Genomic DNA, 115,343 nt, shown 5'->3' on the forward strand with positions numbered 1-115,343 from the left:
CCTTAAGAGGCTGTTGGTTTAAACGGTCTAAATAAGCCTGAAAACATGTAAATGTCTACTCTTCCCAGAAATCAACATTCAGCATTGTGTCAATATCGCGGTTAAACTGCCATATATCAGGAAACTGATAAGCCCTGTAATTTTTGCGAACCGATCGCAGGGCAAGCTTAAAAGCAATATCAAAAGACTCATCCCACATAGCTTTTAGGCTAGGTGAGTCCATTAGCGTTAGTTCAATATCATTGCGCTGCGTGCTGATTGTATTTTCCCAACCGCTAAAGCAGTCAGGCATGTCAACATACATCCGTTTGAGTAAATGCTCTAACAGAACTGTCAGTCTACTTTTTATCTCCTTTCTCTCAGATTTACCCAAACTCTCAATCTCCTCGATCAAATTATCCAAATCCACATTCGCAAAGTCTCTAGCCTTTAACTTTGCTATAGTCTCTTGAGTCCAAAGCAAATAATCAGACTCATATAAGGATTTTCTGGTAACTAGCTGAGTCATGAGATTTGTAACTCCTGAAGATTTACTAGTAAATATTTTAGCCGTAACTTGATTGAGTTAAACTACGTTACTATTTTGATGTGAAATATCAGAGAGTCCGAGTATGCAGTTAAAAAGTGTCGTTCAACCCTTTGGTGAAGTCAATGTTTATCCCCAAAACAACGGAGATATTGACATCGTTGCAACTATTCTGATGGTTCCAGACATTGAAGGCGCAAGAGTTGGCTTAGCCTTAGATGGTTCAGCCTCGATGAAAAAAATGTATGGTATCAGTGGCGTTGTCAGTAGCTTTTTTGCCAGTGCCGCCGTTACGCACAACGTCGTTGAGCCAGTAGCAAGGGTGATGGTCAAGTATCTTGCCAATTTTGCGGCGACGGGTAAAGTTGACTTGATCAACTGGGCTTGTGGTGCAGCAGGTGAACTGATTGAAGATCTGGGTAGCTTTAGTGGTGAAGAGATCGAACAAATTGCGATCAAAGGTCCAAAAATCCCTTGGGGAACAGGAACGAAACTATTACCACCTTTACGATATTTCATTAACAAATATAAAGATGCACCAGCGATCGGGGTAAAGCAACCTGCGGCGATCTGTCTAATTATCACCGATGGCATTATCGAAGATCTTGAAGATGTAAAAGAATATTGCTTTAAATACGCTTTAGAGATTGCTGATCAAACTAAACCATTTATCAAACTTTTGTTGATTGGTGTTGGCAAAGAGATTGATGAAAAGCAACTAGAAGAACTAGATAATATGTTTGAAGGTAGCTTTGTCAAAGATGCCGCAGGTCGGGAAATTGACCTATGGGACTATCAAGTTGCAGACGACATTCAGATTTTGGAACAGATTTTTAAAGAATTTGTATCTGCGGAAACGATAGTCACGCATTATGGCAGAATTCTGAATCAGGCAGGAGTAGTTTGCGAAGAATATAACTTTGGTGTACCTGCATTGATGCGTTTCAAGTTACCTGCGGGTTCTACGGCTTTTACCCTAGAGTTTTCGGGTGGAAATGTGACGCAAGACATTACAGAAGCTCTGCCTCTGGAGCTAGAGGCTCCTCTGATTACAGAATCTGAACAATGGAAAGATGTTGTCGATTTTGTATGAATTACCCCCTTTAATTCCCCCTTGCAAAGGGGGAAGACTAGAAAACTTGTACACACAAATTATCCACGATATCGTGAGCTACCAAAGATCCCCCCAGCCCCCCTTAAAAAGGGGGGAGAATTTTCTTCTTCCCCCTTTTTAAGGGGGATTGAGGGGGATCTAAACCTTAAAATGTAGATAGCAAGCCTTGTGTGTACATGGTAACCCCTTTGTAAGAGAAGGCTAGGGTTTATCTAAACAATTAAAAATAAAAGCAAGAGAAATAGAATGCCATGCTACATGAAAATAATTCCGAGCCTATTGAATTAGAACGTGCAGACAATGGTGAAATAAAAAGTAAAATCGACAATAAAGACAAGAACGAATTAAGGTATGAATCAAAAAACTGGCAAATGCCAGCTAATTTGGTAGCTGCCGAGTTTGGTGAAGTGAATGTTTGGCAGCATATCCCAGAGACGACTTCTGGATCTGCCGAATGTCGAGTGGAATTCTCGATCGCCATGGAGCCACAGGGGAAATTTGCTGAAGGTTGGCGAACTGGGCTAGCTCTAGATGCTAGCGCCTCAATGAAACGTGCTTATGGGCGTAAGGTGGAAGCACGTGTCGATCCTGAATTATTAACTGACTATATTAAGCAGGGGCGATTGCGAGCTTATTTAGAGGATGGAGAACCAATTCGCAAGATTAAGCGGGAAGCGTTTGCGGAGATTCAAGAACGTGGTTATGAGATTAACTATACGGAAAATATCTTGCAACCATTGGTTCAAGATTTTACAGCTTATTTGGCTGGTAGTTTGGATGGAACTGGAAAGACTTCACTCATCTATTGGGGTTGTGGTGAAGGTGATGAAATTCAGGTGTTAGGCGAGTTTGATCATGCGAGTTGTCAGCAATTAGCGATCGCGGGACCTGCAACTTTTAAGCTGGGTAAGACCACAAAGCTATTACCTGCGATCGCCTATTTCGTCAATCAATATAGGCAAGCTCAGCAGGGGCTGTATGTATTCTTGACTGATGGCAGGATTGATGATTTAGAACAGGTCAAGAACTATACCAAGGAACTAGCGTTAGAAATTGCAGTTGGCAAAAGAAACTATTTAAAGTTGATCTTGATTGGGATTGGGAAAGATATTGATCGCTATCAGTTGCAAGAGTTAGATGACTTTGATACTGGCATAGATATTGATATTTGGGATTATAAAATTGCTAGCGAAATGACTAGTCTCTCGCAAATTTTTGCGGAAGTGGTCAACGAAAACCAAATTATTGCTGATAGTGGCTCAATTTACGACGATCAAGGAAATTGCGTCAAATCCTATCCTAAAGGTTTACCTGCCAAAGTTGATTTTGTCATGCGCGAGGATTCGCAATGGTTTGAGCTAGAGGTGGGCAATCAACGCATTCGCCAAGCGGTAGTTGTCGGCACTGCCATGGCGATCGCCCCTTTTGTGAAGAAACAGCTTTTCGATTTTGAGATTAAAGCTCAGGAAAGTAATCAATCGGCTGTGCTAGAGCAACAAAAGCAGGAAATTGTAAATAATCAGATCTCTGCACCAAATAGCCTATGGAAAATATTGGCGGCTTTGTTGATTGGAGCAGCCTTTATCGGGACAGCGATCGCTTTCGGCATTTTGATTAAGCGATCGGATGATAGTAAATTGCAAAATCAAGCAGTGCCAACGGTGATTAAAGAAGCAGTACTTGAGCCAAAGCCAGATTTCGCAAATAAGCCTAACAATATGCTATCTAGCGCTGCCAAATCTGGCACTCAGAACTCGAATAAAGCAACCAATCCAACAACAGCGACTAATCCAGCAACAGCAACTAATCCAGCAACTAGTAAAGAACGTAATAAGCTGAATGGCAAGCCTGAAAGTCTATCTAGTAATAATTCCGACAAACCACTAGACAAATCATCTAACTCACCTGGTAATAATATTGGCAATATTGGCAATAACGAGAATAGCTCTCTCAATAATTCTGGCAAAGTAGTTGGGAATAACCCTAAGACACCAACTGGAGATAGTTCTAACAATAATTCTGAGAAACCCACTATAGATAATTCTCTTAAAAATGCTAGTTCTAGTGATTTAAATAATGCCAAAAATATCCCCAAAAATGGGCTTAAAAATTACCCAAATTCCATATCTCAGAATAGAAATGGCGATCGCAGTATTAGTAGCTCAATTTTGCCCATTACGAATCCAGATGTAGAAGTAGTAGTTTTCTTCGCCTCTGATGAGTCGCAACTCATATCTAGTGAAGAAGCTAAAATTGATAATTTCTGGACAAAAATTCAAGGAAAGCGCGGAATCATCCAAGTTAGTGGTCATGCCGACAAAATGGGTGACTACGACTATAATCTTGACCTCTCACAAGCAAGAGCCAATGAAGTCGTGAACTTACTGCGCGATCGCGGCTTAGATGGTAACTACAAAGTTACTTTTGAGGCGTTATCTTGGTTGCAACCCTTGCGTAAAGATATTACGGCAACCGATCAAGCTTTTAATCGTCGTGTGGTTATTCAGTTCAAAGAGCAGCGCTAAGATCAGCCCATTGAATAATTAGTGGTACGCCACTAATTATTCAATGGGAAATTCCAGATATTGTGGCAGAACAAACTCTGTTAACCATACTGAATTTTCTGAGCAAAAAAATACAAATCCATCTTGATACATTGCCAAGGCATTAATTTTTAAAACCACTGGCTTGCCATGTCTCTGTCCAACAGCGATCGCAGTAGTTTCATCGCTTGACATATGTACATGTTGTCGGCTGCCTGAGATTAATCCTTGTTGACGAATGGACTCAATAAATTTCGTTGCTGTCCCGTGAAATAGCTGAACAGGAGGTTGTTGGGGTGGTAAATCTAAATTCACTTCAATGGAATGTCCTTGATTAGCCCGAATTTTAGACTTGTCATCATTAAACGCAAATCGCTTTTTATTATTTGTCTCAACTATTTCCTCAAGAACACTTATTGAGATATTTTTGCCATTCTGTTTTGCTAGCTCAATGAAGCGATCGACCTCCGCCCAGCCATTTTCGTCTAACTTTAAACCTATTACCTCTGGTTGATGTCGCAAGACAAGGCTCACAAATTTGCTGAGCTTAACTAAATTTTTATTCATAACTAAAGTTTAAAAAATTTCAAATGCTTGTGTAGTCGTTTACAATGATAATGGTTAGTTTTTTTACCTTATTGAGGTATGCTCTAACCTTAAAAATTATGTAACCCTGAGGACATAAGCGAATGCTACATCGCAAAATATATCAACTTTGTGAAGCCAAGAGCGATGTTTGGATTTACCTGAGGGATCAGGGACGTTGGCTAGAAAGAGCCAAGATATTGGATATTGAAGGTGACGTGGTAACGATTCGTTACGAGACTGAGGATGAAGACGAGGTTTGCTCTTGGGAAGAAATGGTCAGGTTAGAGAGTATTGGCGCTGTGACACAAAGATTATCTTCGTTTACCAAAGCAGGAATGTCATCAAACGATATTCCCGTTTCTGATGATTGTCCTGAAGCTGAACAAATCCGCCCCCGCACCGATCCTGACAAATAATTAATCAACAAAGGTGCTTGAAGCGCCCTTTTGTTTAACCATAGAGTGGGCGCTTTGCGTCCACTCTAATTTTATGCAAGGGCTTCGCCGTAAAATAAAGAACCGATTTTTGATGGCGTGGCTGCGCCACGCCATCAAAAATCGGTTCTTTATGAAATTGCAAAACCCATAATATGAGATGAAAACAATGCAACCTGCTGACCTAACCACCCTTGTAGCTTTGACCCATGAGCTAAATATAGCTTGTGTGCCTGCAAGACTAGAGCAGGTGCATCAAAGCGATCGCCACACGATTCATTTACAGTTACGAACTTTAGAAAAGAAACAGTGGCTATTACTATCTTGGCATCCGCAAGCAGCAAGACTACATCTCAGTGCGCCACCACCAAAGCAGCCTGATACTTTCACCTTTAGTCAACAAATTTTGCATCAAGTCGCAGGATTTGCTCTTGTCTCAGTGCAATTAACTAGTCCTTGGGAGCGCGTTGTCGATCTGCAATTTGCTAAACGACCCGATGACGAGGTGCAATGGCATCTGTATCTAGAAGTGATGGGCAAATATAGCAATGCGATTCTCGTCAACGCCAATGGCGAAATCGTCACTGCCGCCCACCAAGTCAGCAGCAAGCAGTCGCGAGTGCGTCCTATCCAAACAGGCGGTCGCTACGAATTACCACCAGCATTACTAGAAGCAATTCCCAGTTTGAGTGAATCCTTTGACGCATGGCGCGATCGCTTGATTTTGATTCCTAAGGAGATTAAACGCAATTTACTCAGTAATTATCGTGGTGTCAGTTCGTCGCTAGTGCGATCGCTATTGGCAATATCTAATATCAATGGCGATCAAAATGTTGCTGATTTAAAGCTTTCTGAATGGGAAGCACTATATCAAGCTTGGCGAATGTGGCTAACCTGTATTGATCAAAAGCAGTTCTATCCACATTTAGAAGGAAAAGGATATGCCCTCACCCCTAGCCCCTCTCCCGCAGGAGAGGGGAACCAGATTCTTACTCCCCTTCTCCTGCGGGAGAAGGGGCTGGGGGATGAGGGCAAACCCTCGCCATCAGTTAATGACTTCTGCGATCGCTACTATTCTCAACAAACGGGACAAGTCGCCTTTCAGCAATTGCATCAACAAATTAGCCAAGCAATTCAAAATCAGTTAGCGAAGTTATCGATTAAAGAGAATGAATTTCTAGAACGGCTGCAACTCTCAACTCAAGCTGATGATTTCAAAGATAAGGCTGATTTGCTGATGGCGCATTTGCATCTTTGGGAAATAGGCATGAAAGAGATAAAACTTACAGATTTTCATACAGAAAAATCTGTAGTGATTCCCCTCGATCCCACGCTGAATGCTCAACAGAATGCTCAATCTTTTTATAAAAAACATCAAAAGCAAAAGCGGGCTGCCCTTGCGATCGCCCCTTTACTAGAAGCAGTTCAACAGGAAATCGCTTACCTCGAACAGGTTGCTACTGCTGTGAGCTTATTAGAACAGAGTGAACTCTCGGCATTACAGGAAATTCGTGCGGAACTAGCTCAGCAAGGCTATCTCAAAGTCACCGCCGAGTATGCTCCACGCACGAAAAGTAATAGTAAAGGTGGCAAAAATAAAAGCAATCGCACCAAGCAAGAAGAAATTCCCGATTGTCATCGCTTTACCACTCCCAATGGATTTGAAGTGTGGGTAGGCAGAAACAACTATCAAAATGATTTGATTTCTTTCCGTATTGCAGGGGAATACGATCTTTGGCTCCATGCTCAAGAAATTTCTGGCAGTCATGTGTTGCTGCGCCTACCTGCGGGAGCGATCGCTGATGATCAAGATCTACAAACTGCCGCTAATTATGCCGCCTATTACAGTCGCGCTCGACAAAGCGATCAAGTTCCCGTAGTCTGCACGATTCCCAAATATGTGTTTAAGCCCAAAGGTGCAAAACCAGGGATGGTCGTTTATACTCACGAAAAGATTATTTGGGGACAGCCAACGGACTTGCGAGTCGAACAAACCTAACTCTGCTTAACAATGGCAAAAAAAGAGCTAGCTAGTACAAATCAAACCCCAAGAATGGGCGGCGCTTCGCGCCGCCCATTCTTGGGGTTTATATTTTGATCAAAACTTGCTTTTCTGTAACAATTTACGAATTAAAAACCAAACCCAGTAAGAGCTTTAAAAGCACAAAATGGCGTAGCCATTTTGTGCTTTGGTATAAGATATTGGCAATCACTAAATATTACTCCTTGACCTGTATTATACCAATTCACGAAAGTGTAGCAACACTTTCGTGAATTAAAAACCAAACCCAGTAAGGGTTTTAAAAACACAAAATGGCTACGCCATTTTGTGTTTTGGTATTAGCCCATAAATTATGCAAAGATGATGATCTTGCATTTATTTATCATTAGAAATCATGTTGAGTTCGACTAGGGAACTTCTAGAAACCGCCCGCCGCAACTCCTATGCGATCGGAGCTTTTAACATTTACAACTTAGAAGGCGTAAAAGCTGTAGTCAACGCCGCCGAAATCAGCCGTAGTCCAGCCATGTTGCAACTACACCCTAGCGCCCTCATCTATGGCAAACTTCCCCTAGTAAAGATGTGTATCGAAGCCGCCAAATCAGCAAAAGTACCTATATCCATTCACCTCGATCATAGTACTTCCGCTAGCGATATCCGCTTAGCCCTAGATGCAGGCGTACGATCGATCATGGCAGATGGCTCACCCATGTCTTACCAAGAGAATTTAAAATTTACTAGAGACATGACCGCCCTATCCCACAAATTCCAAGCAGTCGTCGAAGCAGAAATTGGCAGAATTAGCGGAACTGAAGACGGACTGACGATCGCCGAAAAAGAAGCCAAAATGACCGACCCCATCCAAGCATTTGAATTTGTGCAGCAAACCAAAGTCGATGCGATCGCCGTTACCATCGGTAACGTACATGGCGAATACAAAAGCCCACCCCGTCTTGATTTTGACCGTCTCGAAAAAATCCGAAACCTCGTTGACATTCCCCTAGTTTTGCATGGTGCATCGGGCTTACCTGCGGAAATGATCCAGCGATCAATTCAATTGGGAGTTTGCAAATTTAATGTAAATACTGAAGTCCGCCAAGCCTACATGCAAGCCCTGAAATTAGAGATTTGTGGAGACAGTCCCAAAGACTTGTTAGAGATCGCAGGTGAAGCGATCGCCGCCATGCAAGAAGTGATCATCGAAAAACTCAATCTCTTTGGCTCCATCGGCAAAGCCCATTTACATGACAATCCCTACGCCGCAATGTTATCTAGTCAAGCCTATCAATAAAAAAGTCATGAACAGTCAGCCAGACAAGAAAATACAATTAGAAAAATTTAAAAATATCTTGCTCGAATCTCTTCAGATTCCAGTCAAAATTGCTTCTCAATCTATCAATAGTATTATCGTTCTCCTAGTTATCAATATTATTTCTGCGGCTTGGTTAGCTTTCTTTGTTTGGCATAAATTGAATGCAGGTATTGTTTGGACTCTAATCCTTACTCTGATTATTTGTTTCCCTTCTTATACCCTCAAGAATCTATATGTAACCTTGAAAGAAGTGATCGGATTACCTGAAAAGATCGTCACTATCTTTCAAACAGGTAAAGTTAGAGTCACAGAATTATCTCAAGCTCATGAAAAGGTATTAGCGAATTCGCAGGAAAAGTTAGGACAAGCTGCTAGCAAATATTCCTTTGGTAAAAGTATCGGCTTCATATTTGCGATCGGTAAAAGATTGCGAGATTGGTTTCTGTTAGCCAATCAATTAAGAGAGTTCAAGTCTCTGATGAATGAATCTCAAGAACTTTTAGCTTTGACAGCCCAAGCGATGCTTTTAACCAATCCACTATTCCTAATTGGGGTGACCATCGCGACAGTACTAACTTTTGTATGGGCTTTTGCGGCTTTCGTGACTCTTATTATTTATAGTTTTGCAAGGTGATGTCGCCCAAGGCGTTCATCCCATGGTGCTAGGATTTATACTAGATTTGCTACCTACAGCAATTGCCCTACAAACGAACCACAAGGAAATTTTTGAAAGCGTTGCTTCGCAACGCTTTCAAAAATTTCCTTGGTTTGGGTTTAAGCACAAAGCCCTGTAATATCTTCTCCAATACTTCGCCTAAACGCATACGTTATGACTGCAACCGCCCCGACTAAAACCAAGACACAATACGAAGCCGTCATTGGTTTAGAAACCCACTGTCAGTTGACCACAAACTCCAAAATCTTTTGTAACTGCTCAACCCAGTTTGGCTCCACCCCCAATACCAATGTTTGTCCTGTCTGTCTGGGAATGCCGGGGGTACTGCCCGTTCTTAACGAAAAAGTTTTGGAATATGCCGTCAAAGCTGGGCTAGCTTTAAATTGTCAAATTGCGCCGCACAGTAAATTCGATCGCAAACAATATTTTTATCCCGACCTTCCCAAGAACTACCAAGTTTCACAATACGATCTACCGATCGCTGAGCATGGCTGGCTCGAAATTCAATTAGAAGATGGCAGTACTAAGCGCATCGGTATTACTCGTCTGCATATGGAAGAGGATGCAGGTAAATTGGTGCATGGTGGTAGCGATCGCCTCTCAGGTTCTAGCCACTCCTTAGTGGACTATAACCGTACAGGTGTCCCTTTGTGCGAAATTGTATCCGAACCAGATATGCGATCGGGTGCAGAAGCCGCCGCCTATGCCCAAGAACTACGGCGGATTATGCGCTATCTCGGTGTTTGTGATGGCAACATGCAAGAAGGCTCCCTCCGTTGTGACGTGAATATCTCCGTGCGCCCAGTCGGACAAGAGAAATTTGGCACAAAGGTAGAAATCAAAAACATGAACTCCTTTAACGCCATTCAAAGAGCGATCGATTTTGAAATTAATCGTCAAATAGAAGCTCTTGAGTCTGGTAGCGACACGATCAAACAAGAAACTCGCCTTTGGGAAGAAAACACTCAACGCACAATCAGTATGCGTTCTAAGGAAGGAGCCAGTGATTATCGCTATTTCCCTGAGCCAGATCTCATGGCGATCGAGGTTCCCCTAACGACATTAGCTCGATATCGTTCTGAGCTTCCCACCCTACCAGCATCTCATCGTCAACGCTATCGAGAAGAATTTGGTCTAACTCCCTACGATGCGGCTCTGATTGCCGACGATCGCAGTATTGCCGAGTTCTTTGATGCGACGATCCTCACAGGTGCAGAACCCAAGCAAGTATTTAACTGGGTGATGGGCGACATTACCGCCTATCTCAATGAGAACAAGCTCAAGATCGCTGATATTGCCCTTACGCCCGCGATTTTAGGTGAAATGATCGGTCTAATAGCTGACGGTACAATCAGCAGCAAAATTGCAAAGGATATCTTGCCTGAACTGATTGTCAAAGGTGGCTCAGTCAAAGATTTAGTGGCAGCTAAGGGGCTAACTGTCCTCGCTGGTACAGAACTAGAGAAAATCATCGATGAGATCATTGCTGCTAATCCCAAGGAAGTAGAACAATACAAAGCTGGTAAAACTAAGCTACTAGGTTTCTTTGTCGGGCAAACCATGAAAAAAACCCAAGGACGTGCCGAACCTCAATCAACCAATAAATTGATTGCTGATAAGTTGAGTACCTCGGCGTAATTACAACGCTTTGTAATGTAATCCAGACCAAGAGTTTTATTAAAATTGTTGCTTCGCAACAATTTTAATAAAACGTCAGTTCGACGAAAGCGAAAAATTGTAAGAATCGCTAAGCGATTCTTACAATTTTTCGCCATTTGCGGCGTGCGAAGCACGCCGCAAATGGTTGGTATCGAAACTCACGTTAATAAAGCTCTTATGGACACAGTTATACCAAAACACAAAATGGCTATGCCATTTTGTGTTTTGAAAATCCTTACTGGGTTTGATTTTTAAATCCCAAAAGTGTTGGTACACTTTCATGAATTGGTATAAGGTACTGTATTCTGGTATTGGTAAGTCTTGCAAAGTAGCTGTGATTAGGCGGCTCTGAATGTTCTTGATAAGATAATCCAATATTATTTACTGAAATTTTCGCTATTTATTTTATTTAATCTCTTTAATCATGCTTAAACGCGCTGTTTCCATCTTACTTGTGGTCTTTTCTCTGCTTCTTACCAGTTGTGCTAGTACACCCACCAGTGGGCTTGTCCCATTTGCAGATAGTAAAGATGGCTATAGATTTTTATATCCGAATGGCTGGACAGAAACTAAAGGTAATTCGGCGATCGATATTTTGTTTCACGACATTATTGAGCCTTCAGAAAATGTATCGGTTGCGATTAGTAAGCTCGAAACAGTGAAAACCCTTGAAGAAATCGGTGAACCTGAAGCGATCGGTTTGCGGGTACAGCAGCGTGTCGTTGCTCCAGAAGGCTCTGGTCGTCAAGCAAAGTTGCTTAGTGCAACGCAGAAAGAATCGGGCGATCGCAACTACTACATTTTTGAATATGCAGTTCAGCGCTCACAAGGCGAACCCCGCCATGACCTTGTAACTGTATCTACAAATCGTGGCAATCTTTATACCCTTAGTATTTCTAGCTCCGAAAGACGTTGGGAAAAAGTCAAAGATTTGTTTGCTAGAGTTGCCAAATCTTTCACCATCAACGAATAGCAACAAACATCTCTGTAAGCTTGGACAATATGCTTCAAATTCTCGTCATTGATGATGATCCTACGATCAGAATGACTCTTCAGAGGTTTCTCAAGAGTCAAGGCTATGATGTGATTGTTGCTAAGGATGGGCAAGAGGGTTTAGCTAAGGCGAGAGAACTGCATCCGTCTTTAATCATTTGTGATTGGATGATGCCAATCATCGATGGTCTAGAGGTATGTCGTCAGGTAAAGAGCAACCCTGACTTAGCTAATATCTATCTAATTTTGCTAACAGCCCGTGACCAAGAAGGTGACTTGGTGCGTGGTTTAGACATGGGGGCAGATGACTTTTTAGGCAAGCCGCCACGCATTAATGAGTTACGGGCTAGGGTAAGAGCAGGGCTAAGACTGTATCAAGCCACTGAAGAAATTCAAAGGCAAAAACAATTAATCGAACAAGAGTTAGCTCAAGCTTCGCAATATGTGCGATCGCTTTTGCCTGCACCACTCGAAGGTGATGTGTCGATTCAGTCTAGTTTTTTGCCATCGACACAGCTTGGCGGTGATAGCTTTGACTATTTTTGGCTAGATAGTGACCATCTAGCGCTCTATTTGCTCGATGTATCTGGGCATGGGGTCGGCTCCGCCCTTTTATCAGTGTCAGTTTTAAATCTGATGCGTACTCGTAGCTTAAGACGCAGTAGAACATCACAAGACACAACTAATTTTTATAATCCTAGTGAAGTATTAAGTGATCTAAATAATACTTTTCAGATGGCAGTACATAATGAAATGTACTTTACGATCTGGTATGGCGTATATGATAAACGCAACCATACACTCGTTTATGCCAGTGGCGGACATCCTCCTGCTGTACTAATTTCTAATGAAGAAATCCCTAAAATCAAGTTACTAAAAACTGCTGGTTTACCAATTGGCATGATGCCTGACATTGATTATCAAGAGCAGTTTTGTGAGATTGATACTAGTAGCAGGTTATATCTATTTAGTGATGGAGTTTATGAGATTCCTCAAGAGAATGACAGTATTTGGGGATTTAATGCTTTGATTGATACATTTATCAGAATTCCCAACGATCGCCATTCGCGCATTGAGCATATATTAACTTGTGTTAAAGCCGCAGCTAATAATCGTCCTTTTGAAGATGACTTATCGCTATTAGAAGTCGAGTTTCACATATAAGAAAGTAGGTGGGTGCTATGCGCTCACCTACTTTCTTATATTGAAAAGCAAGGCGGCGCTTTGCGCCGCCTTGCTTCTTTGCGTCTTATACCAATTCACGAAAGTGTGACAACACTTTTGTGAATTAAAAACCAAACCCAGTAAGGGTTTTAAAAACACAAAATGGCGTAGCCATTTTGTGTTTTGGTATTAAAACAAGTTTCGGCTAATATATAGCAACGCAAGAGATATATAGGACAGTTCAAGACCCAAAATATGAGTGGCGGCGCTTCGCGCCGCCACTCATATTTTGGGTTTTATGTCCTAAGCAAAACTTACATTGCTATAAATATATTTAATTTAAGGTTGCATTAAATTCGTCAACGGTTGGATAGATTTTAAAAATCTTGGTCATGCTAGTAAGTTCAAATAGCATTTGAACTTGATCGTTAGCACCACAAATCACCATATCCCCATCACTGTTACGGATTGCCTTGAGGGCTGAGACTAATGCACCTAATCCAGAACTATCCATAAAAGTAATCTCTTGCAGATCAACTAATAAATATTTGGGAGGAGTTGGGACTGAGGCAATATCATTAACTTGGCGACGAAAATCAGCCGCAGTTGTGACATCTAACCGTCCTGAAGGCTGTATAACTTTTACTTGATTACTCATGGATTTTTTCTTGGCTTTAAAGATCTAGTTTGAGAATTGCAGAAATAATGATTGGCTATCAAGTCTTATACCAAAACACAGAATGCTACGCCGTTTTGTGTTTTTAAAACCCTTACTAGATTTGGTTTTTAATTCACAAAATCGTTGTCAGGGTTCTGCAATTTAATAAACAAGCCGATTTGTGATGGCGCAGTTTTGCTGCGCCATCACAAATCGGTTCCTTATTTTACGGCGAAGCCCTTACACTTTTGTGAATTGGTATTAAAGGGAAGTTTCTTCATAAGCATAAGTCTTTATCGATTATTTTTGCTCTTATTTGGGCTTTAATGAAATCTTGGCACTATTAAGCAATTTTTTAATTTTGAACTCTATAAATCTATGGCTGATTTACCCGATTTGCAAGCGATCCAAAACGTATTAAATCCTATTGTCGATCCCGATCGCCAAAAAAGCATTATCGAACTAAATATGGTGCGCGATATCGCCGTTAAGTCCAATGGGGTGGTCAGTTTCACTTTGTTGCTGAACGATCCCAATAGTCCCAAGCGCGATCCTTTAATCCAAGAATGTAAAGACGCAATTAAGGCGATCGCCTCTGTCACCGATGTTTGGGTTAAGGTAATTGCCGATAGTCCCGTTGTAGCAACACCTGCCCCACCAACAAATGCTTTGCAAGGTATTGAGGGCGTAAAGTATGTCCTTGCGATTTCCAGTGGCAAAGGTGGCGTGGGTAAAACCTCAGTAGCAGTAAATGTTGCTGTGGCTCTGGCAGACATGGGCGCAAAGGTCGGCATTCTCGACGCAGATATTTACGGACCGAATGTACCTGTAATGCTGGGCATGGAGGCGGCTCAAGTCAAAGTAGTAAAGGCGGAAAATGGCGCAGATGTGGTGGAGCCAGCCTTTAACTATGGCGTGAAAATGATCTCAATGGCATTTTTGATTGCCAAGGATCAGCCTGTGGTTTGGCGTGGACCCATGCTCAATGGTGTGATTCGTCAGTTTTTATATCAAGCAAACTGGGGCGAACTTGATTATTTAATTGTGGATATGCCCCCTGGGACTGGAGACGCGCAGTTGACACTCACGCAGTCAGTACCTCTCGCGGGAGCCGTGATCGTAACGACCCCACAAACTGTTTCCCTCTTAGACTCGCGCAAGGGTTTAAAAATGTTTCAAAACATGGGCATTCCTGTCTTGGGCATTGTCGAGAATATGAGCTATTTCATTCCGCCCGATCTGCCCGATCGCCAATACGACATTTTTGGATCTGGTGGCGGCAAAAAAACCTCCGATGAGCTAGGCGTAGATTTACTCGGTTGTGTACCACTAGAAATTGGTCTACGCGAAGGTGGCGATCGCGGTGTACCAATTGTGTTAGGTCATCCTGAGTCTGCGTCGGCTAAGGCTTTAAGGGAGATTGCAAAGGCGATCGCCACTAAAGTTCAAGCTAATTAAAACAAGTGGCGGCGCGAAGCGCCGCCACTTGTCTTTATTAAAATTTGAGACCCCGTGGGGCGCAAGTTTTAATGTAAGAAATGGCGAAGCCCTGTAAACACCATCACTAAGCCAAGCTCATCAGCCGCCTTGATCGAATCAGCATCGCGCATACTTCCTCCTGGTTGGACGATCGCTACAATTCCTGCGGCAGCAGCAGTACGTACAGAGTCATCAAAGGGGAAGAAGCCGTCACTTGCAAGGAATGCGCCCTGCGCTTTGTCTCCTGCTTGCTCTAAGGCAATTTTGGCAGAGCCGATGCGGTTGGTTTGACCAGCACCAATGCCGATGGTAGTAAAGTCTTTGGTAATGGCGATCGCATTGGATTTGACATGACGACTAACTTTCCAAGCAAAAATTAGTTCTTGCAACTGCTCAGGAGTTGGCTGCTTTTGGGTAACCACTTTCCATGAATCAGGATTGACCGCTTCATCATCGGATCGTTGGACTAGCATTCCCCCAGCGATCGTCTTCACGGTTTCAGGGGAACCATGCTTCAGATCAGATAGAACTAAAACCCGCAAATTTTGTTTTTTGCCCAGAATCGTGGCAACACTGGGAACACAGGCAGGAGCAACCACACATTCTAAAAATGTCTTGTTCAAAAGGTTAGCAGTTTCTTCATCAATTGGACGATTGAGGGCGACGATACCACCAAATGCAGAAGTAGCATCCGCTTCAAAGGCTTTTTGATAAGCTTCCGCAATGGTGGATGCGATCGCTACCCCACAGGGGTTGTTATGCTTAATGATCACCGCACAGGGCAAATCGTCGCTAAATTCAGCGATGATACTGCGGGCTGCTTCAAGATCGAGTAAGTTATTGAAACTGAGTTCTTTGCCTTGCAGTTGTTGGGCGGCTGACCAGCCTTTGGGTGTTGCACCTACTTGATACCATGTCGCAGGTTGATGGGGATTTTCCCCATAACGTAGAGGCTTAGGATTGTTGCATAGCAAAGTATAGGAAGAAGCGAGCTTATTGATTGGTTCCTGTTCTGCTTTCTGCCCATTTTCTAAATACTCAGCGATCGCTTTGTCGTAGGACTGTGTATGTTGAAAAGCAGCGATCGCCAGTTTCTTACGAAACTCTAGGGTAGTTTCGCCATTGTTGGCTTTTAGCTCAGCTAGAAACTCTGCATATTGGCTAGGGCTAGACAATACAGCAACGTGATTATAATTCTTTGCCGAGGCACGAATCAGTGTGGGACCCCCAATATCAATATTCTCGATCGCATCTTCAAGGGTGACATTAGGCTTAGCGATCGTTTCGGTAAATGGATAGAGGTTAACTACCACAATCCGAATTGGTTGAATCTCGTTATCAGCTAGGTCTTGCTGATGTTCTGGTAGATCGAGTCTGGCTAGAATGCCCCCATGAATCCGTGGATGCAAGGTTTTCACTCGTCCACCTAAAATCTCAGGTGCGCCTGTATAGTCAGAAACCTTAGTAACTTCAAGCTCAGCCGCCTTGAGTGCCTTGGCAGTTCCACCACTACTAATCAGTTGAAAATTGTAGGTGGTCGATAGTTCGCGGGCAAGGTCGAGTAGTCCTGTTTTGTCAGAAACACTCAAAAGGGCAAGGGGTTTCATACTATTTAGCTCCATATTCATGATGGGAGTTTGGCAAAGCTTTGCCTTGTAAACTTCCTACGACATTTTATCGCATGTTACAGCGCTTTGCGCTCAAGCCCAAGCCCAGAAAAATTTTGAAAGCGTTGCAAAGCAACGCTTTCAAAATTTTTCTGGGCTTGTTTAATCAATTAAAACTCAGAAGCTAAAAGAGGTGCTTCGCACCTCTTTTAGGAGGTAATCACGATCGCTGATTGTTCTGGTGTCCATACTGGAAACTTCTGCATCACTAACTCAAATAACTCACTAGCTTCATGCCATTTTAGCCATTGCTGCAAATGCAGATAAGAGCTTGAGAGAAACCAATCTATATCTACATAGGCAAGCTGCCTCACGAACGGAAAAATCGCAATATCCGCGAGAGTTTGCCGATCGCTAATCAAAAAACTATGATTAGCATCAGATGGCGATCGCTTTTGCAGTTGAAGTTCTAAAACTTTGAGAAACTCTTCCGCTTGTTGTCGATAATCTTCCTGCGATCGTTCAGGGAATCGGTTGGGGTACTTATAGCGATCAAGGGCGCGTTTAAATTCATGATCGTTGGTATGGATAAGCTGTTGCGCGATCGCTAGAGAATGTTCAGGTAAATCTTGCCAATTGAGAGGATCATGCTGTTGAATTGCCCAATTCATAATATCGAGACTCTCTTCCAAAACCATCAAATCTTGACCAGTAAATATTTGCATTACAGGTGTTGTTCCCTTTGGCGAAACATCAAGCATTTCTCTAGGTTTATTCTTTAAGGAGACTTCTCTCAGTTCATAGCTGATACCTGCATAGGCAAGAGCCATTCTTGCACGAATTGCATAGGGACAACGTCTGAAAGAATAAAGAATTGGAAGATGCATAACCGAACTAAGAAAGACAATTAGCCTATTTTATAGCAATGGAAGAGATCGCTAGGAAATCAAAATCCAAATAAATAGAGGCAGCGCAAAGCGCCGCCTCTATATTATTTGGATTGCAAAACTTTCATGACTTTATTACTGTTCGATTTTTGTTAGCGCGACGAAGCCGCACTAACAAAAATCGGTTTCTGTTAAATTGCATAACCCTTCCCTAACAAAAATAGTTGCAATGCCATCTTGAAAGAAGATTTGGAGACCAAATCCCTACATTTTTTACAAGTAGGGGCTTGGTCTCCAAGCCCCATCTCCGCTTCTAAATAATTCATTGCGATACTTGTGTGTTTATCTTGCTAGAAACTGTAATCTGTAATACCTTTGTCTGATAGGCGATCGCCTTAAATACAGTAGTAAAAAGCCATAAAATATCCAAATATAACTGCATTAATTCATGGGAATAATCACTAATAGAGTTTCTTCTATAGTCTCTGGCAAGCATCTATGGGTCGCAGCATTGGGAGCAATACTTACTGGAGCCTGTAATAGTACTCCCACACCTCCGGTCTCAACCACTCCAGCATCAACCACATCTGCAACCACAGCTTCTCCAGATGCAAAAGAATTTAAAGCAGCAATGATTTTAGTTGGACCGAAGAATGATTCTGGTTGGAACCAAGGTCATTACGAAGCCTCAAAATATGTAATGGAGAAGCAGTCAGGTATTCAATTTGACTATGTAGATAAAGTTAACCCAGGCGATCGCCCTAATGTCAAAGCTTCACAAGTAGCTGACGATCTAATTGCTAAAGGCGCTAAATTGGTCATTTTTAATTCCGATGATTTTAAGGATGATGCCCTAGAAACAGCGAAGAAGCATCCTACTGTGTCCGTAATTCATGCTAGTGGCGATTACGCATGGAAAGAAGGAAAGAATTTCAAAAATCAGCCAAACATTAGTAATGTCATGCCTCAAATCGAGTATGGGCGCATGATTTCGGGATGTGCCGCTGCACTCAATTCAGAGACTGGCAAAATCGGTTTTGTAGGACCACTAATCAATGATGAAACCCGCAGACTTGTTTCAGCAAGTTATTTGGGAGCTAAGTATTGCTGGCAAAACTATCGCAAAAAGAATCCTGAAGATTTGAAGTTTAAGGTGGTATGGATTGGATTCTGGTTTAATATTCCTGGACAGACTCTCGATCCCACTAAAGTTTCTGATGACTTTTATAACAGTGGTTTTGATGTGGTAATGAGTGGCATCGATACACCTGAAGTCGCAGTCCAAGGCAAGAAAGCTGCCGAAGCTGGCAAGAAAGTCAAATATCTGCACTATGGACTCAAAACTGGTTGCAATGTTGCTCCCGACATTTGTATTGGCGTTCCCTATTACAATTGGGGGCCTGCATATCTTGATCAAACCAAAAAAGCTAAGGAAGGTAAATTTACAGGAGAGTTTATCGCCGCCGCACCTAATTGGAAGGATTTAAATAATCCTGATACTTCCGCAGTGGGATTTGAGAAAGGCAAAGCTTTGACTCCAGAAAGCGATAAGTTCTTGACAGAATTTATTAATGGTTTAGGCGATGGCAAGATCAATCTTTTCAAAGGACCTTTGAACTATCAAGATGGCACTCCTTTCCTTAAGGAAGGCGAAACGGCAACTCCACAACAGATTTGGTACTTTACCAGCTTGTTGCAAGGTATTGAAGGCGCAAGTAAATAAATAAATGATCCCCCTCAATCCCCCTTGTAAAGGGGGAAGAACATCTTCTCCCCCCTCTTTACAAGGGGGGGCTGGGGGGGATCTAAACTCTAAAACGCAGATAGAAAGGGGGGTATTGGCAAAACCTAGATACCATGAGACAAAAATGAAAGTTGAACTCAGCCATATTTATAAATCCTTTGGCAATGTCAAGGCAAATCAAGATATCTCAATGACAGTTGAGGCGGGAAGCGTCTATGGTATCTTGGGCGAAAATGGAGCAGGGAAAAGTACTTTATCTAAAGTTCTCAGTGGCTTTATCACTAAAGATGCTGGCAAGATTTTATTAGATGGAATTGAAGTTGATATTAAAACTCCTGCTGATGCCATCTGTGCAGGGATTGGCATGTTACATCAAGATCCCCTAGATTTTCCTTCTCTATCCGTTTTAGATAATTTCATGGCAGGGAGAAGTACTTTAGGCAAAAAGATCGGTAGAAAGAGGGTTAATACTAATAATCGTCATGATCTGATTAAAGAACTGCGACAGCTATGCGCCGCTTTTGGTTTTGATTTACATCCTAGCGATCGCCTATCAAATCTCACCGTAGGAGAGCGTCAACAGCTAGAGATATTGCGGCTTTTGTCCCTTGGGGTCAAAACGTTAATTTTAGATGAGCCAACCACGGGCATTTCTGCTTCCCAAAAAAAGGCTCTATTTACAGCCGTCAAACAATTAGCTGCCGATGGTAAATCGATTATTTTTGTGTCACACAAACTGGAAGATGTAGAAGAACTGTGCGATCGCCTGATGGTAATGCGTCAAGGTCAGGTAATTGGGGAAGCGGAAGTTAAGGGACGTGATTCTGCCGAGTTAGCATCTTCTCTAGTGGAAATGATGTTTGGGCATGATCTGGCTATACCTGCCAAACATACAACGAGCATAGAGCAAACAGACCCTGCTTTAGTGATTCAGGATTTACAAATTGATGGCGATCGCTTGAGTTTGCAGATTGATAAATTAACTGTGCAGTCTAGAGAGATTATTGGATTAGCAGGCTTAGAAGGCAATGGACAACAGTTGTTACTGCTTGCCTGTGCGGGCTTACTAAAGCCGAAATCTGGCACGATTCGCATCAATGATCTGGATATGACCAATCGAGCCTATCGTAATTTCTTGAAGGCAGGAATTGGCTATTTGCCAGCCGATCGCTTGCAAGATGGTCTAATTCGGGGACTATCGATCCATGAGCATTTTATGTTGCGCCAATCTAATACAAAATCTAATGCAAAATCTAATGCTGGTTTTTTGATTAATTGGAGTGATACCCGCCAATTTACACATCAGGCGATTGAGACTTTCAATATTCGCGGTAAACCATCGACTCGGGTGGAGAAATTATCAGGAGGTAATCAACAACGCACCCAAATCTCACTCTTGCCAGATCACTTGAGTTTACTATTAATGGAACAGCCAACTAGAGGACTGGATATTGAATCGACTCTCTGGATTTGGAAACAGATGATGGAGCGTTGTGAAAAAGGAATGATGATTTTGTTTATCTCTTCTGATCTTGATGAGATTTTGCAATATAGCGATCGCATTCTCGTATTTTGCGGCGGCAAAGTTTCTCAACCAATCGATGCTAAAACTTTAACAGTTGACAAGCTCGGTCAAGCGATCGGAGGGAAGTTTGATTAGTATTGTGAATAATTTGCAGATTCTCCAAAAATTACCAAAGGTCGTTTATTTTCGGATTGGGGCTTTTGTGGTTGCGCTTTTATTTATCGCTGGGGTGATTTTGCTATCTAGTGGCTCACCTTTGCAAGTCGCAGTAGGAATGTGGAATGGAGCTTTTGGTAGCAGCGATCGCTTTGCCAGAGTTATTTCCACCCTTTGCCCCCTCTTACTTGCCGCCTGTGGATTGATTTTTACCTTCACCGCAGGTTTGTATAACTTAGGGATCGAAGGTCAAATTACGGCGGGGGCGATCGCCTCTACATTCTTATTAAGGCTAGTTCCTGAAGGGTTTTCGCCTGCGATCGCCATTACCTTAGCAATATTATCTGGGATTATCGGTGGCGGTATATGGGGCTTACTAACGGGAATGTTGAATATCTATGGCAAGGTCAGCGAGATTTTTGCAGGTTTAGGTATGAACTTCACGGCTCAAGGATTAGCTCTATATCTAGTTTTTGGTCCTTGGAAGCGATCGGGAGTTGCCTCAATGAGTGGCACAGAGCCATTTAGTGATGCTTTCTCTCTGCCAACTGTTGGCAATACTGACTTTAGCCCGATCGCCTTAGCGATCGCCATAATCGCTCTGATCGTGACCGCAGTGATGATTAAAGCGACTTACTTTGGTTTGAAGCTCAAGGCTGTGGGCAATAATCTACGAGCCGCCTATGTGTTGGGAATTCCTGCGATCGCCCAAATGATGAGCAGTTTTGTAATCTGTGGCGCTTTAGCAGGTATCGCGGGATCTTTGCAAGTGGTAGCCGTGTTTCACCGACTCATCCCCAATATTTCCAGTAATTTAGGATTTTTAGCACTGCTAGTAGTCATGCTAATTAATTACAATCCCTTCTTGATTTTGCCGATCGCTTTTCTATTTAGTTCTCTCAATGTTGGCAGTTTAGAATTACCGCTATCCCTCAGTTTAGATTCTTCTCTCTCTGGGATTATTCAGGGCGCATTGCTTTTGTTTGCCATTCTTGGCGAAGGTTTAGCTAAGTTATCTAAAGACTAAGAAAGAGATCCCCCTCAATCCCCCTTGTAAAGGGGGAAGAAGATAATTAAATTCTCCCCCCTTTACAAGGGGGGCTGGGGGGGATCTACACCATCAAACGCAGACAAAGACATATAAAAACTATGGACATCATCACAATTCTTGCCACAGCGATCGCCACTTCTACACCTCTGATTTTTGCCAGTATTGGTGAAACAATTACGGAACGCGCAGGTGTCATCAATCTATCCGCCGAAGGCACGATCTTGATGTCAGCGATGACTGGGTTTGCAGTTGCCAAATTTTCTAATAGCTTGCTTTTAGGATTTGCGGCGGCGGCTCTGGTGGGAGCAGCGATCGCCTTAGTCGTGGCAGTTGGAGCAATTACCCTCAAGCAGTCGCAAGTATCAATCGGGTTTGTATTGGCGTTGATGTGTAGTGATTTATCTTCTTTTTTAGGCAATCCTGTTGTGAGAGTTGAGGGAATTACGGTTCCCAGTTTCAGAATTCCTATTTTAGAGAATATTCCCATTTTAGGGAAATTGCTATTTCAGAGTGATTTGTTAGTTTATAGCAGCTATGTTTTAATTCTCGGCTCATGGTTCTATTTTTATCGGACTCAAGGTGGTTTAATCTTGCGAACTGTGGGCGAACAACCTGCGGCGGCTTTTGCAAGAGGCACTAATGTAATCAAAATGCGTTACATCTATACCCTCCTTGGGGGTGCATTAATGGGGATCGCAGGAGCCGCTTTTTCGTTGGATTTTAAAGCAGGATGGAGTCATCGCCATACGGCTGGTTATGGTTGGATTGCTCTAGCGATCGTCATTTTTGGTGGCTGGAATCCTCTGCGGGTTGCTTTAGGAGCCTATTTATTCGGAATTTTACAATCTCTAGCTAGCGTTGCTCAAAGCGCCATTCCTGAAATACCAACACAGGTATTTAACACGGCTCCCTTTGTACTGATGATCTTAATGTTGGCGCTGACTTCAGGCAAATGGCTCGATCTTTTAATATCAGCCTTGCCGCGATCGCTTAAACAGGGCATATTGAATACGGTCAGAACCACGCCACCTGCATCATTGGGGAAGGTATTTGATCAAGACTAGAGTTTTTAGCGCCTTTGGCGCTAAAAACAGCATACGACTCTTTTTTACTCAACGATACTCTCTGCTCTGTATCCTTTCTACCTACTTTTTTCAGTCAATCAGCTATCGTACTCCATATGAAGTACTTTTTGCTTCATCAGAAACCGTTGCATTTCATTCTTTAATTAGTACTAAACTCTGCAACAAGTTATTAGAATAAATTTGAGTGATTCGCTCCTGTTCTAAGCGTTTATGATTTATTACAAGATAGTTATGTAAAGCTCTTTCCTCAGAGGTTAGGTGAGACAAATTATCAAGACTATTAGACGGTACACAAACAGCAAACTCTTGGAAAGTTTCAAATGTTTTAGTATCCATCATCAAGGAAATTGTCTGAGGAAAATAAGAACGCAGTTGTGAAAGTATTCTAAAGCCATGATCATCTAAATCACCCCAATAAAATATAGGACAGTTTTGTAACCAGAAAACAGATTTTAGATTTTGAACTGCATATCCACCGCCAAAAATTGCAAAGCTATCTGGTAAATAGGGTAGAGTCAAAAAATTCATTAAGTTTTCGGTAATAAAACAGGGATGATTTTCTAAATTAAGATGCCTAAATTCAGAAAGTGGGATACTAATATCTGAAGACGGAAATTTATACCTTTCTTTTAAGATTGGATCGAGTAGTCTAATTCTAATTTGATGTTCTTTATACTTTAGAGAAAATCTCTTTTCAAATTTATGCTCATTTTCATTTTCTACTGATACAAGCTGATCAATAGATAGAATTGCTTCTAAAAGACTACAAATTATTCCTTTATTTTGTTCAATAAATTTTGTGTGAATTTGAATAGGAAGTTCTCGTATGTAGAGATGGGGCTTTGGGTTATTTTGAAAGTATTCACAAACTTTGAGCAATTCGTTCCAGCGATCGCTATACTCGACTATTTTTAGAGGATTACGACACAGCCATTGCTCTAATTCAGGGACTTTTGCTCGAATTAGTTCTAAGTCTTGTTTAAATTTTGTCACTTCTTTTTGCTTGTTGATAAGCTTTAAGTAGTCTTGCTCTGTTTCAATAAAAATTCGTTTAGGTAATGATTGATCCCCATATTGCTGAGTTCTTGTAGTTTCTAGTTCAAGGATGTAGCCATATCCCAAGGATTGTTTTGATTTATCTATTAATTCATTAACTGATTTTCGTAATTCCAGAAAATCCTTTGGTCGCCTACCTACAGCAAAATCAATAGAAAAAAAACTTTCTCCTGTAATTAGAGAAGTTAAAAAAGATGAATAGCATTTATTGGCTTTATCTTTAATGTCAGTGGGATTAATCATGTTAAGAATTCAGTGCGAGTTGGCGTTTTTCTTGGTATTCTTCGATGGTGATGGGTAATATACGCGAATAATTTCCTTCGGATTTATTATCTACAAAATGAATTGTGGAAATATAAGACTCAATCACATTTATTTTATCTTTTGGTGTAACTACTAAAAGCTGAAGATCTAAATTTTTAAAGAGTTGCATTGCATAGCGGGCGTTACTATCGTCTGATTTACTAAATGCTTCATCAATAACCACAAATCTGAAAGATCTTGACTTTCCTGTACTTTGGTTAAGTCCAAATTGATAGGCGATCGCTGATGCCAAAATAGTATAAGCCAGCTTGACTTTCTGCCCACCAGATTTGCCTGAAGAGTCGGTATGATGCTCTTTTTCTGCGTTGTCTGAGACGTAACGTTCACTTACCGAAAATTCTAGCCAATTACGAACGTCGGTAACTAAACTTGTCCATCGCTCTTCAGCTTTGAAACGTTCGATTAAGCGAGTTTGAATATTCTGAAAACGATCTTCATTATCTTCGGCAGTTTGACGGGCAACATTGCCTAAACAAATTTTTAAGTCTTCCTTAAAGTCTCGAATCTCACGGCTACGACTTGTATCACAGCACAGCTTAATATAGGTAGAACCTGTGTAATTAATTGTTTGTAGGGATTTATTGAGTTCAGCGATCGCCTGTTCAATTTCTTCTTCCTGTTTTTCTAGAGCGCTTTTAAACATTGAAATAGAAATAATTACTTTTTCATTCATTAATTGCTTAAAGCGTTGTTCATGTTGTGGCAAGTCATCTTGTTCAATTTGAGCTTTAAGCTTCTGATATTCGATTAAAGAATCGAGGGTTGCACCCATTTGTGAAGTTATTTCAGGAAAATCCCTACCAAAATTAGCCATCGATTTTTCAATTCTATTGGTAGATTCACTTACTCTTTGTTCCTGCTGACGCAGTTTTTGCTGAAACTCATTTTTTAAATCGTTTTCATCTTGAGTAACTGTTTCAAGAGTCATTGAGTATTGCTTGAGATGTCTTGCCATGCTCTTTTCAAATATCTCAATCTCTAAAATTGAAATTAATTTTGATCTTGCTTCACAATTTCGCTGATCTCTTTCGTGGGCATCTTGTTGAGTTTCTAATATCTGAATTTCTCGAATTAATTGATCTCTTTGATGCTGTTCTTGGATAATTTCTTTTTGAGTAGCTTGAAGTTGTGCTTCTAGCTGTTTAAGTTGATTAGAGCTTGCCTCTAACTCCTGTTTTTGTTGCTGGAGTTTGAGTTTTTCAATCTCAACCGATCTCCAATCGACTTCAACGAAATCAATAAACCTCATAAAATCTTGCAATCGAGATACTTGCTCTTGCTTTTGCTTGCGCTGAGTCTCTAATGTCTGAACTTGTTTATTGATTTGAGCAATTTTTTTGTTATTTTGCTGCAATTCAACTTCTAGAGCATTAATTTTGCTGATATTACTCCAACCTAAAATGTATTGACCGCGATCGCCTATAGCAAAACGATCATTTTTCTCATGTTTTTCTCCACCATGTTTAATTAACCCATTCTGAGTAATCGCACGGCTTTCATGCTGAAACTGTTCTTCTGTATCACAACAAACATAGTTAAACTGCTTGCCTAGCTGATCTCGCAACCATTGAGCAAATATCTTATTCTCCTGCTTAATTTCTAATTTATGGGGAATCTGCTGTGGATCGAAAGCTCTTTGCATAGGATTAGCAGCAATGGAAGTAACGCGGTAATAAATGAGCCGTCCTCGCAAATTAGTGCGATTAACGTAGGTATTAACTTTTTGGTAATCGGCATCATCCACCAACACACATAAACCAAAGTTGCGGAGTAGCCTCTCGATCGCACCTTCCCATTCTTGCGCTTCTGGTCTAACTTGTAGTAATTCACCAATAAAGGGAAGATTATCACTGTCTAGGTTTAAGGCATGGGCAAGGCGATCGCGGATATCCAGACTATTAGTAGGAATTTGGCTCTTGCGACTGCGTAAAGATTGTAGCTCTTTCTCTAGTTCATTTTTCTGCTTTTGCAGATCAGCCTGTAACAGCTTTTGTTCATCTCGTTGTGCTTCTAAGGTTTGTAAAACTGCATCAATTTCTTGTTTAAGAGCATCTCCTTGAGTTCTAGAAGAATGGAAAGTATCAAAATCGCTGTACTCAGGGAAGTTTAACTTTTGAGTAAGTCGATTGTATTCTTCAGATTTTTTCTTTCTTCTATTTACCTCTTGCTGACTTAGCTCAATTTCTCTCGTCAATTCTTGCAAACGCTGCCCCACCGTATCTTGTTTGATCGTAAAATCTAGGGTTTTCTCGTCTTGACGTAAATTTGCTAAACGAAGGTCGCTTTGATTGCGTTGGGCTTGTAATTGCGTCAATTTTTGGGCGATCGCCTGTAGCTCTTGTGTTAATAGATTAAATTTCTTGGCAGCAAAAAATGCTGGTGCAACAGATAGGAGTTTCTGTAAGTTGGCTACCTCATTTTTAAATTTTGTATATTTTTCTGCTTCGTCTGTGATGGGTTGTAGAGCATCCAGTTGTTTTCGAGCTTTTTGAATTGCAGTATGAGAAACTGTCAGATTTTCATAGCTTTCTTGCAACTCACGGATTTTAGTTTGCACATCGGTCTTTTCGAGCATATGATTACGCACAAAATCATTTAAGCCACCAATCTCCTTGATACTGACAGTTTGATTAAATAAATCTAAGGCTTTTTCAGATTGAAACCCAAAGCGCTTGCGAAATTGTTGACTGTATTTACTAAATTCATCAAATATCTCAATATTGTTTGCCTTTAAATATTTCTTTAGGTCAGCAATATTTTTAGATTGCGAGAAATGCGTGGCGATCGCTAATTCTGCATCGGCAATCACAAAAAATTTGCGTACTGAAGTATTTTCCATCCATAGAACTTCTGCCAAAGTTACATCTTGTTCACTAGAGCGATCACTAAAATATGCTAACAAAACCGAGATTGTACCTTTATCGCGCAATATTTTAGGCTTTGATCCATAAGAATCTTCTGAACGAGTACGACCATAGGCTCCTTGCACATAGCTTTTTTCTTCCCGTTCTTTCTTACCCGTTGAGCTAGAAGCTTGATTATAGTTGCGCTTTCGATTAGGAACTAGCAACGTTAACAACCCATCGACTAGAGTCGATTTTCCTGAGCCATTAGCACCAGTCAATAATCCTATTTCCCCTTTCAAATCGATTACCCAAGGGCGTTGGTCAAATGTTCCCCAATTTAAAACTTCAAATCTTTGCAAGCGAAATCCTGCTGTCGGAATGGAAGTATTGTCAAATTGTTCAAGCAAGCTAATTTGCATAGTTTTCTAATTTTTTCTTTAAGATTTCAAGCATTTCTGCATCAATTTTGGCTTTAATGATAGGACGGACTTCATAGTTTTCATCCTGACTAGATAGGCGCTTCAGAAATCCTAGTTCTAGCATCTGGTTGGTGATTCCCTTCACTTCCTGTCGAAATTTCTCTTCATTATTTCTTTCTGGTAGAAATGGCTGTAACAGATCTCGCAATTCTTCAATACTCACTATAAGTCGCCCAGTTGCGTCACTTGCATCAAATAGTCGTAATTTATCTCGCAATAACACGCAGAAAACCGTAACTTTAAAGCTCAATGGACGACGAACTGTGAGTCGAGGCAAAGGTTCCGTCCGTTCTTCGGGATCAGGATCTGGCTGCTCTAAATACGCAAATCCTTCCGTGTCATAGTTTTGGACTTGCAAGCCAATCTTACTAAAATATTCCTTAATGGGAGTCAGATAACTTTGTAAACGCTCCCAATGTGGGTCATCACTGTAGATCACCCCTTGAAGGAGTTTGATCACAACAGGCGCATAGTCTAAAGGTGCTGTAGGTTGCATAGGTATAAAGCATGATCAAGAATTATCGGCGAAAAATAATCTGTGGCACAGTCAGAGAGATTGGCTTTTCATTTTCTAGACTATCAATTGTAAGTGATTCAGTAGTACTCAGGTTTATAGAGTGCTGCTCAGATTGCGCGGCGATCGCCACATAAGCCACAATCTCAGGCAATCCTTGCGTAACTGGATAGAGTTGAATCAAGTCAGTTAGGGAAATAGCTGATGAATGTTCTAGGGTTTGGGCAATACGTTGAGTCAATAAATCTTCATCTAAATAAAACTGTTGACAAAGTTCGGTAATTTCTTTATCTAGGGCAATATCTTCTAAGTTGGTGAAATCCAGTGAAAACGTTGGTGTTTCTGATTCTTCCAGTGAATGTAAAGGACGAGTCATTATTAAATGCGTCATCGGTTCGCCTTCTAGAACCCAAAAATCTATCTGTCTTGGTTCATGCTTAATCACCTGTAAAGCAAGACGTTGAACATCATTGATCAATTCCGCAACTCGCCGATTTTCTCTCATGTTGCGCTCATCCAGCATTTGACGCAATTTTTCGGTCAATCGGTGATTAGATTGCACAACATATTCACCCGCATCTAGTAAGCTTCTTTCAATGCGAAAAAGTAGCAGATTCTCTTGGGTCAATGGTTTTAATTCATCTAGTTGATAAACATTTTGAATCATAGATTTTAGTTCCTGACGCTTATCTGTTGACATCAGGAAGTTCCAAAAAGCATAAAAACTACGCCCTTGCGGTGAGTCTTTTAACTCTTGATCGGCATCTAAAACTCGACTGATCACCGCCCCTTTGCGAGTATCTTGCTGAAGTTGCGCCTCTTGAACCGTTCGTGCCAGCTTCCGAAAATTTTGCTCAACATCTTTAAAATCAGCAATTAATTGTCGCGCAACTTGGTTGGCAAACAGAAATCTTTCTTGCAATTGTGTCTGGGTATAGCGCTCAACCGTACCAGTTTCACGAATTTGATCAATCTCTTGCTGAAGGCGATCACGTTCATTCTCTAACTGAGAAATTCTCACTTCTATATCTGTTGTACTGCGTTCTTGAGTCTCTTTTAGTAATGCAAAAATTTGCAAAAAGCGAGATTCAGTCCCCACAAACTCATCTTTTTGCTGCAAATCCTCTAACCAAGCGATCGCTTTTTCAGTTTCAGGGGTTAGCGTAAATACTGGCTCATCACCACTATCAAAGGTTTTTCGTAAAAGTCGATCATCACACCATTCATTGAGATAATCCTTTGGCTTTTGAGGATAGGCATTTGGCTCTATATCTTGCAGATATTCTAGATAGTCACCTAGCCTTGACTCTAAGTCTATTTGCGAGAGCGAAACTCGTTGATTTTTTTTAAATTGATCATACAGAAAACTTAAAATTAAGGCAGCATTACCTTTTCTAAATAGTTTTAGTGTTGGAGAGGCATCTAACTCATACTTAATTCTTTCATAGTCCATAAGCTTTTTGATTCAAGTTATTTTGAATTTATGCAATTTTTCATCCCCTAATCAGCCATATTATAGCAAAGCAAGTTTTGCTATAGGTGTTGTGTTTGCGTCGAAAATTTGCCGCGATCGCTTAAACAGGGCATATTAAATACGGTCAGGACCACACCACCTGCATCATTGGGCAAGGTATTTGATCAAGACTAAATGACTGGTTGCACGTTATTCTCTTTAATGTATCTTAATAGCGATCGCTCGATCTGTTTGATATTGATAGGCTTACTGATGTAGTCATTCATTCCTGCGTTGATACAAGTATTATAGTCTTCTGGTAGAGCGTCGGCTGTCAGCGCCACAATCCAAGGTCGAGTTTCAGAAGATGAGGATTGACGAATTATTTTAGTTGCAGCTAGTCCGTCCATGACAGGCATCTGCACATCCATAAATATGAAGTCAAAAGTTAATTTCGATTCTTGATTGTAGAGCATCTCCACGCATTCACTACCATTACTTACAACCTCAGCTTTTAACCCCATTTTTTGGAGCAACAGGAGAACTATTTTTTGATTGAGAATATTATCTTCAACTATCAAAATATTAATAGGGAAATACTTAAAATTAGGTTTCTTATGATTGGTTAGCAAAGAGCCAAGCTGATTAACTGGGGGCTTAGTCTGACTTGCCTCAACTATTGGCAAGGTGATGGTAAAGTGAAAAATTGAACCTTGGGTATTGTGGTTAGAATATTCAACCTCCCAATCGGATGGAGGATTTCCACCAACTTCACCTCGGCTTTCTACCCAAATTGTGCCATCCATTAACTCTACAAGTCGCTTACAGATGGCTAAACCCAAGCCAGTCCCCCCAAACTGACGATTGATCGAGGCATCGGCTTGAGTAAAGGGTCGAAATAGCTTGTCAATGTGATCGCTATCAATACCGATACCTGTATCAGATATCGAGAACAAAAATTCGTAGGTATGCGCTGTAATCAGTTTACCGCTATAGCCGATGGCAATATAGCCCTGTTCCGTAAACTTAATCGCATTACCAACGAGGTTAATCAATATCTGTCTTAGTCTTGAACTATCACCTAAGACTGTGTTAGGGGCATTACTATCAATATGACATTGCAGATTAATATTTTTGTCAAAAGCCTGTTTGCTTAAGAGGTTACAAACAGAATTCATCGTATCTTTAATGTTAAATTCTTTCTGTTCTAGCTGGAGATTGCCAGATTCAATTTTTGAGAAGTCTAGAATGTCATTAATTACAGTTAGCAGCGCATCCCCACTATCCAAAATAATCTGGACAAAATTCCTTTGTTCTTCTCTTAACGGTGTAACAGAAAGTAGTTGAGCCATACCAAGAACCCCATTCATGGGAGTGCGGATTTCATGGCTCATATTGGCAAGGAATTCACTCTTAGCTTTGCTGGCGGCTTCTGCTAGTTCCTTGGCATGGGCTAAGGCAAGTTCCGTTTGTTGATGTTCAGCTAGTTCTAGTTGCAGTTGTTGATAGAGGCTTACTTGCTGGATCGCGATCGCGAGCTGATTGGAGATCGTCTGTGCTAGAACAATTTCATCATCCTGCCAAAGATATCCTTTCTGATATTTGCATAAGCTAAAACTACCCCATATTTTTTCATTGACAATGATCGGAACTAGTAACCAAGCCCCAGACTTTCTCTGAGCTAATTCACGATTAATTTCATCTTTGAGCGTATCGGTATCATTAATCTGGACAATCTCTTTTAGTTTGAGCCTTTTAGCAATCGGGTTATCTTGATCGGCAATTTCTAAGCCAAGGCTATCGAAAACTTCTGATTTATCTCGGAAGCTAGCAATATATTTCCAAAACCCTTGTTCAGCAACATATTGGACTATTCCCACTTGTTCTAAATTTAATAAATTAGCGATCGCCTTGATTGCCGAATTAAATACAATGCTTAAATCAAGAGAACTACGAATTGTTTGAATAAATTGATTGAGCATTTGCTCTCGCTTAATGCTCTCCTGCAATGATTGTTCAGCGAGTTTGCGTTGAGTAATATCTCGACAAATACAGAATTGGATCACATTATCATCATATTTAACTGAGTTAGCACTAACTTCTACATTACAAAACGAGCCATCCTTTTTACGATAGCGGGTTTCAAACATGGCTCTTTTTCCAGTCTTAAATTCTTGAATGCCCCGCATTAATTCTTCTCTTGACCATCTCACATCAATATCATAAATAGTGAGATTGGCTATCTCTTCTAATGTACAACCGATCATCTTCGCGAAGCTTGAGTTGCATTCAATAATATTACCAGCATCATCTAGGATTAAAATTCCATCAAAAGAGTCATCTAAAAGCATTTTGTTGCGAATCAGCTCTTTTGCTAGAGCAATTTCTATTTGTTTGCGATCGCTGATATCCAACATCACTCCAACCATGCGTAACACTTTACCAGAGCTATCATAAATTCCTTTTCCTTTAGTCAAAACCCAATTGATTTTTCCTGATAGATGCACAACACGATATTCTATTTCTAATTTTGTTTGACTTTCTAAGGCTGTAGCAAAAGCATTTTCCACCCAATCTATATCATCTGGATGAACGCGATCGCGCCATATTAAATAATTACTTTGAGATTCATCTGGCTCTAAACCCATTAACTTAAAGTGATTTTCATTCCATATGGCTTTGCCCGTTGCTATATCCAAATCCCAACAGCCAATATGATTGAGATCAATCGCTAACCTTCGCTGTTCTTCACTTTTTTGTAAGGCTTCGACAAGTAAGCTTTGAGTAATAGCGATCGCTAGTTGAATGGATAATTGTTGCAGTAGCTCTGTCTCAAAATCAGTCCATTGTCGTGAGTGATCGCATTGATTAACGATTAGCAATCCCCATAGCTGATCAGACTCAATGATGGGCATGATTATGGTTGCTTTTATATCGAACTGACGAAAGAAGTCAGCATGATCAGCAGGGATATTCTCTATATTATCGATTTTAACGAAACTATTTCTATAATATTTCTCAAAATACTCATCATGAAAACAAGGTGTATTGATATGCTTCCCAACTGACTGAAACGGCTCAGTTAAGGACTCCTGTAACACATTTCCAGACCCATCAGTTTCAAGCTGAATGATCAATACGCGACTTACTTGGAGAATTCTTTGGACTTCGGTGACGGTAGTTTGGAGGATTTCTTCTATTTGCAATGACTGACGAATTTTGAGTGTAACTTCTGTAAGTATCTCTGTGCGCTGATACTGAAGTTTTAAGTTCTCTTCAGTTTGTTTGCGATCGCTAATATCGGAGACAATACCATACCAAGCCGCATCTCCATTTTCACGTCTTTCTGGTTGCAAATTAGATTGTAACCATTTAGTTTTGCCTGACGGGGTAATGATTCGCCATTCATGCTTTAAGGTTGATAGTGTTTCCAGACTATAGCCAATCGCTTCCCATAAATTTGCAATATCATCAGGATGAATCTGCTCAAAAAAGAGATGGGGATTTTGCAAAACTTGTTCAACTTTTAATTCATTGATATCCTCAAAAGCCGAGCTTAGATATTCAAAATGTGCAAAGCCATTTGCACTTTGCACAAAAATTTGGATGATCCCAGGGGATGACAATGCTATTTTTTGCAGTTTCTCCTCACTTGATCGGAGAGCTTCTTCAGCACGGCGGCGATCGCTAATATCACGGATAACGACAACGGCTGTATCTTCGTGTAGTGGAACTATACGCACTTCTTCATAGTGAATCTCATCATTAACCTCATAAACTTGTTCAATAGTCTGCAATTCTCTAGTGGCAATGGCTTGTCGAATAGCTTGAAGTTTATTTGTGGCTAGTTCTGACGATACGAGTTCGCTAACGTTCTTACCCACAGGATTAATATCCTCAGGGATAAGATCGGAAAAACTTTTCTTTCGCTTTGCTTCGAGATAGATGCCATCCACATTGATTAAACTGATCATGTCTGGAATCGCATCTAAAATTGAACTTAACTTATGCTTGCTAGCTTGAAGCTCAGAAGTTCGTTCTTGAACTTGCTGCTCTAGAGAATCATTCAGTTTTTTGAGATTTTGATGGATTTCAGCCTGTTGAATCGCGATCGCTAGTTGGATAGATACTTGTTGAAGTAATTGGATTTCGGCTTCTTGCCAATCACGATTTGCAGAACATTGATGTACAATTAGCAATCCCCAGAGAATTTGATTATTGGCTTGATTGTTAGGAGTTGGGTTATTACCCATATTACTCAGAGGCGGAGTTAATATGATTGGCACAACCACATTGGCACGAACTTGAAACCCCGCCAACATTTGCAAATGGCATTCTGCAAAATTAGCACTGTAGATATCAGAATTAGCAGAAACCTTACCCTGTAAATAAGCATCTATCTGTTCTTCAGAAGGATGTAAGCAATGAGTTTCAGAAACAAAGTTTAAACAAGACAGCCAAGGTGAAACTACGGACTCAGCAATAATCCGCCGCTCCATATTTTCATAAAACTTGTAAATAACCGTGCGATCAACCTTGAGAAACTTGCCAATTTCCTGCACTACCGTCTGACAAATCTCTTCTAAATTGAGAAATTGCCGAATATTTAAGGCGATTTGAGAGACTAGGGTTTCTCGTCTATGAGATTGCTCGAGTTGATAAATTAATGCAAAATGCTCTAGTAAACTACGAATACTCTGTTGCAAAGAAAATTCGGTAATATCATTTTTCACCAAATAGTCATAGGCTCCTAACCGCATTGCACTTACGGCATTCCTTGCATCCTCATTCCCCGTCAAAATAATTACTGGTAGTTGGGGATCTAACACCCGCTCATTAGTACTCCCACGAATATTCTCTCGAATAGTCTCTAGGAAGACTAGTCCATTGCCATCAGTCAAATTTAAATCGACCAATGTAATATCAGGATTTTGCGATCGCCATAGCTCTAATCCCTGATTAATGTTTTCGGCTTCTAAAATACGATAGTTATTGCTAGGATCACATTCAATATAGTGACGAAACAGTAATCGATCGCTTTCAGAATCATCCACAATCAGAATAGTTTTAGCATTAGGCATGGCTTGATTAAAACTGACTTTTATAGAATTTTGGTACTGAGGTTTTAACGCAAAACTTTTAATCCAGAATTTTTAATCCAGAATTAGCGCGGCTTCACAGTATAGTCGTCAAGAATTTCTCTCCCCCGCCGAGTGAGCGTCTCGGAGCCTTCTAGCATAAGTAGATATTGTCCTCGCTCCAGACAACTACGACAGGAAATCGACAGACTACTTTTAAAAAACCAGCCATATAAAGTACCTATTACCCCTCCAATGACAATACCAATTAGCCCAGACGTTGAAGCAATTGTTAACAAAGCTTGATACCAGTCAAGATTAGGTAACCTAATACTGAAGATCAGATACAAGATGATACCCATTACAGTACTAATTACGCCTAACCAAAACATTCCCCGTTTGGCATAGCGCCATGTCGTGTGAGTAGGATTAAATAAACCCACACTATCGGGACTGCTATAACCTTTGCCAACTAGGGCGAGATGCTCTGGCGAGATGCCATGACATTGAAGTAAACGATATGCTTCAAAAGCTGAAGATTCGTCAGGTAAGACTGCAATCATCAGTCGAGAATGTTTTGAACGTGTGTGAGTCACAACTGATACCTGCTATCAACTGAATGTTTGAGTCAGGATATAGAAATATATCTCTCTAGATTCTACAAAATTTCAGACGATTAAACTTATTTCTTAAAGTTAAATCAGTAATTCCCATATAGCAGTCCTATATCATTTGTGGATTTTTTTGGTTTGTGGAAGGACACCCCTTCGGGGTGTCCTTCCACAAACCATTTAGGATTGCTATATATAGCACTGTAAGTTTAGTTAAAGACATAAAACCAAAACAAATGAAGGCAGCGCGATGTGCCGCCTTCATTTGTTTTGGTTTTGAAAGGAAACAAGATTTTGTACTTTTAAAACCCTTGCTGAGTTAGTTTTTAACTAATCAAAGTGTCGTCACACTGTTGTAAATTTGTATTTCTAATCTTCTGCTAGAGAAGTTAAGCAGGAGAGAGCAATTTGCATTCCGCGTAACGTCAGTCATACAGCAAAGTAAGTAGCTAGACATAAGTAAACTAAAAACCGAGAAGTTTGTTCCGCCCGCGTAGCGGGCGGAACAAACTCTGGTATTGGGTTTTAATTATGTTGAGCTACTTAATATGTTTAATTTGGAGAATTCATTCTAATTTGGCGATCGCTTGGCGATTGATCAGCACTTTATCTGTGAGCAGATCACTAACCGAAGCAATTAAAACGCGACGATCATCAATTTCAAAATTAACGGTAATGCGATCGCTTCCTAACTGTCCTGAAGGCTCAAGTCTCGCTATGCACACTTGATCGACGTCTGATTTTTTAGTATTTGCAGCTAAAGATCGAAAATCCGATTGTTTTAGCAATTGACTGCTAGTCATGCGTCCAGAATTGTCATAGGTAACTTCAGCCTGTGAAATATCCGCAACCTCACCAATATCCAACCAAATTTCAGTTTGTCCTGCGATCGCCGCTTGCAAAATTAATGGCTCAGAGCGTTGGCAAGGATATTTTGTCCCTTTCTCAAATAATGTATAGAAAGAGTATTGATGCAGATAAGGTTCCCAAAGTCGAATCGCATAGCTGTGACGTAGATGATCTTCAATCTTGAGTGATTGTCCTAGGGCTAAAGCCCCATGAGCAACCGCTTCAAAGGGTTTGCCCAACTTGACTTTGGATTTGCCGAAATAGGAAATAATCAATTGCTGCACAGCAACAATCTGACAACTACCTCCCACTAACAGAATTTGTTCAATCGCCGCTTTACTAATTCCCCGATTTAGTCCAATAGTAAGCACTTCATCAATAGCTTCGCGTAACTGCTCGAGCATCTGGTTCTGTTCTAAGATTTCCATTAGTTCATCCTGACTCAGCCTGAGTTCGTGAGCTACCTTGTTCTGATCAACCCAAACTTCTCTCACTTCCTGAACAAGTGACAATTTGATTTTGATTTGTTCCGCTATTTCTAGAATCTTTTGCCAGTAGGGTTCACCAATGAGCGATCGCGTTGTTCCTAATTGGCGTAAAAAATGCTCAGCAATCCATCGATCAATGTCAATACCACCAATATATGCATCAGATTTGGCGATCGCTTCAGCTTTGATAACTTGGTTTTGAACTGCCATATTATTGGCGATCGGTGCAGTCCTAACTAAGCTCAAATCCAATGTCCCACCACCAAAATCAATTACTAGTACCAGCGCATTTGGTCGAGTAATTGCATAGCCCAAAGCCGCCGCAGTAGATTCATCGATAATTTGGAAGTTAGAAACTTGTAGTTTTTCAGCAAGGTTACTAAACCAATTGAGATAACCCTCAAAGGCTCCAACGGGAACTGTAAAAATAACTTGCGTAGGTTGAATACCTTGCAATGCAAGACGTTGCCAGATTTCTGTTAAGAAAACCTCGGCGATCGCTTCGGCATCATAAAGCTTGCCATCAATCTCACGGGCTGGCGAGCGAAAACTAGCAACAATATCGCGCTTAAACCCTTGAAATAGTCGCTTTAGATAATTTGAATGTTTATTTGACTGATTTTCTAATTGATATTGTGATCGCGCCTGTTCTCCGAATAGAAATTGAGGATGGTCTGGAGCAGAATCAAGTACATAAACTAAACTTGGCACTAGCCAAGCCTGACCTTCAGCAGTTGCAAATCCATGCGAGATATCCTCCAAGCGCCAAGTTTCAGGTAATCCAAAATCGCGATTTTCTTCTGTTCTCAGAATTGCGATCGCGGTATTACTAGTTCCAAAATCAATGGCAATAACAGTCATGTTTTGCTTGAGCTAAAGTAGAGATGGACGGCTCTATGTTGTGTTCTACCGTGTTCTAAAATTTCAAGGAGTATAAACCGATGAAAGTAATCATGACAGCGATCGCCACACTTGGAGCAATGACTACATGTGTGGGATCGGCATTTGCTGATGTCTCTATTAGCATTAGATTTGGATCGAGTCCATCAGTCAATACCTATCGAACTTACGATTCTTATCGTTCTAATATCCGTCAGCCCATTTATCACAATCCTTACAATCAAAATTATTACAATCGCGACTACTACAGACACAATACTAATTCTAGAGTGATTGTCCGTGAGGTAGTCCCCAACTATGGCAGTGCTTGGAACAACTACCAGACTGTGCCTAGAAACTATCCTACTAGTACTCAATCAGTCTACAACCCATATAACGTTGACCTTGACGGCAGTCGCTACATCATCGAAAAACGCTATATTCGTGTTCGCTAAAAGTTTTGCTTCCCAACAAAAAGGCGGCGCTTCGCGCCGCCTTTTTGTTGGGGTTTTAAACAGGTTGTTTGAGATTTTCTTCGCCTTGGGTAATCGTGATCGATTCAATGCGATCGCCCATTTGAATTTTTTCGACTAGATCCATTCCTTCGGTGACATAGCCAAATACAGCATAGGAACCGTCAAGAAAGTAGATATCATCAAGGGCAAGATAAAACTGACAGGATGCAGAGTTAGGAAACTGCGATCGAGCCATAGCGATCGCCCCTTTGTTATGACGTAACTTAGGCTTTTGAGTTGGTGGTAAGATTTCGCCATAAACAGGCTGCTTTGCCCCATCAGGCAAAATTTCCAGAGGGATATAACGGGGCTGTGATGTCATGGGATCGGTAAAATTACCAGTCCCATTACCAAGAGGATCACCACCTTGGGCAACAAAGGGAGTTGGCTCCTTAACCACACGATGAAAAGTTAAACCGTTATACAACCCACGTTTTACCAAGTCAGCAAAATTTCCTGCGGTAACAGGGGCATTTTCACCATCAAGCTCAATCTTCACTGTGCCAGATTTTAGTTTTAATTCCACCGTAGCCTTACCTTTAAGCTGCACAAACTTAGCAAGGGCAGCATCTAGAGCGCTCTCAGGACTAGCACTCGGTTGAGGCTTAGGCGATGCTGGTGGAGTAGAAGCCATCGCTGTAGGTTTGCTGCTAGCAGTAGCCGATGCTGTGGGTGAAGCACTTGCAGAAACACTACCACCATTACTGCAACTAGTGAGTAAAACACTCACTGCTAAAAAACAACTAAGAATCCAACGCAACATGTTTAACTCTTGATAACTTTTTACAAATCGTATACAACGCCGCTCAAATCCAAACCCATAAATTTTTTGAAAGTGTTTATTCGCAACACTTTCAAAAAATTTATTGCGGCTCGTGTGAAGCACTGTATTTCTAGTTATAGCCCTTCCAGTGGCACTGCCAAAAATTTGGCAATTTCGGCAGCCCGATCTTCAAGTTCAGTTAAACCAATTGGTTGACCCACCTCCGATAGGGGTAAATCACCTTTGCCCTTTACTCGCAAATATAAGGCTCTCTTAGGATTTAGACCATTGCGAATTTCAACGCGCACAGCTTGAACATCAGCGACATTATAAGTTAACTCAATATTTTTGCTCTTGTTGCGACCACGACGAAAGAGCTTCACCTTGCCAATATTGCGATCGAACTCGTTGAAGCCGCTACCATAATCGATCGCCATCACATATAGCAGGTATAGCTCTAGCAAAGTTCCAGCTACTCCATAAAAGGAAAGCGCCAAACCTTGAGGCACAAATTCTAGTTGTAGGGGATCAGCAAATGGTAGCAAGTTAATTTTTAAGAAGCTGGATATTCCTGCTAGCAAAAAGCCCGACGCACCTATGGCAACAATAACCGCAAAGCAATAGTTACTAAAGCGCCGTGACCCGACAATGTCATATCGCAGAACATTGGATTGAGATTTTGTAGTGACCATCGGTTGAAATAAGATTGAAAAATTACTGTGTAAAGGAACAGTATATAGCGGCTTGCAGTCTCATAGTATGTGTAAACTACAAGGCTAAGCAATTCTCATTACGAAACTGATATTGGTATTTTTCGCATCAAAGGTGCTAGAAACACCAATATCAGTTTTTTGAAAGCCTGCCAATGGTCGAATTTCAAAAAATTGATTTTTACAATGAGAATTACTGGATTCAAAAGATTTGCTAAGAAATGATGCGTAGCGTATCTTAATTAGACAAGTGACTCAAGACTAATTTTCATCCGTTACTTACCATCAACTACCTCTCAAAATTAATCGTGAAAAAATCACTCAACCATTCCCTAAAGCAAAGTATCCTTGGCGCGATCACTGTTAGTTGTGTTGTGGTTATGTCAGCTTGCCAGCAACCAACAGCACCTCCTACATCCTCAGTCTCACCAGCTCCTACAGCCTCACCATCTGCTCCCACAGCCTCACCATCTCCCACAGCATCTCCCACTACAAAACCTACCGAAACCACTCCAGATAAAAGCACTACTGGCGCAGCTAGTCTTGAAAAAGTTGCAGGTGAATATACAGTTGTTTTAGATCCGAAAGTTTTAGCTGATGCAGAAAAAGAAGGGGTTAAGTCAGTTACAGGTAAATGGACAATTAAACCTGAAGGTACTTTTGAAGCTACCCTAAAAGCGGTATCTACTAAGGATGAGGTGCAAGAAATCAAGACTGCTGGCAAAATTACCATCGAAGATGGGAAGGTTGTCTCTCAAGTCGAATCAGTTAATGGAGAAAAACCACCTCAAGCTCCTCCTAAGCAGCCATATACTCTGTCCGCAGATGGCAAGGAATTGCAAGCTGACGGTCAGCCTGTAAAATTGGTCAAACAATAAAATCTCACAATCTGTGATGCACCGCAGCTTGCATCACAGCGAAATTGCATAGCGATTTTGCTTAAGCTTTACTGACAGCCTGTTAAGGTTATGTGTATTCCAAGAAAATGTTTAAGATGCTTGCTGTGCAAGCATCTTAAACATTTTCTTGTTTTTTAAGAAGCGCAAAGCGCTATACGGTGTATGTATAAAAGTCTGTATTCATCTCACGATCGCATTTACAACTTTGAAGAGTTAAGTTTTCCCGTTGAAGGCGTAGAGTTTGAGCTAGATGACTTAGGTGATAACCTAGGCGATCGCCATAATAGACGACCATATATAGCTTTCAATATGGTGTCTAGTGTTGATGGCAAAGCAACAACCTATGAGGGAAAACTGACAGGATTGGGATCACGTCCCGATCGCTTGCTAATGAAACGTTTGCGATCGCAATTTGATGCTGTACTCGCTGGAGGTACAACGCTGCGCCAAGATGCCTTTATCCCCACCGTACCTCCCGAATTGTCAGCAGAACGCCAAAAAAACTTTGCACAGCCTCAGCCCTTCGGTATTGTAATTAGTAACTCAGGAAACCTACCAAGTGAACATCGGTTTTGGGATGCTGGCAAAGATTTGCGCGTCGTCTTAGTTGGAGAAGAAACGACAGTGGAGTCATGGTTAGAGGAGAAAGCCCAAATCTTTCGATTCCCGACCAAGGATCACCAAATTGATTTAAAACAAGTATTAGCAGTGCTATTTGAGAAGCTGGGGATCAAACGTCTCTTAGTCGAAGGGGGGCCAGCATTAAATTATTCACTCATCTCTCAAGGCTTAGCTGATGAGTTATTTTTGACTATATCTCCTCATATCGTCGGCGGTGTCGATAATATGACCGTTATTGGTGGCTCTGGCTATGGCTTGGGGGGCAATGATTTGCCTAGTCTTCAATTGCGATCGCTATACCATCATGAATCGGAGTTATTTTTACGCTATCAATTTCAAAGATAGCCGTACCACCATTAGATCAAAAGTCAGCCTTTGGCTGACTTTTGATCTAATGCAGTCCCTTTAACTGGCGTACAAGATGAATTATTTCTGGCAAGATTAGCTGCTCGATCGCTAATTTCACGGCGTTACTCGATCCTGGAAGCGAAAAAACCAACTTACCTTGATAAATGCCTGCCTCAGATCTTGAAGCGATCGCCCTTGAGCCAACCTCTTGCCAACTCAAATAACGAAACATCTCTCCAAACCCAGGCAGTGTTTTTTCGAGTAACGCGGCGATCGCATCGTAAGTAGTATCCCGTGGCGCAATCCCAGTTCCACCATTGAGGATAATTGCGTCAAGATCAGTGATCGCCGCTAACTTATACATTTGTGCGCGGATCTCGTCAGGCTCATCCTTGACTAGGGTGTAGTAATCCAGCAAATGCCCTGCATTAGTCATCGACTGCTTGATAAAGTGACCACTTTTATCGGTTTCTGGTGTACGGGTATCGCTGACAGTAATCACCGCAAAATGTACTTGGTAAGACGGTGGATCGGGACAAGGATTTTGAGATTTAGTCATAGTTTTTGTTTGAGGATCGCAAATTAAATATATAGATCAGGATCTGCTTTAGTCGATAATTTAACCACTTCATAAAGAACCAATTTTTGATGGCGCGGCGAAGCTGCGCCATCAAAAATTGGTTCTTTATCTTACGGCGAAGCCCTAAATATTTTTAGATTTGGGTTTTTCTTGTTGACTACAACGAAATCTTTGAGCCTCAGAGGTAATTGCATGTTTAGTTTTGCGACCACTTACCCGTTCTCGCCACATCAGGAACGATGAACGTTTCATGAATTTACGCATGATTTTAATTACTTCTGCCTCGGAAATGCCAAATTGCCCGTGAATTGTATCAAAGGTGGTGCGATCCTCCCACGCCATCTCCACAATGCGATCTATATCCGCAGCCGTAAGCAATTTTAGAAGTGACTTTGATGAATTATGAGATGGTTGGAGCATAAATAGTTGCTTGATTGTTAGTTAAATGATTACCGCGCAAAGCGCGGTAATCATTTTAATTTTGTTTCCAATGACGTGCTAATTGTTTTGCTTTCAGTCCTGATTCGATTACTTCGAGTAGTCTGGTCATACCTGTAGTATTCACAATTTCATAGGTTTTATTAGCTCGACGACAAGCTTCAATCGCTCTTTCAGTGAGTGAGTGGCTCGCATAACCTGTCACGATAATAATTAAGTCACCACCAGAGATTTGACTCTCTCCTTGTGCAGCAAGTTGTAAGCCATCCTGCTCGGTGTACCACATTAAATTAATAGCCGAATCACGCAACCGATTTTTTACAGCGTTTTGCAAGCGATCGTGTCCACCAAATACTAATACTTTGCCGCTAAGGTCAGTGTACAAAGCAGGTCTTTTTTCTGACTTACGATGTCTTGTCGTAGGCTGAACATCAGGGGCGCGATCAACACGGGAACGATTTTCAAGAGCTTTGTTGTAAATAAAGGTGAGCGTTTGTTCATGGCTACCACGCAAACGAGCCACGGGTCCCTCTTCACTGTGGGAATTTATTTGGTTGATCAGAGCCTCGACAACTTCTTCGAGTGCACCGATTGCTTTTAAGTCGTTAGCATATCCTCGAACAGCGATCGAAGCGTCAGTGGCGCTAAAGAAATCGCGTTGTTCTTCGATCATCTCTAATAAATCAGCCTTTAATTCCTGTCGCCATTGAGCCGTTTGTTCGGTTATTCGTTCGTCTAGTAGTCTTTCTTCGCTCAAAATCAACTGGCGATCAGCAAGCTGAGCAGCAAGGTTAGGAGCCTCAGCTATTTCCTGTCGAATATCAGCCGCTTTCTTTTCTAGCCTTTGCCTAGTCTCGCTGTTGGGGCTTCCACCTTCACGATCATATTCTTGTAGCATCTGCTCAACCTTGGCAAGTAATGGTTTTAATCTTGCTTCAATTTGGGCTACTGCTTCTTGAATTTGGCGCTCACGCTGTTGTTGCAGCCGATTTTGTTCTAACTCTACCTTTGCCATGGTCAGCAAATCGCTAACCGAGGCTTCCAGTTCATCTAATTCAGAAATATGCATATTTACTTAATATCTGCCTATAGTTGCTTAATTTTAATAAGTCGAGAATAAGTCGTGAGAAATGACGTGAATAAGTAATTATAAGAAGTTATCGTCACTAATCTCCAATGTAACCTCTTGCTTGCCTAAGTGTGTATAGTTTTATGCTTCAAACTGATATCAATCCTGCTACCTATATTGATTACGCCATCTTAGATCCCGCCGCTAGCGATGAACAGGTAGATCGTGCTTGTGAAGAAGCCGATCGCTTTGGTTTTGCTAGCGTCTGTGTTTATCCTTGCAACGTCAAGCGCGTGACAGAAAGACTACTCAAAACCAAGGTAGAAATTTGCACGGTGATTGGATTTCCCAGTGGAGCAACCACTTCAAACGTTAAGCTTTATGAAGCAATGGAAGCTGTAGAAAACGGCGCAACGGAATTAGATGTAGTCATTAATTTTGGTTGGCTCAAAACAGGACAGACTAATTTATTACATCAAGATATTGCTCAAATCTGTGAAGAGTCGGGCAAACCTGTAAAAGCAATTTTAGAACTTAGCTTACTCACCCCCGATGAGCAGGAACTCGCTGCTGAGGTATGTATGGATGCAGGAGTTGCTTTCCTGAAAACAGGGACGGGCTGGGCTGGAGGCGCAACCGTGGATATGGTGAAATTTCTCAAAGAAATTTCACGGGGAAAGGTAGGCGTTAAAGCTTCAGGTGGGATTCGCACCAGAGAGCAGGCGATCGCCTTAATCAATGCAGGCGCAACTCGGATCGGTACGTCTCATGGTGTAGTGATCGCTCGCGAAAAAAATTAATTAATAAAAAGCCAAGCTCGTCTCATCTTTTTATTCTAAGCAGTTATGTCAATCCGAAAAAATTTAGGCGTAAATTTTATCTTGTTAATATGGGAGGCATAAAATAAAAAATATAAACATCAAAATCTAAGCTGTGATACCAACTCTTGATGTCAAATATGCTTATTCGATGTGTCTGGGAATAATAATTGCCCTGACAGGTGTTTCCCTATGGCAACGTTTTACGACACATCCACCCCGTGATATTCCCGAAAATACTGAAGCAGCCAAGGTGATTGTCCCTCCTCTACCTGCCACTTTTACGCGCCCCAGTCTCAATGATGGCGAGAATATTGGCAGCCTGCGCGTCGGCAATCGCACCGATCGCTCCGTGCGAATTGTCCTATTTTCGCGAGTTACCTCCCAAAATGTGTGGCAAGCGATCGAGCCTCTGAATTGGGACTTCGCCCCCAACGAAGGTGGTAAAGAGGGCTTATTGCTATCTTTGCCAAATTATAAAATTGCGATCGGTAAAGGCGATGTGATTTTTGCCTTTGCCACCGATGGCTCCCGTACTTACTGGGGACCCAATATTGTTGGTGAAACCGATGCCCCATTTTGGGATAGCCAAAACAAAGAATGGAGCATGGTATTGCAACCTTAATGTCAAGCAGTAGTGGCAATTCAGGAATTGCCACTACTGCTTGATAGCTAAAAAAGAACCTCTCGCAATGCGAGAGGTTCTTTTTTAGCTATCAGTAGGCTCTTTGCGCTTAATTAATGGCTTTGGCACGGGTGGGCGATCTTCTGAAGAAAATCTAGGACGTGGTGGATAAAAAGAACCATCACCGCCATCACCTGCATAGGACGGCTTAAATGGGCGATCGCTATAGGGGCGATCGTTATATTTTCTTGGGGCAAACTTACCACCACCACTAGGACGACCCTTAAATTGAGATCCACGCTTACCCTTGTAAGGAATAATCCCAATAAACTCACCGTCAATAATTGTTAAAACATCGCCTTGACGCTGCACATTCACACTCCAGAATTGTCCAACGGCATCAGTTGGCAATAACCCTGTAAGACGGACTTTGAACTTACTATATTCCTTGGTAACTTTATCTTTTTGCTTATCAAACTTTTGCTCGGTACGGCGCACCTTAACAATTACTGAATTATCTTCGGTAGACTGACTAGAGATCTCGCCCCGTATTGAGAAATAACCATCTTCAACGTTAGGCTCGATGGGTATATCAGTTTTGCCAAGCTCAACAGGAGCCCACACGCCAGATATCTGCACATGTAATTTGCCTGCTTTATCATTGGTGCGTGGATATACTACCCACAAATATTCGCGATCGCTTTCTAAACGCTTTTTAACAATCGAAATAATCTTGCCAAGTAGTACAGCATCAACTTGAGAACCATCCGTTGTTAGGATATGCCCTTTAGCAAAGTTATCTTCATTAGCAACATATTTCCCATAGATTACGCCGATCGCTCTGTACTGAAATGGCTCTGTTGCAGGTGGAATTGGCTGTAAACAGACTTTATTTTCCTTAGAATCTTCAGATTTATCTATAGCTTGACTGTCACCAGTACGAATTAAGTTAGGGTTCTTAACTTTTAAAGCAGCAGGAATAATCTTAGGGACAGGTTTAACTGCATCCTCATTCGGCTGCGATGACTTTTGCTCTTCAGCCTGAGTAGAATCTGGAGGCTTGGGGGCGATAACTTTGACAACTTCTAATTTAGGCAAGTCTTTAATCGGAGGTTTAGGTGTAACAGATCTTGGTAGTTTACTATTTGAGTCATCGGATTGGCTGGACTTATTGATTTTACTCATCTGAACCTCCAGAAAATAAGTTGTCTAATGCGGACTAGACCTTACTAAGCAATTGCTAGAAAAATATGTCAATCAATATCGAACCTACTTTTAAATACAGTCTGTATAAAAAGGAATTCTAGTTGAAATATATCTCAGTTAAAACTGAAATAAGCCCATATTTAAAACCTACCTAAACTAAGTTCCGCAAAAAAATTAAATATTTAGGTAGTCTAACTTATCCCCTTGCTAATTGGCTTTGTGGCTTTAGTTTAGTTAGCAACATTGCTGAACTTAGCTTTGATTTTTAAGATGTATATTTAGACATCTTAACTAAACCAAGCATACACCGTTATAAGTCAGACCTGCGAATAGTTCCCTGAATGCTTCACAGAATTTCATGGTGGTAGCGATTAAATAATGGTAATTAGATTAAATAATGGTAATTAAATGAAGCAACTTGACTTGCCTTGATTATACCAATCCTATATTCATTTGAGAGACTAAATAGCACTTTTGATGCTGATGGTATTAAGGATTTACAAAGGATTTGCGATCCCCGCTAAATCAGCGCTTACGATACCTTTGTCCTTAAGTTAAGTAAAAACTGTCTTAACTTTGGGAATGCATCATATTGTTCATGGACGTTCATGAATAGAGAGGATTTTATGGCATCTGACAAGCAAAATTTTGGATTGATTGGTTTGGCTGTGATGGGTGAAAACCTTGCTCTAAACATTGAGCGCAATGGGTTTTCAATGAGTGTTTATAACCGTAGCCGTGACAAAACCGATAAGTTTTTAGCAACCCGCGCTGCTGGTAAAAATTTCAAAGGCACATTTACGATCGCTGATTTTGTTGCATCCCTAGAGCGTCCCCGCAAAATGTTAATCATGGTTAAGGCTGGAGCGCCAGTTGATGCAGTTATCAAAGAGCTAATTCCCTTTTTGGATGAAGGTGACATTATCATTGATGGCGGTAACTCGCTTTATGACGACACCGATCGCCGCACTGTGGAGCTAGAGAAAATTAATCTCAAATTCATCGGTATGGGCGTAAGTGGTGGTGAAGAAGGTGCACTTAATGGTCCAAGCATGATGCCCGGCGGTCAAAAGTCAGCCTATGCAGAAATTGAGCCAATCGTGACCAAGATTGCGGCTCAAGTTGATGATGGCGCTTGTGTGACCTACATTGGCAAGGGCAGTGCGGGGCATTATGTGAAAATGGTGCATAACGGCATTGAGTACGGCGATATGCAATTGATTGCTGAGGCTTACGATTTGCTTAGCACTGGTTTAGGCTTGACAGCAAGTGAACTGCATGAAACTTTCACGGCATGGCGGACATCTGAGCTTGATTCTTATCTAATCGATATCACGGCAGATATTTTTACGAAGATTGACGATCTCACAGGAGATGCGTTGGTCAATAAAATTCTTGATGCGGCTGGGCAAAAGGGGACAGGTAAATGGACGGTACAGAGTGCCTTTGATTTGGGTGTTCCGATCCCCACGATGATCGCGGCAGTAACTGCACGGGTAATGTCTTCCTATAAAGAAGAGCGGGTTGCAGCTTCTAAGGTGCTCAAAAGTTCGACTTCTGGTAAGTATGAAGGCGATCGCCAAGAATTTATTGATGCGGTACGTGACGCGCTCTACTGTTCTAAGATTTGTTCCTATGCTCAGGGCATGGCGCTACTTGGTGCGGCTTCCCGTGACTTTGGTTATGACTTAAATCTGGGTGAAATCGCCCGTATTTGGAAAGGTGGTTGCATTATCCGTGCGGCTTTCCTTGACAAGATCAAATTGGCTTTTCAGCGTAACCCTCAACTGCCTAACCTGTTGGTTGATCCCGATTTCAAAGAAACAATTCTTACCAAAGAATTGGCATGGCGCAAGGTAGTTGTAGCGGCGGCACAGTTGGGTATTCCAATCCCCGCGTTTAGTGCATCTCTTGATTATTTCGATAGTTATAGACGCGATCGCCTACCTCAAAACTTGACACAGGCTCAGCGTGATTACTTCGGTGCACATACCTACGAGCGTACCGACAAACCCAGAGGCGAATTTTTCCACACCGAGTGGATGAAGTAAAATTTACCAGAGCATAAAAAAGGGCGCTTTGCGCTCTTTTTTATGTTCTCAATGTGCTTAAGTACTGGATAAGTTTTGTAGCTGAATTATTGTCAAACCCAATATAAGGATCAGTTGCAACAACTGGGGCATTTGGTGCGTAATGTTCAGGAATATCATCAACTGCTACCCAACAGGAGCCTTCTGCTTGATTTTGTCTGAGATATTCAAGAACCTCCTGATGACGGAGAAACTGAAAATTGTGGATAATAGTGGTTTCTAAGAGAGGAGTTGCACCAACTATCCGCGCGGTAATATCTGACGAAAAAAGTGGGGGGATTACTTCAAAGGGAAAAATCTCTCGCCACGAAGAGCTTATGACCACTTTTGCCTCAGTGAATCTCCGCAGAACATTTTCAAATTTTTCAAGACATTCGGGATCAAATTTCATGTAATCATCTTGTGGAATTGGCTTGTCAAACTTTTTCTCAGGGACAAGCACTCCATCAATATCTAAGAAAATCCACATTGATATTTAATAATAGTTGTATCAACATTCATCATATTTGTATTAGCAGAATTGACACACCTAACAACGGACAAAATATTAGCGATCGGCTTAATCAGTGGCACATCGGTAGATGGCATTGATGCGGCTCTGGTGGAAATTATCGATCGCCATGAGAAACTTGAAACTAACTTAATCGCAGGACATACCTATCCCTATGCTGCTGATCTGCGTACCGAGATATTAGCTGTCTGTGCAGGTGCGCCGCGATCGCTACAACAAATATGTGAACTTGACGATCGCATAGCTGAGAGCTTTGCCCAAGCCGCGATCGCGATTATGGCAAAAGGCGATCGCTTACCAGATTTGATTGCTTCCCACGGTCAAACAGTATTTCATCGCCCACCAGTCACTCCACAAGATGGTAAAACTGGACTCGGCTATTCGGTGCAATTGGGGCGAGGTGCAGTAATTGCCGAATTAACAGGAATTAAAACCATCAGTGATTTCCGAGTTGCCGATATTGAAGCAGGTGGACATGCGGCTCCCCTAGTACCAATGCTAGATATTTTAATGCTATCTGATCCTACAAAATATCGCGTTTGCCAGAATATTGGTGGTATTAGTAATTTGACCTACTTGCCTCCCAAAGCTCTAGAACATCCAGAACAAGTTTTTGGGTTTGATAATGGTGCTGGTAATGTCCTGCTCGATATGGCATCACAAAAATTATTCGGTGTTTCGTTTGATGCAGATGGTGCGATCGCTCGACAAGGTAAACCAAATTTAGTTTTAATCAATCAATGGTTAGAGCAAGAATTTTTTCTCACTCCTCCCCCAAAATCTACAGGACGCGAATTATTTAGTCCTGAATATTTAGAACAATGCTTGAGTGAATGCCAAGGTTTAAGCAATGGTTTAAGTAATTACGATATTCTCGCCACACTGACGGAATTTACAGCTAGAGCGATCGCCAAAAGTTATCGTGACTTTCTGCCCGTATTTCCCGATGAAGTTTTAATCGGTGGTGGTGGTGGTCATAATAGCTATTTGATGGAGCGCTTACAGGATTTAGTTAAACCTGCGATCGTAATGCGTACCAATGACTGTGGCATTGATAGCGATAGTAAAGAAGCGATCGCTTTTGCAGTGTTGGGATATTTACGCTTAAAAGAACGTTATGGCAATTTGCCTAGTGTCACTGGAGCCAAGAGATCGGTTTTATTAGGTAAAATTTTTCCATAAAAAAGGGAGCGCTAAGCGCTCCCTTTTTTGTAATTGAGTAGCTTTATGCTACTTCTTCTTCCTCATCACCAGTGATGATAGATTCATCTTCAATATAAGCTTCAGCGTCTTCAGCAGAAACTTCATACTCGATGTCTTCGATGTCGCCGTGACGACCTTCGTAGATCGCATCTGCAAGTTTGCCAACAATCAACTTGATTGAGCGAATTGCATCATCGTTTGCAGGAATTCCGATATCAACGCTATCGGGATCACAATTGGTATCAAGCAAAGAGACAATGGGAATCTTCAACTTTTGGCATTCTTGAACGGCATTGTACTCACGCTTGTGGTCAACCACGATCACGATGTCGGGTGGCTTACGCATAAGCTTGATCCCACCAAGGTACTTACGGAGCTTTTCCATTTCGCGGCGAAGGGTGGATGCTTCCTTCTTAGGAAGGCGATCTAATGCACCGCTTTCGTCGCGACGTTCGAGATCCTTGAGACGATCAACACGGGTTTTGATCGTTGTCCAGTTGGTGAGCATTCCACCTAACCAGCGTTGGTTGATGTAGTAGCTACCGCAACGGGCTGCTTCTTGAGCAATCAGACCAGCAGCTTGACGCTTGGTGCCAACAAACAATACTTTCTTGCCTTGCTCGGAAGCCTGACGCAAATAAGCATAAGCTTCTTCGAGGTACTGTGCGGTTTGCACAAGGTCAATAATATGAACGCCATTACGCTCGGTGAAGATGTAAGGCTCCATCTTGGGGTTCCAGCGACGGGTTTGATGCCCGAAGTGAACACCCGACTCTAGCAATTGGGCTAGGGTTACGACTCCCATTTAAGTTTTCTCCTGTGTTCGGGTTTATCCTTGCGCCTGAGATGGAATCTAGTAGTTACAAGTAACTCTAAACACCCGAAACCTCAAGCGTGTGTTTTTTAACAGCTTGTCTAGGATAGCGCATATGTGGCTCAATAGCAAAAGGCGATCTCCTAATTCTCTGCCCAAAATTAAAACAGGCGATCGCTTTGTTGTTTTTGCGGAGGAGGTAGCCTCATTATTTTGCTTTTAGGTTTCCATATATTTGTAGGTTTTATATAGCCCCAATAACCTGTACCATCTTCGATTCCAATAATATTGTTTCCCATACTTTCAAGTAAAGCAACCATGCACCCCGTGCCACCATATGGATAAGAATATGGACTGAATTGGAGTTGATAGACTTTACCAACTTTAACAATTGCAATTAGTTGATATTCACCGCTCCAGAATGCATCATACATGGACTCCAAATCCCAGCCTGGAGTTGGCATATTTGCAGAGTGACGAATTTCTATTGGTGTAGAAAACCAAAATTGATTCCATTCTTTGAACTCTTCTTCTGTAAAGTTTGTAAAGTAACTTTTCTCAGATTCGTTTAGTGAATTGGTAATATATTCTTCATTTGGATTTCTACCAGATTCTTTTTCCACCTTGATGATTTCAAAAATCTGATTTGTTCTATTCAAACTATGAGCACTGATAGGTTCAAATTCAATGTAACAATTTTCCATATGTGTGAGTTTAACTATGTATAGCTGCCGCCATTCTTGTTAGTATATAAAACCCAAATATTGTGAGTCGGCGCAAAGCGCCGACTCACAATATTTGGGTTTTGATTTGTCCTGATAATTGCAGACCCCTAATGTCCTTGCTATTGGTCAGCAATTAATAAAAAACGAATGTGTTCCATATTTTGCTCAGCACGCAGAGATTGTACTTGCTCGGCTAACTTGGTACTAGCAATAATTACATCAGGTTGAGATGCGATCGCACTAGCTCTCAAATCATCTTGAGGAGAGATTTTAGACGGCAAGAAACCTTGATTTTGCAGCATTTCCATCAATAGATCGATTGAACCAAAGTTATCTTCAACTACGAGAATCTTTTTGCCTGTAGAAGCTTTACTAGATAAAAGAATATCTACCTCACGCAGCAATATCGCCATATCTAGGGGTTTCGTCACATAACTATCGATACCTAAATGGCGACCCTTGTTTTTGTCATCTAATACAGAAACAATGATAATCGGGATATCTAATGTTGCAGGATCAGATTTGAGTATCGCCGCTACATCGTAGCCACTAATACCTTCCATCACAATATCAAGGGTAATCAGATCAGGGCGACTTTCTCGCACCTTGGCGATCGCTTCTTGCCCACTTCCTGCTTCGCGCACAACATATCCTTTAGCTTCTAGTTCCTGCCTGAGTAGGTTACGAATGCTTGGATCATCATCAATGACGAGAATATTTTTGGGATGATCAATCGCACTTGGACTATCAGTTGGAGCTTGACCATCAGAAACAACTCTTTTCTTAAGCTGCTCGATGAGAATATCAAAATTAATGGAAGGAAGTTGTTCATCTCCTGTACTAATCGGCAAAGTGAAAGAGAATGTACTACCTTTGCCAACTTCACTTTCTACCCAGATTTTGCCACCATGATGAGCAACGATTTCCTTGGAAATTGGTAGTCCAAGCCCAGTTCCTTGAGGCTTATCAGTGAGAGTGTCACCAACTTGCTTAAACTTTTCAAATACTTTCGGCTGATCGGATTCAGAAATGCCTACGCCTTGATCGACAACACTGACCACAATAAATTGATTGTCTTGTCTAACTCGGCAAGTGATACAGCCTTTCTCAGTAAACTTCACAGCATTAGAGATGAGATTAATTACAACTTGGATCAGACGATCCTTATCTCCATAGACATCTGGCAAATCTGCTTCAATTTCTCGTACTGGGGCTAATCCCTTTTGTTCAAAGAGAGCTGAAGTTGCTGAAAAAGCCCGATCAATTACTTCCGTAATTGCCATTGGTTGCATATTCCATTGCATTTTACCAGCTTCGATTTTGGCAACATCTAGAACTTCATTAATTAGCTTGGTGAGACGTGTTCCCTCAGACACAATAATCTCAATGTTTTCACTGACTTGACGCACGCTTCGATTCACTTTCTTGTCATCGGTCTGGATTAGAGGAAATATTGACTCTTCTAACTTTTTCTGAATCAACTTAGCAAAGCCAAGTACAGAAGTAAGTGGTGTTCGTAGTTCATGAGATACCGTAGAGATGAAGTCTGTTTTCATTCGGTCTACTTCTTTTTCAGCAGTAATGTCACGAATTAGAATTACTGTACCTAAATAGTTTGTTCCCAATGAGTTGTCTTCTGAGATATTGTCTTCGCCAAAAATTGAAGTAGCAACTGCTTTCCCAATACGACGATCAGGCAAAGAGAACTCCTCGCTAAAGACTTGTTTAGGATTTTCTCTAGTATTTATCACTAGATTAGTGATTTCTTCAGCTTTAAATATTTCTTTATAGCTTGTAGCTTTAGAGATAGCTTTACTGCTGATCCCGATCATACCTGCAAGGGCTGGATTAAATTGAGTAACTTGATCTTCGCTGTTAACTACCACCAATCCATCGACCATGTTATCGATAATTGCTTTGATCTCACTGGTACGCTGCTCGACTTTCTGCTCCAATGTACGACTGTAATCAGCTAATTGTTCACCAGATGCTTTAAGTTGAGATGTCATTTGATTAAACGCGATCGCCAAAATCCCAATTTCATCTTCAGTTAATACAGGTGCTTGTGAGTTAAGATTACCGCCAGAAACTTGGTTAGCTGCATCCGCGATCGCCAAAATTGGCTGAGAAATTCTGCGGGCAATCAAGTACACAGCAGTCAATAAGATACCAGCGGAGCTTAATCCAATCAGCAAAATATCACGAGCTAGGCGATCGGCTGGCTCAAAAGCTTCTGATTGTGAGATTTCGGCAAGCAAAGCCAGATTGAGGTTGTCAATCCAAATATAACTGCCTAGTACAGGGATAGTTTTATAGTTCTTATATAAACCTTCCCCATCTTTTCCTAAAGCTGCCGCTGAAATGCCTTCACTTTTAATATCTTTGGCAAGTTGCTGATTATCTGCTCCTGCTCCCGAAATCAGAACATTTTTAGCAGCCAGTCTACCGACCAAGTAGGTTTCACCACTAGTCCCCAGTCCAGTACGTTCGCGAATGATATCATCAACCCCTTGCAGATCTAGATCAACGGCAACGACACCAATGCGCTCGCCTAATTTATTGATTAAAGGAGCGGCAAAGGTCATCGCCGCCTTACCTGAGATTGGCGATATATAGAAATTAGGAACAATAACGCGGGACTGGTCGCGAGTAAAGTAAGTAGTAGTATTGCCGAGTGGCTGGTATTTGCCTTCTTTTTGTTTGTCAGTAGAAACAATTGTAATTCCATTATTTGTCAGGATCGAAATCTGACGAATGTTTGGTTTTACAGCAGATACATCCGCCATAAACTTTTGGAGAGCATCAACAGCAGCTTTAAATTCTGGAGATTCGCGATCCTTCGTAAAAGTAATTTCAGAATTAACGATCAGATCTGGTAACTGCGTCATCAAAATTACATCACGTCGTTGATTATCAACCCATTGATTTACTTGAGCTTCCTTTAGCGACGTGGCAACTGCCAGTCGGTCAATTACTGATTTTCTAAGAGCATCACGACTGCGCGTATTCGCACTTACAGCAACGACTAAAACTGTGACAATCGACAGAACCGAAAAATATGCCACAAGTTGCAGCAGCAAGCGTTTCTTAAATAGGTTGATCATCTTCTATACTCACTTTACTAACGATTCTGAAGGCTATGAAAGGCAGCGCTTCGCACCGCCCCATCCAGATTATTTCCACTGGGTGAAAATAGTCTTAATTTGGGCGATCGCTTCATCGGCGGCTTGTTCAGGTGTACTCTTACCCGTAGCCACTGATTTGATGGTTTTCCCCCATATTTGCTTTGCACCAACTTCTGAATAAGCAGGGTTCTGAGATGTATAAAAAGATTTTGTATTCTGAAATTGCTTGGTTGCCGCCAAAATATGTGGATCTTTAGAATCTTTATAATAGGGATCTTCCAATAATTTGGGCATAGTCGGGAAATATCTTCCTCCTGCACCCTTCAAATAGGTAAGCAAATTATCAGGTTGGATAATGTGGGATAACAAATTTTTAGCAAGCTCTTGCCTTGCTTTTTCTTTAGCAAGCTCATCCTTGTCTTCTTTAACGTTAGCAGCAGCAAAGATAACCGCCTGTTTCACCGCAACTAAATAGTTAAGAGGCTTTCCATCGGGAGCAAGTGGCCATTCTGTGGTTACCAATTTTTTATTGTAAACCTCCTGATCAAATTGCTGAGATGCAGGGATAGACAAGCCTGGGTTGGTGGTCATGAATGAATTGCGACTCAGAAATACTTGGTTATTGTCAGCATCTGTCCATTGCACAGCCGTGGGCGGCACATGTTTACTCTTGTAAAATCCTGCATACTTTGTCAATGCAGCAATAATACCTTGACGATTTTTGGAACTATCAATTTGCAACTGTCCATTGTCATCAAGTAACTCTACCCCATAAGCAGTGAGGAACTGCTCAAACATGAAGATCACATCCGTACCTTCGGCAGACATTGGCAGTCCGATGCCATAGAGATCTTTTTTGCCTTTGTTATTAGCACGGTCTTGTGCTGTTTGCCAGAACGTCCAAAAACCATCCCAATCTTTGGGGATACTAGTGTCAGTCATTCCGACATCAGTAAGGAGGTCGCGCCAATAATGCAAACCAGCCGATAATTGGGCGATCGGTACAGCATAGTAAGCAGGCTTAGGATTGGCACTATTTTTATAGGCGACAGCCTTAAGAGCGATCGGGCTAAATAAACCTTTAACAGGTTCTACAACATCAGAAACATCTACTAATTTATTTTGCCATGCTAACTTTGGATAGAGGGCAAATTCAGCCGTGTTACTAAATAAAATATCAGGGGGATTGCCGTTTGCAAGGGCATTTTCAGCATCACGGTTGATCGAGCCATCATTATAAAAAGTGATCTCCACCTTTGTATTATTCTGTTTTTCCCACTCCGCCACAATTTGGGAAAGAGCCTCGGTCTCAGCAGGATAGAAGCTTTGAATCCACCAAACACGAAACTTAGATGTTTTTTCGGGGATTCGATAATTTAAGACTGTGGAATCGCTACAGGCTGCCAAACCCAAACCTGCTAAAGACAGAGACAACCGATTAAACTGACGACGAAGCATAGGTTTTTAAGATAAGAAGAAAGCAAAACTGGAAATCTCAGAATTCAATATAAACATTGCAATGCAATGTTTATATTGAATTTTATATGAATAGTTCAACAAGGTCTGGGAGAACTATTGTCCCTTCAGGAAAGGGATCAGTTTTAGGATATTTCATCACCCTGCCTATAAATTTTACACCCGCAGCGATCGCCCCTTCATGATCAGCGATCGCATCGCCAACCATCAATACGCGATCAGGCGCAAAATCATATTGCGACAAAATACTTTGAATAATATCTCCTTTTTGGGCTGGAGAACCATGTACAGATACAAAATAATGACTCATCTTCCGACGTGACACAATCCTTTTTAACTCTTGATCGGGAGTTCCTGAAGCTACAAATAGTGGGATGGATTGATAAGTATTTTCTAAAAAATCATAGGCTCCTGACACATAAACTGCATCTACTACTGCATCTTCGACATATTGCGAAAATAGATTTCCCAGTCTCAGTTCCTCTTCTTGGGTTAAAGTTTTACCCAGCAAAACTTCGTGATAATACCGAAACTTGTCAAACCTTGACACGCCTCCATGCAGTAGATGATAGGCTTTCACCTGCTCAACAATGAGATCGCCATATTCTGCGTATAAAGCACCAAATGCTTGAGTTTTGACATCCACTGACTCAACAAGGACTCCATCAAAATCAAATACGATCGCATCATATTTTTTAGTCATGATTGGGTTGGTGGTATTTGTATTCACTTGGCTAAACCCAGAGCTAAAAGACTATCAAATAGGTTTTGAGAAGCTTCCTGTTCCATTTGGGTTCTGGCTTCTTTAGCATAGGAACCCATATGGGGAGTCAAAATAACTTGAGGCAATGAACAGAGTTGCCCAAAATATGGCTCTTCTTCAAATACATCAAGGGCTGCACCCGCCAAATGCCCTGAAACTAGAGCCTCATAGAGAGCTTGTTCATCAACTAGCCCACCTCTAGAAGTATTGATTAAAATACTACCTGCTTGCATCTTATTGATAAAATCGCGATCAACTAAATGATGATTGTCTTGGTTATAGGGAACATGGATCGTAATTACAGTTGAGCGGGCGATAAATTCATCTAAAGATGTGACGCAAACAGTATCAGCAAATAGAGAATCATCACGGAAAATGTCATAGGCAATTCTCTTGGTTCCAAACGATTTTAAAAGTTGTCCTACTCGATTGCCAACCCTCCCATAGCCCAACAGCCCTACTACTTGCGAGGCAAGTAATCTGCCCATCAAAGGTTTCCATGTACCTTCACGCAAGATGCGATCGGCTTCTGAGGTTCGCCTCAAAATGGAAAGGATTAAACTCACGGTTAATTCAGCCACAGCAATTACAGGAGCTGTAGGGGTAATATGCACTGGAATTTCCAATTCCTCAGCCGCCACCAGATCGACACTATCAGTTCCAATTCCACACCGTGAAATTACCTTTAGAGATTTCGCTGATTTTAAAACATTGCGAGTCAGAGGCTCAACACCTGCGATCATACCAACAATATCATCATCACTGAGTAGCTCTAAGACCTCTGTTTCTTTGAGCTTTCTACCATAAGGATTTAAAACAATTTCAAAGCCTTGAGCTTGGAGACCCTGCAATACTTGATTGCTTTTCACATCAAAAGACGAAGTACTGATCAGTAGTTTGGGCATGTTTTTATTGCTTCTTAGATTGACTTTATTAATTCTGTCAAGAATTTCTCAGTAAGTCTACATAACTATGGCTGATATGTTCAACATTTTTTCGCACAAAGATTAGATTAAACTAATGTTTTTTATTTATGGATTACCATGAAAATATACTTAAAAATGAAATCATATATAGCTAAAACCCAATATAGACTCTATGAAAATAGCCATAACCAAATAGGTATGGTGAACAGTAAAAGAACTACGCCAAAAGCTAAGGTGGTAACGGTTAAATCACGATCCAAATTATAGGCTTGAGCAATTACCAAGGTCGAGAAAGCTGGTGGCATGGCCATTTGTAAAACCATCGCCATCCGAGGTTCTCCCGTCACACCAAAAAACATTAGCCCTGTACCAACCACTAGTGGGGTAAGGAGCATTTTAATCGATAGGCAAGTTAAGGCTCTCTTGACGTTGCGTAATGTCTTTAATTGACTTAACTGCATCCCAATCATCACAAGAGACAAAGTTACCGTAGTCCAAGCAATCATACTCATCCCAGATGTAACTACCGTAGGCAAAGGTATAAACCTCATGCCGACTCCAATTGGTAAGCTCCATAAAGCAGGTGTCTTTGCCATTGACACAAATGGGTTTGGCTTCTTTTGGTTGCTAGACATGCTGCCATAACGACTAGCCAAAGCAATGCCAACAGAATAGGCTGCGATCGTTGAGCCAATCAGATCATAAAACAGAGACCAAGCAAAATATTGGGGCCCCACCAGAGCCAAACTAACGGGATATCCCATAAAAGCAGTATTCCCCAAAGTCATGGCAAGCAAGAAACTCCCCTGAGTTGCCCCTGACCAAGAAGTTTCATGCTCTAAGGTTGTATCCATGCTGGGGTTGGTTTCCAGATTCTTTTCTCTAGAAGTAATCCCCCTTGATAACTTACTAAATCTTTCATCACTTACACCAAGATCGATCCAAATCCAAGCTAGTCCTGCACCAACTAAAATTGCAACCCAAGCAGTAGTTGGTGCAATCACAATCCATCCCGATAGATCCGCTTGACGCAGAAAAGAAATAATACTGATCGGAACACCTACAAATAGTAAAGCTTTACCAAGATAAGTAGTAAAGATTTTGGGAAGGAGCTTTCCTAGGACATAGCCCAAGAGAGTCCATCCAATTAACCTCACGTAAAGCATGACGAGAGGGTTTTCTAACGTGAACATAAAATTTCAACCATAGGAACTAAGTGTGAAAGTTGAGAAAGAAGTCTTAGTATCTGTTATACCAAAACACAAAATGGCTACTCCATTTTGTGTTTTTAAAACCTTTACGGAATTCGGGTTTCAATTCATCCATGTGTCATCACACTTTTGTGAATTAGTAAGCAATACAGATTACGTGTTGCTATAATTGTCCTCCATTTACATCAACGATCGCACCTGTCATATAGCTAGATAGTTGCGAAGCTAGAAATAGAATTACATTGACCTGTTCTTCCATTGAGGCAATTCTACCTAGGGGAATGGAGTCGATCAGTTTTTGTTCTGCTTCAGGTGGCAAAGTCGCTGCTAGCATCGGGGTGTAGGTTTGACTAGGACAAACCACATTGACATTAATTTGAAAAGGCGCTAGCTCGTAAGCAAGCTGTCTCGTAAAGCCAATCACTCCTGCTTTTGAAGCAACATAATGAATACCTGACAATTTACTGCGAAAATGTCCTGCGATTGAGGAAACATTGATAATTTTGCCACTTTGCTGACGCTTCATGATTGGTACTACATGTTTGCAACAGAGAAACTGGCTAGTGAGATTTGTTGCCATAACTTTGTTCCAATCCTCAAGGGAAATATCCTCAATTTTGGCAACTTGGTTAATTGCAGCATTATTAATTAAGATATCAATCTTTCCATAGGTCTGAAAGACTGTGGCGATCGCCTGTTTCACTTGCTCCTCATCGGAAACATCACAGGGGATTGACAATGCTGATTTACCCGATTCAGTCAATGCAGAGGCGATCGCTTCTGCGCCACTACGCGAGATAAACACCGTATGCGATCCGTAGGCAGCGATCGCTTCAGCAACCGCCAGACCGATGCCACTACTTGCCCCAGTAATAATTGCAACTTTCCCCTTGAAGTCATGGGGAAATTCATGGGGTTTAGTCATAAGCTGAATCAACTAATTTATATGTTTCTTGAGCAATGAAGTGCATCGCTATGCGCGGTACTTCATTGCCTATTTAGTTTTTAACAAAAACATGATCTTCCACAAAAATATGATTTACATCAGGTTTACCAATCGCTAAACGGATCGAAGGTTTATCACCAACAACACGAATATTATGGATTACCTTGCGTGGTACAAAAATGATGTCATCCTTAGTGGCACGGTAAGATCCCTTTCCATCCACATCCCACTCTAATTCGCCTTCCATTACTACCCACCACTCATCTTCGTTAGCATGATAGTGAGTGCGATTGCTTTCGCCAGGTTTCTGACAAATCATGACAGCGCTCATCATGTCAGTATAAATGAGGCGCACTGACCAAGATGGTTCGCCCATCTCTTTTTTGATGTCTTCTAAACGATTAAAAATGCGGTTGATGCTGTCATGGGTATTCGCTTTGGCAACACCATCATCTTTCATCACCGTAGCAAGGTCTCGGTCTTGTTTTGCGATCGTGGTCATAGCTGAATTACTCCATTGAAGTTTTGATTAAGTTAGGGTATTAATCATGAAACATACAAAGTCTATCTCCCATAATTAATAATAATAAATACTAAAGGCACGCTAAGCGTGCCTTTAGTATTTATTAAAACGTGAATGTTGTGCGAATTACACCAACTGTTGCGGTTGGATTACCACTAGCACCTTCAGGATTAAACACCCAGAAAATACCGGGAGTAATACTGATATTCTTGCTGACTCGATAGCGGTAGAAAAGCTCTAAATGGTAAGGAGTCGAATCAATGGCTCTACCATTAGATGTGCCAAGAGAAGCAAGTCCACCTACGGAGCTACGTTTAATTGGCTGACCAAATAAAATACTTGCAGCACTTCCTTCACTAAATAAATCATTGAAGGTCAAACCTGCAATCCAACTTGTAAAGGTTGTAGAAGCTGTATTGTTGACTGAATCCGCAAATATCCATGTACCCCAAGTATGGAAAGAGATTTTCGGCGTGATTTTCCAAGCCAAGTTTCCACCAATTGAATTAGCTCTCAAAGAGGTGACTCCAGCAGCACTAATGGACTCAGTGCTCACTAAACCTGTACTTAAAGAGTTACCCTGATGGTAAGTATTCGCATAGGTAATAGAAGCATCCAGATTTTCAGTAGGCTTGAATAAAAGCTGAACTAGAGCAATGGTTGATCCACCAAACAAACCACCCTGTCCACCAGGTGAAGGCGCAGCAGTATTGGACGCACCGTAACCTGCTTGAATCTTAAATTGATCGGTAACCTTCCAATCAAAGGCAAATAGAGAAGATGTACCAGCAATCCGCATTAGGGGATCAAAGCGACCGAACCGAGAAATTGAACCTTGACCATTGCTAGCTACAGGTGAAAGTACGGTGAAGAACTCATCAGGGAAGCTGATTGGGGCAACATAGAGAGTTACTTTATTGTCAAAGACAGGGAATTTATAATCAAGAAGGCTTAGCGCAAAAGAGTTGTCCGTTACAGCTGCACCAGGACCAATTCTGACCGAGTTTGTTCCTAACAGACCAGCAAGACTGGTTGAGCCACTAGCCGCAGCGAGGTTGTTACCAGTTTCCAAGCGGGTTCTGAGCGCATCTTTACCAGTAAAGCTGGTATTGAGGACAAGGCGAGTGCGATTGCCTAATGTGATGTTAGATCTAGCATCGTTTGGACCGCCACTACCTGCGGTTGCCGAGAAGATGACTTCACCAGTGAGTTTTGTAGTGGTGGAAAATTGCTGCGCTTCTAGCTTGGCAGTTTTGGCATCAAGGGCATCAACACGACCACGTAAAGTAGCAAGTTCTGCCGCAAATTCTTCCTGTAGCTTTTGTAGGGTAGCTAAGTCTTCTTTGCTAACTTTGTCAGCTAAGCCAGCCGAGATGATTTCATTAATTTTGTCGAGACAAGCATTCAACCCTGCGGCAAATTCATAGCGGCTAGTAGCTTGTTTGCCACGATAGGTACTGTCTGGGTAGCCTGCAATACATCCATATCGCTCAACTAGAGACTGCAAAGCTGTAAAAGCCCAATCAGTTGGTCTCACATCACTGAGTTGAGATACTGATGTGACATTTTGTGCTTGAGTGGTTAAAGGATCTAGTTGTATAGCCTTATAAGTGTCAGAATTGTTAAGCGTTGTCGGTGTTTCTGCGTGAGCCAGATTCGACGACATAGACAAAGCTGTTACAAAAGACAAACAAGCTACAGTACGAACAGAAGAACTTTTTACCTTAAACATCCTAAAGATTATCCTCTTGATACACCTAGTAATAAGGTTAAACTTCTTAGCCTTGGATGTCAAAGGCATATTTGGCTGATATTTTAAAGCAAATAGATTGATGTGGACAAATCGCTTTGTTTAATTTATTTGCTTAAGCTGGCTAATGTAGTTTTGAGAGTCAATTGATTGAGAGTATTTAGCTCTTGTTGAGGGTGACTAAGCAGACGCGATCGCATTTCATCACACAAACCCTGAACATTAGTAAAATCAGCACCTGCGATACTTTCAAATTTCTCAAAATCAGCATCAGTGAGATCGGCGGCACGCAGATCTACTCCTGCCAAATTTGCCCCATTTAATCGAGCTTTGCGTAAATAAGCACCTGTCAAAACCGCTTTGCGTAAATCCGCTTGAACTAATCGCGCCCCAGCCAAATTTGCCCCCGTCAAATTAGCACCTCCAAGATAAGCACCGATCAAATTGGCATTTTGTAAATCTGCGTCTTTGAGATTAGCCGTATTTAGTGGCGCACCATTCAGACTTGCATTTGGTCCGATCGCCCCTGAAGTTTTATAGGCAAAATTTTCAGGAAAAATAGTTTGACTGTCATACCTTGCCCCTTGCAATTTAGCATCGGTCAAATTTGCCCCACTTAAATCTGCACCACTGAAATCAACTCGATACAGATAAGCGCCTTGGAGATTAGCTCTTTTTAGTATGGCTTTACGAAGATTGGAACTGCGGAGATCAGCTTTATAGAGATTAGCTTCGCTTAAATTTGCCAAACTTAAATTTGCCCTAATTAGGATTGCTTCTTGGAGGTCGGCTTTTTGTAAGTCACATTCACTTAAGTTAATCTGATATAAATCTTCTCTGGTTAGTGCAATCCCAGCTTTGATCGCAGCTACAACTTGTTGGGCGCTTTTGGACATAACTATTAATTTGATTGAAATTATTGCGATGTAATTGCGTTGCAGGCGCTTTTCACCCACAAAAAAAATTACAAAAAGTTACTTTGCAACACTACCAAATTTTGGGTATCGCTTTGTTAGGCTAGGCAACGCGAAGTACTCGCGAAGTAGTATAGTTGTCGCCATTTGTACTAGGACACAAACCCAGAAGACGAGTTGCGGAACGAAGCTCCGCAACTCGTCTTCTGGGTTTTGATTTGTCCTAGTACAAATGGCGAAAGCTATACTACCAATTCACGAAAGTGTGACAACACTTTTGCGAATTAAAAACCAAACCCAGTAAGGGTTTTCAAAACTCAAAATGGCATAGCCATTTTGAGTTTTGGTATAACTACCCTAGAAGGCGATCATAAGATTCTTTATAGTTTTAAGCAAAAATCTGGGTTTGGAGATCGCACTTTACGGTAACTTTCCTTAAGTAAGCAATAACAAATGATTTTCACAAAGCGTTACTTAGCAAGGTTTTGTAAAAATTATTTGGTTTTAGATAAGGAGTTTTCACAGTGCTTGTTCCGCCGATGACAATGATGGACTTTTTCAAAAAAAGTGAAGGAGTTTGGTTTATTCATCGCACCGTACATCATTTCGATAGTGTCGCTGATGAATCTGGAGAGTCGAAAATCCACGTCAATGTAATCACCAAAGATGATTCCAGAGTCCAGACAATCTGTGCATCGCAGGGAGTCGATTTGGAGATCGCCTCCTGTGGTGCAAGTTTTATGTGGCAACCCCATGAAGAGGGAGGAGCAGAGCCAAATCCTGACCATGCCGCAGTTTTAGTGGATGTACCAGATGATCAAACAGGGAGATCGGGCAAATTATTACGAAATCAAGGCTATGTCGAAAAAATACCTGTAGTTAGCCGCTATTGGTTCGGTAACGATGGCATTTTGACTATTGACACAGAATACGATAACAGTCAGGGACAAGAACGCTGCTGGTTTATCACTGATGATTTTCGGGTGCGGGCGAGCACAATACTCATGAATAATGGTGTTTATTTGATGACCTACTGCTCTGAACAGCGCTGCGTGAGTACTACAGATTTAGAAACTATGGTGCAACGTAATAAACTGTTGTAAAGATAGAGTAAAGCGCTATCTTTACAACAGTAATGAGATTTTATGCTCGAGAATAATCTTCAACAATGGCTGGAATTAGCGCGACAAGAAGTCACTAAGGGTAAGCTACCAAGCTATATTCCTTTGTTGGCGAAGGCTGATCCAGAGATGATCGCGATCGCGATTCAACAGGTAAAGGGTGATCGCATCATGGCTGGTGACAGCACCGCAACGTTCCCATTAATGAGCGTGATCAAACCATTTTTGTTACTGTATTTGCTAGAAAACCTCGGTAGAGATGCAGTTTTTCAGATGGTTGACTATCAACCAAGTAACGATCCATTTAATGCAATCCCTGAAGGCAAACCCAAGAATCCAATGATTAATAGTGGTGCGATCGCACTTTCCTCACTATTAAGATCCTGCGATACTTTACAAAACTGGCTCAATCAGCGCTCTGGAGCAAATCTGACCCTCGATTTAGCCATGTTAGATTCTGTGCGATCAGTGGCTCATCGACGGAACTTAGCGATCACCGATCAACTGCAATATTTGGGAATAATTGCTAATCCTAGTCAAGCCCTTGCAGTTTATGAAGAAATTTGTTGTTTGCGCGGCAATGTGCAAGATCTAGCACAAATTGGCACTTTATTAGTTGGTATTGAGCGATCGCCACATATCCCCATAGTTTTAGAAATCATGGCTCAGTGTGGCATGTATGAATCGTCATCAGAGTTTGCCAAAGATATTGGCTTGCCTTCAAAGTCCAGTATCAGCGGTGCATTACTGGCGATCATTACCAATAAAGCGGCGATCGCTTGCTATAGTCCTGCTCTTGACGACTTTGGAAATTCGGTTGCGGGGTTATTTCTAATCCGACAGGTTAAAAATTATATTCAGCCCTAAATTCTGGGGGTGCGTGGACTCGTCGCACAATACCGAAATTATAAATAGCCCTAAATATTCGCTAAAAAATTGAATTTTTCGATAGTTATTTGCGATCATGTATATACAGCTACCTTTATCCGATAAAATTAAAAACGCTAAAAAGTTTTTGGTAGTAAGCAGAGAATAAGTAAATGAGTACCTTTGAGCAAGTTCAAGAAATCGTTGCATCCCAATTAGGCGTTGATAAAGCCGAAGTTAAGCCTGAAGCTAGCTTTGCGAACGACCTTGGCGCTGACTCTCTTGATACCGTCGAACTAGTTATGGCCTTGGAAGAAAAATTCGGCGTTGAAATCCCCGACGAAGACGCGGAAAAAATTGCCACCGTGCAGAACGCCGTTGATTACATTGACAGTAAGCAAGCTGCTTAAGCAATTGTTTTAGATAAAAGCTTTGTTGCTCAGCGACAAAGCTTTTATGTTCTTAAAATTTTTGACATACTGATTCCAAACGAAATGCAAAACCCTCAGCCCCTCTCTCGCGTCGTTGTCACTGGACTAGGTGCAATCACACCGATCGGTAACACGGTCGAAGAATACTGGCAAGGTCTAGTTGATGGCAAAAACGGGATTACCGAAATTACGCGCTTCGATACCACCGATCATGAATGTCGAGTTGGTGGCGAAGTGAAAGATTTTGATCCTCTTGCATATGTCCCAGCCAAAGAAGCGCGACGTATGGATCGCTTTGCTCAATTTGGTGTGAGTGCCAGTATCCAAGCTTTACGCGATGCTAATCTAGAAATAACACCTCTTAATGCTCCCCAAATTGGTGTTTTGTTAGGTACTGGCATTGGTGGCTTGCAAGTACTTGAAGATCAGCATGAAATTATCCGTACCAAGGGACCTAGCCGTTGCAGTCCATTTATGATTCCGATGATGATCGGTAATATGGCAGCAGGTTTGACGGCAATTCATACGGGCGCACAGGGACCGAATTCCTGCACAGTGACTGCTTGTGCGGCAGGTTCTAATGCGATCGGCGATGCATTTCGTTTAGTCCAAAGTGGATTTGCCCAAGCGATGATCTGTGGTGGCACTGAGGCGGCGATTACACCACTCGGCTTTGCAGGTTTTGCCTCAGCAAGAGCTATGTCTCGCCGCAATGATGATCCTGCCCATGCTTCCCGTCCCTTTGATAAAGATCGTGATGGCTTTGTGATGGGTGAAGGTGCAGGAATTTTGATTATCGAAAATCTCGAGCATGCTCTAGCACGTGGAGCCAAAATTTATGCCGAAATCGTGGGCTATGGTTGTACCTGCGATGCCTACCATATGACATCGCCTTCACCCAATGGCGAAGGTGCAGTAAGAGCTATGTCCCTAGCTCTTAAGGATGGTGATATTGAGCCTGAGATGGTGGACTATATCAATGCTCACGGTACAAGTACCTCAGCGAATGATAGTACTGAAACGAAGGCTATCAAGAAAGTTTTGGGCGATCATGCCTATAAGGTTGCCGTTAGTTCCACTAAGTCGATGACGGGTCATTTGCTGGGTGGCTCTGGTGGCATTGAGGCTGTAGCAACAGTTTTGGCAGTGAAAAATGATATTGCACCGCCAACGATGAACCTAGAAAATCCTGATCCAGAATGCGATCTAGATTATGTACCTAACAAGTCTCGTCCGATGACGATCAATGTGGCAACTTCTAATTCCTTTGGATTTGGCGGTCATAACGTTACTTTAGTCTTCAAAAAATATCAAGCTTAATTAGCGAGCGTCAGTCTTGTTAACCCAAAAAGCGAGTGGCGGTGCGAAGCACCGCCACTCGCTTTTTGGGTTTTGATTTGTCTTAGTGCATTGGACTAAAACTACACTAAAAAATCGTCAGTTCTACAAACGCAAAAAACGGTAAGAATCGCTAATCGACTCTTACCGTTTTTCCCCATTTGCGGCGTGCTTCGCACGCTGCAAATGGCTATAGCTATATTTTAAAAAAATCTACCGTGCTTTGCACGGCAGATTTTTTGTTATGCGTCAATAAATAGATCGGAGCCTTCTTGAGTGACGGTAAAACTTTGCACATCAGTAGAAGTTTTGCCCATCGCGATCATTTTCTTGGCAACATTAGGCAAGGGAATCCCGACAAAAGATTCTACCCATTCAGTATTCTTGCCAGTACAAACTTCAAACTTAGAACCGTGGAAAGGGCAAGTAATTACACCATTTTCAAATTTGCCTTTGGCTAGAGGTAGTCCAAAGTGAGGGCATTTATTCGCGATCGCGCAATATTTATCACCAACTTTTGCAACGATGACAGATTGTCCATTGGCGCTAGTTTTCAGAACTTTATCAGAACTGACATCAGTAGCGGAGGCAATTTTGACTTTAGCCATTTGTTTTATTAAGTAATGAATTGAGTAATGTAAGACACAAAAACTATATCACAAGCCTTATTTACCCTTGCATCCAAACCCTCAAGAGAATGGCGGCGCTTTGCGCCACCATTCTCTTGAGGTGTTTTTTAACGCAGTGGTACAAAGTCATAGCCAACACCTGAGCGATCGCCTTTACTCACTTTGACCAAAATCGAGGGATTAGCCCGATCACCTGATGGTTGAAAAGTAATTTTGCCTGCTGCACCTTCAATCTCAAAGGTATTACTAGACAGAGCCTGTTGTAGTCCTTCACGAGTAGCATTTTTGCGAAGTCCGCCAGCGATCGCCAAAGTCGCATCATAGCTAGTGGCACTGCGCCAATTCACATCGCCGCCCCATAGCTTCACTGCCTTACCCGCAAAAGGATTGTTGGCTAAAAATTCAGGATGCCAAGGCACGGTTAGCACCATATCGGCGATCGCTCCTTGTCCTAGCTGCAAGGTTTTGAAAGTATACAAAGTTCCATCACCTAGCAATAACAGACGATTTCTGGCAATAACAGCAATCTCCATCCCCTTCTCAATTTTTTCTACCCCTGGAGATAACAACAGCGTATCGACGCGATCGTTGAGCAGCTCCTCAATGACCTTATCGGCATTAAAGTTAGGATTCGATAAATCACAATTTACACGACTGATTTTTGCGCCATCAGAGAATACTGCGGCGGTAAATTCTTCTTGAAGGGACTGACTAGCCTTAGCGGCGGCATTAAAGCAAATACCAATATTTTTCTTGTTTTGCTGTTTAACGACATATTGAGATAGCGCATTGGCTTGAAACCTCACACTTGGCACTGTCCGAAAAATGTAGCTACCTGCACCTGAAAGCTCTTTAGCCGTGCTAGTCGATGACATCATCACTAGTCCCCCAGCTTGATATGTTGGGACAGTAGCAATCGAGACTTCGCTGGAGTTATGTCCAATCACAGCAAGAATATTTTGATCTTGGACTAATGCTTGGGCAACTTTTGTACCGATGTCGATTTTGTTGTCGTCATTAACGATCGCAATTTTTAAGGGTATGCCATTAATTCCACCCTGACTATTTACGTCAATTTGTGCTTGGGCAACACCACGCAAAATCTCTTTAGCCACATTGAGATTGCCACCAATCGGCACACTCACTGCGATTGACAGAGATTTTTGATCGCCAATTTTGGCATTATTTAGATATATAACTGCTTCAGGATCACTACGCTGTTTACTGAGCGAGGCTTCCCATTTAGAAATTGCGGTGGCGTAATCTTTTTTGGCGATCGCGGTGATCGCTTGCTCCTTGTCAGGATTAATTTCGGAAGTGATCAGTATTTTTTCGCCTTCGCTTTTGCGTGATGCTAAGTCGAAGTTAGCGTTGCTAGCTATGGGATTACTGCTATCAATCGCGATCGGTGTTTTGTTTTTTGCAAAGAATAAAACACCAGCACCTGCTAAACCTCCAAAAATGACTAAAGTCAGCCCTAAAACAAATACTTCTTTCTTGTTGTTTGCCATATTGCTCACAGGACATTAAAAAAGATATTTTCCCTGATTTCTGTACAAATATGTAAGCTCAAAAATGGGGGAGGTGCTAAGCGCCTCTCCCATTTTTGGCTTACAGCAAGGCAAAAGACAACTAGAACAAATCAAACCCCAAACAAATGAAGACGGCGCTTTGCGCTGTCTTCATTTGTTTGAGGTTTGTCAGAAAATGCTAGAAAAAAAGACCAGACTTTTTCTGTTCCAAGATCTTGTTTGTTAATGCCTTGATTGATGTCATCAAATATCAGCATTTTTATCGTTAAAAACAAGTTTGAACTACTTATAAAAAATATGACAATCCTTGAGAACCTTGCTATTAAATGTTTTTGAGGTTTACATCTATACAATTACCTTACATAACGACTTTAAATAAACTGTGCTAACTTAGCTGTGTCAATCCGATCAACATACAAAACATTTTGTTTTCTACGTTGTTATCTGTATTGATTTTTGGATTAATCTCTAAATTTTTTTTTAGCGAGTCTAACGGATGGGTGTTGAGCAATTGTAAATTGATTAAGAAATTCTAATCATTGAATAATCATTGAATTGGGAAAAGAGTTGGTAAAGGTATTTGTGAATGTGTTGAGTACAAACTATGTGTTTGTTTACCTAATCAAACTTATTTATGTCTAGTTAGATGGAGATTTAATTAGAAAGTTCCTAATTTAATATCAAAATTTAGAATCAGAATATTATGAAAAACATTTTGACTCGCTAATTTTTGCAGAGATTATCTAAATACAAATAATTAGTGAAATGTGAGGAAAACGATGACTATTGAAGACGCACTCAATATCGTAGATTCTGTTTTGGGAAATAAGAGCCTTAGCACAATTCAAGAGGCAATTTTTCGTCAAACTTGGGATGGTAAGACCTATTCAGAAATTGCCGAAAAAGCTGGGTATGATGCAGCTTATATTCGCGATGTTGGTTATAAACTATGGCAATTACTATCAGAAGCTTTTGGCGATCGCGTCACTAAAAATAATTTACAAGTGGTTTTGCGCCGTTACAGCAATCGAGCATTAAATACTAATCCTAATATTAGTAACACTTACCAATCTGCAATTAATTCGCAAATGGTTAGCGCAACTACATCACCTGTGAATTTACCGACAGCTACAGAGTCTTTTAGTCAAGAGATTAGTAATGGTGCTTCTAAGCTTTTACAACTTCTAGCAAGGGTTTTGACCGAGCCGATTGGCGATCGCCCGATTAATCACCATTGGCAGCAAATCCATGACTCAAATACCGATTCTTCTTTAAAATTAACGATTACCGTAAATCTCAGCATGGCAGATTAAATCAAAAGCCCGCGCTATGCGCGGGCTTTTGATTTAATCGATAGCTTTACTGGCAATATCCTTGCGGTAATACATCCCGTCGTAAGCGACAAACTCAACGGCGCTATAAACATTTGTGATGGCATTACGAATGTCATCGCCTAAAGCCGTTACTCCAAGCACTCGACCACCATTGGTTACTAGGGCATTGTTCTTGAGCTTTGTTCCTGACTGAAATACAAATGCACCTAAATCTTCAGCTTTACCGATACCCGTAATAAACTGCCCTGTCTCTACTTTATCTGGATAGCCACCTGCTGCCATCACCACACATACAGATGATTGCTTTTTCCATTTGATAGGTGGAAAGTTAGCGAGGTTACCTTCGATACAAGCCATCAACAAATCATCCAGATTTGTATCCAGTAATGGCAAGACGGCTTGGGTCTCAGGATCACCCAACCGACAGTTAAACTCCACAACTTTTGGTTCGCCTTCAGGGGTAATCATTAACCCCGCATAGAGGCAACCACGATAATCAATGCCTCTAGCATTTAAAGCAGCGATCGCAGGTTCTAAAACTTGAGTCTGCACTTTTGCCATCAACTCAGGTGTAGCGATCGGTGCTGGTGCATAGGCTCCCATCCCGCCTGTATTTGGCCCCGTATCACCGTCACCGAGACGTTTGTGATCTTGAGCAGGACTTAGGGGACGAATGGTTTTACCGTCAGTAACCGCAAGGACAGATACTTCCTGCCCTGTCATAAATTCTTCGATGACGACGGTTTCGCCTGCGGAGCCGAACTGTCCTGCAAAAATGCGATCAATCGCTTCAGTGGCTTCTTCGATAGTCATCGCCACGGTAACACCCTTACCGCTAGCTAGACCATCCGCCTTGATCACAATTGGTGCGCCTTGCTGTTGTATGTATGCTTGAGCAGCTTCGAGACTCTGGAAAGTAGCACTGGCAGCAGTAGGAATATTCGCTTCTTGCATGAGCGTCTTTGCCCAAGACTTGCTGGATTCAATCTTTGCCCCCTCTTGAGTTGGACCAAAAATCAATGCTTCGGCTGCTTGAAAATAATCAACAATGCCAAGTGCTAGTGGCAGTTCGGGACCAACTATTGTAAAACCAACACCTTGCACTTGGGCAAACCGTAAAATTCCCTCAAAATCATCAATGCTAAGGGAAACGTTCTGGCAATTGGGCATGGTTGCCGTACCGCCATTTCCGGGGATGCAAAAGACGCGATCAATATTGGGAGATTGCAGAAGTTTCCAAGCTAAGGCGTGTTCTCTACCGCCACTGCCAACTACGAGGACTTTCAAATTACACCTTTAATACTCACACTAGTTTTGCTTTCTGATTTACAGCACCTTACGATTTGATTAAATTCCAATAAAAGTTTTAGCAGCTTTACTAAGGGTTCTGCGATTTAATCAAGAACCCAATTTTTTTGTGGCGCGGCTTCGCCGCACCACAAAAAAATCGGTTCTTGATTTTACTAGATGTTCTTAAGCAAGGCTTTTAAAACATTATTTAGCATTTAGTCAATGGCAAATTGCGATGCAGAAAGCTCTAATTGATCAGATTGTGGGAAATTATGTACTGATTGACCAGTATTTATATGTCCCAAAACTCTAATTTATCAGGAAGCTATTATACCTTGAGGAGTAGAACCTAGGGAAATTTCGTCACCAAAGCTGACTTTTTTGGTAAATTGAAAGGCTCCTGCGATCGAACCCCACACCCGCTCATCGGTGACTATGTCATATCCACGATCAAGGCTGCTATAGGTATTTTCAGTCACTTCAAACTCAATCGAGAGGTAAGTATCAACACCCTTGCGATTAATACAGCACTTTTTCCCAGGTTCAACAGCGCCTTTAAAAGTATGCTGATCGGCGCGATACACCCATTGTGTACAGCCTTCTAATCGGGCGATCGCATTAACATCCAGCACCTTTAGTCGATCGCGATCGCGACTAGCACCAAAGAATTTTTCGGCTTCTGTGAGGCGATAGTTGATCATTTCAATGCGATCGTTTTGAAAGATCAGGTGTAATACGGCTGTGCGATAGGGGTGATGTAGCTCATAGTCGTAAGCCTGTTCGAGAAATAGCCATACGCCATCCTCAGTAATCGGATTGGGCAAGGGACGGATACCAACGCGGATATGGGCAAAAAATGGGGGGTTATCGATCGCCTGTTCCCAATTACTATGATCGCCTGCTAGCCATTGAGCAAGGATATAGACATCGTTGGGATGGGTAAGTACTGTCATAGATTAATAAATAAAGATAATTAAGTGAATTAAATATTAAGCAAAATAGATATGAATAGAGCTTGGTGTTTTGCAATCTAAATAAGGAACCAAATTTTTGATGGCGCGGTGAAGCCGCACCATCAAAAATCGGTTCCTTATTTTACGGCGAAGCCTTTAGTGCTTACATAAAATCCCAATTTTTTGTTAGGTTGCAAAACCTGATATCAGCGATCGCCTGTGATAAGAGTCACTACAGTTAAAGCTTAGAGCCAGCACAATCACAATAACTGATCCTGCTAATGATCCTAAAAGTGAGCCTTTAACACAAGTTAACTCTGGCATCTTAATGTTGAGAGCGGCGAAGCCGCTCTCAACAAATGGGTCTTAACTCTGGCATCTTTTTTAAATGTTGTGAGACGGCTTCGCCGCCTCACAACATTATTGATTGGCTCTTTATAGCGATCGCAATTATATATGACCTACTCTGTGGGAATCCCTAAGTCTATGAAAACACAACAATTCTCAGACAAGGATAATTTAAGACTTGAGCAATCCGCTCCCTCTGGCGAGACAGCAAAGCCCAAACTCACGCCCGAATTGCTTAAACAATTACATAGCCTCGATCAACATCCGCACCGTTTGCCGATTTTCATTACGTTGTACATCGTGTCAGCATTGGCAGCTTATGAGTTAGTACAAGCGATCGCGACACCTTGGGCATATCTGATCTGTTTGCCCTTGTATCTCTTGGCAGCAGCTTCTTTGCATGGCATTAGCCTGTTTACCCATGAGGGAGTGCATGGCGTGCTCAGCCGCAATTTGCAATGGAATCGATGGCTGAGTATTCTTTGTGCTTTACCCGTTGGGCAAAATTTCTCCGCTTATAAGGTCTTACATCTCAAGCATCATCAACATTTAGGTGTAGAAGGAGATCCCGATCATTACAAAAACTATACAAAATGGAACTGGTTAACCTTTTTGATGCATTGGGGAAGATTGATCATTGGTTATCCTGTCTACATTATCGCGATTCCGATTCTCGGATTTTGGCAGGGAAATAAGTCCGATCGCCTATGGATTGCGATCGAAGTGGGCTTATTGGGATTACTAGTTACAGCAGTCATACTGTCACCTCTACCACCAGCATTGCTAATACATGGTTGGCTAATTCCGATGCTGTGGATTAACACGATGGTGAATATTCGCGGGATGAGTCAGCACACCCTGCTCGAGCATGAAGCTGATTTAGTTCGCGGAACCCGCACAATTTTGACAGTTCCCTTAGTGCGATTCTTTATGTGTAATGAGAACTATCATCTAGAACATCATCTCTATCCAGCCGTACCTTGGTATCACTTGCCACGCCTGCATCAAGAATTGAAGTCAGATCTGATCCAACAGGGTGCACCTTATATCCCTTCTTATTTTTCTTTTGTCCAAGACTTCATCGTGGCAAGCTTACAGCGTCGGCAGGTTGGCTCCGTTGTGATTAATTGATGTTACGTAGAACGCAGATGGTGAATCTCTTGTTAGTAGAGAAGCAGGGCAACCACGGGGGGATTGCCCCTACCCCAAAATTCAAAGATTTCCGTAGGGGCTGTGCCCCCGTGCCAGCCCCCAACCTATGCTATTGCAGGAATTCCTTCCATGTAACGTCAGTGATTAATTAAGTAGAGAGAGAAAAAGATGCAAACTTTAATCAGAAAACCGATCGCCAATCCTAGAATTCGGCAATATCCTAAATTAGCTATATCAGAGTTGAGCAAATTACCATCTTTGCAGTTAGCAGTTTCACATGTAGCGGAAGTCTATGACTTTAATTACCATCCCTATATCCTTTGGATGGAAGATCCTCTGACCGATCGCGAGGCTTTTCGGCAAAGTCAAGTTCCTTTTCGATTTGCGGTAGAGTCATTCTCTCAGCCATTAGCAGCAGTATTAGCCAGAACCGCAACCCTAGAATCTCGATTGCCTCTGCTTGCAAATATCACTGAAGAACATGGACATGGCGATCGCTGGCGATCGCATAAATATACATTTCAGCAATACCTTCACGCCTTGGGCGCAACCGAGCGCGAACTAGATGCTACCTGCACCATGCCAGTATTAGCCTTTAATCAATCGATTTTGACCTATTGCTTAATGCATTCGGGTGAATCAGGCGCGGCAATGCTCGGCATGATCGAGTATCTCTATGTCGGGATTAGTGCGGCGATCGCTAGGACTTTACACCAACGTGGTTGGACGGCTGTTGGCAGTCAGTCTCACTATGCAGTACATGAGAAGCTAGATACCGAACATGCCAGAGACTTATTGCACTTAGCAGAAATGGGTTGGATTAATCCCTGTTCTCGTGAGCAAGTTGTCCAAGGATTAGCGCTGGGCGCTCACTATTTTTGGAGTTTGTATCGTGATTTGTGACTTTAATTCTAGCCCCGTCTCAGAAATTGCGTTCTCTCAAGTGCGCGAAGATCCTCGCATTGAGTTAAGAGTCATCCAAGAACTAGCCAAGCATCAGCGACCGCTGAGAATCCTTTTGGTGGCTTCAGGTGGTTGTACTGCCCTCAGTTTACTGACTAGCCCTGCGATCGCCAAAATCGAAGCCATAGATCTCAATCCCGCGCAACTCCAACTTGTGGAATTGCGACGACAAGCCCTATTGCATTTGTCTCTAGCTGAACAATTACGATTGATTGGTGTCGATCAAGCTGCCAGCGATCGCGATCGCCTTAGCATCTATGCCAACTTACGCGCCTATTTACCGCAACGCACCCAAGCATTTTGGGATGCCAGACAGGAGCAAATCGCCTTTGGAGTCAATCGAGTCGGACGATTTGAGCAGCTATTTCGCGAACTTGCTGCAAAATTTGCTCAGATTGGGATTGCTCCTTTAAAAGAACCTTTAACTGCGATTCAGCATCCGCAATGGCGCAATCTATTTGAGCAGGTATTTGAACGGGAGAGACTTGTCCAAACTTTTGGTGAAACAGCGGTTAACTATTCGATGGATCGCAGTTTTGGTGAACATTTTGCCGAGGTATTTGCCCAAGCCTTACAGCGTTTCAATCCCAATGAGAATTATTTTTTAACTCAAGTCTGGGGCGATCGCTACACCGATGATCTTGCAGGCGAAGGATTGCCTCTGTATCTCCAAGACGCTGCTCAGAAAGATATTCGGGAACTAGGAACAGAAAGATTGCAACTGCATCAGGGGGCATTTGTTGATCGCCTTCAGCAGCTTGCCGAAGTAGAAAGATTCGATTTGATTCAGTTTTCTAATATCTCCGACTGGATGCCTTTGAGCGATCTCCATCAAATGCTAACGGATGCGATCGCTTGCTTGAAATCAGGAGGAGCAATTATCGGGAGGCGACTCAATGGCGATCATCATTTAGCTGCAATTATAGCGGAGCATATAGCTGTTGATCACAATCTTAGTCAGGAATTATTGGCAAGCGATCGCTCATTTTTCTATCGTGAAGTCGTAGTAGGTTTTCGGTCATGAAGTTTCATCGGATTGAATTTGCCGAGCGTTCTATATTCCAAGGCGGCATTGAGGCGATCGAGCAGACTGCCTTCTATCCCTTGGGCAATGACTCATTCCAAATCGATCATGGCAATAACTACTTTGCCTTTTTTGATCGCCTTGGCGATGTCAATTACTTTGTGGCTCTAGATGGTGAAAGAGTTACCGCAGTTGGCGCAGGTATCCTTCGGCAAGTTCCCGATCGCCAAGGAGAATCGTCGCGTTTAGCTTGGTATTTATGCGATTTAAAAGTACATCCAGACTATCAAAGACAACATCTTTCGATTAGGCTTTTGCATTATGCTTTACAGTCCTGTATGAGTAAATGTGATCGCGGCTATACGGTTTCAATGAACACCAGCGATGGCAAGCCCAATCGGTTGGTGCGTATTTATGAGAAGTTTAACTTTTTGCGATTCCGATGCTCATCGATATTAGGCATCTACAGCGTAGATGCAGAAGTAATGCGATCGCTTGCACCCATACTTATGCAATATCGCGGCAAGATTTCCTATCTATCGCTACAAGGAATTAAGGATTTAAAGCTCCAAAGTAATGGAAAAATGCTGCCCTTGCTGCATGTACAGTGGGGCGCAAACCTGCAAGCAGAGATTGAGACTCCGCTAGCTGGATATAGTCATATGTTTTGTGTACCTAGTGGTGATGAATTAGCGATCGCGCTTCAGTCAAAAGGCATTTTCCCCAATGCGACGGCTAGTTTGGTCAGTCACGGTATGGATCAAAGTGATTGGCGCTTTATCTTAACTAGCGATATTTGAACCAAAAAGATGTAATGCACGCGCAGCGTACATTACATCTTTTTAGGGTTACAAAAACAGGCGATCGCCTATTTTTGTCTATAGATTTTGTACAGACGAAACTACACGTATAATTTCTTGGATATTAATCGGTTTACTAACATAATCATTCATACCTGCATCAAAACAAGCTTGGCGATCTTCAGGCATTACATTGGCGGTCATGGCGACAATCCATACCTGACTCCTCAACTCTGTGCGAATGATCCTTGTGGCAGTCAATCCATCCATTTCTGGCATTTGCATATCCATGAAGATCAAATCATAAGTTTGATCTTGAATGGTTTGGATCGCTTCTAAACCATTGTTAACTTTATGCACCTGATATCCAAGGCGTTCGAGTAGCAAGCAAGACACCATTTGATTAACTTGATTATCTTCAACTAGCAGAATCCGTAAAGGGATTTTTTCTGCCATTTTGTTGTAGATCGCAGGTTTATTGATTGTAGATATTTGATTTGGCTTGATCTCAATAGTAGTGGCGACAACGATCGCAAAGTGAAATGTTGAACCTTGAGTATTTAGCAACGGTTGCCAATCTAAGGGTGGCTTACCACCAACTTGACCAAAACTCTCCACCCAGATTGTGCCATTCATTAATTCGACTAGACATTTGCAGATCGCTAGTCCTAATCCAGTGCCGCCATACTTTCGACTAGTGGAAGCATCAGCTTGGGTAAAGGGTTGAAATAATCGGTCTAGGTGATTGCCTTTAATACCAATACCAGTATCAGCGATCGCAAATTGTAATTGATATTTTCCTATTGCTTCCGAGTTGTGTTTGCTAGAGTCTGGAGGGTTTATGGTTGGCATCCCTGTAACGGTAATGGAAACTTGTCCCTGTTGCGTAAATTTCACGGCATTACCCACAAGGTTTAACAAAATTTGGCGCAGACGGGTGCGATCACTAATTATAATTTTCGGTACATCTGGGGCGATCGCATATTGAAACTGAATTTGCTTGGCGATCGCTTGTTTTTCTAGTAAATTACAAACTCCACTCACAATCTCTTCCAAAACAAAAGATTTTGCTTCTATTTCTAACATTCCTGCTTCGATTTTCGAGAAGTCCAAAATGTCATTAATGATGACCAAAAGCGCGTCACCACTTTCTTTAATCGTTTTGACAAAATCTACTTGTTCTTCATCAAGAGGCGTAGTTTCTAGAAGTTGTGCCATTCCTAACACCCCATTCATAGGAGTACGAATTTCATGACTCATATTAGCAAGAAATTCACTTTTAGCTTTTGTGGCGGCTTCGGCAGCTTCCTTTGCCTCAACTAAAGCTATTTCAGCTTGTTTGCGATCGCTAATATCGCTGAGTACTCCAATCACACAGTCCTGACCATCTAAATGAACGACTCTTGCAGACAGCAAAACAATCTTGGCTTCACGCGATCTCGTGCGAAAGATTACTTCAAAATCATGAATACTTCCTGATTGAGATAGAGTTTGTCTGAATTGGTGTAAATTTGCCAAGTCATCCCAAAATTGTGCCTCAACACAGGTTTTTCCAATCACTTCAGAGCGGGAATATCCTAAAAAACTACAAAAACTGTCGTTGGCATCTAGGCAACGTCCTTCTGCTAAGGTTGCGATCCAAGCCGATTGAGGACTATCTCTAAATATTGTTAAGAACTTTATTTCTGACTGACGCAGGGCAATTTCGGCTTGTTTGCGATCGCTGATATCACGAGCAACCCACAAGACAGATTCCTGATCTAGCGGTGATACGATTGTGGAAAACCATAGGTTTTTATTTTGTAATTCCAAACAGTACTCTAGTTCGATGCTTTTTTGACTATTGAGGACATTTTGAATAATTTCTAAAAAACGATCGGCTATAGCTTTTGGGAAATGCTCGTGGATAGTCCGATGAAGCTTAGTGATGTGATTGTTTTCAATATTGACTTGGGTTGGAGCAACCTTGAGGTATCTACCTTCACGACTTAGGACAAATATATAGTCCTTCATACCAGCAAATAGATGACGAAGTTGGGTTTCGCTTTCTTGTAGAGCAATTTCGGCTTGTTTGCGATCGCTAATATCCGTAACCGTACCAATCAGTTTAATCACCTGTCCCTGTTCATTGTAAACAGCCTCACCTCGGCTAACGACATAACAAATCGAGTGATCGGGACGAAAATTACCGTATTCCACAGTATAGGGTGTGCCATGTGCGATCGCCTCATCTACTGCTATCCGAAGTTTGGATTGGTCTTCTGGAAGAATGCGATCAAAAATATTGGGATATTTGGGTAATTTCTGCATGGGGTCAACTCCCATAATCCGAAACAGTTCGACCGACCAAGTGCTCGTTCCAGTTACCACATCAAGTTCCCAACTACCCATCCGCGCAATACGCTGGGCTTCTGTCAGTGCAGCCGTTTTTTCAGTAACTTGTCGTTCTAAGTCATATGCATAATTTAATCGCATTTGATCGGCATCACGAAGAGCGAGCAGCATCTGGTGCAAAGCTTCTTTCAATATCTGCACTTCAGAAATGCGTGTATCTGGGAGCGATTGATCAAGATGGTTATCAGCGAAAGATTTGGTGGCTTGAGTGAGGTAAGACAGCGATCTCGTAATCCATCGAGATGTCCAAATCCCAATTCCAATCGAACTTACTAGAGCAAATCCACATAACAGCAATGTGTGATAAATGCTTTCTTGCATTGCAGCAGTAAAGTCCGATTGGGGAATTACTACCACAGTTAGCCAATCCAGCCCAGAATCATCACGAATAGTAGAAATATTGACTGTTTGTCGCTCACCTTTGATATCAAAGTCTAGATAGGTATCCTTAATTTGGGCAATATTGCCAAAGTTGGCGATGAGATACTGCATTGTCATTCTGATCAAAGGATTTTTGCTGTTGATAGCTAAAACTCTCTGACTCAGTTTGTCACTAGGATAATCATACAAAAGTGGTTCGCCTTTTGAAGAAGCAACAAGCAATCCTGAGCGCTCAATGATAAATACTTCTCCGTTCTTGCTAATTTTCATCGTCTTCAGAAAATCATTAATCGCATTCAGTGTCAGATCGCTCGATAGCACACCCTGAAGTTGATTTGCATCATTATAAATAGGATGACTAGCAGAAATCCCCAATCCTTGAGAAGATGGCACATAAATAAAAGTAGAAGTCCATATTGGTTTACCAGCCTGGATTGCTTCTTGATAGAAAGAACGTTGACGAGCGTCATAATTTTGCTTTGCGACCAATAATTTTGTGTGATTACCTAGCGGAGCAATTCCATAAACCAACAGCGTACCAATATTAAAGTTCTCAGTAAATGCAACAGTATGACCGCGATCATCTTTACCTATAGATACTAACCCTCCTTGTGGATTGCTAAAATATATTCGGTTTACGTTAAATTCTTTGATTTGCGCTAAAAAATGACGCTCTAATGTTTTAGGATTGGTGATATCTAATTTACCCAAACGAAAATCATTGGCATTCAGTCGATTAATTAGCTGAGGCGTTTTTAGATAATTATTGAGATAAATTACAACGTGCTCCCCAACTTCTTGGGTTAACTGATTGTTCGATTTTTGGATTGAAGCCTCGCCACTACGATATGATAAATAGCCCACTGCACCAGCCACACTTACAGTTTGCACCACAAACGGTAAGACTATCATCCATTGCAGAGAGATATTAAAGAAAGGCGATCGCTTACGAGAACTATCCATTAGGAGCATTTTTTAGAATTATAGCCTGAGTTCGTGACAAGGAAAACGCTATAAAACTTGACTTGCAGAATCAGGATTTAGCCAATTTGCTAAGCATCTTTATTATTTGCAATAAGGCTGATTACTACAAATCTTCGCAATTATAGAGACTTATTTTCCACTAGGGACTTGACGAGACTAGCTGAATAATTTGTTGGAGGTTAATTGGCTTGCTAATGTGATCATCCATACCTACGTCTAGACATTCTTGGCGATCTTTGGGACTAGCATCTGCGGTCATCGCCACAATCCGAGCTTGAAAGTTTAACTCTTCACGAATAATTTTTGTAGCAGTTAACCCATCCATCTCAGGCATTTGTAAATCCATCAGGATCAGATCGTAAGTTTGATCTTGCACAGCTTGTACAGCTTCTAAACCATTGTTCACGGCGGTTACTTGATATCCAATCTGATCACCATATAGCCCTATAACTGTATCAGACACCTCAAACTTTAGTTCATAATTAGGGCTTACTGAAAAAGCAAGAAAAGCATACAAGCAAAGGTTTCTAAGGAGAACGAAAACAGATAAAATGCAAGAAAAAGCAAGAAAAGCTAGAAAAACCCTTGCACCAATAAAATTGCATGTACCGACAATCCCCCACAGGACAGCTATCATTCGAGAACTTCTACTTACCATTTGGCGGCAAACTATCAGGAGAAAATCGATGGGTAAGATTAGCAGAACTAGTGCCGTGGGAAGAATTTGAGAATGAATATGCAGAACAATTTAGCGAAGGACAAGGAGCACCAGCAAAACCATTTCGGATAGCACTTGGGGCGCTGATCATCAAAGAGAAGCTAGGAACAAGTGACGAAGAGACAGTAGAACAAATTCGTGAGAATCCATATTTACAATACTTCCTAGGCTTATCAGAGTACAGCGACAACGCCCCATTTGAAGCAAGCATGATGGTACATTTCCGCAAGCGATTGAATCTAGAGATCGTGGGCAGAATCAACGAACGGATTGTGAAGCCTCCTAAAGAGTCGGGACAAAAAGAGAAGGAAGCAAAGCAGTACAAGAAAGAAGAAAGAGAAGAGATAGAAGAGAAGTTAGAAGAGCAGAATATAGAAAAGGAACAGAAAGAACCAGAACCAGCAAACCAAGGAAAATTGCTGCTAGATGCAACAGTCGCGCCATCCGACATCCGTTATCCCACTGACATCAAACTGTTGAACGAAGCAAGAGAACAAACGGAAATAGTGATTGATGCTCTTTACCAACAAGTGAAAGAACAATTAGCGAAGAAACCACGCACCTATCGCCGTGAAGCAAGGACAGCGTATCTCCAAATTGCCAAACAACGCCAACCCAATCGTAAAAGGATTCGCAAAGCATTGCGCCAACAGTTGGGATATGTGCGTCGCAATCTTGCCCATATTGACACTCTAATTGCCGCAGGGGCAAAGCTATCGGAATTGAAGAGGAGTCTCTATCGGAACTTGCTAGTCGTCAGTGAAGTATATCGGCAACAACAATGGATGTACGAGCAAGGTGGTCATCGCATAGATGACCGCATCGTCAGTATTACGCAACCTCATGTACGTCCGATTGTCAGAGGTAAGGCAGGAACACCTGTGGAGTTTGGCGCTAAACTCTCAGTTAGTTGTGTCGATGGTCATGCCTTTCTCGACCATCTCAGTTGGGATAACTTCAATGAATCGGGGGATTTGCAGCAACAAGTAGCATTGTTTAAATCTCGCTTTGGACATTATCCTGAAGCGGTTTACGTTGACCAGATTTACCGCACTCGCAGCAATCGCGCCTATTGTCGAAATCTCGGTATTCGGATTACGGCTCCGCCTTTGGGCAGACCTGTACCCGATGAGTTGGCGGCTATTCGCAAGCAGACTCTCGAAGATGCTAAGGTTCGCAATCAAATTGAAGGTAAGTTTGGACTGGCTAAACGACGGTTCAGTCTAAATCGCGTCATGTCCAAGTTGGCAAATACATCGGAAACGGCGATCGCTATCACTTTCTTGGTGATGAATTTGGAAGCGCTGCTCAAGCAGCTTGCTTTTTTCGGTTTGTCTTGGTTTATCTTTTGCTGGCAACTCTTTGTTCTTCCTTCTTGGAAACCCCTTTTTAACTTTAATTCTTTTTCTTGGCAATTTCCTTGTAGACACTCAAAGTATTATCCCCTTCCTCTTTGCCCACTACTTTTCCCTTAGTCTCTTTTTCAGCAAGCCCTAATTAAGTGATTCAGACTTGCCAAACTCATAGTTGTTAAGCGGAGATAGATAGCGCCCCTTGCCTAAGACAGAAACCTGTCCATATTGTGTAAATTGAAACTTGCCATCAGCATCTTTGATCGGAGCGACTGTGTTGACACCTAAAGTTGTAAAATCGTTATTATACAGAAATCATTACTGGCGTTACTAAAGAACAAAAAGAAGTGACTAGGAAACCTACATATCACTTAATTTTTGGCTGGAAACTACGCGCATAATTTCTTGAATATTAATCGGTTTACTGACGTAATCATTCATCCCTACATCTATGCAAGCTTGGCGGTCTGCGGGCATCACATCAGCAGTCATAGCAACAATCCTTACTTGGCTCATTAACTCAGTACGAATAATTTTTGTAGCTGTTAAGCCATCCATTTCTGGCATCTGTAAGTCCATTAATATCAAATCATAAGTATTATTTTTTACAGCTTGCACTGCTTCTAATCCATTGTTAACAATATCAGCTACTTCATAACCAAGTTTTTTGAGTAATGCGCAAGTAACGATTTGATTAACATGATTATCTTCTACTAAGAGAATTCTCAAGGGTAATTTTTTAGCAAATTGTTTATCGATCGCTATTTTATTAATCGAAGCATCTAGAGGCAGCTTAGTTTTTTCACTAGTTGCAACTATAAGCGTAAAGTGAAATATGGAACCTTGGACATTTAGCAAGGGTTGCCAGTCTACTGGAGGATTACCAGCAAATTGACCAAAGCTCTCTACCCAAATTGTGCCATGCATTAATTCGACTAGACGTTTGCTAATCGCTAGCCCCAGTCCAGTGCCACCATATTTCCGACTAACGGAAGCATCAGCTTGAGTAAAGGGTTGAAATAATTGATTAATGAGATCGCCTTTGATACCAATACCTGTATCCGCAATCATAAACTTTAGCTGATACTTTTCCTTTACTCCTAAATCCTCTCCCTCAGAGAAATCATCTCTTGATTTCTCTTTCCCAGAAGGGAAAGAGGACTGGAGCCCGAGGGGCTTGCCACTGACAGAAATCGACACCTGCCCCTGTTGGGTAAATTTCACCGCATTGCCGACAAGATTTAGCAAGATTTGGCGCAACCTTGCGTAGTCACTGATGACAGTGGTGGGGATCTCAGGGGCGATCGCATATTGGAGCGTAATATGTTTATCATTTGCTTGGGTTTCTAGTAACTTACAAACTCCAATTACCACATCTTCTAATGTAAACTCCCATTCTTCGATTTCTAACCTTCCTGATTCAATTTTAGAGAAGTCTAGAATATCGTTGATCACGGTTAACAGAGCTTCACCACTATCCTTAATCGTTTTGACAAAATCTGCTTGTTCTTCTGTAAGTTCAGTAGTCTCCAGAAGCTGTGTCATTCCGATCACACCATTCATCGGCGTACGAATTTCATGGCTCATGTTAGCTAAGAATTCGCTCTTGGCTTTGGTGTCAGCTTCAGCCTTTTCCTTAGCATTGGCTAGTTCTATTTCAGATTGTTTACGATCAGTAATATCCAAGTTTGTCCCAAACAGCCGCACAACTTGTCCTTGGTCGTTAATTTCTACTTCAGCACGTCCCTCATGGTAATGAATAGAGCCATCGGGTCTGATGATCCGATAGTCGATGACGTAGGGAGTCCCATCGGCGATCGCTCGTTCTACATATTGCTGTAAGACCAAACGATCATCAGCATAAATTAGCTGGAGGTAATCTGCATAGGTTGGCGCTGGTTGAGATGGGTCAAGCCCAAACATATGGAAAAGTTCCTTTGACCATGTAATTTTCTGACTTTGAATATCAAATTCCCAATTGCCAATATGAGCGATCCGTTGAGCCTCAATCAGAGCCGCTTCACTTTTTTGCAATAGTTCTTCAGCTTGTTTACGTGCAGTAACATCTAAGATCACTCCATGCCAAGCAATATTTCCATGCTCTTGTACGGTTGGGCGCGAAGTTGCCTGCAACCATTTCAGTTTGCCTGATGGTGTAATAATGCGCCATTCATGGTGAAACGGCTGCAAGGTAGCCTTACTATGGGCTGTAGCCTTGTAATATCCATCCCGATCTTGGGGATGGATCTGATCGAGATACAGAGATGCATCGTTAAGTATTCGCTCAATTTTGATTTCGTGGATTTCCTCAAATATCGCGCTCATATATTCAAATTTAATTGAACCATCAGCACAGGTAATCAGGATATAAATGGCTCCTGCGGAAGATGCAGCAATTTCTCTAAATCTAGCTTCACTGGCTTGGAGAGCAATTTCTGCTTGTTTGCGATCGCTAATATCAGTAATCGTGCCAACTAGCTTAATCACATGTCCCTGTTCATCACAGATTGCCTCACCTCGGCTGATAATGTAACAAATAGAACCATCAGGTCGAATAATCCCATGCTCAACAGTGTAGGGTGTGCCATGTGCGATCGCCTCTTCAACGGCTGCGCGCATTTGAGGCTGGTCATCTTTGGGAACAATATCAAAAAAGTTTACATAGTTGGGTAATGGCACATTTGGATCAAATCCCAAAATACGAAACTGCTCGGCTGACCAAGTACTCGTCCCTGTTGCCACATCAAAAGCCCAACTCCCCACACGAGCAATGCGTTGGGCTTCAATCAGAGCATCTGTTTTTTCCGCAACCTGTCGCTCCAAATCTTGCTCATAATTCAATCTCATTTGATCAGCATCTCGGAGATCGACCATCATTTGATGCAAAGCTTCTTTTAAAGCTTGCACTTCAGTAATACTTGTATTGGGGATTGGTTGCTCAAGACGTTGTTCAGAGAAAGATTGGGTGGCTTTAGTCAGATGAGACAGCGATCGCCCGATTCGCCGAGATGTCCAAATGCCAATTCCCACAGAAACTATCAAAGCCAAAACACATAAAAGTCCTATACGGTAAACATTTGACTGAATTTCGGTGATGAAGTCAGATTCAGGGATCACAGTCACTAACTGCCAGTTCAATCCATATTTGTCTTGATAAGGCGTAATCTGTACAAATTGACGGTATCCATCAATAGTCAAACTAAACTGACTGGATTCCTTGAGATGATCAAAACTACCAAACTGCTGAAGTAATTGTTTAGAGACTTCCCTTGTCAAGTTATCTTGACTGTCGGTAACGGTAAGACGAGTCAATTGTCCATTCACCTGTTTCAATCCTGAGGCTTCCGCAGTCACAGATGTCGCTACCAGATCGCCCGATGGCTCAATAATAAATATTTGTCCAGTGGGCGTAAATTTTAACTGAGAGAGAAACAGACTGATATCTGACAACAGAAAGTTAGAAGTAAAAAAACCATAAAATTTGTCATTGGCATTATAGACTGGAGCAACCGCAACTATTTGCAGTATTGGGATAACTCTTGCTAAAGATATTGGTGTCCATGATTGTTTTCCAATAGCTCTTGCTTGCTTGTACCAAGTAACATTACGAAAGTCATCATTAAATTGTAAAAACAGTTGAGAGGGCTTGCCTTGAGGATCAACTGCATAATATCGACGCTGATTGGGAATGGTTTCATTAAAGAAAATAGAACCACGAGGAATGGGTTTACCTGTGGCTTTTTCGGCAAGTTGCTGTGCTTCTTGGGAGTCAATTCGCAAGTAGCCAACCACTGTACCCTCATCATTCCAAAAACTACTTGCTGGCAGTGATGGGTCTAAAAGGACTTGTTGCCACAGTTGTTGTCGCAGTTGTTCTTGGTCATCAAGCTTCAGGGTTCCTTGTTTCGCTGCTAACTGATTAGCCGCCACAATCTGCTGCGATCGCTGCAAATAGGTATCGAGGCGATCGCTTACCCGTTCTGAGGTTTGACGCAATAGCTGCTTAGCTAGATTCTCAGTCGCCTGCCGCCCACTCTGATATGATAAATAGCTAACTAATGTAACAGTCCCCACAACTAACGTCACAAATGGAATAACTAGCACCAAGTTAAGTGGAACTTTTAAGAATTGCGAACGCTTGTGGGAGATGCTCATCAAGAATATTTTAAGATTAATATCTATTATATCGAATATATCGAAAAATAGCTTTGTATGCAGTTGTTAGCGTAGAGAGAAAACTAGATTCATAATTGTTTGGATATTAACGGGTTTACTGATGTAGTCATCCATACCAGCTTCAAAACAAGCTTGGCGATCTTCAGGCATGGCATCGGCAGTCATGGCAATAATCCGCACATTACTTCTTAACTCTGTGCGAATTATCTTTGTCGCAGTTAAACCATCCATGATCGGCATTTGAACATCCATTAAGACTAGGTCATAATCATGAGTTTTCACTGCTTGCACTGCTTCTAATCCATTGTTAGCGATCGCATCAAGATGATAACCAAGTCTTGCAAACATCAACTTAGCAATCCTTTGATTAACTTGATTGTCTTCTACTAACAGAATTCGTAAGGGATATTTTTCTGCCATTTTGTCGTCAATCTCAAACACTTTTGATAAGACATCTTGAGGTTGTGTACTTGTCTTGTGAATTGATAGAATGACAGTAAAGTAGAAAGTTGATCCTTGATGTGAATTCAGAGGTTGTGACTTCCAAACTAGGGGTGGGCTACCACCAACTTGACCGCGACTCTCAACCCAAATTGTACCGCCCATCAGTTCTGTTAGGCGTTTGCTGATTGCTAAGCCCAATCCAGTACCACCATAGTTCCGACTAATCGAAGCATCGGCTTGGGTGAAGGCTTGAAATAGTCTGTCAAGGCGATCGCTCTGAATACCAATACCTGTATCTGCGATCGCAAAACTTAGCTCATAGTCTTCCCTATCTCTTGCCATCTCTTGCCATCTCTCAGAGGAAGTAGGAGTTAAGGATTTTCCTCTAACTGAGATCACAACCTGACCATTTTGAGTAAATTTAACAGCATTTCCAACTAAATTGAGAAGAATTTGACGTAGACGAGCGCGATCGCCGATTACATATTGGGGGATATCAGAGGCGATCGCATATTGGAGATCGACTTTTCTGGTGATCGCTTGATTTTCTAATAACTTGCAAACTCCTCTGATCACTTCTTCTAGAACAAAATCTTTAGATTCTATTTCTAACATTCCTGATTCAATCTTTGAGAAGTCTAGAATGTCATTGATAATTGTCAAGAGAGCTTCACCACTATCTTTGATTATTTTGACAAATTCCTGTTGATCGGTTGTCAGATCAGTCATTTCCAAAATCTGAGTCATACCAATCACTCCATTCATAGGTGTACGAATTTCATGACTCATACTTGCCAAAAATGCACTCTTCGCTCTCGTAGCTTCTTCTGCGGCTACCTTTGCCTCGGCTAAAGCGATTTGGGTTTGTTTGCGAGTGGTAATGTCTACTACACGCACTAAGTTAAAACGTTGGCTTCCAAAAGTGATTTGCTTAGCAGAAAGATCTCCCCAAAATTCGCGTCCTTTGCGCGTGATATATTCAACTTCTAAGCTCCAGAATCCTTTTTGATTTACTTCTTGGGCAATTTGGGAGAGTTCCTGTGAAGTAAATTGCCGCTTTTGGAGAATATGACCTTCAATATTAATCAGATCATTTTTGCTATCTACTTCAAATAGTTTCATAGCTTGCTGATTGCAATCAATGGTAAGCAGAGTCTCACTATCAACTAAGAACAGTGCATCACTAGATTCATCAAAAATTAATTCTCGTAAATCTCGGCTTTGGATTAGTTCTTGTTCTAGGCGCTTGCGATCGCTAACATTATGAGCAAGGGACAGAATCGAAATCAAATTCCCAGACTCATCAACTAGTGCGGAGTTATACCATTCACAGTAGATGACAGAGCCATCTTTATGATAGTTGCGGTTCTGGCAAGTTACACTAACCCCATCCATTAATTGCATCGCAGCCTGATTTACTTGTTCACGGTCATCTTCAAAAACAAACTGCCACTCATGGAGGGTTTTACCCAAGACTGCTGCCGCACTCCAGCCAAATATTTCCTCAGCTTGTTTTGACCAATAGGCAACCCGAAATTCTTGATCCCATCGGATAGTTGCTAGAGGTGAATTTTCAATGTGATATTTTAATTCTTTGAACGTTCTCTTCAAAGCAAATTCGGCTTGTTTGCGATCGCTGACATCTAGAAGTAACCCATCCCAGACCAAGCCATTAGGTGTATGTTGGGGACGAGATTTACCTTGAATCCATTTCAGTTTTCCTGATGGGGTAGTTAGCATCCATTCATGCTGCCAATTAGAAACCGTTTGCACAGCAACAGCAACAGATTCCCGAAATACTCGTAAATCATCAGGATGAATCAAGCTCCATAATGAATTTGCATCTTCAAGAATTTGTTCAGGTTCTAGCTCTAACAATTCTACTGATCCAGAACTAACATAGGTAAAGGTTCCCATCTCTTTCTCAAAAGGCGAGTATCGATAAACCATGCCTGGCATATTTTTTACCAGAGTCTGAAATCGATTCTCACTATCTTGGAGTGTTTTTTTTGCTTGTTTGCGATCGCTAATGTCAGTATGAATCAGAATCACCCCATGATGCTCTGAAGCGATCGGTACAGCACTAACACTAAACCAACGTAAAACACTATCAGCACATACAATTCCTGTTTCTGTATCGTAAACAGGAACTTGATTTTTTAAAGCTTTAATACAGGCATATTCTTCGACAGGCATAACTGAGCCATCAGGACGGATCACATTAGGATTTAGTTCACGCTTTTCAAACTCTTTTTGCAGCAATGGCTGAGGTGTCCCAAACCAAGTTTCAGCAACATTATTACTCTCAAGGATGTAACCATTTTTATCAGTAATGGAAATGCCGATTGGGGCTGTTTGGAAGAGAACCTTGTACTTTTCCTCTGATTCTTTAAGGGCAATTCCCACGCGATCAAAGGATTGTTGCACCTGTTTTGTCGTTTGGTTAAAGGACTTAGCCAATGTACGAATCTCAGCGATCGCATGATTTTCTGGCAAAGGATCTTGCAACTCTCCATTGGAGATCGCCTTGGTAGCCTGCGCCAATCGCAAAATCGGCTTAGTAATCCAACGGGTTGTGATGACGCTCAGCCCTGTAGCGATGATTAACGTTACTGCACATAACAGGACTACCCAAACTCTATTGGCATGGATCTCTGTCATTAAGTCCGACTCAGGTATAACCACCACAATTAACCAATCCAGACCATTGCGATCGCGGATGGGTACTGCTTGGGCAAGTTGACGATTACCATTGATCTGAAATTCAAATTGCTCTAATTGATGAATATTCGCTAAACTACCAAAGCGATCATTTAAATATGTCACCGAACTATGAATCTGAGAATTTTCGCTATTACTGGCTTTCAGTAATTTCTGTTCGGTTCCATTTGGCAAAATCTGATATGGTTTATGAGACATAGATGAGGTAGCCACCAATATTCCATCACGCTCCATAATAAAAACCGATCCAGACTTGATATCAATGCTTCGCAGAAAACGACTTATTTCTTCAAGGGTACGAATTCCATAGGTGACACCTAAGAACTTGCCATTATTGAGATCATAGATTGGCTCCGCAAGGGCAACTAATAGTTCTCCTGTGTAAATATGTGGATATACAGGAGTCCAAGCTGCTTTTTTGGACTGCACAGCCACTTGAAACCAAGGACGCTGACGCGCATCAAAGTTAATAGATGTTTCAATCTCTTGATCTGGTGATCCATCAGGATTTGTCGTAAAAGTTCTGTATTTGCCACCACCATTGGGAGCCGCCCGAATGCTAAATGTGCCATCCTTGAGTAGTTCTACCGCTCGATGACCTCCTGAGGGAGTTCCAAATCCAACTATTGTAATTGGAGACAAAGAGTTAAGCTGTACCTGTTCCCAAGCTTGGCGTTCTTGGCTAGAGAAATCATCAAAACTCCATACTTTTCGACGCAGTGCGCTAATATTGTTCTTGTTAACTTGGTCAATGGTTTTCAGATAAGTTGTTGTCTGCTCTATAGCACGGGTACTGATTTCTGTTTTGAGCCTATTTGCTAGTTTATGAATAGACTCTTGCCCGCTCCGATAAGATAGATAGGCAACTATTCCAACCGCACCAAAAATTTGCACTGCAAACGCCAGTATCATTAGACGTTGGAGAGGGATGCTACGCAATTTTTGAGGAGAAGTGGAAATAATCATTGTCACTAGTGGTAAGTGGTTAATATATTGGCACTATTTTGAAGATATTACTACTGCTATAGCAACGCAAGAGATAAAGAAAACCAAAAAGATGAGTGGCGGCGCGAAGCGCCGCCACTCATCTTTACACAATCGATTATGGCAAATCGCTTAACTACTTAATCGGTGAATATCACTGACTGATTGCGTCCTTGCTGTTTTGCGTAATAGAGCGCTTGATCGGCTTGATTAATCAGGACATAAGGCGATCGCTCTAGATTGGGAATGTCAGAAGCTATGCCCATACTGATCGTAACCACATCACTAACATCTGAAGCTTGATGGGGAATTTGTAAATCTGCGATCGCTTCATGCACAATCTTCGCTACAGCGATCGCCCCATCTAAATTGGTATTTGGCAAAATCACAATAAACTCTTCTCCGCCATACCGCGCAACCAAATCAGCAGGTCGGCAGACCAACTGATCCACAGCTTGCGAGATTCTTAGCAAACATTCATCTCCCAATTGATGCCCATAATGATCATTATATCGTTTGAAATAATCAACATCAAACATGAGCAGAGATAAAGGCTGCTTCTCGCGATGGAGTCTTTGCCATTCATAGAGAACCCGCTCATCAAAACAACGGCGATTAGCAATTTGTGTCAATCCATCAAGATTCACTAGCCTTTGGAGTTCCTGATTAGCTTTTTTGAGGTCTGCTTCTACATAGGCAAGAGCAATTTCTGATTGTTTGCGATCGCTAATGTCAATAGCAAAGCCATACCAAGCTATATCACCATTTGCTCGACGCTCAGGCATAGCTTGAGATTTAATCCATTTTATTTGTCCTTGAGGTGTGATAATCCGCCACTCATGCTGGAACATCAGCATCGTTTTGAGACTTTCTCCCATTGCTTGTTCATAGCCAGCCAAATCATCAGGATGGAATAGCTCATGGCGAAGATCTGGATTCTGACTTAAATACTCAATACTTACACCTAGCAGTTCTTCACTAGCAGGACTAGCATATTCAAAAAGCATACTACCATCAAGATGACGCACCAAAATGTAGATAGCTTCAGGAGAAATAGTCGCAATTTTTTGAAATCTAGCTTCGCTCTTTTGGAGTGCTAGTTCGGCATATTTGCGATCGCTAATATCTGTAACCCTCACTAGATTCATCTCCTTACCAGCAACAGTGATTGGTTTAGCGGCAAGATTTCCCCAGATATGGTGTCCCTTTTTGGTAATGTATTCTGTCTCTTGAATCCAATATCCAAACTTCTCAATATCATTGTCAATCGATTTTATTTCAGCTTCTGTAAATTTGTTTTTTTGTAAGGTTTGTCCTTCAATCCCGATCAGTTCCTGCTTACTATCTGCTTCAAACATATCTACAGCGCGTCGATTGCAATCAAAAATCAACATACTAAAGGGATCAACCAAAAAGATGGCATCAGTTGATTCGTTATAAATAGCTTCTCGTAAATCATAGTTATAGGCTAAATCTAGTTCGGCACGTTTGCGATCGCTAATATCTATTGAAATTGAGGCGATCGCACAGGGTTTATCATGGTTATCCATAATTGGGAACTGCGTAACCCAAAAAGTCCGCATTCCATCGGGAAGTTGTAAGCTTTGTTCAAAATCAATTGCAAGCCCTTCAAAGATCGCTTGTAGTTCATATCGACGGATATTTTTAACAGTTTCAGCAGAAAAAAAGTTGTAGTCATATTTGCCTAAAATTTCTGCTTCAGAAACTTGCATAAAATACACAAATTCCTGATTAACCGAGAGATATTTGCCTTCTAAATCCTTAATAGCAATTAATGTCGGAGCGTTATCTAAAAAAGCTTGTAATTTCAATTCACTACGGCGCATCGCTTGTTCAGCAAATTTGCGATCGCTAATATTGACATGAACTAACACCACACCATATTGCTCTAACGGGATCGGACTGGCACTCACACTAAACCAACGCAGAGTTTCATCTTCACAGACAATACCTATTTCCACATCATCAACAGATTGACTGCTTTTCAAAGCCCTAACACATGGATATTCCTCGACAGGCATGGGTGAGCCATCAGGACGAAGCACATTAGGATTAATTTTACGTTGCTGAAGACATCCAATTTCTGAGGGATTTGGAATTCCTAACCACTTTTCAGAGATAGCATTGCTTTCGAGAATACGAGCTTCCTTATCGGTTATCGAAACTCCTATTGGTAAAGTTTGAAAAAGAACTTTATATTTTTCTTGTGATTCTTTAAGAGCGATTTCGACGGACTCATATGTTCGACTGATCCAATATGACACTATCAAACCAAACCCAATGGATAACATCAAAATCAATCCATAAATCCAGATCTCCCAGTAACCATCAGATAGATAATTAACCAGCCCCACAATAGCCACAGCTTGCAACACAAATGTCAATACCATCACCAATGTCAAAGGGATGCTACGAAAATGATCATAGATTAGAGAAGATCTGGCAGGCATTAATTAAGGACTAGCAAATGCTAGCTTAGGGTTCTGAGATTTAATAAGAACTTAAGGTTCTGAGATTTAATAAAGAACTCAATCCTAAGCTGTGCGGCAAAGCTGCCCTACTCAAGATCGGTTATTTATTTTACTGCGCGTCCCTTGCGCAAATAACTCAAGAACTCAATTTGTTAGCTAAAAGCTCAAATCCACTAAATTGGACTAAAGAATAATTTCAAGTAATACCAAAACACAAAATAGCTACGCCATTTTATATTTTTAAAACCCTTACTGGATTTATTTTTTAATCCACAAAATTGTTGCCACGCTTTCGTGAATTGGGATAACCCATAGCAATAGTTTTGAGCTTTTAGATTGCACTTGAGTATAGAGCTAATTTAAGGTTACCCATAATCACTTTAGAATTAAGGAAAGTTCAACATTCTGCATTAATGCATCACTATTGCTACTAGCAAATCCACTTACTTTCACATGCTTAAGAGTTTGTCCAAGGAGAGAATTACTCATATTTTCAGAAATTTCGCTTATAAATTTTAACTTTAAGGTACTTTTCTGAAACCAAGACAAGTCACGCCCCTTGTCAAGATATCCATAGGTAAAGCGATCGCTAGGTAACTTCGTCAAAATAGTTTTAAAGTTCTTGGAAGCAGCGATCGAGTCATTATTTTTGAGAGTTAGCGCTGATTCTAAAGTTGGCAGGGAATTTGATAAATACACATAATCTTTGGTTTGAGCATGTGCTGCGGCAACGTTGCCTGACACTGCAAAGTTATCACTAGCAGAGAGCTTTGTCCAAATAGTTACAGGTTGTGACTTCAGAGAGATTTCACCAACAGTCAGCTTGTTTCTGGCTATATCATCAAGAGAACTGAGCGCTTCCTTTGCCCCATTCGCATCTTCCACTTTCGCAACTACTAACCAATCAGGAGCGCTGCTTGATTTGGGAAATAAGGCGATCGCATAGTCCTGTTGTGCCCATGCAAAAGCATTGCCATCCAGAGGAATTGGAGCGATAGATTTGATCAATGCTTGTTTCCATTCGGAGATCAGTGTATCTTGCAGCCATTGTAAAGTTTGACTGAGATTATTCCCAATAATCACTGAACTTCCTGAAGGAATTGCATTGGCAATATTTTTAGAGGATTTTTTGGCAGTTTTGAGCTTCGTAGCAGGGAGATCAGCCGCAGTTTCCCTCTTGTCGCTGGCAGTTGCTAAGGTCAAGGCTGTTTTTACTTTAATTCCAGACTTATCGAAACTTAAACCCATTAACAAGCTTTCTTTGGGTAACTCTTCGCCGAACTCGGCAAGGTTGGCATAAGCAACGCTAACCTTACCTGTATTTTTACCTGTACTCAACTGCGCGAGGCGATCGCGATAGTTAGGTAAACTTGCTAGAGACAATTCAGGCTTTTGGATTGCATCAATAGCTTTGTGTAATACCCGCGTATCATTGGCAAACAACACAAACTGATCCAACGTTGTCCCCGCGATCGCAGGTTTGTCCTCCACAAAGCTCGTACTTAAAATCGATATACCCTGATACTGCTCAAAGCCCAAATCGGAGCCATTCACTGCCAATCTTTGCCAGAAAGCATCCATACTTGTTTTCGCAAGGTCAGCATCTTTCACCGCAAACGCTAATAAATAGCCTGTTTGCAAACCATTAGCAGGCTGAGCATCGAGATCAACATCGGTTACAGCTAAGGTAATTTCTTGATCGAGCCAAGGCTGAATATCGCGATCGTAATCTAATAACCAGTTTTGTCGTAATTGCTGTTTGAGGTTAGCCAATTCATGACGCACATCACCGCGATCGCTTGGTTGGGCAGCTAACTGGGTGAATAATCCCAATTTTTCTGGATTCACCAAAAACGATAAAAATAAAGGCGATCGTTGCGGCAAAAACTTCACAGCTAGTGGCTGAGTTTTGACTCCCGCCAAAACCTCACGAGGATTTGCACCTAAAACTTTGCTCACTGCACTCAAGCTCAGCACCAACAGCAAAATTCCAACTACCGCAATCCCAACAAAAACAGGTTTTATTTTCATACCAATAGCACCAAAAAATAAGATTTTGGAAGCATCATAAACCGCACTTTGCAGCATTTATGATGCTTTTTAATAACGAATCCTTGGATCAATCCAAGCATTGATAATGTCTACGAGAATACTTGCAATCGTGACGATGATTGCAAAAAATACGACAATTCCCTGCACCACTGGATAATCCCGTCCAGAGATTGCCTCAAATAAGCGATTGGCAAGCCCCGGCCAAGAGAAAGTAACTTCAGTCAACACCGCACCACCCAACATCGAAGCTAGGGTCAAACCTAAAATCGTAATTACGGGGATCATCGCGTTTTTGAGTGCATGGTTAAACAAAATTGCTCTGGGATTAAGTCCTCTCGCCTTAGCTGCTTCCACATAGTCCGACTGCAAAGTTTGCCGCAAATTTACCCGCACAATCCGCTCAAAAATGCCGCTAATCACGATTCCTAAACTCGTTGCGGGCAAAATCAAATATTGAATACTTGTCCAAAAATTTTGCCAATCACCCTTAATCAAGGCATCAATCGTATATAGTCCGAACACTTGTACAGGCGGCTCCGCACCAGCAGGAAAGCGCGTCCCAATCGGCAACCATCCCAACTGTACCGAGAACACTAACTGTAAGATCATGCCCACCCAAAAAAGTGGCAATGAGTAGGTAATAATCCCAAATAATCGACTACCCACATCCCATTTCGTATTTGGTCGCAAAGCAGCGATAATGCCCACAGTTAACCCAACTACTAAGGCAACAATCAGCGCATACAGAGCTAGTTCGGCAGTAGCTGGGAAAAAGTTTTTAATAATTTGCCCAACGGTTTGTTCACGGGTGCTAATCGATTTACCCAGATTAAAACGGGACAGATCTTGCATATATTCCCAATATTGTGAAAATAGGGAACCCGTCAGTCCCACCTGTTCGCGCAGAGCCACCTTTACTTCTTCAGGAGCACGGGGACCTAAAATCGCATCAATGGGATCTCCTGGGGTAGCTCTCATCAATAGAAATACAACTGTGGCGATCGCCCACAACATGATCGGGGCAAGTAGCAACCGCGCCATAATGTAATAAAACAGGGCTTTGAGGCGACTAGACATAGGCTGAAGCTTTACTGGACAAGTTTTTTAACTATAGCGCTTTGAGTTGTAAGCTTCAAAGAAATAAAAGCATTGCTTGGCAATGCTTTTATTTCTCTAAGGTAATTGCTCAATTTCTCCCACGTAAGTCCCTAAACCGATCGCCGTGCGAATTAATGTCCCATGAATATCAACCGCACTATATTGGGCGATCGCGTCGGCAATTGGCACATCGATTACTTCGCGATTTACCCAAGCCACCATGCGATCGTATTTGTCCTGCGCGACTAAATCTACGGCTGCAACACCAAACGCTGCGCCGAGGATGCGATCAAGCGGTGATGGCGTACTACCTCGCTGCACATGCCCCAAGACACTGACGCGGCTCTCCATGCCTGTGCGTGTACTGATCTGATCGCCAAGATATTGACCGATGCCGCCATAGAGGGTCTGACCAAGGCTATTCGTATATTTTACAGGCTCACCTGTGGGAGTTTTTACCGCTTCAGCAACGACCATCGTACTGAAATGAAAGCCACGTAGGGCGCGATTCATCAGGCGATCGCATACTTCATCAAGGTTATAGGGAATCTCGGGGATCAAGACAATATGCGCCCCACCTGCAATCCCCGCACTGACAGCGATATGTCCCGCATCCCGTCCCATGACCTCTAAGATCATCACGCGGCTGTGACTGATGGCGGTATAGGTCAAGCGATCGAGCGCCTCTACAGCAACACTCACCGCTGTATTAAATCCAATTGAGTTTTCGGTTGCGCCCAAGTCGTTATCAATGGTTTTCGGTACGGCTACGAGATTCATCTGCCCCTGTTGAGCAAGACGGCGCAGGATTGCCAAGCTCCCATCCCCACCAATACCAATTAGTCCATCTAAACCAAGTTTGTGATAACCCTCAATCACTTCTTCGGAGCGATCAATAATCGAGCCATCGGGCATCGGATAGGCAAAGGGATTACCCTTATTGACAGTTCCTAAAATCGTGCCGCCATAGCGAAGAATACCTGAAACTTTTTTCATATCCAGTAGCTCTGCTTCCACTGGACGATTCATCAATCCTTGAGTTGCACCTTTAATACCATAAATCTCAATGTCATAATCACGGGCGCGGCGCACGACAGCCCGAATTACTGCATTCAGTCCGCCACAGTCACCACCACTTGTCAAAATACCAATACGCTTAGGCTTTGTCATAAATCTTGTAATAGTTTCTCAATATTGATCGGATCTTGAGGAGTAGCGACACTTTGAATCAACTAGCCTCAACCTCCAATCCTGCATTCTGCTTTGAACTATTATCACGACAAGATCTGTGTCGAGATTTTAAATATTTGTGAACTTTAGCTGTCACCATTCTTGTCCCAAATAGTGTGAACACTATTTGGGTTTTGATTTGTCCTGATACAGGTGACTAACCCCAAAAAGAATAGCGGCGCTTCACGCCGCTATTCTTTTTGGGTTTGAGTTTGACGGTAAGGAACGCTACAACTAGTATTGAATTTAATAAGTACTGATAGGCTCAATAATATCGATGGGAACTAGAGAAATATCAAGAGCATTGCGAAAAGCCTTACTGAAAAATGAACCCATGTCTCTAGCACTTTATCAAGACAAGCTAGTAGAGCATATTGATGAGTGGTATGAAGAACTAAATACTGATCAGGAAAACCTCGCTATTGTACTCACCGTAAGGGAAGAAGAGGTGGCTATGGTAATGATTGATCAAGATAAAAATATCCATGTGAATGAAGAGGCTAAAGATAAACTGCTGAAAATGTGGACTAAAAACTTCACTAAGAATATGCAGTTTCTTATTCCTGGCATGGCTGATCACATCAATGAGGCTGTTTTTTCTATAACTGGAATCACAGTTGTGAAAACGCCTAAGCGTTCAAAGGCGATCGGCATGGGTAAAAAGTTTAGTACTTAAGTATTGATATTTGTTGTGTTTTCGGTAGTAAACTTACGCATAGAAAGCATATAGCCAAGCATACAAACAACTCATATGTATCCTACAGATCCTGATTCTAATTCTGAATCTAACAATCAGCGTCCTTCTCTTTTAGTAGAGATTGGTCGTGGTTGGGAATGGGTAGTTTTCTCGGTTAAAGTTTTGAGCCGTGTGGGTGGCCCAGTCGAGATCGCTAAAACTATTTTAAATTCTCTTAAAATCCTCGCCTCTCGTACACTCAAGCAATGGGGATTTGGAGGTAAGTAAATCCATGTTTAAAAATCCTATAGATTATGAATTTACGCAAACCTTAGAGACAAATTGGCAAGTCATCAGGCAAGAACTAGAGCAAATTAGCCGTACAGACTTTCTTGATTGGCCAGAAAAGCATCTCTATGGAAAAGGATGGCAAACTTTTGGCTTATATGCCTTTGGGATGAAACTCAACAAAAATTGCCAAATTTGTCCAGAAACAACTAAGCTGGTTGAGAAAATCCCGAATATGGTCACTGCTGGGTTTTCCTCGCTTCTCCCAGGTACACATATTGCTGCTCATACTGGCTATCCTGATGGAGTTTTACGCTGTCATTTGGGTTTAGTAGGCTGTGATGGATGTAGCTTGAGAGTTGGAGATCAAGTGCAAGATTGGCAAGAGGGAAAGTGTCTAGTGTTCGATGATACAACTGAGCATGAAGCTTGGAATCGAGGCGATCGCACTAGAGTTGTTTTGCTAATTGACTTTAAAAGCCCTGATTTGGCAACTGACACACCCAAAATAGAAGATGCAGCAACAGCTTCTAAAAAGGGCTTTTGGCAAAACCTCAAAGGCTTACTGTCTAGTTCTAAGGCTGAATAACCAGATACTCAGTTCCTATATTAAATTTCTCAATTTGTTCTCAATTCGATTTTAAAAATTTTTTATCAATATCATCTTAATCATCTTAATTAATTATGAATGCTTTAGAGTTCTTCCAAAAAAGTGCAGGCAAATGGAAATCACAACGCACCACACATCATCTCGCCTTTCGTCGTGCTGAAAAAGGTGGCTCAGAAATTTATGTTAATCCCCTTAATGCTGACGATCCGAAGGTAATTGAAATCTGCCAAATGCATGAATTTGATCCAGCCACAGCGATCGGTGGAGCCTATGTGAAATGGGATGGAACTATGGCATGGGATAAGGAAGATGATGAAAACCACTCAGGCGAAACTGTATTTGCACTTGTTCCAGATGATGAGACAGGTCGCAAAGGTAAGCTTTTAAGAGAACGTGGCTATGCGGAAGTTATGCCTGTAATCGGCTGTTACGAAATCGATGACGAAGATGCACTTGTTTTGATTACTGAATATCCTTCCATGAGTTCCTATGAGCGATTTTGGTTTCCTGCTCCGAATGTACGGATGCGAGCAAGTACTGTCCAGAGATTTGGGGGCTTTAGTACCGCGACTTTCTGCACTGAGGAATTGATTGAAGAAGCTAGTAATGCTGAGACTGTAGAAGAGAATAGTCCTGTTACTCAACCCGCGATCGCTTCAGTTTTTGGCTGGTAAAAACAAAAAAGGAATGCTTTGCGTTCCTTTTTGCAGAAAGAAGAGCGCGACGCGCTCTTCTTTTTAACGAAATGGTGGAGCGTACATTAAGCCACCATTTTTCCAAAGTTCATTTTGTCCGCGTGGTAGTTTAAATGGGCTATCTTTGCCAAGATTGCGATCATAAATTTCGGCATAGTTGCCAACATGCTTAATCACTCGCGCTGTGAAGTCATTGGCAATTCCCGTGTCTTTACCTAAGCTACCATCAACGCCTAGGAACCTCCGAATTTCGGCATTTTTACTCTGTAATTGCTCGGCAAGATTTGCTGAAGAAATATCTAAATCCTCTGCCTCGATCGCAGCAAAAATAATCCATTTGACAATATCTGCCCACTTTGAGTCTCCATCACCGACCGCAGGTGCTAACGGCTCCTTAGAAATCACCAAATCCAAAACCACATGGTTCTCAGGATCAGCGAGTCGAGTCCGACGCACCACTAGGGCTGAGCGATCCGCCGTAATCGCCGCACAACGTCCTGACTGATAAGCCGCAAAAGTAGCATTCACATCTTCATAAACGACAGGTTTATAGGCAAGGTTCCGCTTACGCATTTGGTCAGCTAAGTTCTGCTCTGTGGTTGTCCCTGTTTGGGCGCAAATATCCGCATCCTTAAGATCAGCGATTGCCTTAATATTGCTATCTTTGCGTACCATCACCCCTTGACCGTCATAAAAAACTACGGGCATAAAAGCAAGGCGAGAAGCTGTGTCTCGGCTTAATGTCCATGTGGTATTGCGGCTCAGTACATCGATTTCGCCTGACTGCAAAGCCGTAAAACGCTCCTTTGCATTGAGATTACGAAATTGGACTGCATCAGGATTATCAAATAAAGCGGCAGCGATCGCTCGACAAATATCGACATCTAGCCCTGAGTATTTACCTTCTTTATTGACAAAGCTAAATCCTGGTAACTCGCCACTAACGCCACAAACCAATTTGCCCCGACTGAGTACATTTTTGAGACGATTGACACTGCCAACACTGACTTGATTTGGTTCGGGGATTGGCTCACAGGCGGCTAGGGCAAATAAACATAAACCTGCTAATAACAAAGCGATCGCCCGTTGCCAGATTGGGCTATGGATTAACTTATGCACAAGTCTTTGCCAAAAATGCCAGAAGCCTTGGCGACGGTGACGATTTTGATAATGCATGAATGTTTTTTAGATGCTTTTTTGAATGCATTATAGCGGCTTGTCCAAAAATCCCAATAAAAAGACTGGCAATATTGCGATCGCATGTAGGTTTCTTCGGTGCAGTAGGAGTAATACTCAGCCCGTATGCGATCACGTACTTTATCTAGCAATTTCCGAGGTGGCGGCTCAGTTTACATAATGAAATAATGAAGCAACCAACCTAAATAATACATGATATCGTCGGGCTAGCACCCCACTTAGGTGATTAGGCAAAGTCTTTCTGCATAACATCCCTTATAGGGTAAATAGCCAGAATTTTGACTTTTCAGCCTATGTTCTCTATAGTCACATTAGACGGAAAAATTCTGGCTAATACATAGTTATGCCAAAACCCTAAGTCCGTTAAGTTTATCTGTTTCTATCGGAGATTGGGCAAGTGAAGATGATTAAGTTCCGAAAGAAAGATTATCGGCGTTCTCAAAGACAAGAAATTTATAGGCGATCAGGTCTTAATTCGATTGGAGAAGTCGATCTATCCAATCAAGATAGGAAGCATTAAAAGAGAATTATTTTTGACAGACAAAATGAGGTTAGATAATATCTAACGATTTTAATAGACTTAATTGGTAGTAAATCATTCATGCTCTGAATGAACGATAGCGCTTATAAAATTCTTCGATTTCAGTTCGAGAATTGATTGCTTTTTTAATTTCCGATTAAGTCTAATGAATCCAAGTTTAACAATTAGTTAGTATCTCAGGCTTTAATCTTAGAAATGAAACTTGCAAGATTGTTTCACTCAACCACTGAAATACCCTCTGAATGGCGACAGGATTTTCTGGCGGAGTGGCATCAAATTCGCTACCTCAGGGCGAGGGCTGTTGCTTGGATTACCCTAATCTATCCAGTTTTTACTATTCCACTTATTCTTTCTAAAGATTTTCTTATTCCCAAGACTACTTTTTCGCCTGCACTTGCATTGATGCCCCCATTAGGAATTGGAATCTTTGCTGTTTCAGCTTATTTACTGTTCAGTAACAAAGCTGTACCACCCTCTAGAGACTTAAAATCAAGAAATATTCAAGCGACAAATATCTATTTGATTAGCTTGGTTATTCTTTTCAATGGAGTGTTTGCAATTATTTGGACAATCACAGGATTAAATTCTCCCTATATAATTGGACTATTTATTTATGCTTCGCTATTTTATAGACCCATTAAAATAAACCTTATCATTTATCTTGCCAATTTCTTTTTCTATATATATTACATTTCTATTTTTAGTTTTGATTTCTCAATTGCCAATCGCGTAGTCGCCTATTTTTCTGGAATTTTATCCACAGGTTTTGCTTTAATCATTGCAACTTATCTATTTGATTCAACAGTGTCAAATTTCATAAATCGTCGTACCATTGAGCAACAAGCTAAAGCATTGAGGGATGCCAATACTAGATTGAATTTGTTGGCGAATCTAGATGAACTAACCCAAATTTCCAATCGACGACTATTTGACCTTCACTTCGATCAGCATTGGCAGCAGCTTGGACGCTCTAATACCTTTTTAAGTGTGTTGCTTTGCGATGTGGATTTTTTCAAGTTCTTTAATGATACCTATGGACATCTGGCAGGCGATCAATGCTTGAAGCAAGTAGCAGGCATTCTTGAGAAAAGTCTAAAAAGAGATGGCGATCTCGCGGCACGCTATGGAGGAGAGGAGTTTGGCATAATTTTACCAAATACAGGAAAAGAAGGTGCGATCGCGATCGCTGAGAGAGTCTGTCAAGCAGTTAGGTCTTTAGAAATTCCGCACAAAGGTTCTATGCATGGTCGAGTGACAATTAGTGTTGGTGTGGCTTGGGTAATTCCCAGTCCGCACATTTTGCCTAGTCAATTGCTTAAAGCTGCTGATGAAGCTCTTTACTTAGCTAAGCATGGTGGACGCGATTGCTTCTCGTGTCTTGAGGTTGGGGTACAAGCAAATTCATGAAATGCATAAAACTTAGACTGGAAAGCAAAATTGTCAAAGCAAGTAAGGATTTATTGTAGTGTTCCAACCATTTGTCGCTGTCTCGGAGGACATTAACATGACTGATGAACAACATTCTTTGCTGAAAGCATCAGATATTGATTCAATGGATGCTTTTGAGTTCCATCATCCGCTCAATCCCAACTCAGAGATTTATTTACGGTTCCTTGGTCGTGCCGTCGGTCTTAAACGTATTGGTGTGACGATCGCTCGTGTCCCATCAGGTAAGGAATCTTTCATTTACCACGCTCATCAAAATGAGGAAGAGTGGGTTTACATCTTGTCAGGTCGAGGGATTGCGGAAATTGGAGATAAAGAATACGAAGTTGGGACAGGGGACTTCATGGGCTTTGGACTACCTCAACAACCCCATCATCTTCGTAACCCATTCAATGAAGACCTTGTATACCTGATCGGTGGAGAAGCAGGGCGCTTGGATATTGGAATTTTTCCTCGGCTTGGTAAACGAGTGATTCGGGATGATGAGTCAGCTTACATCTTTGATGAGTCAGCCCTTCAACTTTTTTGGAGCAGCCAGCAATCTGATGCGGGTTGATATCTGCTAGAAGGCTCACAATGTGAGCCTTTTTGATTAAATACCACCACCTTCAGAAAATCCTTCATATTCTTGAGGATGTTCAAAATGATCAACACGGTCAGAAGGTGTAAGATGCCTTGGGCGGACATTCTTAAGCAATTCTGAATCAATCAAATAGTTATTAATGGGATGTAAAGTATGCGCTTCCGCATGTCTTTCTAACTGCTCTACCCGACCAATTAGCGATCGGATCACATCACCTTCAGGATCGGGAACTTGACAGTGATCAAGAGCCGAAACCCTTGCACCATGACGATGCACAATTCGTCCAGGAATACCCACTACAGTACAATCGGGGGGAACACATTTCAAAACTACAGAACCAGCACCAATTCGCGAGTTACTCCCAATTTCAATATTGCCTAAAACTTTTGCCCCAGCACCGATCACGACATTATCACCAAGGGTGGGGTGACGCTTGCCTGATTCTTTGCCAGTACCGCCAAGAGTAACTCCTTGATAAATCAATACATATTCACCAATAATCGCGGTTTCACCAATCACCACACCCATACCATGATCAATGAATGCACCCTTACCAATTCTTGCACCTGGATGAATCTCGATACCTGTCAGGAACCTTGCCATCTGCGAGATCATTCGCGGAATAACAGGTAACCTCAGAGAATGCAACCAATGGGCAAAACGATATAACCAAATGGCATGGAGACCGGGGTAGCATAACAACACTTCTAGCCAGTTACGCGCAGCAGGGTCGCGCTCAAAAATGATAGCGAAGTCAGCTCGCAGTGTTTTGATAATATTTTTCAACGGTTTTAAAACCCTTTTTTAAATGCTACTGCTGATTTTAAGATCCTAGCGGATATTTTGTATCAAACGTAACTACCCTTTGGAGTGAGTATTTAAAGTTTAGCTAAGTTCCAAAAATTGTTTGGTAGCTTGCCAAATGCTGTCTAAGTCTTTCCCAAGGGCGTGATCGTCGTTTAGTAATTTTAAAGTAACTTGCGATCGCCTTTTAGCAAATTCCTCACTCAGAGATGCTGGCACAACATCATCATCGATACCATGAAAGATAAGCATAGGTAGCGATCGCGTCAAGTTTTCTTCTGAATATTTCTGAGCATCAACAAAGAATTGAAATTGTAAATTTACATTACGCTTCAGCCCGTAATGGTAAAACTCACGAATTCCATCCTGTTGCCATTCGGTAACATTTTCTGAGCCTAAAGCTTTGGCAATGCGATGACTAAAACCAAAAGCTGGGGCAAGTAAAATTAACTTCTGCACTAATAGGCTTTTCGCCGCAAGCTGCAAGGCTAAAAATCCACCGAGGCTAGAACCAAGTACGACGATCGGCTCATTGTTGTAGAGATAAGTGCGATCGAGGTATTGCAGTTGCTCCGAGAGCGTCACTGTCGAAAAATCGGTGAGATTGAGGTCAGGAACATGCAAAGTTAGTCCCAGTTCAGCAAACTTTTGTTGCATGTATCGAGCTTTGGTGGACTGAGGACTAGAGGCAAAGCCATGTAAATAGAGGTAGTTCATAAAGGTTTTGAGTTTTGATTTTGCCAGAAGGCAAAATCAAAACTGTTGTATTACCAAGCAGGATGTGAAAAGATTGCTTGCATCGTTTTATTGCCGCGCAATTGGTTGGACAGTGGCAAATGTCCCCTTGGAGCGTCCAGACTCCAAATAAACTCATTGGGATAACGGGTAAAAGAGCCATCTTTCTTCCAGCCAATCTTTAACCAAAATTTTTCCCAGCCTTTGCCAAGACTAAGCCAGATTTTACGTTGTACCGAGAAGCCAAACTTACCTTCGGAATAAACTAGCCACAGTTGATTAATCGTTTGTAAATCACTAATAGGGATCGATTTGGCATCAGTGAAATATAGCCAACCTCTTGCTAGAGCAGCTTCACCTGCCGCCTCACATAATTTTTTGCTAGTAACGCGATCGGCTTCTTCAAAGTCTTGTTTTGCTAGCAAAATTTGAATTGGTTGATAGTCAATCGCTTTTTCTGACTTTAAGGTGACGACACCATGGGGATAATGAATTTGGGCTAATTCGAGGGCTTTAGGTAAATCGCTTTGCAATAGGGTTTGATGGACTCTGCCATCGATCCATGTCACTTCCGTATTCGCCGCTTTGCGGGCTTGAATAAATTCATCTAATATTTGTAAACCTTCTTCTCCAAGGCTAGCTAATTCGGCGATCGCAGGTAATTGATTTGCCTCTTTACCTGAAAACAACTTATCTTTTAATGCAGTTAGTTTTGTATCCATCAGAATCTTAAAAATCGCAAAAATCGCACCACTTTGAATTTACACCCTTAACTAACCCAAAAGACTGTAAAAAGCAGCACCCATGGGGTGCTGCTTTTTACAGCAACTTCCGATCAAACGAACTAAAAGAATTTTTGTAAAACTGTAGCTTCGCAACAGCTTTACAAAAATTCTTGATTTGGGTTTGAGCGCAAAGCGCTGTAAAGTCTCGACCAGTTAGTCAATGAAGCCCATTAACCCTGCATTGTCGATCTCATTAGAAGCAACAGGTCTGGTCTCACCCATTTGGGAGTAAGTTTCGTCAATCACTAGTCCTGAAGAACCAACAGGACGTTCACCTGCGATATAAAACTTATCGACAATCACAAATCCATCTTCAACGATCGGACGTTCGCCCGAAGACATAAATGTGCCAGTTACATGGACACCACCACTCACAATCGGACGCTCACCGCCCATCGTGGTGTAGGTGCTGCTAATTGCTAACTTGCTAGCTTCGATCGGACGTTCGCCCGAACTGTTGAAATATTCAACTGCACGAAAGCCACCATCAATGATGGGGCGATCGCCATAATGCTTAAGGGTTTCAGTCACAGTTAATGAACCTTTTTGTGCGATGGATGCCGCGACGGGTTTAGAGTCTTCTTTCACCGCCAAAGCTGAGATATCCACTGTACCTGTTTTTGCAGTTGTTTCGGCTTCAGTTTTAGCTTTGGTAGGGCGAGAGGATTTTTCTTCAGGCTTGGTGCTTTCTGGCTTAGTGGTTTCAGCCTTGGTTTCGTTACTTGTACTCATGCTTTGCTTTCCTCAAAAATTTTATATTCAAGATATGCTCAAAAACTTTTAATTGGTAATGACGATTACTAACGCAACCATCGCGATCATTAAAAAAACTTCTAAAGCTGTAGCCTTTCTAGTTAATTCTACAGAAAAAGTTAATACTCTAAATATTTTGATAAGTTTTTACAACTAATTCAAAAATCTAGCTAAATTGATTGATTCAGCCACATAAAGGCTTATATCTCTAATTTAATAGCATTATCTAGGATTTATTACATCTCAAAATACAGTTTATAAAATATGCTAATCTCGCTTAATTTTAATAAAAATACTGGATAAAATTTATGCAAGTACCTGTGCAGAATAAATTACCCAAACCCGTAAAGTTGCGCCCCTGCGGGGCGCAACTTTACGGGTTTGGGTTTGTAATTAATTATGCTCATCTACTTAAACTACAAGTACTCTACGTACAGTGCTCGATCAAAAAGTGATATCAACATCTACTCAATGATGTATTTTTGTCTAACTTTCAATGCAATATATCGATCTTGTTTGATAATGCCTCCAGTGAATATGAGGAGAAATTTCAATGCTTTCTAGCTCTCGAAGGAACAAAATAGCAAATAACCCAAATGAGCGAGGCAATCAAGCTTGTTTGTGGTTTGGGACAGCGATCGCCTCTTCGATACTGATTATTGGGAGTGTCGCACATGCAGAGACTGATGCTAATACAAATTCGCTAAAGCCAAATGATGCTGGTTTGAAGAAGGCGATCGTTGAGGATCACGTCAATGCGAAAACTGGCTCACAAGGCTTAAAACAAAACAGCTCTGTACCAATTGCCCCATCAATTGCCTCAACTGAATCAGCATTAATCCATAAAATCAATCAAGATCTTCAAGAACTGAAAGAGCTTAGTGCTGACAACAAAAATGCTCAAAACGTCACATCTGTTTCTCAGTTAACCGATGTCCGTCCCACGGATTGGGCTTTTACAGCTTTACAATCTCTAGTTGAGCGCTATGGTTGCATCGCAGGCTATCCTGATCGCACCTATCGCGGCAACCAAGCAACTAGTCGCTATGAGTTTGCCGCAGGACTCAATGCTTGTTTAGACAAGATTAACGAAATTATTTCCGCAGGCTTAGCCGACAAAGTCAGCAAAGAAGATCTAGCAACTCTGCAAAAACTGCAAGAAGAGTTTGCGGCGGAGCTGGCAACTTTGCGCGGACGGGTTGATGCCCTCGATGCTAAAACTGCCAAGCTAGAAGCACAACAGTTTTCGACTACGACTAAGTTATTTGGACAAGCAATCTTTGGTTTGCAGACTCGTTTTAACAATTCTCCTAGTATTTTTGGCGCAAAAACTCCCGACAACGGCACTAATTTGACTTTTGGCGGTAACGTTCAACTGAGTCTATTTACCCAGCTTGACCAGCGTAGTGCCTTGCTCACCAGTATGAGTATCAGCAATATCAATACAGCAGCTACTGGCAATAATGGGCTGAACAATTCCTTTACTCGTCTAGGTTACGAATCTAACACAGGCAACACAGTTGTCCTCAGCGATCTTACCTATCGGACTCTGATTACCGATAACTTTGCAGCGATCGCGGGACCTTTGGGAGTTAGTCCAGTTACAGTGTTTCGTGGTCCTGATCGCTATCAAAGTGCTGGCAATGGTGCTATTTCGTTATTTGCTCAACGCAATCCGATTTTAAATCTGGGTAATACTACGGGTGGTGTTGGGTTTGACTGGCAAATCGCTAAAAGAACTAGTTTACAAGCCGTCTATTCAGCAGGGAATCCCCAAACAGCTACTGGTAATGGTGGTTTATTTGGAGGTAACTACACCCTAGGCGCTCAATTTGTGTTTGCTCCTGTTAATCCTGTGGATGTAGCTTTGTATTATTTGCACTCCTATACAAGCAATGTGGGTACAACAAACACACAATTGGGTAGATTAGGTACAGGTGTGGGTGACGACATTGTAGCGATTAATTCTGCGGGTGGTGCTTTGCCTCTTAGTACAGACGCTTTTGGCAGCACGGTTAACTGGCGGATTTTACCAACGCTAAATTTGGGTGGCTGGGTTGGTTTTACTTCCTCGACTGTTAGTGGATTATCAGGTAGTGTGCAGACTTTTAACTGGATGTCATATTTGACTTTTCCCGATCTATTTAAGGAAGGGAATTTGGGTGGTATCTATGTTGGACAACTGCCTAAAATTACTGGTAGTAACTTGAGTGGCAATAGCAATGTTCCAGACTATCTTGGCAATCCACTATCTGCTACTTCAGGAGCTAACTCTAGCTCTCAGAATGCTGCTACAACCCATGTCGAGTTGTTCTATCGCCATCGCATTTCCAATAACATCACTGTTACTCCTGGGTTGATCTTCCTATTCAATTCTGGAAATCGAGTAAACAGTGATACGGTTACAATCGGAGTTCTGAGAACAACTTTTACTTTCTAAACATCTGACAGACTGTACATAGGTGATCGAAATCAATTTTCAGCACCTTCTTATGGAGTATCCCCATTATGTCAAAAAAAATATTTGTCGCTATGGCTCTTGCTAGCTGTAGTTTTATTCCTTCTCTAATTTTTACTTCCAATACCTTTACTCAAGGCAAATCTTTAGAAGAGTCTTGTCTGTTTGGGCTAGCCTGTGCGGCGGCAGCTGAGCCTAACGTCAATTTTTCTAACTCCAATAATAGTGAAGAACTGACTTCAAAAATTTTAAATCTTAACGATGATAAATCGTTGTCTTCTCAAACCGATACTCAAAATACTCTTTCAGGCGATCCTAATTCTGTACCTGTATTTATCCCACCAGTAGTAATTCCACCACCAGTAGTAATTCCACCACCACCACCAGTTGTAATTCCACCACCACCACCACCACCGCAACAACAAGCTTAGAAGCAGTTTTTTCTGAGCAGCTAAGAAATAATCTGCGAACCTATAGCTGTCGCCATTCTTGTTAGGACATAAAACCCAAATAGTGTGAGGCGGCGCTTCGCGCCGCCTCACACTATTTGGGTTTTGATTTGTCCTGATACAGGTGACTATAGCTATAAGATTCCACTCAGCCTATGTATAGCTAGCTGTCGCCAAGTGTATTAGTACATAAAACCCAAGAAGAGAATGGCGGCGCGAAGCGCCGCCATTCTCTTCTTGGGTTTTGCTTTTGTCCTAACACAATCGACGGCAGCTATAAGTCTTGCAAAACAGACAATCATAGAGTTTAATTTATATAAGAAGCCTCAACCATCAGATTTGTAAATGAAAATATTTGTCTATCACACGCCTGAGTTAGTGCCTGCTGAAGGAAATCCAGATTGCGCGATCGCTGTTGACATTTTGCGAGCCACTACCACGATCGCTACAGCACTTGCGGCAGGAGCCGAGGGGGTGCAGGTATTTTCTGACCTTGATGAGCTAATACGTGTTAGTGAAACACATCCACCAGACTTAAGGATCAGAGTCGGAGAGCGTGGCGGGAAGACTGTAGAGGGTTGTGATTTAGGGAATTCGCCCTTTGACTTTACGCCAGATGTGGTGAAGGGCAAACGGATTTTTATGAGTACGACTAATGGCACGCGATCGCTGCAAAAAGTCCAAAATGCAAAGAGTGTTTTGGCTTGCGCGATGATTAACCTTGGTTCAGTATTGAAATATTTGCGCGAAACTAAGCCTGAAACTGTGTGGATTGTGGGTTCGGGCTGGGAAGGTAGCTACTCGCTCGAAGATACGACCTGTGCGGGTGCGATCGCGGCAAATCTCGAAGATGAAGCTGATTTTGGTAATGATGAGGCAGTAGCCGCAGCGACTCTCTATAAAGCTTGGAAGGGAGAGGTTGAGGAACTGTTTTATCAAGCTAGTCATGGCAAACGGTTGCTAAAGCTTGACTGTGCTGAGGATATTGCCTACTGTGCCAAGCTCGATGTTGTTGATGTATTGCCCAAACAATCTAGTCCAGGCTTGCTAGTTGCCGCCTAGTATAGCGATTTGCATTTTGCTTGTGGCAAAATGCAAATTCAAAACCTTCCATTGGGGTTAATTTTTTGTTTTCAAATGAGTATGTACTCATTTGAAAACCGCTATAGTACTAGACTGAGTAAGCATTAATTTCCCTTGTCGCCATGCCACCGTCTCACTGTTCCTCTCTGCTCATGACTCCCTTGGCAAAACAAGTGGCAAACATTACTGGATCGACGGCAAAAACAGAACGCCTTACCCCTCCTTTGAAATGGGCTGGCGGTAAGCGTTGGCTAGTACAACATTTGCAGCATACTTGGCAAAAACATAGCGATCGCCGTTTGGTAGAGCCATTTTGTGGTGGATTAGCGATCGCTTTAGGCTTACAACCTCAGAAAGCCTTGTTAAATGACATCAATCCTCATGTCATCAATTTCTATAAATGTTTGCAAAAAGGCTTAAAACTGGAGATTGACACCAAAAACATACGTGATTTCTACTATGCTCAGAGAGTAGAATTTAATCGCTTAATTCAAGCTGGTGAAGCGGACACACCAAAAGCCGCACAATTATTTTATTATCTCAATCGTACTGGCTATAACGGACTTTGTCGGTTCAATCAAAAGGGTGGTTTTAACGTTCCATTTGGAAAATACAAAACCATAAATTACAATCCAGATTTCTCGGCATATAAACCTACACTTTCCCAATGGAAATTTACAAATGTGGATTTTGCGAAGATTGTCATTACTGCCAACGATCTAATTTATGCCGATCCCCCCTACGATGTCGAGTTTCGCCAATATTCTAAAAATGGCTTTGAATGGTCAGAGCAAGAACGTCTAGCACAATGGTTAGCGAATCAAAACTGCCCAGCGATCGCATCTAATCAAGCCACTGATCGCATTCTCTCTCTCTACAAAGATTTGGGATTTGAATACAAAATTCTCGATGCGCCAAGGAGAATTAGCTGTAACGGTGATCGCGTCCCTGCTAAGGAAATGCTTGCTTATAAAGGATTTGGGAAGGATTTTGATTGGGGACTAAAACTATCATGAGTCTTCGGAATACGGAAACTGGTGCAGTTTTAGAGCAAATGGTATTGCATTCGTTAATTTATGGTGGCTATCTCTATCAGTCCCAGCAATATATCGGCAGTCGTCCAGGGGGAGGCAAACATAAAATTGATGTAGTTGCCAATCGAGGCGATCGCAATGTTTTAATTTCTCTCAAATGGCAGCAGGTGGGTGGTACAGCCGAGCAGAAAGTTCCCTTTGAAGTAATTTGCTTAATGGATGCAATGGAACAGAATCCCAATTATCAAAAAGCTTATTTGGTGCTCGGTGGTGAAGGTTGGACTTTGCGGGAGTTCTATATTTCAGGAGACTTGCAACAATATATTCCCTATGGCGATCGCGTAGAGATTGTCACCCTTGAGAGATTTATTATGAAAGCAAATATGGGGAAACTTTAAATAAATCAAAACACTTCCTGCCATGCAAAAGTTACCCTAATAGGATTCGGCTGTTTTTCTCACTGTAATTAGACTATTAACTAATGGAGCGAAGAGAGTTAAGCCATCGGGAATACAGACTATCTCAACTGGAGTTGTACCAATAATCTCACCATCTACTACCACTTTTTGAGGTGGAATCGCTGTAACCTTAATTTTATTCGTTCTAAAACAGACTAAGACCTCATTCTCGATCGGAGTTTTTACTAAAGCAGAAGTAAATAATTTACCAATGACATCGATCGCCAATAGACGATCAGAAAGGTTGAGACTCTCATTTTTAGAAATAGCGATCGTCACATCCAGTAAGCCATCATTAGGAATGACTTCACCCAATCCCTGCGCCAATACTGAAGTTGGAGGAGCCGCATTGGCGATCGTCATAGCTCCACATTGAAACTGAGTAACAGAGCCGTCAATCTCCACTTCAACCGCAAAGAGCTTCTGTTCTAAAAGCTGCTGTGCCCCCGCGATCAGATAAGCTAAAGCTCCCAAAAGATTCTTCATATCCCGATCCGCACGTTCGACAGTCTCAGCTTCAAAGCCAATCCCTGCAAGTAAAATCATCGGGAAATTATTACACCGAGCAGCATCGACAATACAAGTATTACCCGTGAGGATAGTTTCGCAAGCTGCCTTTAGTGCCGTCGGAATTCCCAATGCTACAGAAAAAGCATTGGCAGTACCTCTGGGAATAACTCCAAGGGGAATACCTGTGCCAATTAAAGCATTGGCAACTGCGGAAATTGTCCCATCGCCACCAGAAGCGATAATAAAATCAGTGTCTGGGGATGCTGAGCCACTTTCTTGAATTGCCGCGATCGCAGCTTTTGCTTGATCGTCAGGACTGACATCAGGCTTTGTGAAAATAACCTTCAGTTGTATTTGCGGTTCCAAGATTTGGCGAATCATAGCTAGATCCCAGTCAGGATTTCCCTGTCCTGCCACTGGATTGAAAATTAGATACGCGACACGGCTCTTAGCTAGTGATTGTAGGACAGCCTCGGCAGTAGCTAAGTTCGTAGCAAATGGAACATTATAGATTTTACATAGCCGCAATAAAGAGAGCAGACTAGGTGCGATTAATTGCCCTTGGTCGGGATCAAAAAGCCAAATGACACAGGCGATCTCTCCTGCCACCACACGAGCCGCAATTTCAATATCACCGCCATCTCGTTGCGATCGCACTAGTTCGATAGGAAGCCCCGTTGCCGCTTGAATTTGTTTCCCAGTATTAGCTGTTGCGATGGAATTATAGCGGGACAAAATTGCTTGGTGCTTTTGAGCTAATGCAACGATATCTACTTTTTGAGTATCATGAGCGATCAAGGCAATAGAAATTGGCATTACTTTTCACTATTTCTTAAATTGGGATAGAAACTCTAGCTCGATATAGCAACTTTTCGCCCTGCATGTAACCAACATAACGGACGATCGCCATAGCTCCTTCCTCTAATTCATCACTTCCTTCCATTAATTGATGCCTTTGTGGATCATAGGCAACTTCAGCCCCAACAGAACCAATCACAGTAATTCCCCACTTTTGTAAAAGTGCATCCAAAGGACGTAACAAAGGCAGAATATTCTTAGCTAGCATATTCGGATTTTGCTGAGCAGCATAGGCGGCTGACGGTAATTGCAAAAGTAGAGATTCTAATTGGTGAATAGTTTCTCGTTCAAATTGCGATCGCAACTCTTGTTTTTGATGCTCAAATTTTTGCTGTAACCGTTGATATTCTTCACGCAAAGCCGCGATCGCCGAAATTGATCCTTCTGAATTATTTGGTTCACAAATAAACTTAGCAATCACTTCGTTAACTTCAATTTGCAGCACTTCTGCTAACTTCGCTAAATCACTATATCTTAAAGTCGCTGCGTTACCTTTACGCAGCGTATCGATCGCCCGACGTGATATTCCTGTGCGATCGCTTAGTAATTGGAAGCTAGCTATGCCAGCTTGATTCATGAGGTGACGTAATATTTCAGTGCGATCAGCCATAGTCTAAATTTGATTAATTAATGCAGAATATGATTGTTTTCTCAGCACCCCAGAGCTATTTGTTTGTAGCTCTGTGAAGTATGACTTGTATGCTAATTATTGTACTATCATCATTCTCTTTCAGAGTAATCCTAATTCACACAAGCGTGAAGACACTTGTGTGAATTGAAAACCAAACCCAGTAAGGGTTTTAAAAGCACAAAATGATTACTCTATTTTGTGCTTTGGTATAACGCGCTTTAGCTTTTACTAGATTATTAGATTTACCCTATGCCTAACAAACTTGGATTTTGGTTGATTTGGATTTTATTTTCAGTTTATGCATTTATCTTTGCACCGCCTGATCGACCTGACACATTGGCATTAATCCAAAAGCTGATCGCAGGTGACTGGCAAGGGACTAATGCTTATATTGTGGCGCTATTTAATTTAATGGGTGTTTTTCCATGTATCTATGCTTGTATCTTAGCTACTGATGGTCAAGGACAGAAAGTACCTGCTTGGCTATTTGCAGCGCTTACCTTTCTATTAGGTGCTTTTGCCCTGTTGCCTTACTTTGCTTTACGTGAGCCAAATACTACATTTGTTGGCAAAAAGGGTTGGAATATTAAAA

Annotated in this window: 92 protein-coding genes and 1 pseudogene (2 of these 93 running past the window's edge); 43 read left to right on the forward strand and 50 right to left on the reverse strand. The window is 41.7% G+C overall.

Annotation, left to right across the window (positions count from 1 at the left end):
* Together ABM313_RS12875 and ABM313_RS12880 are read right to left on the reverse strand one after the other, a co-directional pair.
* Nucleotides 1–31 (reverse strand): annotated as a pseudogene (locus ABM313_RS12875) (DUF6887 family protein); its annotated part reaches 89 nt to the left of the window's first position; the annotation flags it as partial.
* A 24-nt stretch (nucleotides 32–55) separates the two neighbouring features.
* On the reverse strand, nucleotides 56–508 hold the full coding sequence (locus ABM313_RS12880; protein WP_434683596.1) for a DUF29 domain-containing protein: 453 nt from the start codon (nucleotides 506–508) through the stop codon (nucleotides 56–58).
* Between the two features lie 103 nt (nucleotides 509–611).
* On the opposite strand from ABM313_RS12880, the gene ABM313_RS12885 reads away from it, so the two are divergent.
* Entirely contained in the window at nucleotides 612–1,619 is a 1,008-nt protein-coding gene (locus ABM313_RS12885; RefSeq protein WP_434683597.1) for a vWA domain-containing protein, read from the forward strand.
* A 272-nt stretch (nucleotides 1,620–1,891) separates the two neighbouring features.
* Nucleotides 1,892–4,165, forward strand: a complete 2,274-nt coding sequence (locus tag ABM313_RS12890; protein ID WP_434683598.1) for an OmpA family protein — start codon at nucleotides 1,892–1,894, stop codon at nucleotides 4,163–4,165.
* A gap of 36 nt (nucleotides 4,166–4,201) precedes the next feature.
* On the opposite strand, the gene ABM313_RS12895 is transcribed toward ABM313_RS12890, so the two are convergent.
* Nucleotides 4,202–4,750, reverse strand: a complete 549-nt coding sequence (locus ABM313_RS12895; protein ID WP_434683599.1) for an RNA 2'-phosphotransferase — start codon at nucleotides 4,748–4,750, stop codon at nucleotides 4,202–4,204.
* A 122-nt stretch (nucleotides 4,751–4,872) separates the two neighbouring features.
* Between ABM313_RS12895 and ABM313_RS12900 the strand changes: the two genes are divergently transcribed.
* The 7 genes from ABM313_RS12900 (at nucleotide 4,873) to ABM313_RS12930 (ending at nucleotide 13,011) form a co-directional block, all read left to right on the forward strand.
* Complete coding sequence (locus ABM313_RS12900; RefSeq protein ID WP_434683600.1) at nucleotides 4,873–5,187, forward strand: DUF6679 family protein; 315 nt, start codon at nucleotides 4,873–4,875, stop codon at nucleotides 5,185–5,187.
* A gap of 187 nt (nucleotides 5,188–5,374) precedes the next feature.
* Nucleotides 5,375–7,204, forward strand: a complete 1,830-nt coding sequence (locus ABM313_RS12905) for an Rqc2 family fibronectin-binding protein (RefSeq protein WP_434683601.1) — start codon at nucleotides 5,375–5,377, stop codon at nucleotides 7,202–7,204.
* A 397-nt stretch (nucleotides 7,205–7,601) separates the two neighbouring features.
* Complete coding sequence (locus ABM313_RS12910; RefSeq protein ID WP_434683602.1) at nucleotides 7,602–8,498, forward strand: class II fructose-bisphosphate aldolase; 897 nt, start codon at nucleotides 7,602–7,604, stop codon at nucleotides 8,496–8,498.
* Between the two features lie 7 nt (nucleotides 8,499–8,505).
* The gene (locus ABM313_RS12915; RefSeq protein ID WP_434683603.1) at nucleotides 8,506–9,153 is read left to right on the forward strand and encodes a hypothetical protein; all 648 of its coding nucleotides are present in this window, start codon (nucleotides 8,506–8,508) and stop codon (nucleotides 9,151–9,153) included.
* Nucleotides 9,154–9,348: 195 nt separating this feature from the next.
* On the forward strand, nucleotides 9,349–10,833 hold the full coding sequence (gene gatB, locus ABM313_RS12920) for an Asp-tRNA(Asn)/Glu-tRNA(Gln) amidotransferase subunit GatB (protein ID WP_434683604.1): 1,485 nt from the start codon (nucleotides 9,349–9,351) through the stop codon (nucleotides 10,831–10,833).
* 445 nt (nucleotides 10,834–11,278) lie between these two features.
* A complete protein-coding gene (psbP, locus tag ABM313_RS12925; RefSeq protein WP_434683605.1) occupies nucleotides 11,279–11,827 on the forward strand; it encodes a photosystem II reaction center PsbP in 549 nt (182 codons plus the stop codon).
* Nucleotides 11,828–11,856: 29 nt separating this feature from the next.
* Nucleotides 11,857–13,011, forward strand: coding sequence for a PP2C family protein-serine/threonine phosphatase (locus ABM313_RS12930; protein WP_434683606.1), 1,155 nt, complete (start codon nucleotides 11,857–11,859; stop codon nucleotides 13,009–13,011).
* Between the two features lie 334 nt (nucleotides 13,012–13,345).
* Here the strand turns inward: ABM313_RS12930 and ABM313_RS12935 are convergent, their stop codons facing one another.
* A complete protein-coding gene (locus ABM313_RS12935) occupies nucleotides 13,346–13,669 on the reverse strand; it encodes an STAS domain-containing protein (protein ID WP_094533759.1) in 324 nt (107 codons plus the stop codon).
* A 378-nt stretch (nucleotides 13,670–14,047) separates the two neighbouring features.
* Here ABM313_RS12935 and ABM313_RS12940 point away from each other — a divergent pair, with 378 nt between their 5' ends.
* A complete protein-coding gene (locus ABM313_RS12940) occupies nucleotides 14,048–15,127 on the forward strand; it encodes a P-loop NTPase (RefSeq protein WP_434683608.1) in 1,080 nt (359 codons plus the stop codon).
* A 68-nt stretch (nucleotides 15,128–15,195) separates the two neighbouring features.
* Here the strand turns inward: ABM313_RS12940 and purH are convergent, their stop codons facing one another.
* Nucleotides 15,196–16,755 (reverse strand): bifunctional phosphoribosylaminoimidazolecarboxamide formyltransferase/IMP cyclohydrolase, encoded by a 1,560-nt coding sequence (gene purH / locus ABM313_RS12945; RefSeq protein ID WP_434683609.1) that lies wholly within the window; start codon nucleotides 16,753–16,755, stop codon nucleotides 15,196–15,198.
* Nucleotides 16,756–16,964: 209 nt separating this feature from the next.
* Nucleotides 16,965–17,642: a glutathione S-transferase gene (locus ABM313_RS12950; RefSeq protein WP_434683611.1), complete on the reverse strand. Its 678-nt coding sequence runs from the start codon at nucleotides 17,640–17,642 to the stop codon at nucleotides 16,965–16,967.
* 448 nt (nucleotides 17,643–18,090) lie between these two features.
* Here ABM313_RS12950 and ABM313_RS12955 point away from each other — a divergent pair, with 448 nt between their 5' ends.
* The 4 genes from ABM313_RS12955 (at nucleotide 18,091) to ABM313_RS12970 (ending at nucleotide 23,182) form a co-directional block, all read left to right on the forward strand.
* Nucleotides 18,091–19,365 carry a BMP family lipoprotein gene (locus ABM313_RS12955; RefSeq protein WP_434683613.1) on the forward strand — a complete coding sequence of 425 codons (1,275 nt, stop codon included), beginning with the start codon at nucleotides 18,091–18,093 and terminating at the stop codon, nucleotides 19,363–19,365.
* A 145-nt stretch (nucleotides 19,366–19,510) separates the two neighbouring features.
* Nucleotides 19,511–21,046: an ABC transporter ATP-binding protein gene (locus ABM313_RS12960; protein ID WP_434683614.1), complete on the forward strand. Its 1,536-nt coding sequence runs from the start codon at nucleotides 19,511–19,513 to the stop codon at nucleotides 21,044–21,046.
* Entirely contained in the window at nucleotides 21,006–22,094 is a 1,089-nt protein-coding gene (locus ABM313_RS12965; RefSeq protein WP_434683615.1) for an ABC transporter permease, read from the forward strand. Before ABM313_RS12960 ends, ABM313_RS12965 begins: the two co-directional genes overlap by 41 nt.
* Nucleotides 22,095–22,216: 122 nt before the next feature.
* Entirely contained in the window at nucleotides 22,217–23,182 is a 966-nt protein-coding gene (locus tag ABM313_RS12970; protein ID WP_434683616.1) for an ABC transporter permease, read from the forward strand.
* A 153-nt stretch (nucleotides 23,183–23,335) separates the two neighbouring features.
* Here the strand turns inward: ABM313_RS12970 and ABM313_RS12975 are convergent, their stop codons facing one another.
* The 7 genes from ABM313_RS12975 to ABM313_RS13005 form a co-directional block, all read right to left on the reverse strand.
* A complete protein-coding gene (locus tag ABM313_RS12975; protein ID WP_434683617.1) occupies nucleotides 23,336–24,502 on the reverse strand; it encodes a Wadjet anti-phage system protein JetD domain-containing protein in 1,167 nt (388 codons plus the stop codon).
* A gap of 1 nt (nucleotide 24,503) precedes the next feature.
* Nucleotides 24,504–27,848, reverse strand: a complete 3,345-nt coding sequence (locus ABM313_RS12980; protein ID WP_434683618.1) for an ATP-binding protein — start codon at nucleotides 27,846–27,848, stop codon at nucleotides 24,504–24,506.
* Nucleotides 27,838–28,404, reverse strand: a complete 567-nt coding sequence (locus tag ABM313_RS12985) for a DUF4194 domain-containing protein (protein ID WP_434683619.1) — start codon at nucleotides 28,402–28,404, stop codon at nucleotides 27,838–27,840. Before ABM313_RS12985 ends, ABM313_RS12980 begins: the two co-directional genes overlap by 11 nt.
* Before the next feature lie 22 nt (nucleotides 28,405–28,426).
* A complete protein-coding gene (locus tag ABM313_RS12990) occupies nucleotides 28,427–29,875 on the reverse strand; it encodes a DUF3375 domain-containing protein (RefSeq protein WP_434683620.1) in 1,449 nt (482 codons plus the stop codon).
* Between the two features lie 191 nt (nucleotides 29,876–30,066).
* Nucleotides 30,067–34,956 carry a GAF domain-containing protein gene (locus ABM313_RS12995; RefSeq protein WP_434683621.1) on the reverse strand — a complete coding sequence of 1,630 codons (4,890 nt, stop codon included), beginning with the start codon at nucleotides 34,954–34,956 and terminating at the stop codon, nucleotides 30,067–30,069.
* Nucleotides 34,957–35,039: 83 nt separating this feature from the next.
* Nucleotides 35,040–35,549 (reverse strand): hypothetical protein, encoded by a 510-nt coding sequence (locus ABM313_RS13000; protein ID WP_434683623.1) that lies wholly within the window; start codon nucleotides 35,547–35,549, stop codon nucleotides 35,040–35,042.
* 581 nt (nucleotides 35,550–36,130) lie between these two features.
* The gene (locus ABM313_RS13005; protein WP_434683625.1) at nucleotides 36,131–37,762 is read right to left on the reverse strand and encodes an Hsp70 family protein; all 1,632 of its coding nucleotides are present in this window, start codon (nucleotides 37,760–37,762) and stop codon (nucleotides 36,131–36,133) included.
* Nucleotides 37,763–37,842: 80 nt separating this feature from the next.
* Here ABM313_RS13005 and ABM313_RS13010 point away from each other — a divergent pair, with 80 nt between their 5' ends.
* Nucleotides 37,843–38,235 carry a hypothetical protein gene (locus tag ABM313_RS13010; RefSeq protein WP_434683626.1) on the forward strand — a complete coding sequence of 131 codons (393 nt, stop codon included), beginning with the start codon at nucleotides 37,843–37,845 and terminating at the stop codon, nucleotides 38,233–38,235.
* 55 nt (nucleotides 38,236–38,290) lie between these two features.
* Here the strand turns inward: ABM313_RS13010 and ABM313_RS13015 are convergent, their stop codons facing one another.
* Nucleotides 38,291–39,058 carry a peptidylprolyl isomerase gene (locus ABM313_RS13015; protein ID WP_434683627.1) on the reverse strand — a complete coding sequence of 256 codons (768 nt, stop codon included), beginning with the start codon at nucleotides 39,056–39,058 and terminating at the stop codon, nucleotides 38,291–38,293.
* Nucleotides 39,059–39,192: 134 nt separating this feature from the next.
* Nucleotides 39,193–39,750, reverse strand: coding sequence for a photosystem I assembly protein Ycf4 (locus tag ABM313_RS13020; RefSeq protein ID WP_434683628.1), 558 nt, complete (start codon nucleotides 39,748–39,750; stop codon nucleotides 39,193–39,195).
* A 326-nt stretch (nucleotides 39,751–40,076) separates the two neighbouring features.
* On the opposite strand from ABM313_RS13020, the gene ABM313_RS13025 reads away from it, so the two are divergent.
* Both ABM313_RS13025 and ABM313_RS13030 read left to right on the forward strand, forming a co-directional pair.
* Complete coding sequence (locus ABM313_RS13025) at nucleotides 40,077–40,646, forward strand: hypothetical protein (RefSeq protein WP_434683629.1); 570 nt, start codon at nucleotides 40,077–40,079, stop codon at nucleotides 40,644–40,646.
* Between the two features lie 183 nt (nucleotides 40,647–40,829).
* Nucleotides 40,830–41,633 carry a RibD family protein gene (locus tag ABM313_RS13030; RefSeq protein WP_434683630.1) on the forward strand — a complete coding sequence of 268 codons (804 nt, stop codon included), beginning with the start codon at nucleotides 40,830–40,832 and terminating at the stop codon, nucleotides 41,631–41,633.
* A gap of 46 nt (nucleotides 41,634–41,679) precedes the next feature.
* Here the strand turns inward: ABM313_RS13030 and ABM313_RS13035 are convergent, their stop codons facing one another.
* From ABM313_RS13035 to ABM313_RS13045, 3 genes are all read right to left on the reverse strand, one after another.
* A complete protein-coding gene (locus tag ABM313_RS13035) occupies nucleotides 41,680–42,195 on the reverse strand; it encodes a MogA/MoaB family molybdenum cofactor biosynthesis protein (RefSeq protein ID WP_434683631.1) in 516 nt (171 codons plus the stop codon).
* A 144-nt stretch (nucleotides 42,196–42,339) separates the two neighbouring features.
* Nucleotides 42,340–42,636, reverse strand: a complete 297-nt coding sequence (locus ABM313_RS13040) for a TIGR03643 family protein (protein WP_434683633.1) — start codon at nucleotides 42,634–42,636, stop codon at nucleotides 42,340–42,342.
* Between the two features lie 55 nt (nucleotides 42,637–42,691).
* Entirely contained in the window at nucleotides 42,692–43,723 is a 1,032-nt protein-coding gene (locus ABM313_RS13045; RefSeq protein ID WP_434683634.1) for a DUF2325 domain-containing protein, read from the reverse strand.
* Between the two features lie 143 nt (nucleotides 43,724–43,866).
* Between ABM313_RS13045 and deoC the strand changes: the two genes are divergently transcribed.
* Complete coding sequence (gene deoC, locus ABM313_RS13050) at nucleotides 43,867–44,523, forward strand: deoxyribose-phosphate aldolase (protein WP_434683635.1); 657 nt, start codon at nucleotides 43,867–43,869, stop codon at nucleotides 44,521–44,523.
* 133 nt (nucleotides 44,524–44,656) lie between these two features.
* Nucleotides 44,657–45,166, forward strand: a complete 510-nt coding sequence (locus ABM313_RS13055) for a hypothetical protein (protein WP_434683636.1) — start codon at nucleotides 44,657–44,659, stop codon at nucleotides 45,164–45,166.
* Nucleotides 45,167–45,250: 84 nt separating this feature from the next.
* On the opposite strand, the gene ABM313_RS13060 is transcribed toward ABM313_RS13055, so the two are convergent.
* Nucleotides 45,251–46,351 (reverse strand): hypothetical protein, encoded by a 1,101-nt coding sequence (locus ABM313_RS13060; protein WP_434683638.1) that lies wholly within the window; start codon nucleotides 46,349–46,351, stop codon nucleotides 45,251–45,253.
* Between the two features lie 647 nt (nucleotides 46,352–46,998).
* Here ABM313_RS13060 and gnd point away from each other — a divergent pair.
* Entirely contained in the window at nucleotides 46,999–48,423 is a 1,425-nt protein-coding gene (gnd, locus tag ABM313_RS13065; RefSeq protein ID WP_434683639.1) for a decarboxylating NADP(+)-dependent phosphogluconate dehydrogenase, read from the forward strand.
* 40 nt (nucleotides 48,424–48,463) lie between these two features.
* Here the strand turns inward: gnd and ABM313_RS13070 are convergent, their stop codons facing one another.
* On the reverse strand, nucleotides 48,464–48,931 hold the full coding sequence (locus ABM313_RS13070; protein WP_434683640.1) for an HAD domain-containing protein: 468 nt from the start codon (nucleotides 48,929–48,931) through the stop codon (nucleotides 48,464–48,466).
* Nucleotides 48,932–48,982: 51 nt separating this feature from the next.
* Between ABM313_RS13070 and ABM313_RS13075 the strand changes: the two genes are divergently transcribed.
* Entirely contained in the window at nucleotides 48,983–50,155 is a 1,173-nt protein-coding gene (locus ABM313_RS13075) for an anhydro-N-acetylmuramic acid kinase (protein WP_434683641.1), read from the forward strand.
* 43 nt (nucleotides 50,156–50,198) lie between these two features.
* On the opposite strand, the gene rpsB is transcribed toward ABM313_RS13075, so the two are convergent.
* The 11 genes from rpsB to ABM313_RS13130 all read right to left on the reverse strand — a co-directional run bounded on the left by rpsB (nucleotide 50,199) and on the right by ABM313_RS13130 (nucleotide 63,331).
* Nucleotides 50,199–50,981: a 30S ribosomal protein S2 gene (gene rpsB / locus ABM313_RS13080; RefSeq protein WP_434683642.1), complete on the reverse strand. Its 783-nt coding sequence runs from the start codon at nucleotides 50,979–50,981 to the stop codon at nucleotides 50,199–50,201.
* Between the two features lie 170 nt (nucleotides 50,982–51,151).
* Nucleotides 51,152–51,694: a hypothetical protein gene (locus ABM313_RS13085; protein WP_434683643.1), complete on the reverse strand. Its 543-nt coding sequence runs from the start codon at nucleotides 51,692–51,694 to the stop codon at nucleotides 51,152–51,154.
* A gap of 140 nt (nucleotides 51,695–51,834) precedes the next feature.
* Complete coding sequence (locus ABM313_RS13090) at nucleotides 51,835–54,819, reverse strand: ATP-binding protein (RefSeq protein ID WP_434683645.1); 2,985 nt, start codon at nucleotides 54,817–54,819, stop codon at nucleotides 51,835–51,837.
* A 69-nt stretch (nucleotides 54,820–54,888) separates the two neighbouring features.
* Nucleotides 54,889–56,298, reverse strand: coding sequence for a sugar ABC transporter substrate-binding protein (locus ABM313_RS13095; RefSeq protein WP_434683646.1), 1,410 nt, complete (start codon nucleotides 56,296–56,298; stop codon nucleotides 54,889–54,891).
* 82 nt (nucleotides 56,299–56,380) lie between these two features.
* The gene (locus ABM313_RS13100) at nucleotides 56,381–57,019 is read right to left on the reverse strand and encodes an HAD family hydrolase (RefSeq protein ID WP_434683647.1); all 639 of its coding nucleotides are present in this window, start codon (nucleotides 57,017–57,019) and stop codon (nucleotides 56,381–56,383) included.
* Between the two features lie 23 nt (nucleotides 57,020–57,042).
* On the reverse strand, nucleotides 57,043–57,984 hold the full coding sequence (locus ABM313_RS13105) for a phosphoglycerate dehydrogenase (RefSeq protein ID WP_434683648.1): 942 nt from the start codon (nucleotides 57,982–57,984) through the stop codon (nucleotides 57,043–57,045).
* Nucleotides 57,985–58,175: 191 nt separating this feature from the next.
* The gene (locus ABM313_RS13110) at nucleotides 58,176–59,198 is read right to left on the reverse strand and encodes an AEC family transporter (protein ID WP_434683649.1); all 1,023 of its coding nucleotides are present in this window, start codon (nucleotides 59,196–59,198) and stop codon (nucleotides 58,176–58,178) included.
* A gap of 181 nt (nucleotides 59,199–59,379) precedes the next feature.
* Complete coding sequence (locus tag ABM313_RS13115) at nucleotides 59,380–60,141, reverse strand: SDR family NAD(P)-dependent oxidoreductase (RefSeq protein ID WP_434683650.1); 762 nt, start codon at nucleotides 60,139–60,141, stop codon at nucleotides 59,380–59,382.
* A gap of 73 nt (nucleotides 60,142–60,214) precedes the next feature.
* The gene (locus tag ABM313_RS13120) at nucleotides 60,215–60,664 is read right to left on the reverse strand and encodes a cupin domain-containing protein (protein ID WP_434683651.1); all 450 of its coding nucleotides are present in this window, start codon (nucleotides 60,662–60,664) and stop codon (nucleotides 60,215–60,217) included.
* Between the two features lie 124 nt (nucleotides 60,665–60,788).
* Complete coding sequence (locus tag ABM313_RS13125; protein WP_434683652.1) at nucleotides 60,789–62,417, reverse strand: iron uptake porin; 1,629 nt, start codon at nucleotides 62,415–62,417, stop codon at nucleotides 60,789–60,791.
* Nucleotides 62,418–62,542: 125 nt separating this feature from the next.
* The gene (locus ABM313_RS13130; RefSeq protein ID WP_434683653.1) at nucleotides 62,543–63,331 is read right to left on the reverse strand and encodes a pentapeptide repeat-containing protein; all 789 of its coding nucleotides are present in this window, start codon (nucleotides 63,329–63,331) and stop codon (nucleotides 62,543–62,545) included.
* A 563-nt stretch (nucleotides 63,332–63,894) separates the two neighbouring features.
* On the opposite strand from ABM313_RS13130, the gene ABM313_RS13135 reads away from it, so the two are divergent.
* From ABM313_RS13135 to fabF, 4 genes are all read left to right on the forward strand, one after another.
* Nucleotides 63,895–64,452, forward strand: a complete 558-nt coding sequence (locus ABM313_RS13135; protein WP_434683654.1) for a phycobiliprotein lyase — start codon at nucleotides 63,895–63,897, stop codon at nucleotides 64,450–64,452.
* Nucleotides 64,453–64,494: 42 nt separating this feature from the next.
* Complete coding sequence (locus ABM313_RS13140) at nucleotides 64,495–65,337, forward strand: glutaminase (RefSeq protein ID WP_434683655.1); 843 nt, start codon at nucleotides 64,495–64,497, stop codon at nucleotides 65,335–65,337.
* A gap of 173 nt (nucleotides 65,338–65,510) precedes the next feature.
* Complete coding sequence (gene acpP, locus ABM313_RS13145) at nucleotides 65,511–65,747, forward strand: acyl carrier protein (RefSeq protein ID WP_094536188.1); 237 nt, start codon at nucleotides 65,511–65,513, stop codon at nucleotides 65,745–65,747.
* Between the two features lie 84 nt (nucleotides 65,748–65,831).
* Nucleotides 65,832–67,088, forward strand: coding sequence for a beta-ketoacyl-ACP synthase II (fabF, locus tag ABM313_RS13150; RefSeq protein ID WP_434683656.1), 1,257 nt, complete (start codon nucleotides 65,832–65,834; stop codon nucleotides 67,086–67,088).
* A 260-nt stretch (nucleotides 67,089–67,348) separates the two neighbouring features.
* On the opposite strand, the gene ABM313_RS13155 is transcribed toward fabF, so the two are convergent.
* Together ABM313_RS13155 and ABM313_RS13160 are read right to left on the reverse strand one after the other, a co-directional pair.
* A complete protein-coding gene (locus ABM313_RS13155; protein ID WP_434683657.1) occupies nucleotides 67,349–67,714 on the reverse strand; it encodes a Rieske (2Fe-2S) protein in 366 nt (121 codons plus the stop codon).
* Between the two features lie 128 nt (nucleotides 67,715–67,842).
* Complete coding sequence (locus ABM313_RS13160) at nucleotides 67,843–69,246, reverse strand: ABC transporter substrate-binding protein (protein WP_434683658.1); 1,404 nt, start codon at nucleotides 69,244–69,246, stop codon at nucleotides 67,843–67,845.
* A gap of 800 nt (nucleotides 69,247–70,046) precedes the next feature.
* Between ABM313_RS13160 and ABM313_RS13165 the strand changes: the two genes are divergently transcribed.
* Nucleotides 70,047–70,580 (forward strand): hypothetical protein, encoded by a 534-nt coding sequence (locus ABM313_RS13165; protein ID WP_434683659.1) that lies wholly within the window; start codon nucleotides 70,047–70,049, stop codon nucleotides 70,578–70,580.
* Between the two features lie 33 nt (nucleotides 70,581–70,613).
* Here the strand turns inward: ABM313_RS13165 and purD are convergent, their stop codons facing one another.
* The gene (gene purD, locus ABM313_RS13170; RefSeq protein ID WP_434683660.1) at nucleotides 70,614–71,888 is read right to left on the reverse strand and encodes a phosphoribosylamine--glycine ligase; all 1,275 of its coding nucleotides are present in this window, start codon (nucleotides 71,886–71,888) and stop codon (nucleotides 70,614–70,616) included.
* Between the two features lie 320 nt (nucleotides 71,889–72,208).
* Entirely contained in the window at nucleotides 72,209–72,844 is a 636-nt protein-coding gene (locus tag ABM313_RS13175) for a chromophore lyase CpcT/CpeT (protein WP_434683661.1), read from the reverse strand.
* 486 nt (nucleotides 72,845–73,330) lie between these two features.
* On the opposite strand from ABM313_RS13175, the gene ABM313_RS13180 reads away from it, so the two are divergent.
* The 4 genes from ABM313_RS13180 (at nucleotide 73,331) to ABM313_RS13195 (ending at nucleotide 77,131) form a co-directional block, all read left to right on the forward strand.
* The gene (locus tag ABM313_RS13180) at nucleotides 73,331–74,323 is read left to right on the forward strand and encodes a fatty acid desaturase family protein (RefSeq protein WP_434683662.1); all 993 of its coding nucleotides are present in this window, start codon (nucleotides 73,331–73,333) and stop codon (nucleotides 74,321–74,323) included.
* A 189-nt stretch (nucleotides 74,324–74,512) separates the two neighbouring features.
* Nucleotides 74,513–75,247, forward strand: coding sequence for an iron-containing redox enzyme family protein (locus ABM313_RS13185; RefSeq protein WP_434683663.1), 735 nt, complete (start codon nucleotides 74,513–74,515; stop codon nucleotides 75,245–75,247).
* Nucleotides 75,237–76,331 carry a DUF3419 family protein gene (locus ABM313_RS13190; RefSeq protein ID WP_434683664.1) on the forward strand — a complete coding sequence of 365 codons (1,095 nt, stop codon included), beginning with the start codon at nucleotides 75,237–75,239 and terminating at the stop codon, nucleotides 76,329–76,331. Before ABM313_RS13185 ends, ABM313_RS13190 begins: the two co-directional genes overlap by 11 nt.
* Nucleotides 76,328–77,131 carry a GNAT family N-acetyltransferase gene (locus ABM313_RS13195; RefSeq protein ID WP_434683665.1) on the forward strand — a complete coding sequence of 268 codons (804 nt, stop codon included), beginning with the start codon at nucleotides 76,328–76,330 and terminating at the stop codon, nucleotides 77,129–77,131. Before ABM313_RS13190 ends, ABM313_RS13195 begins: the two co-directional genes overlap by 4 nt.
* Nucleotides 77,132–77,209: 78 nt before the next feature.
* Here ABM313_RS13195 and ABM313_RS13200 read toward each other — a convergent pair whose 3' ends face one another.
* Complete coding sequence (locus tag ABM313_RS13200; protein WP_434683666.1) at nucleotides 77,210–80,869, reverse strand: response regulator; 3,660 nt, start codon at nucleotides 80,867–80,869, stop codon at nucleotides 77,210–77,212.
* 160 nt (nucleotides 80,870–81,029) lie between these two features.
* Nucleotides 81,030–81,353 (reverse strand): response regulator, encoded by a 324-nt coding sequence (locus ABM313_RS13205; protein WP_434683667.1) that lies wholly within the window; start codon nucleotides 81,351–81,353, stop codon nucleotides 81,030–81,032.
* A 140-nt stretch (nucleotides 81,354–81,493) separates the two neighbouring features.
* Here ABM313_RS13205 and ABM313_RS13210 point away from each other — a divergent pair, with 140 nt between their 5' ends.
* Nucleotides 81,494–83,083, forward strand: coding sequence for an IS5 family transposase (locus ABM313_RS13210; RefSeq protein WP_434683668.1), 1,590 nt, complete (start codon nucleotides 81,494–81,496; stop codon nucleotides 83,081–83,083).
* 237 nt (nucleotides 83,084–83,320) lie between these two features.
* On the opposite strand, the gene ABM313_RS13215 is transcribed toward ABM313_RS13210, so the two are convergent.
* The 6 genes from ABM313_RS13215 to ABM313_RS13240 all read right to left on the reverse strand — a co-directional run bounded on the left by ABM313_RS13215 (nucleotide 83,321) and on the right by ABM313_RS13240 (nucleotide 98,097).
* Nucleotides 83,321–87,115, reverse strand: coding sequence for a PAS domain-containing protein (locus tag ABM313_RS13215; protein ID WP_434683669.1), 3,795 nt, complete (start codon nucleotides 87,113–87,115; stop codon nucleotides 83,321–83,323).
* Between the two features lie 66 nt (nucleotides 87,116–87,181).
* On the reverse strand, nucleotides 87,182–91,267 hold the full coding sequence (locus ABM313_RS13220; RefSeq protein ID WP_434683670.1) for a PAS domain S-box protein: 4,086 nt from the start codon (nucleotides 91,265–91,267) through the stop codon (nucleotides 87,182–87,184).
* Nucleotides 91,268–91,425: 158 nt separating this feature from the next.
* Nucleotides 91,426–93,756, reverse strand: coding sequence for a diguanylate cyclase domain-containing protein (locus ABM313_RS13225; protein WP_434683671.1), 2,331 nt, complete (start codon nucleotides 93,754–93,756; stop codon nucleotides 91,426–91,428).
* A 396-nt stretch (nucleotides 93,757–94,152) separates the two neighbouring features.
* Nucleotides 94,153–95,808 carry a DUF3352 domain-containing protein gene (locus tag ABM313_RS13230; RefSeq protein WP_434683672.1) on the reverse strand — a complete coding sequence of 552 codons (1,656 nt, stop codon included), beginning with the start codon at nucleotides 95,806–95,808 and terminating at the stop codon, nucleotides 94,153–94,155.
* Nucleotides 95,809–95,877: 69 nt separating this feature from the next.
* Nucleotides 95,878–96,906 carry an ABC transporter permease gene (locus ABM313_RS13235; protein WP_434683673.1) on the reverse strand — a complete coding sequence of 343 codons (1,029 nt, stop codon included), beginning with the start codon at nucleotides 96,904–96,906 and terminating at the stop codon, nucleotides 95,878–95,880.
* A gap of 96 nt (nucleotides 96,907–97,002) precedes the next feature.
* On the reverse strand, nucleotides 97,003–98,097 hold the full coding sequence (locus tag ABM313_RS13240; RefSeq protein WP_434683674.1) for an ATP-dependent 6-phosphofructokinase: 1,095 nt from the start codon (nucleotides 98,095–98,097) through the stop codon (nucleotides 97,003–97,005).
* A gap of 337 nt (nucleotides 98,098–98,434) precedes the next feature.
* Here ABM313_RS13240 and ABM313_RS13245 point away from each other — a divergent pair, with 337 nt between their 5' ends.
* The 4 genes from ABM313_RS13245 to ABM313_RS13260 all read left to right on the forward strand — a co-directional run bounded on the left by ABM313_RS13245 (nucleotide 98,435) and on the right by ABM313_RS13260 (nucleotide 100,405).
* Nucleotides 98,435–98,833 carry a hypothetical protein gene (locus ABM313_RS13245; protein ID WP_434683675.1) on the forward strand — a complete coding sequence of 133 codons (399 nt, stop codon included), beginning with the start codon at nucleotides 98,435–98,437 and terminating at the stop codon, nucleotides 98,831–98,833.
* A gap of 75 nt (nucleotides 98,834–98,908) precedes the next feature.
* Nucleotides 98,909–99,121 (forward strand): hypothetical protein, encoded by a 213-nt coding sequence (locus ABM313_RS13250; RefSeq protein ID WP_434683676.1) that lies wholly within the window; start codon nucleotides 98,909–98,911, stop codon nucleotides 99,119–99,121.
* A gap of 4 nt (nucleotides 99,122–99,125) precedes the next feature.
* Nucleotides 99,126–99,710 carry an aspartyl/asparaginyl beta-hydroxylase domain-containing protein gene (locus ABM313_RS13255; protein ID WP_434683677.1) on the forward strand — a complete coding sequence of 195 codons (585 nt, stop codon included), beginning with the start codon at nucleotides 99,126–99,128 and terminating at the stop codon, nucleotides 99,708–99,710.
* A gap of 95 nt (nucleotides 99,711–99,805) precedes the next feature.
* Nucleotides 99,806–100,405 carry a phycobiliprotein lyase gene (locus ABM313_RS13260; RefSeq protein WP_434683678.1) on the forward strand — a complete coding sequence of 200 codons (600 nt, stop codon included), beginning with the start codon at nucleotides 99,806–99,808 and terminating at the stop codon, nucleotides 100,403–100,405.
* 63 nt (nucleotides 100,406–100,468) lie between these two features.
* Here the strand turns inward: ABM313_RS13260 and ABM313_RS13265 are convergent, their stop codons facing one another.
* Entirely contained in the window at nucleotides 100,469–101,602 is a 1,134-nt protein-coding gene (locus tag ABM313_RS13265; RefSeq protein WP_434683679.1) for an amino acid ABC transporter substrate-binding protein, read from the reverse strand.
* A gap of 757 nt (nucleotides 101,603–102,359) precedes the next feature.
* Here ABM313_RS13265 and ABM313_RS13270 point away from each other — a divergent pair.
* Together ABM313_RS13270 and ABM313_RS13275 are read left to right on the forward strand one after the other, a co-directional pair.
* Nucleotides 102,360–103,571, forward strand: coding sequence for a diguanylate cyclase domain-containing protein (locus ABM313_RS13270; protein ID WP_434683680.1), 1,212 nt, complete (start codon nucleotides 102,360–102,362; stop codon nucleotides 103,569–103,571).
* A gap of 97 nt (nucleotides 103,572–103,668) precedes the next feature.
* Entirely contained in the window at nucleotides 103,669–104,166 is a 498-nt protein-coding gene (locus ABM313_RS13275; protein ID WP_434683681.1) for a cupin domain-containing protein, read from the forward strand.
* Nucleotides 104,167–104,202: 36 nt separating this feature from the next.
* Here the strand turns inward: ABM313_RS13275 and cysE are convergent, their stop codons facing one another.
* The 4 genes from cysE to ABM313_RS13295 form a co-directional block, all read right to left on the reverse strand.
* The gene (gene cysE / locus ABM313_RS13280) at nucleotides 104,203–104,970 is read right to left on the reverse strand and encodes a serine O-acetyltransferase (protein WP_434688469.1); all 768 of its coding nucleotides are present in this window, start codon (nucleotides 104,968–104,970) and stop codon (nucleotides 104,203–104,205) included.
* Nucleotides 104,971–105,078: 108 nt separating this feature from the next.
* The gene (locus ABM313_RS13285) at nucleotides 105,079–105,714 is read right to left on the reverse strand and encodes an alpha/beta hydrolase (protein ID WP_434683682.1); all 636 of its coding nucleotides are present in this window, start codon (nucleotides 105,712–105,714) and stop codon (nucleotides 105,079–105,081) included.
* A 50-nt stretch (nucleotides 105,715–105,764) separates the two neighbouring features.
* The gene (locus ABM313_RS13290) at nucleotides 105,765–106,454 is read right to left on the reverse strand and encodes a GUN4 N-terminal ARM-like repeat domain-containing protein (protein ID WP_434683683.1); all 690 of its coding nucleotides are present in this window, start codon (nucleotides 106,452–106,454) and stop codon (nucleotides 105,765–105,767) included.
* A 216-nt stretch (nucleotides 106,455–106,670) separates the two neighbouring features.
* Nucleotides 106,671–107,249: a hypothetical protein gene (locus ABM313_RS13295; RefSeq protein WP_434683684.1), complete on the reverse strand. Its 579-nt coding sequence runs from the start codon at nucleotides 107,247–107,249 to the stop codon at nucleotides 106,671–106,673.
* Between the two features lie 574 nt (nucleotides 107,250–107,823).
* On the opposite strand from ABM313_RS13295, the gene ABM313_RS13300 reads away from it, so the two are divergent.
* From ABM313_RS13300 to ABM313_RS13320, 5 genes are all read left to right on the forward strand, one after another.
* Nucleotides 107,824–109,710, forward strand: a complete 1,887-nt coding sequence (locus ABM313_RS13300; RefSeq protein ID WP_434683686.1) for an iron uptake porin — start codon at nucleotides 107,824–107,826, stop codon at nucleotides 109,708–109,710.
* Nucleotides 109,711–109,778: 68 nt separating this feature from the next.
* Entirely contained in the window at nucleotides 109,779–110,159 is a 381-nt protein-coding gene (locus ABM313_RS13305; protein WP_434683687.1) for a hypothetical protein, read from the forward strand.
* A gap of 363 nt (nucleotides 110,160–110,522) precedes the next feature.
* Entirely contained in the window at nucleotides 110,523–111,239 is a 717-nt protein-coding gene (locus ABM313_RS13310; protein ID WP_434683688.1) for a 2-phosphosulfolactate phosphatase family protein, read from the forward strand.
* A 173-nt stretch (nucleotides 111,240–111,412) separates the two neighbouring features.
* Entirely contained in the window at nucleotides 111,413–112,276 is an 864-nt protein-coding gene (locus tag ABM313_RS13315; RefSeq protein WP_434688471.1) for a DNA adenine methylase, read from the forward strand.
* A complete protein-coding gene (locus ABM313_RS13320) occupies nucleotides 112,273–112,692 on the forward strand; it encodes a PD-(D/E)XK nuclease superfamily protein (protein ID WP_281005788.1) in 420 nt (139 codons plus the stop codon). The genes ABM313_RS13315 and ABM313_RS13320 overlap by 4 nt, the downstream gene beginning before the upstream one ends.
* 36 nt (nucleotides 112,693–112,728) lie before the next feature.
* Here the strand turns inward: ABM313_RS13320 and ABM313_RS13325 are convergent, their stop codons facing one another.
* Nucleotides 112,729–114,078, reverse strand: coding sequence for a methylglyoxal synthase (locus ABM313_RS13325; RefSeq protein ID WP_434683689.1), 1,350 nt, complete (start codon nucleotides 114,076–114,078; stop codon nucleotides 112,729–112,731).
* A 16-nt stretch (nucleotides 114,079–114,094) separates the two neighbouring features.
* Nucleotides 114,095–114,730, reverse strand: a complete 636-nt coding sequence (gene grpE / locus ABM313_RS13330) for a nucleotide exchange factor GrpE (protein WP_434683690.1) — start codon at nucleotides 114,728–114,730, stop codon at nucleotides 114,095–114,097.
* 270 nt (nucleotides 114,731–115,000) lie between these two features.
* On the opposite strand from grpE, the gene ABM313_RS13335 reads away from it, so the two are divergent.
* Nucleotides 115,001–115,343 carry the 5' portion of a DUF2834 domain-containing protein gene (locus ABM313_RS13335; RefSeq protein WP_434683691.1) on the forward strand. 314 nt of this gene lie beyond the right edge of the window, so only the first 343 of its 657 coding nucleotides appear in the window; it begins with the start codon at nucleotides 115,001–115,003; the stop codon falls past the right edge of the window.

This window comes from Pseudanabaena minima str. Chao 2107, assembly GCF_051131155.1.
Classification (GTDB): domain Bacteria; phylum Cyanobacteriota; class Cyanobacteriia; order Pseudanabaenales; family Pseudanabaenaceae; genus Pseudanabaena; species Pseudanabaena minima.

What these genes read in the sequence shown, in the direction of transcription:
- ABM313_RS12880 (WP_434683596.1), bottom strand. Translation starts at nt 508, where the DNA reads ATGACTCAGCTAGTTACCAGAAAATCCTTATATGAGTCTGATTATTTG.
- ABM313_RS12885 (WP_434683597.1), top strand. Translation starts at nt 612, where the DNA reads ATGCAGTTAAAAAGTGTCGTTCAACCCTTTGGTGAAGTCAATGTTTAT.
- ABM313_RS12890 (WP_434683598.1), top strand. Translation starts at nt 1,892, where the DNA reads ATGCTACATGAAAATAATTCCGAGCCTATTGAATTAGAACGTGCAGAC.
- ABM313_RS12895 (WP_434683599.1), bottom strand. Translation starts at nt 4,750, where the DNA reads ATGAATAAAAATTTAGTTAAGCTCAGCAAATTTGTGAGCCTTGTCTTG.
- ABM313_RS12900 (WP_434683600.1), top strand. Translation starts at nt 4,873, where the DNA reads ATGCTACATCGCAAAATATATCAACTTTGTGAAGCCAAGAGCGATGTT.
- ABM313_RS12905 (WP_434683601.1), top strand. Translation starts at nt 5,375, where the DNA reads ATGCAACCTGCTGACCTAACCACCCTTGTAGCTTTGACCCATGAGCTA.
- ABM313_RS12910 (WP_434683602.1), top strand. Translation starts at nt 7,602, where the DNA reads ATGTTGAGTTCGACTAGGGAACTTCTAGAAACCGCCCGCCGCAACTCC.
- ABM313_RS12915 (WP_434683603.1), top strand. Translation starts at nt 8,506, where the DNA reads ATGAACAGTCAGCCAGACAAGAAAATACAATTAGAAAAATTTAAAAAT.
- gatB (WP_434683604.1), top strand. Translation starts at nt 9,349, where the DNA reads ATGACTGCAACCGCCCCGACTAAAACCAAGACACAATACGAAGCCGTC.
- psbP (WP_434683605.1), top strand. Translation starts at nt 11,279, where the DNA reads ATGCTTAAACGCGCTGTTTCCATCTTACTTGTGGTCTTTTCTCTGCTT.
- ABM313_RS12930 (WP_434683606.1), top strand. Translation starts at nt 11,857, where the DNA reads ATGCTTCAAATTCTCGTCATTGATGATGATCCTACGATCAGAATGACT.
- ABM313_RS12935 (WP_094533759.1), bottom strand. Translation starts at nt 13,669, where the DNA reads ATGAGTAATCAAGTAAAAGTTATACAGCCTTCAGGACGGTTAGATGTC.
- ABM313_RS12940 (WP_434683608.1), top strand. Translation starts at nt 14,048, where the DNA reads ATGGCTGATTTACCCGATTTGCAAGCGATCCAAAACGTATTAAATCCT.
- purH (WP_434683609.1), bottom strand. Translation starts at nt 16,755, where the DNA reads ATGAAACCCCTTGCCCTTTTGAGTGTTTCTGACAAAACAGGACTACTC.
- ABM313_RS12950 (WP_434683611.1), bottom strand. Translation starts at nt 17,642, where the DNA reads ATGCATCTTCCAATTCTTTATTCTTTCAGACGTTGTCCCTATGCAATT.
- ABM313_RS12955 (WP_434683613.1), top strand. Translation starts at nt 18,091, where the DNA reads ATGGGAATAATCACTAATAGAGTTTCTTCTATAGTCTCTGGCAAGCAT.
- ABM313_RS12960 (WP_434683614.1), top strand. Translation starts at nt 19,511, where the DNA reads ATGAAAGTTGAACTCAGCCATATTTATAAATCCTTTGGCAATGTCAAG.
- ABM313_RS12970 (WP_434683616.1), top strand. Translation starts at nt 22,217, where the DNA reads ATGGACATCATCACAATTCTTGCCACAGCGATCGCCACTTCTACACCT.
- ABM313_RS12975 (WP_434683617.1), bottom strand. Translation starts at nt 24,502, where the DNA reads ATGATTAATCCCACTGACATTAAAGATAAAGCCAATAAATGCTATTCA.
- ABM313_RS12980 (WP_434683618.1), bottom strand. Translation starts at nt 27,848, where the DNA reads ATGCAAATTAGCTTGCTTGAACAATTTGACAATACTTCCATTCCGACA.
- ABM313_RS12985 (WP_434683619.1), bottom strand. Translation starts at nt 28,404, where the DNA reads ATGCAACCTACAGCACCTTTAGACTATGCGCCTGTTGTGATCAAACTC.
- ABM313_RS12990 (WP_434683620.1), bottom strand. Translation starts at nt 29,875, where the DNA reads ATGGACTATGAAAGAATTAAGTATGAGTTAGATGCCTCTCCAACACTA.
- ABM313_RS12995 (WP_434683621.1), bottom strand. Translation starts at nt 34,956, where the DNA reads ATGCCTAATGCTAAAACTATTCTGATTGTGGATGATTCTGAAAGCGAT.
- ABM313_RS13005 (WP_434683625.1), bottom strand. Translation starts at nt 37,762, where the DNA reads ATGACTGTTATTGCCATTGATTTTGGAACTAGTAATACCGCGATCGCA.
- ABM313_RS13010 (WP_434683626.1), top strand. Translation starts at nt 37,843, where the DNA reads ATGAAAGTAATCATGACAGCGATCGCCACACTTGGAGCAATGACTACA.
- ABM313_RS13015 (WP_434683627.1), bottom strand. Translation starts at nt 39,058, where the DNA reads ATGTTGCGTTGGATTCTTAGTTGTTTTTTAGCAGTGAGTGTTTTACTC.
- ABM313_RS13020 (WP_434683628.1), bottom strand. Translation starts at nt 39,750, where the DNA reads ATGGTCACTACAAAATCTCAATCCAATGTTCTGCGATATGACATTGTC.
- ABM313_RS13030 (WP_434683630.1), top strand. Translation starts at nt 40,830, where the DNA reads ATGTATAAAAGTCTGTATTCATCTCACGATCGCATTTACAACTTTGAA.
- ABM313_RS13035 (WP_434683631.1), bottom strand. Translation starts at nt 42,195, where the DNA reads ATGACTAAATCTCAAAATCCTTGTCCCGATCCACCGTCTTACCAAGTA.
- ABM313_RS13040 (WP_434683633.1), bottom strand. Translation starts at nt 42,636, where the DNA reads ATGCTCCAACCATCTCATAATTCATCAAAGTCACTTCTAAAATTGCTT.
- ABM313_RS13045 (WP_434683634.1), bottom strand. Translation starts at nt 43,723, where the DNA reads ATGCATATTTCTGAATTAGATGAACTGGAAGCCTCGGTTAGCGATTTG.
- deoC (WP_434683635.1), top strand. Translation starts at nt 43,867, where the DNA reads ATGCTTCAAACTGATATCAATCCTGCTACCTATATTGATTACGCCATC.
- ABM313_RS13060 (WP_434683638.1), bottom strand. Translation starts at nt 46,351, where the DNA reads ATGAGTAAAATCAATAAGTCCAGCCAATCCGATGACTCAAATAGTAAA.
- gnd (WP_434683639.1), top strand. Translation starts at nt 46,999, where the DNA reads ATGGCATCTGACAAGCAAAATTTTGGATTGATTGGTTTGGCTGTGATG.
- ABM313_RS13070 (WP_434683640.1), bottom strand. Translation starts at nt 48,931, where the DNA reads ATGTGGATTTTCTTAGATATTGATGGAGTGCTTGTCCCTGAGAAAAAG.
- rpsB (WP_434683642.1), bottom strand. Translation starts at nt 50,981, where the DNA reads ATGGGAGTCGTAACCCTAGCCCAATTGCTAGAGTCGGGTGTTCACTTC.
- ABM313_RS13085 (WP_434683643.1), bottom strand. Translation starts at nt 51,694, where the DNA reads ATGGAAAATTGTTACATTGAATTTGAACCTATCAGTGCTCATAGTTTG.
- ABM313_RS13090 (WP_434683645.1), bottom strand. Translation starts at nt 54,819, where the DNA reads ATGATCAACCTATTTAAGAAACGCTTGCTGCTGCAACTTGTGGCATAT.
- ABM313_RS13095 (WP_434683646.1), bottom strand. Translation starts at nt 56,298, where the DNA reads ATGCTTCGTCGTCAGTTTAATCGGTTGTCTCTGTCTTTAGCAGGTTTG.
- ABM313_RS13100 (WP_434683647.1), bottom strand. Translation starts at nt 57,019, where the DNA reads ATGACTAAAAAATATGATGCGATCGTATTTGATTTTGATGGAGTCCTT.
- ABM313_RS13105 (WP_434683648.1), bottom strand. Translation starts at nt 57,984, where the DNA reads ATGCCCAAACTACTGATCAGTACTTCGTCTTTTGATGTGAAAAGCAAT.
- ABM313_RS13110 (WP_434683649.1), bottom strand. Translation starts at nt 59,198, where the DNA reads ATGTTCACGTTAGAAAACCCTCTCGTCATGCTTTACGTGAGGTTAATT.
- ABM313_RS13115 (WP_434683650.1), bottom strand. Translation starts at nt 60,141, where the DNA reads ATGACTAAACCCCATGAATTTCCCCATGACTTCAAGGGGAAAGTTGCA.
- ABM313_RS13120 (WP_434683651.1), bottom strand. Translation starts at nt 60,664, where the DNA reads ATGACCACGATCGCAAAACAAGACCGAGACCTTGCTACGGTGATGAAA.
- ABM313_RS13125 (WP_434683652.1), bottom strand. Translation starts at nt 62,417, where the DNA reads ATGTTTAAGGTAAAAAGTTCTTCTGTTCGTACTGTAGCTTGTTTGTCT.
- ABM313_RS13130 (WP_434683653.1), bottom strand. Translation starts at nt 63,331, where the DNA reads ATGTCCAAAAGCGCCCAACAAGTTGTAGCTGCGATCAAAGCTGGGATT.
- ABM313_RS13135 (WP_434683654.1), top strand. Translation starts at nt 63,895, where the DNA reads ATGATGGACTTTTTCAAAAAAAGTGAAGGAGTTTGGTTTATTCATCGC.
- ABM313_RS13140 (WP_434683655.1), top strand. Translation starts at nt 64,495, where the DNA reads ATGCTCGAGAATAATCTTCAACAATGGCTGGAATTAGCGCGACAAGAA.
- acpP (WP_094536188.1), top strand. Translation starts at nt 65,511, where the DNA reads ATGAGTACCTTTGAGCAAGTTCAAGAAATCGTTGCATCCCAATTAGGC.
- fabF (WP_434683656.1), top strand. Translation starts at nt 65,832, where the DNA reads ATGCAAAACCCTCAGCCCCTCTCTCGCGTCGTTGTCACTGGACTAGGT.
- ABM313_RS13155 (WP_434683657.1), bottom strand. Translation starts at nt 67,714, where the DNA reads ATGGCTAAAGTCAAAATTGCCTCCGCTACTGATGTCAGTTCTGATAAA.
- ABM313_RS13160 (WP_434683658.1), bottom strand. Translation starts at nt 69,246, where the DNA reads ATGGCAAACAACAAGAAAGAAGTATTTGTTTTAGGGCTGACTTTAGTC.
- ABM313_RS13165 (WP_434683659.1), top strand. Translation starts at nt 70,047, where the DNA reads ATGACTATTGAAGACGCACTCAATATCGTAGATTCTGTTTTGGGAAAT.
- ABM313_RS13175 (WP_434683661.1), bottom strand. Translation starts at nt 72,844, where the DNA reads ATGACAGTACTTACCCATCCCAACGATGTCTATATCCTTGCTCAATGG.
- ABM313_RS13180 (WP_434683662.1), top strand. Translation starts at nt 73,331, where the DNA reads ATGAAAACACAACAATTCTCAGACAAGGATAATTTAAGACTTGAGCAA.
- ABM313_RS13185 (WP_434683663.1), top strand. Translation starts at nt 74,513, where the DNA reads ATGCAAACTTTAATCAGAAAACCGATCGCCAATCCTAGAATTCGGCAA.
- ABM313_RS13195 (WP_434683665.1), top strand. Translation starts at nt 76,328, where the DNA reads ATGAAGTTTCATCGGATTGAATTTGCCGAGCGTTCTATATTCCAAGGC.
- ABM313_RS13200 (WP_434683666.1), bottom strand. Translation starts at nt 80,869, where the DNA reads ATGGATAGTTCTCGTAAGCGATCGCCTTTCTTTAATATCTCTCTGCAA.
- ABM313_RS13210 (WP_434683668.1), top strand. Translation starts at nt 81,494, where the DNA reads ATGTACCGACAATCCCCCACAGGACAGCTATCATTCGAGAACTTCTAC.
- ABM313_RS13215 (WP_434683669.1), bottom strand. Translation starts at nt 87,115, where the DNA reads ATGAGCATCTCCCACAAGCGTTCGCAATTCTTAAAAGTTCCACTTAAC.
- ABM313_RS13220 (WP_434683670.1), bottom strand. Translation starts at nt 91,267, where the DNA reads ATGATTATTTCCACTTCTCCTCAAAAATTGCGTAGCATCCCTCTCCAA.
- ABM313_RS13225 (WP_434683671.1), bottom strand. Translation starts at nt 93,756, where the DNA reads ATGCCTGCCAGATCTTCTCTAATCTATGATCATTTTCGTAGCATCCCT.
- ABM313_RS13230 (WP_434683672.1), bottom strand. Translation starts at nt 95,808, where the DNA reads ATGAAAATAAAACCTGTTTTTGTTGGGATTGCGGTAGTTGGAATTTTG.
- ABM313_RS13235 (WP_434683673.1), bottom strand. Translation starts at nt 96,906, where the DNA reads ATGTCTAGTCGCCTCAAAGCCCTGTTTTATTACATTATGGCGCGGTTG.
- ABM313_RS13240 (WP_434683674.1), bottom strand. Translation starts at nt 98,097, where the DNA reads ATGACAAAGCCTAAGCGTATTGGTATTTTGACAAGTGGTGGTGACTGT.
- ABM313_RS13245 (WP_434683675.1), top strand. Translation starts at nt 98,435, where the DNA reads ATGGGAACTAGAGAAATATCAAGAGCATTGCGAAAAGCCTTACTGAAA.
- ABM313_RS13250 (WP_434683676.1), top strand. Translation starts at nt 98,909, where the DNA reads ATGTATCCTACAGATCCTGATTCTAATTCTGAATCTAACAATCAGCGT.
- ABM313_RS13255 (WP_434683677.1), top strand. Translation starts at nt 99,126, where the DNA reads ATGTTTAAAAATCCTATAGATTATGAATTTACGCAAACCTTAGAGACA.
- ABM313_RS13260 (WP_434683678.1), top strand. Translation starts at nt 99,806, where the DNA reads ATGAATGCTTTAGAGTTCTTCCAAAAAAGTGCAGGCAAATGGAAATCA.
- ABM313_RS13265 (WP_434683679.1), bottom strand. Translation starts at nt 101,602, where the DNA reads ATGCATTATCAAAATCGTCACCGTCGCCAAGGCTTCTGGCATTTTTGG.
- ABM313_RS13270 (WP_434683680.1), top strand. Translation starts at nt 102,360, where the DNA reads ATGAAACTTGCAAGATTGTTTCACTCAACCACTGAAATACCCTCTGAA.
- ABM313_RS13275 (WP_434683681.1), top strand. Translation starts at nt 103,669, where the DNA reads ATGACTGATGAACAACATTCTTTGCTGAAAGCATCAGATATTGATTCA.
- ABM313_RS13285 (WP_434683682.1), bottom strand. Translation starts at nt 105,714, where the DNA reads ATGAACTACCTCTATTTACATGGCTTTGCCTCTAGTCCTCAGTCCACC.
- ABM313_RS13290 (WP_434683683.1), bottom strand. Translation starts at nt 106,454, where the DNA reads ATGGATACAAAACTAACTGCATTAAAAGATAAGTTGTTTTCAGGTAAA.
- ABM313_RS13295 (WP_434683684.1), bottom strand. Translation starts at nt 107,249, where the DNA reads ATGAGTACAAGTAACGAAACCAAGGCTGAAACCACTAAGCCAGAAAGC.
- ABM313_RS13300 (WP_434683686.1), top strand. Translation starts at nt 107,824, where the DNA reads ATGCTTTCTAGCTCTCGAAGGAACAAAATAGCAAATAACCCAAATGAG.
- ABM313_RS13305 (WP_434683687.1), top strand. Translation starts at nt 109,779, where the DNA reads ATGTCAAAAAAAATATTTGTCGCTATGGCTCTTGCTAGCTGTAGTTTT.
- ABM313_RS13310 (WP_434683688.1), top strand. Translation starts at nt 110,523, where the DNA reads ATGAAAATATTTGTCTATCACACGCCTGAGTTAGTGCCTGCTGAAGGA.
- ABM313_RS13315 (WP_434688471.1), top strand. Translation starts at nt 111,413, where the DNA reads ATGACTCCCTTGGCAAAACAAGTGGCAAACATTACTGGATCGACGGCA.
- ABM313_RS13320 (WP_281005788.1), top strand. Translation starts at nt 112,273, where the DNA reads ATGAGTCTTCGGAATACGGAAACTGGTGCAGTTTTAGAGCAAATGGTA.
- ABM313_RS13325 (WP_434683689.1), bottom strand. Translation starts at nt 114,078, where the DNA reads ATGCCAATTTCTATTGCCTTGATCGCTCATGATACTCAAAAAGTAGAT.
- grpE (WP_434683690.1), bottom strand. Translation starts at nt 114,730, where the DNA reads ATGGCTGATCGCACTGAAATATTACGTCACCTCATGAATCAAGCTGGC.